The organism is Variovorax ginsengisoli (genome assembly GCF_030486595.1).
GTDB lineage: Bacteria > Pseudomonadota > Gammaproteobacteria > Burkholderiales > Burkholderiaceae_C > Variovorax > Variovorax ginsengisoli_B.
Window position 1 is genome coordinate 1 of the sequence record NZ_JAUJZH010000027.1, and the last position, 108955, is coordinate 108955.

Annotated in this window: 113 protein-coding genes and 4 pseudogenes; 67 read left to right on the plus strand and 50 right to left on the minus strand. The window is 63.6% G+C overall.

Going from position 1 to position 108955, the window contains the following annotated elements; genetic code table 11:
- Nucleotides 1–976 precede the first annotated feature (976 nt).
- From QZH52_RS28865 to QZH52_RS28920, 11 genes are all read left to right on the plus strand, one after another.
- Nucleotides 977–2257, plus strand: a complete 1281-nt coding sequence (locus QZH52_RS28865; RefSeq protein ID WP_301814313.1) for an IS256 family transposase — start codon at nt 977–979, stop codon at nt 2255–2257.
- A gap of 193 nt (nt 2258–2450) precedes the next feature.
- Nucleotides 2451–3656 carry a hypothetical protein gene (locus tag QZH52_RS28870; protein WP_301814314.1) on the plus strand — a complete coding sequence of 402 codons (1206 nt, stop codon included), beginning with the start codon at nt 2451–2453 and terminating at the stop codon, nt 3654–3656.
- Nucleotides 3657–4017: 361 nt separating this feature from the next.
- Nucleotides 4018–5253, plus strand: coding sequence for a DUF6242 domain-containing protein (locus QZH52_RS28875; protein ID WP_301814315.1), 1236 nt, complete (start codon nt 4018–4020; stop codon nt 5251–5253).
- 320 nt (nt 5254–5573) lie between these two features.
- Complete coding sequence (locus QZH52_RS28880; RefSeq protein ID WP_301814316.1) at nt 5574–6212, plus strand: DUF6338 family protein; 639 nt, start codon at nt 5574–5576, stop codon at nt 6210–6212.
- A gap of 290 nt (nt 6213–6502) precedes the next feature.
- Nucleotides 6503–6640, plus strand: a complete 138-nt coding sequence (locus tag QZH52_RS28885; RefSeq protein WP_301814317.1) for a hypothetical protein — start codon at nt 6503–6505, stop codon at nt 6638–6640.
- A gap of 105 nt (nt 6641–6745) precedes the next feature.
- Nucleotides 6746–7198, plus strand: a complete 453-nt coding sequence (locus tag QZH52_RS28890) for a hypothetical protein (protein WP_301814318.1) — start codon at nt 6746–6748, stop codon at nt 7196–7198.
- Between the two features lie 485 nt (nt 7199–7683).
- The gene (locus tag QZH52_RS28900) at nt 7684–8301 is read left to right on the plus strand and encodes an SLATT domain-containing protein (protein ID WP_301814319.1); all 618 of its coding nucleotides are present in this window, start codon (nt 7684–7686) and stop codon (nt 8299–8301) included.
- On the plus strand, nt 8298–9599 hold the full coding sequence (locus tag QZH52_RS28905; RefSeq protein WP_301814320.1) for an SMODS domain-containing nucleotidyltransferase: 1302 nt from the start codon (nt 8298–8300) through the stop codon (nt 9597–9599). The genes QZH52_RS28900 and QZH52_RS28905 overlap by 4 nt, the downstream gene beginning before the upstream one ends.
- A gap of 1004 nt (nt 9600–10603) precedes the next feature.
- Nucleotides 10604–11164: a lipid-binding SYLF domain-containing protein gene (locus QZH52_RS28910; RefSeq protein WP_301814321.1), complete on the plus strand. Its 561-nt coding sequence runs from the start codon at nt 10604–10606 to the stop codon at nt 11162–11164.
- Nucleotides 11165–11714: 550 nt separating this feature from the next.
- Complete coding sequence (locus tag QZH52_RS28915) at nt 11715–12833, plus strand: DNA-binding protein (RefSeq protein ID WP_301814322.1); 1119 nt, start codon at nt 11715–11717, stop codon at nt 12831–12833.
- 271 nt (nt 12834–13104) lie between these two features.
- A complete protein-coding gene (locus tag QZH52_RS28920; RefSeq protein ID WP_301814323.1) occupies nt 13105–13599 on the plus strand; it encodes a hypothetical protein in 495 nt (164 codons plus the stop codon).
- Nucleotides 13600–13641: 42 nt separating this feature from the next.
- Here QZH52_RS28920 and QZH52_RS28925 read toward each other — a convergent pair whose 3' ends face one another.
- Complete coding sequence (locus QZH52_RS28925; RefSeq protein ID WP_436411644.1) at nt 13642–14325, minus strand: DUF6998 domain-containing protein; 684 nt, start codon at nt 14323–14325, stop codon at nt 13642–13644.
- An 85-nt stretch (nt 14326–14410) separates the two neighbouring features.
- On the opposite strand from QZH52_RS28925, the gene QZH52_RS28930 reads away from it, so the two are divergent.
- Nucleotides 14411–14632, plus strand: a complete 222-nt coding sequence (locus QZH52_RS28930; protein WP_301814325.1) for a hypothetical protein — start codon at nt 14411–14413, stop codon at nt 14630–14632.
- Between the two features lie 478 nt (nt 14633–15110).
- On the opposite strand, the gene QZH52_RS28935 is transcribed toward QZH52_RS28930, so the two are convergent.
- Complete coding sequence (locus QZH52_RS28935; protein ID WP_301814326.1) at nt 15111–15773, minus strand: hypothetical protein; 663 nt, start codon at nt 15771–15773, stop codon at nt 15111–15113.
- A 109-nt stretch (nt 15774–15882) separates the two neighbouring features.
- Between QZH52_RS28935 and QZH52_RS28940 the strand changes: the two genes are divergently transcribed.
- Both QZH52_RS28940 and QZH52_RS28945 read left to right on the plus strand, forming a co-directional pair.
- Nucleotides 15883–16710 (plus strand): metallophosphoesterase, encoded by an 828-nt coding sequence (locus tag QZH52_RS28940; protein WP_301814327.1) that lies wholly within the window; start codon nt 15883–15885, stop codon nt 16708–16710.
- 89 nt (nt 16711–16799) lie between these two features.
- Nucleotides 16800–17489, plus strand: a complete 690-nt coding sequence (locus QZH52_RS28945) for a hypothetical protein (protein ID WP_301814328.1) — start codon at nt 16800–16802, stop codon at nt 17487–17489.
- Nucleotides 17490–18119: 630 nt separating this feature from the next.
- On the opposite strand, the gene QZH52_RS28950 is transcribed toward QZH52_RS28945, so the two are convergent.
- From QZH52_RS28950 to QZH52_RS28960, 3 genes are read right to left on the minus strand one after another with little or no spacing between them, the layout of a single operon-like run.
- Nucleotides 18120–19139, minus strand: coding sequence for an AAA family ATPase (locus tag QZH52_RS28950; protein WP_301814330.1), 1020 nt, complete (start codon nt 19137–19139; stop codon nt 18120–18122).
- Between the two features lie 27 nt (nt 19140–19166).
- Nucleotides 19167–21122, minus strand: a complete 1956-nt coding sequence (locus QZH52_RS28955) for a TnsB C-terminal domain-containing protein (RefSeq protein ID WP_301814331.1) — start codon at nt 21120–21122, stop codon at nt 19167–19169.
- Nucleotides 21119–21760: a hypothetical protein gene (locus QZH52_RS28960; protein WP_301814333.1), complete on the minus strand. Its 642-nt coding sequence runs from the start codon at nt 21758–21760 to the stop codon at nt 21119–21121. Before QZH52_RS28960 ends, QZH52_RS28955 begins: the two co-directional genes overlap by 4 nt.
- A gap of 122 nt (nt 21761–21882) precedes the next feature.
- On the opposite strand from QZH52_RS28960, the gene QZH52_RS28965 reads away from it, so the two are divergent.
- On the plus strand, nt 21883–22467 hold the full coding sequence (locus QZH52_RS28965; RefSeq protein WP_301814335.1) for a phosphoadenosine phosphosulfate reductase domain-containing protein: 585 nt from the start codon (nt 21883–21885) through the stop codon (nt 22465–22467).
- Complete coding sequence (locus QZH52_RS28970; RefSeq protein ID WP_301814337.1) at nt 22445–22705, plus strand: hypothetical protein; 261 nt, start codon at nt 22445–22447, stop codon at nt 22703–22705. The genes QZH52_RS28965 and QZH52_RS28970 overlap by 23 nt, the downstream gene beginning before the upstream one ends.
- 24 nt (nt 22706–22729) lie before the next feature.
- Here QZH52_RS28970 and QZH52_RS28975 read toward each other — a convergent pair whose 3' ends face one another.
- Complete coding sequence (locus tag QZH52_RS28975) at nt 22730–23890, minus strand: serine hydrolase domain-containing protein (RefSeq protein WP_301814340.1); 1161 nt, start codon at nt 23888–23890, stop codon at nt 22730–22732.
- Between the two features lie 116 nt (nt 23891–24006).
- A complete protein-coding gene (locus QZH52_RS28980; protein WP_301814341.1) occupies nt 24007–24513 on the minus strand; it encodes an H-NS family nucleoid-associated regulatory protein in 507 nt (168 codons plus the stop codon).
- 304 nt (nt 24514–24817) lie between these two features.
- Here QZH52_RS28980 and QZH52_RS38965 point away from each other — a divergent pair.
- The 13 genes and pseudogenes from QZH52_RS38965 to QZH52_RS29045 all read left to right on the plus strand — a co-directional run.
- A pseudogene (locus tag QZH52_RS38965) lies at nt 24818–24964 on the plus strand (hypothetical protein); the annotation flags it as partial.
- A gap of 211 nt (nt 24965–25175) precedes the next feature.
- The gene (locus tag QZH52_RS28990) at nt 25176–25790 is read left to right on the plus strand and encodes a hypothetical protein (protein WP_301814343.1); all 615 of its coding nucleotides are present in this window, start codon (nt 25176–25178) and stop codon (nt 25788–25790) included.
- A 60-nt stretch (nt 25791–25850) separates the two neighbouring features.
- On the plus strand, nt 25851–25985 hold the full coding sequence (locus QZH52_RS28995) for a hypothetical protein (RefSeq protein WP_301814344.1): 135 nt from the start codon (nt 25851–25853) through the stop codon (nt 25983–25985).
- Complete coding sequence (locus tag QZH52_RS29000) at nt 25982–26239, plus strand: hypothetical protein (RefSeq protein ID WP_301814345.1); 258 nt, start codon at nt 25982–25984, stop codon at nt 26237–26239. Before QZH52_RS28995 ends, QZH52_RS29000 begins: the two co-directional genes overlap by 4 nt.
- A gap of 151 nt (nt 26240–26390) precedes the next feature.
- On the plus strand, nt 26391–26882 hold the full coding sequence (locus QZH52_RS29005) for a hypothetical protein (RefSeq protein WP_301814346.1): 492 nt from the start codon (nt 26391–26393) through the stop codon (nt 26880–26882).
- Nucleotides 26883–27362: 480 nt separating this feature from the next.
- On the plus strand, nt 27363–27866 hold the full coding sequence (locus tag QZH52_RS29010; RefSeq protein WP_301814347.1) for a PAS domain-containing protein: 504 nt from the start codon (nt 27363–27365) through the stop codon (nt 27864–27866).
- 54 nt (nt 27867–27920) lie between these two features.
- Nucleotides 27921–28445: a response regulator gene (locus QZH52_RS29015; RefSeq protein ID WP_301814348.1), complete on the plus strand. Its 525-nt coding sequence runs from the start codon at nt 27921–27923 to the stop codon at nt 28443–28445.
- A gap of 69 nt (nt 28446–28514) precedes the next feature.
- Nucleotides 28515–28862, plus strand: a complete 348-nt coding sequence (locus tag QZH52_RS29020) for a helix-turn-helix domain-containing protein (RefSeq protein ID WP_301814349.1) — start codon at nt 28515–28517, stop codon at nt 28860–28862.
- 8 nt (nt 28863–28870) lie between these two features.
- Nucleotides 28871–30205: a type II toxin-antitoxin system HipA family toxin gene (locus QZH52_RS29025; RefSeq protein ID WP_301814350.1), complete on the plus strand. Its 1335-nt coding sequence runs from the start codon at nt 28871–28873 to the stop codon at nt 30203–30205.
- A 56-nt stretch (nt 30206–30261) separates the two neighbouring features.
- Nucleotides 30262–30597, plus strand: a complete 336-nt coding sequence (locus QZH52_RS29030; protein WP_301814351.1) for a nucleotidyltransferase family protein — start codon at nt 30262–30264, stop codon at nt 30595–30597.
- On the plus strand, nt 30590–31096 hold the full coding sequence (locus QZH52_RS29035) for a ribonuclease toxin HepT-like protein (protein WP_301814354.1): 507 nt from the start codon (nt 30590–30592) through the stop codon (nt 31094–31096). Before QZH52_RS29030 ends, QZH52_RS29035 begins: the two co-directional genes overlap by 8 nt.
- Nucleotides 31097–31140: 44 nt before the next feature.
- Entirely contained in the window at nt 31141–31392 is a 252-nt protein-coding gene (locus QZH52_RS29040; protein WP_301814355.1) for a hypothetical protein, read from the plus strand.
- An 83-nt stretch (nt 31393–31475) separates the two neighbouring features.
- On the plus strand, nt 31476–32552 hold the full coding sequence (locus tag QZH52_RS29045; RefSeq protein ID WP_301814356.1) for a hypothetical protein: 1077 nt from the start codon (nt 31476–31478) through the stop codon (nt 32550–32552).
- 53 nt (nt 32553–32605) lie between these two features.
- On the opposite strand, the gene QZH52_RS29050 is transcribed toward QZH52_RS29045, so the two are convergent.
- Nucleotides 32606–33154, minus strand: coding sequence for an HD domain-containing protein (locus tag QZH52_RS29050; protein WP_301814357.1), 549 nt, complete (start codon nt 33152–33154; stop codon nt 32606–32608).
- 31 nt (nt 33155–33185) lie between these two features.
- Complete coding sequence (locus QZH52_RS29055) at nt 33186–33674, minus strand: hypothetical protein (RefSeq protein ID WP_301814358.1); 489 nt, start codon at nt 33672–33674, stop codon at nt 33186–33188.
- A 19-nt stretch (nt 33675–33693) separates the two neighbouring features.
- Between QZH52_RS29055 and QZH52_RS29060 the strand changes: the two genes are divergently transcribed.
- The 4 genes from QZH52_RS29060 (at nt 33694) to QZH52_RS29075 (ending at nt 37997) form a co-directional block, all read left to right on the plus strand.
- Nucleotides 33694–34527: a DNA methyltransferase gene (locus QZH52_RS29060; RefSeq protein WP_301814468.1), complete on the plus strand. Its 834-nt coding sequence runs from the start codon at nt 33694–33696 to the stop codon at nt 34525–34527.
- Nucleotides 34528–34783: 256 nt separating this feature from the next.
- The gene (locus tag QZH52_RS29065; protein WP_301814360.1) at nt 34784–35377 is read left to right on the plus strand and encodes a response regulator transcription factor; all 594 of its coding nucleotides are present in this window, start codon (nt 34784–34786) and stop codon (nt 35375–35377) included.
- Nucleotides 35378–35488: 111 nt separating this feature from the next.
- Nucleotides 35489–37375, plus strand: a complete 1887-nt coding sequence (locus tag QZH52_RS29070; protein WP_301814361.1) for a hypothetical protein — start codon at nt 35489–35491, stop codon at nt 37373–37375.
- Nucleotides 37376–37646: 271 nt separating this feature from the next.
- Entirely contained in the window at nt 37647–37997 is a 351-nt protein-coding gene (locus QZH52_RS29075) for a hypothetical protein (protein ID WP_301814362.1), read from the plus strand.
- A gap of 406 nt (nt 37998–38403) precedes the next feature.
- Here QZH52_RS29075 and QZH52_RS29080 read toward each other — a convergent pair whose 3' ends face one another.
- Complete coding sequence (locus QZH52_RS29080) at nt 38404–38862, minus strand: HAD domain-containing protein (protein ID WP_301814364.1); 459 nt, start codon at nt 38860–38862, stop codon at nt 38404–38406.
- A 172-nt stretch (nt 38863–39034) separates the two neighbouring features.
- On the opposite strand from QZH52_RS29080, the pseudogene QZH52_RS29085 reads away from it, so the two are divergent.
- The 3 genes and pseudogenes from QZH52_RS29085 to xseB form a co-directional block, all read left to right on the plus strand.
- Nucleotides 39035–39505: pseudogene (locus tag QZH52_RS29085) on the plus strand (exodeoxyribonuclease VII large subunit); the annotation flags it as partial.
- Between the two features lie 343 nt (nt 39506–39848).
- The gene (locus tag QZH52_RS29090; protein ID WP_301814470.1) at nt 39849–40754 is read left to right on the plus strand and encodes an exodeoxyribonuclease VII large subunit; all 906 of its coding nucleotides are present in this window, start codon (nt 39849–39851) and stop codon (nt 40752–40754) included.
- An 11-nt stretch (nt 40755–40765) separates the two neighbouring features.
- Nucleotides 40766–40984 (plus strand): exodeoxyribonuclease VII small subunit, encoded by a 219-nt coding sequence (gene xseB, locus QZH52_RS29095; RefSeq protein ID WP_301814366.1) that lies wholly within the window; start codon nt 40766–40768, stop codon nt 40982–40984.
- A gap of 770 nt (nt 40985–41754) precedes the next feature.
- Here the strand turns inward: xseB and QZH52_RS29100 are convergent.
- Nucleotides 41755–41931, minus strand: coding sequence for a hypothetical protein (locus QZH52_RS29100; protein ID WP_301814367.1), 177 nt, complete (start codon nt 41929–41931; stop codon nt 41755–41757).
- A gap of 223 nt (nt 41932–42154) precedes the next feature.
- Here QZH52_RS29100 and QZH52_RS29105 point away from each other — a divergent pair, with 223 nt between their 5' ends.
- Nucleotides 42155–42583 (plus strand): hypothetical protein, encoded by a 429-nt coding sequence (locus tag QZH52_RS29105; RefSeq protein ID WP_301814368.1) that lies wholly within the window; start codon nt 42155–42157, stop codon nt 42581–42583.
- A gap of 1 nt (nt 42584) precedes the next feature.
- A complete protein-coding gene (locus QZH52_RS29110) occupies nt 42585–42914 on the plus strand; it encodes a hypothetical protein (RefSeq protein WP_301814370.1) in 330 nt (109 codons plus the stop codon).
- Here QZH52_RS29110 and QZH52_RS29115 read toward each other — a convergent pair.
- Both QZH52_RS29115 and QZH52_RS29120 read right to left on the minus strand, forming a co-directional pair.
- Nucleotides 42862–43194 (minus strand): hypothetical protein, encoded by a 333-nt coding sequence (locus QZH52_RS29115; protein ID WP_301814372.1) that lies wholly within the window; start codon nt 43192–43194, stop codon nt 42862–42864. The two genes, QZH52_RS29110 and QZH52_RS29115, sit on opposite strands and share 53 nt — an antisense overlap.
- A gap of 8 nt (nt 43195–43202) precedes the next feature.
- Entirely contained in the window at nt 43203–43640 is a 438-nt protein-coding gene (locus QZH52_RS29120) for a hypothetical protein (RefSeq protein WP_301814373.1), read from the minus strand.
- Between the two features lie 86 nt (nt 43641–43726).
- Between QZH52_RS29120 and QZH52_RS29125 the strand changes: the two genes are divergently transcribed.
- The 4 genes from QZH52_RS29125 to QZH52_RS29140 all read left to right on the plus strand — a co-directional run bounded on the left by QZH52_RS29125 (nt 43727) and on the right by QZH52_RS29140 (nt 48898).
- Nucleotides 43727–43990 carry a hypothetical protein gene (locus tag QZH52_RS29125; RefSeq protein ID WP_301814374.1) on the plus strand — a complete coding sequence of 88 codons (264 nt, stop codon included), beginning with the start codon at nt 43727–43729 and terminating at the stop codon, nt 43988–43990.
- A 674-nt stretch (nt 43991–44664) separates the two neighbouring features.
- Nucleotides 44665–47061, plus strand: coding sequence for an ATP-dependent DNA helicase (locus QZH52_RS29130; RefSeq protein WP_301814376.1), 2397 nt, complete (start codon nt 44665–44667; stop codon nt 47059–47061).
- Between the two features lie 7 nt (nt 47062–47068).
- A complete protein-coding gene (locus QZH52_RS29135) occupies nt 47069–48016 on the plus strand; it encodes a GNAT family N-acetyltransferase (RefSeq protein WP_301814377.1) in 948 nt (315 codons plus the stop codon).
- 240 nt (nt 48017–48256) lie between these two features.
- Nucleotides 48257–48898, plus strand: coding sequence for a hypothetical protein (locus QZH52_RS29140; RefSeq protein WP_301814379.1), 642 nt, complete (start codon nt 48257–48259; stop codon nt 48896–48898).
- A gap of 160 nt (nt 48899–49058) precedes the next feature.
- Here the strand turns inward: QZH52_RS29140 and QZH52_RS29145 are convergent, their stop codons facing one another.
- Nucleotides 49059–49340, minus strand: coding sequence for an HU family DNA-binding protein (locus QZH52_RS29145; RefSeq protein WP_495574036.1), 282 nt, complete (start codon nt 49338–49340; stop codon nt 49059–49061).
- Between the two features lie 267 nt (nt 49341–49607).
- On the opposite strand from QZH52_RS29145, the gene QZH52_RS29150 reads away from it, so the two are divergent.
- From QZH52_RS29150 to QZH52_RS29165, 4 genes are all read left to right on the plus strand, one after another.
- The gene (locus QZH52_RS29150) at nt 49608–50045 is read left to right on the plus strand and encodes a hypothetical protein (protein ID WP_301814380.1); all 438 of its coding nucleotides are present in this window, start codon (nt 49608–49610) and stop codon (nt 50043–50045) included.
- Nucleotides 50005–50265, plus strand: coding sequence for a hypothetical protein (locus tag QZH52_RS29155; protein ID WP_301814381.1), 261 nt, complete (start codon nt 50005–50007; stop codon nt 50263–50265). The genes QZH52_RS29150 and QZH52_RS29155 overlap by 41 nt, the downstream gene beginning before the upstream one ends.
- Before the next feature lie 10 nt (nt 50266–50275).
- Entirely contained in the window at nt 50276–52258 is a 1983-nt protein-coding gene (locus QZH52_RS29160; protein WP_301814383.1) for a DNA primase, read from the plus strand.
- A gap of 208 nt (nt 52259–52466) precedes the next feature.
- Nucleotides 52467–52961, plus strand: a complete 495-nt coding sequence (locus tag QZH52_RS29165) for a glycine-rich domain-containing protein (protein WP_301814384.1) — start codon at nt 52467–52469, stop codon at nt 52959–52961.
- A 10-nt stretch (nt 52962–52971) separates the two neighbouring features.
- Here QZH52_RS29165 and QZH52_RS29170 read toward each other — a convergent pair whose 3' ends face one another.
- The 5 genes from QZH52_RS29170 to QZH52_RS29190 are packed head-to-tail and all read right to left on the minus strand — an operon-like array spanning nt 52972 to nt 58616.
- A complete protein-coding gene (locus tag QZH52_RS29170) occupies nt 52972–54303 on the minus strand; it encodes a hypothetical protein (RefSeq protein WP_301814386.1) in 1332 nt (443 codons plus the stop codon).
- Nucleotides 54296–54889: a DUF6685 family protein gene (locus tag QZH52_RS29175; protein ID WP_301814387.1), complete on the minus strand. Its 594-nt coding sequence runs from the start codon at nt 54887–54889 to the stop codon at nt 54296–54298. Before QZH52_RS29175 ends, QZH52_RS29170 begins: the two co-directional genes overlap by 8 nt.
- A gap of 43 nt (nt 54890–54932) precedes the next feature.
- Complete coding sequence (locus QZH52_RS29180; protein ID WP_301814388.1) at nt 54933–55916, minus strand: DUF6685 family protein; 984 nt, start codon at nt 55914–55916, stop codon at nt 54933–54935.
- A gap of 16 nt (nt 55917–55932) precedes the next feature.
- A complete protein-coding gene (locus QZH52_RS29185; protein WP_301814389.1) occupies nt 55933–57297 on the minus strand; it encodes a hypothetical protein in 1365 nt (454 codons plus the stop codon).
- Entirely contained in the window at nt 57225–58616 is a 1392-nt protein-coding gene (locus tag QZH52_RS29190) for a hypothetical protein (RefSeq protein ID WP_301814390.1), read from the minus strand. Before QZH52_RS29190 ends, QZH52_RS29185 begins: the two co-directional genes overlap by 73 nt.
- A 626-nt stretch (nt 58617–59242) precedes the next feature.
- Between QZH52_RS29190 and QZH52_RS29195 the strand changes: the two are divergent.
- Nucleotides 59243–60403 (plus strand): annotated as a pseudogene (locus QZH52_RS29195) (IS30 family transposase).
- Between the two features lie 67 nt (nt 60404–60470).
- On the opposite strand, the gene QZH52_RS29200 reads toward QZH52_RS29195, so the two are convergent.
- From QZH52_RS29200 to QZH52_RS29225, 6 genes are all read right to left on the minus strand, one after another.
- Nucleotides 60471–61331, minus strand: coding sequence for a hypothetical protein (locus tag QZH52_RS29200; RefSeq protein WP_301814392.1), 861 nt, complete (start codon nt 61329–61331; stop codon nt 60471–60473).
- A gap of 279 nt (nt 61332–61610) precedes the next feature.
- Nucleotides 61611–62354: an H-NS histone family protein gene (locus QZH52_RS29205; protein ID WP_301814393.1), complete on the minus strand. Its 744-nt coding sequence runs from the start codon at nt 62352–62354 to the stop codon at nt 61611–61613.
- Between the two features lie 973 nt (nt 62355–63327).
- On the minus strand, nt 63328–63609 hold the full coding sequence (locus QZH52_RS29210; protein ID WP_301814395.1) for a hypothetical protein: 282 nt from the start codon (nt 63607–63609) through the stop codon (nt 63328–63330).
- A gap of 115 nt (nt 63610–63724) precedes the next feature.
- Nucleotides 63725–64069 (minus strand): hypothetical protein, encoded by a 345-nt coding sequence (locus QZH52_RS29215; protein WP_301814397.1) that lies wholly within the window; start codon nt 64067–64069, stop codon nt 63725–63727.
- 17 nt (nt 64070–64086) lie between these two features.
- Nucleotides 64087–65340 (minus strand): conjugal transfer protein TraW family protein, encoded by a 1254-nt coding sequence (locus tag QZH52_RS29220; protein WP_301814399.1) that lies wholly within the window; start codon nt 65338–65340, stop codon nt 64087–64089.
- A 65-nt stretch (nt 65341–65405) separates the two neighbouring features.
- Entirely contained in the window at nt 65406–65687 is a 282-nt protein-coding gene (locus QZH52_RS29225) for a hypothetical protein (RefSeq protein WP_301814401.1), read from the minus strand.
- Here QZH52_RS29225 and QZH52_RS29230 point away from each other — a divergent pair.
- Complete coding sequence (locus QZH52_RS29230; RefSeq protein ID WP_301814402.1) at nt 65686–65841, plus strand: hypothetical protein; 156 nt, start codon at nt 65686–65688, stop codon at nt 65839–65841. The two genes, QZH52_RS29225 and QZH52_RS29230, sit on opposite strands and share 2 nt — an antisense overlap.
- A 54-nt stretch (nt 65842–65895) precedes the next feature.
- Here the strand turns inward: QZH52_RS29230 and QZH52_RS29235 are convergent, their stop codons facing one another.
- From QZH52_RS29235 to QZH52_RS29280, 10 genes are all read right to left on the minus strand, one after another.
- Nucleotides 65896–67263, minus strand: coding sequence for a hypothetical protein (locus QZH52_RS29235; protein WP_301814403.1), 1368 nt, complete (start codon nt 67261–67263; stop codon nt 65896–65898).
- Nucleotides 67260–67742 (minus strand): hypothetical protein, encoded by a 483-nt coding sequence (locus QZH52_RS29240; protein ID WP_301814404.1) that lies wholly within the window; start codon nt 67740–67742, stop codon nt 67260–67262. Before QZH52_RS29240 ends, QZH52_RS29235 begins: the two co-directional genes overlap by 4 nt.
- The gene (locus tag QZH52_RS29245; RefSeq protein WP_301814406.1) at nt 67736–68248 is read right to left on the minus strand and encodes a hypothetical protein; all 513 of its coding nucleotides are present in this window, start codon (nt 68246–68248) and stop codon (nt 67736–67738) included. The genes QZH52_RS29240 and QZH52_RS29245 overlap by 7 nt, the downstream gene beginning before the upstream one ends.
- A gap of 15 nt (nt 68249–68263) precedes the next feature.
- Nucleotides 68264–68500 carry a hypothetical protein gene (locus QZH52_RS29250; RefSeq protein ID WP_301814408.1) on the minus strand — a complete coding sequence of 79 codons (237 nt, stop codon included), beginning with the start codon at nt 68498–68500 and terminating at the stop codon, nt 68264–68266.
- A gap of 44 nt (nt 68501–68544) precedes the next feature.
- Nucleotides 68545–68865, minus strand: coding sequence for a hypothetical protein (locus tag QZH52_RS29255; protein ID WP_301814410.1), 321 nt, complete (start codon nt 68863–68865; stop codon nt 68545–68547).
- 64 nt (nt 68866–68929) lie between these two features.
- A complete protein-coding gene (locus QZH52_RS29260; protein WP_301814411.1) occupies nt 68930–69436 on the minus strand; it encodes a DNA topoisomerase in 507 nt (168 codons plus the stop codon).
- Entirely contained in the window at nt 69433–70956 is a 1524-nt protein-coding gene (locus QZH52_RS29265) for a DNA topoisomerase (RefSeq protein WP_301814412.1), read from the minus strand. The genes QZH52_RS29260 and QZH52_RS29265 overlap by 4 nt, the downstream gene beginning before the upstream one ends.
- Nucleotides 70957–71389: 433 nt before the next feature.
- Nucleotides 71390–72256, minus strand: a complete 867-nt coding sequence (locus QZH52_RS29270) for a hypothetical protein (RefSeq protein WP_301814413.1) — start codon at nt 72254–72256, stop codon at nt 71390–71392.
- On the minus strand, nt 72256–72708 hold the full coding sequence (locus tag QZH52_RS29275) for a bactofilin family protein (RefSeq protein WP_301814414.1): 453 nt from the start codon (nt 72706–72708) through the stop codon (nt 72256–72258). Before QZH52_RS29275 ends, QZH52_RS29270 begins: the two co-directional genes overlap by 1 nt.
- Before the next feature lie 14 nt (nt 72709–72722).
- On the minus strand, nt 72723–73199 hold the full coding sequence (locus QZH52_RS29280; protein WP_301814416.1) for a hypothetical protein: 477 nt from the start codon (nt 73197–73199) through the stop codon (nt 72723–72725).
- A 292-nt stretch (nt 73200–73491) separates the two neighbouring features.
- Between QZH52_RS29280 and QZH52_RS29285 the strand changes: the two genes are divergently transcribed.
- From QZH52_RS29285 to QZH52_RS29350, 14 genes are all read left to right on the plus strand, one after another.
- A complete protein-coding gene (locus QZH52_RS29285) occupies nt 73492–73860 on the plus strand; it encodes a hypothetical protein (RefSeq protein WP_301814417.1) in 369 nt (122 codons plus the stop codon).
- Nucleotides 73847–74581 carry a YcbK family protein gene (locus QZH52_RS29290; RefSeq protein WP_301814419.1) on the plus strand — a complete coding sequence of 245 codons (735 nt, stop codon included), beginning with the start codon at nt 73847–73849 and terminating at the stop codon, nt 74579–74581. The genes QZH52_RS29285 and QZH52_RS29290 overlap by 14 nt, the downstream gene beginning before the upstream one ends.
- Before the next feature lie 50 nt (nt 74582–74631).
- On the plus strand, nt 74632–75144 hold the full coding sequence (locus QZH52_RS29295) for a hypothetical protein (RefSeq protein ID WP_301814421.1): 513 nt from the start codon (nt 74632–74634) through the stop codon (nt 75142–75144).
- Entirely contained in the window at nt 75141–75668 is a 528-nt protein-coding gene (locus tag QZH52_RS29300) for an HAD domain-containing protein (RefSeq protein WP_301814423.1), read from the plus strand. Before QZH52_RS29295 ends, QZH52_RS29300 begins: the two co-directional genes overlap by 4 nt.
- A complete protein-coding gene (locus QZH52_RS29305; protein WP_301814424.1) occupies nt 75665–76141 on the plus strand; it encodes an A1S_2505 family phage non-structural protein in 477 nt (158 codons plus the stop codon). Before QZH52_RS29300 ends, QZH52_RS29305 begins: the two co-directional genes overlap by 4 nt.
- 119 nt (nt 76142–76260) lie before the next feature.
- Nucleotides 76261–77076, plus strand: a complete 816-nt coding sequence (locus QZH52_RS29310; RefSeq protein WP_301814425.1) for a hypothetical protein — start codon at nt 76261–76263, stop codon at nt 77074–77076.
- A 120-nt stretch (nt 77077–77196) separates the two neighbouring features.
- On the plus strand, nt 77197–77493 hold the full coding sequence (locus tag QZH52_RS29315; RefSeq protein ID WP_301814426.1) for a hypothetical protein: 297 nt from the start codon (nt 77197–77199) through the stop codon (nt 77491–77493).
- A gap of 6 nt (nt 77494–77499) precedes the next feature.
- Nucleotides 77500–79176: a hypothetical protein gene (locus QZH52_RS29320; protein ID WP_301814427.1), complete on the plus strand. Its 1677-nt coding sequence runs from the start codon at nt 77500–77502 to the stop codon at nt 79174–79176.
- Nucleotides 79177–79330: 154 nt separating this feature from the next.
- Nucleotides 79331–79828 carry a hypothetical protein gene (locus QZH52_RS29325; RefSeq protein ID WP_301814428.1) on the plus strand — a complete coding sequence of 166 codons (498 nt, stop codon included), beginning with the start codon at nt 79331–79333 and terminating at the stop codon, nt 79826–79828.
- Nucleotides 79829–79844: 16 nt separating this feature from the next.
- Nucleotides 79845–80846: a hypothetical protein gene (locus tag QZH52_RS29330; protein WP_301814429.1), complete on the plus strand. Its 1002-nt coding sequence runs from the start codon at nt 79845–79847 to the stop codon at nt 80844–80846.
- A 27-nt stretch (nt 80847–80873) separates the two neighbouring features.
- Entirely contained in the window at nt 80874–81371 is a 498-nt protein-coding gene (locus tag QZH52_RS29335) for a hypothetical protein (RefSeq protein WP_301814430.1), read from the plus strand.
- A gap of 31 nt (nt 81372–81402) precedes the next feature.
- Entirely contained in the window at nt 81403–82257 is an 855-nt protein-coding gene (locus QZH52_RS29340; RefSeq protein ID WP_301814432.1) for a hypothetical protein, read from the plus strand.
- A gap of 131 nt (nt 82258–82388) precedes the next feature.
- Nucleotides 82389–82631, plus strand: coding sequence for a hypothetical protein (locus tag QZH52_RS29345; RefSeq protein WP_301814433.1), 243 nt, complete (start codon nt 82389–82391; stop codon nt 82629–82631).
- Nucleotides 82628–83236 carry a hypothetical protein gene (locus tag QZH52_RS29350; RefSeq protein ID WP_301814434.1) on the plus strand — a complete coding sequence of 203 codons (609 nt, stop codon included), beginning with the start codon at nt 82628–82630 and terminating at the stop codon, nt 83234–83236. The genes QZH52_RS29345 and QZH52_RS29350 overlap by 4 nt, the downstream gene beginning before the upstream one ends.
- Nucleotides 83237–83280: 44 nt before the next feature.
- On the opposite strand, the gene QZH52_RS29355 is transcribed toward QZH52_RS29350, so the two are convergent.
- The gene (locus QZH52_RS29355) at nt 83281–84861 is read right to left on the minus strand and encodes an ATP-binding protein (RefSeq protein ID WP_301814436.1); all 1581 of its coding nucleotides are present in this window, start codon (nt 84859–84861) and stop codon (nt 83281–83283) included.
- A 13-nt stretch (nt 84862–84874) separates the two neighbouring features.
- Nucleotides 84875–85474, minus strand: a complete 600-nt coding sequence (locus tag QZH52_RS29360; protein ID WP_301814437.1) for an HAD domain-containing protein — start codon at nt 85472–85474, stop codon at nt 84875–84877.
- A gap of 209 nt (nt 85475–85683) precedes the next feature.
- Here QZH52_RS29360 and QZH52_RS29365 point away from each other — a divergent pair, with 209 nt between their 5' ends.
- Both QZH52_RS29365 and QZH52_RS29370 read left to right on the plus strand, forming a co-directional pair.
- Nucleotides 85684–85809, plus strand: a complete 126-nt coding sequence (locus QZH52_RS29365) for a hypothetical protein (RefSeq protein WP_301814439.1) — start codon at nt 85684–85686, stop codon at nt 85807–85809.
- A 69-nt stretch (nt 85810–85878) separates the two neighbouring features.
- On the plus strand, nt 85879–87075 hold the full coding sequence (locus tag QZH52_RS29370) for a Fic family protein (protein ID WP_301814440.1): 1197 nt from the start codon (nt 85879–85881) through the stop codon (nt 87073–87075).
- A gap of 34 nt (nt 87076–87109) precedes the next feature.
- Here QZH52_RS29370 and QZH52_RS29375 read toward each other — a convergent pair whose 3' ends face one another.
- Nucleotides 87110–88831, minus strand: a complete 1722-nt coding sequence (locus tag QZH52_RS29375; protein WP_301814442.1) for a T6SS phospholipase effector Tle1-like catalytic domain-containing protein — start codon at nt 88829–88831, stop codon at nt 87110–87112.
- A gap of 420 nt (nt 88832–89251) precedes the next feature.
- On the opposite strand from QZH52_RS29375, the gene QZH52_RS29380 reads away from it, so the two are divergent.
- The gene (locus tag QZH52_RS29380; protein ID WP_301814443.1) at nt 89252–90304 is read left to right on the plus strand and encodes a serine hydrolase domain-containing protein; all 1053 of its coding nucleotides are present in this window, start codon (nt 89252–89254) and stop codon (nt 90302–90304) included.
- Nucleotides 90305–90338: 34 nt separating this feature from the next.
- On the opposite strand, the gene QZH52_RS29385 is transcribed toward QZH52_RS29380, so the two are convergent.
- The 5 genes from QZH52_RS29385 to QZH52_RS29405 all read right to left on the minus strand — a co-directional run bounded on the left by QZH52_RS29385 (nt 90339) and on the right by QZH52_RS29405 (nt 100120).
- Nucleotides 90339–90539 (minus strand): hypothetical protein, encoded by a 201-nt coding sequence (locus QZH52_RS29385; protein ID WP_301814445.1) that lies wholly within the window; start codon nt 90537–90539, stop codon nt 90339–90341.
- A gap of 190 nt (nt 90540–90729) precedes the next feature.
- Entirely contained in the window at nt 90730–91569 is an 840-nt protein-coding gene (locus QZH52_RS29390; RefSeq protein WP_301814448.1) for a hypothetical protein, read from the minus strand.
- Nucleotides 91570–91634: 65 nt separating this feature from the next.
- Nucleotides 91635–97673 (minus strand): strawberry notch C-terminal domain-containing protein, encoded by a 6039-nt coding sequence (locus tag QZH52_RS29395; RefSeq protein WP_301814450.1) that lies wholly within the window; start codon nt 97671–97673, stop codon nt 91635–91637.
- 162 nt (nt 97674–97835) lie between these two features.
- Nucleotides 97836–98597, minus strand: a complete 762-nt coding sequence (locus QZH52_RS29400) for a hypothetical protein (RefSeq protein ID WP_301814452.1) — start codon at nt 98595–98597, stop codon at nt 97836–97838.
- A gap of 116 nt (nt 98598–98713) precedes the next feature.
- The gene (locus QZH52_RS29405) at nt 98714–100120 is read right to left on the minus strand and encodes a hypothetical protein (protein WP_301814454.1); all 1407 of its coding nucleotides are present in this window, start codon (nt 100118–100120) and stop codon (nt 98714–98716) included.
- Between the two features lie 455 nt (nt 100121–100575).
- Here QZH52_RS29405 and QZH52_RS29410 point away from each other — a divergent pair, with 455 nt between their 5' ends.
- Nucleotides 100576–101892, plus strand: coding sequence for a sensor histidine kinase (locus tag QZH52_RS29410; RefSeq protein WP_301814456.1), 1317 nt, complete (start codon nt 100576–100578; stop codon nt 101890–101892).
- Nucleotides 101893–101937: 45 nt separating this feature from the next.
- Here the strand turns inward: QZH52_RS29410 and QZH52_RS29415 are convergent, their stop codons facing one another.
- The 6 genes from QZH52_RS29415 to QZH52_RS29440 all read right to left on the minus strand — a co-directional run bounded on the left by QZH52_RS29415 (nt 101938) and on the right by QZH52_RS29440 (nt 108014).
- A complete protein-coding gene (locus QZH52_RS29415; protein ID WP_301814457.1) occupies nt 101938–103446 on the minus strand; it encodes a hypothetical protein in 1509 nt (502 codons plus the stop codon).
- A 120-nt stretch (nt 103447–103566) separates the two neighbouring features.
- Nucleotides 103567–104949 (minus strand): RES family NAD+ phosphorylase, encoded by a 1383-nt coding sequence (locus QZH52_RS29420; RefSeq protein WP_301814458.1) that lies wholly within the window; start codon nt 104947–104949, stop codon nt 103567–103569.
- 208 nt (nt 104950–105157) lie between these two features.
- Nucleotides 105158–105472 carry an IcmT/TraK family protein gene (icmT, locus tag QZH52_RS29425; RefSeq protein WP_301814460.1) on the minus strand — a complete coding sequence of 105 codons (315 nt, stop codon included), beginning with the start codon at nt 105470–105472 and terminating at the stop codon, nt 105158–105160.
- Complete coding sequence (locus QZH52_RS29430) at nt 105469–106743, minus strand: ATPase, T2SS/T4P/T4SS family (RefSeq protein WP_301814462.1); 1275 nt, start codon at nt 106741–106743, stop codon at nt 105469–105471. The genes icmT and QZH52_RS29430 overlap by 4 nt, the downstream gene beginning before the upstream one ends.
- Nucleotides 106744–106750: 7 nt before the next feature.
- Nucleotides 106751–107557 (minus strand): type IV secretory system conjugative DNA transfer family protein, encoded by an 807-nt coding sequence (locus tag QZH52_RS29435; protein ID WP_301814463.1) that lies wholly within the window; start codon nt 107555–107557, stop codon nt 106751–106753.
- A 13-nt stretch (nt 107558–107570) separates the two neighbouring features.
- Nucleotides 107571–108014, minus strand: coding sequence for a DotD/TraH family lipoprotein (locus QZH52_RS29440; RefSeq protein WP_301814464.1), 444 nt, complete (start codon nt 108012–108014; stop codon nt 107571–107573).
- 223 nt (nt 108015–108237) lie between these two features.
- Between QZH52_RS29440 and QZH52_RS29445 the strand changes: the two genes are divergently transcribed.
- Nucleotides 108238–108864 carry a hypothetical protein gene (locus QZH52_RS29445; protein WP_301814466.1) on the plus strand — a complete coding sequence of 209 codons (627 nt, stop codon included), beginning with the start codon at nt 108238–108240 and terminating at the stop codon, nt 108862–108864.
- On the opposite strand, the pseudogene QZH52_RS29450 reads toward QZH52_RS29445, so the two are convergent.
- A pseudogene (locus QZH52_RS29450) lies at nt 108855–108955 on the minus strand (IS5/IS1182 family transposase); the annotation flags it as partial. The gene QZH52_RS29445 and the pseudogene QZH52_RS29450 overlap by 10 nt on opposite strands.

Genomic DNA, 108955 nt, shown 5'->3' on the forward strand with positions numbered 1-108955 from the left:
AACAAAGACCCATCGTGACCGCCACTTCTACAATCTGAACGCGCAACTCAACACGCATGACGACCGGTCACGATGCCGCGGAATCGTCGGTCACGTTCGCCGGAATACGCAGTCAACGCGGCCACGCTAGCAACTGACGCGTTTGGCAATGCGTTGGGCGATACCTTCGATGAACTGCGAGTCCGCAGATCATCGTGGCAGTGGTGGCTGTCGTCGTCGCGTGCTACACGGCTGGCGCAGCATTTTCCTTCATCGGCCCGGCCACGGTTGGCACTACCGGAGGTGTCCTCGCGAAGTTGAGAATTCTGTCAAAAACCAATACTTTTGTTGCCAAATGATGCAGTGACCTGTACTATTTCCCGGGGGCGAGCAGCGGCCCGGAGCGTTCGTGCAATACGAATACAAAACAAAGAATCGAGGAGAGTCTTATGTGCTTGGACTTCCGTCTGCCGTCATCATCCTATCGCCGGCTTGTCGGACGTGAAGGAAGAGGCAACAAGTTTGCCGGCAGTCATCCTGCTAGTGCACATCCCCAACTACCGCCCGGGCAATGGGCTGGACCTTGATTGCTCACACTGCGACGCCGCTTTTCAATGACATGAATATTGGCGGCGTCGATCCATTGCTCTCATGGACCCCGGAGACGCTGCGTGTTTAGCCGCGTGAAGTCAAAACAACGCGTTAAAGACGAGCAACTTCCGCAGTTTCGAATCACAACTCAGAGCGACCGCGCGGCGCTAACTAACTAACTATGAGAGGGTCCCGGAGGGTATGAAGAACTCGATCTTGAGGCGAGCGTCGCTGCTCGCGGGCGTTCTTGCGTCCTTGTTGGCGGCGTGCGGAGGAGGAGGAGGAGGAAGCGGCGGTGCATTCAATCCTGTCGGCTCAGCTGGAACGGCAAGCGGAACATCACAGTCCGTCGCGAGCCTGTCCGGAATTTTGTGTGTGAGGCATAGCATGTCAAAGAGGAGCATGTATGCCAAGCAGGAAGACGACGAAGGCGGCGGCCGCCGCCGCGGCGGCGCTGCCGTCGATTCCCAAAGAACTGATTGACCAGTTCGTGAAGGGGCCCATGAGCGCCGAGGCAGTCCAGGCTGCCTCGATGGCGTTCAAGAAGGCGCTGATCGAGCGTGCCCTGGGCGCGGAGCTGTCGCATCACCTGGGCTACCCGCCAGGTGCAGCGAAGGCCGAAGACGCCAGCAACCACCGCAACGGCGCCAGCGGCAAGACCGTGCTGACCGAGGATGGTCCGCTGCGCATCGAGGTGCCACGCGACCGGGAGGGTTCGTTCGAGCCGGTCCTGATCCCAAAGCACGAGCGGCGCTTCACCGGCTTCGACGACAAGATCGTGGCCATGTACGCCCGGGGCATGACGGTGCGCGAGATCCAGGGTTTCCTCGCCGAGCAATACGGCACCGAGGTCAGCCCCGAGTTCATCAGCTCGGTCACCGACGCCGTGATGGCCGAGGTCGGCGCCTGGCAGTCGCGCCCGCTCGAGCCGATGTACCCGGTGATCTTCTTCGACGCGCTGCGCGTGAAGATCCGCGAAGAGGCCGTGGTGCGCAACAAGGCCATCTACCTGGCCCTGGGCGTGCTGCCCGACGGCACGCGCGACATCCTGGGTCTGTGGATCGAGAACACCGAGGGTGCCAAGTTCTGGATGAAGGTCTTCAACGACCTGAAGACGCGCGGCGTGGGTGACATCCTGATTGCCGTCACCGACGGCCTCAAGGGCATCGGGGAGGCGCTCGGCGCAGTGTTCCCTGCCACCACGCTGCAGACGTGCATCGTGCACTTGATCCGCAACAGCCTGGACTATGCGAGCTGGAAGGACCGCAAGCTGCTCGCCGCAGCACTTCGCCCGGTGTACACGGCGCCCAGCGCCGAGGCCGCCCAAGAGGCGCTGGACGCGTTCGAGCGCAGCCCTTGGGGGCAGAAGTTCCCCACCGTCACGGCGGCGTGGCGCCGTGCCTGGGACCGAGTCATTCCGTTCTTCGCCTTCCCGCCGGCCGTGCGTCGCGTGGTCTACACGACCAATGCCATCGAGAGCGTGCACAGCCGGCTGCGCAAGATCATCAAGACCCGAGGCCACTTCCCGGGCGACGACGCCGCCACCAAGCTCATCTGGCTGGCGCTGCGCAACATCACAGCCGATTGGGGCCGCGCGGCAAAGGAATGGCGAGACGCCATGAACCAGTTCGCGATACTCTACGAAGAGCGATTCACGCAGCCCCTGCACGGTGGCACAAGATCATGAGGTCGAGCATGAGTACATCGCTCAACCGGGGCGCCTCCGGCGGCCTGGCAGGGGCCTTGAAGAGAGAGAAAAAACTAGTCAAACCGAATCAACCAACCGCCTCACACACAGAAATTCGGACACCCCCTCCGTCGCAAATCCGCAGTCAGCGACCAGTCCTCAGACTGGAGTCAATCCGGCTTCGACCGGTGAGGTGCCAACCAACGAGACCCCGCAACCCTCGGTACTCGATAGCGCTTTTTCTACGGTCAACCTCAGGATCACCAAAGCCTACCCAGCCAAGATTGAGCAAACCTTCTACGAAGGCGAACGCCAGCTTCAATATTCACCCAGTTCGTTCAGCCCCTGGCTCGACTTTGAAGGTGATATGTCTCTGATCATTGGTCCCCCGTCGATACCCAAGCTGTACCTGGCTCTTGAAGACCCCGCAGGCAGGCTCTTCAGAAATGAAGTGGTCGAGGCGCTCTGGGGAGGGTCCACCATGCCGCCGCGTGGAACCATGACCAGCAACCTGAAGAAAAACGCCACGCTGATAGAGCCTCCAACGGGAAGATACACAGGAGAAATCCTTCTCTACGCGTGCATGGACGCGCGCTGCAGCGTCCGGTTCGAGAACGCGCCGATCAAGGTGCCCTACGACGTCATCGTCAAGCCGAATACAAGATTCGTCGAGACAGGGACGTCGCAGATCGCCGTGTCCATTCCATTTTCGAGAGCGTCGTCGCAGTTTTCAGTTCAGGTCATCATTCGTGGTGATTCGGTTGCGTGGCCGCCGGATCCCCTGAAGTATGAACTGACCGATCCACGGGTCTTGCCCGATGCGAAAGCCGTGATGGGGCCAGTACCCAACAACAATCTCGGTGTCGGACAGTTGGACGTCACCGTCCCCGGGATGACCCCTGGTGGCACCTACAAGCTGGCCTACCAAATCGGTGGGCGGATCATGACGATCAACTTGGCGGTGGTAGCGAATCCCGCCGAAGCTTACGCTTTCGAGCCCACGAGCATGATTGTCGAGGCGCCCGCCAATCCTGGCGCTGCGGGTGCCTCCTACTCGGAGGTCAAGCGGTTGAAGGTGTCCTATGGTGAGGGCACGATGACCTACGCGGGTGTCGACTTCCTGGACGCGAACGGTACGCCCACCGCGCCTCCGATCAACTTCAGGCCTTCGGGCGCGCAGAGCACCTTCAATGTGAGCGCGGGCAGTTCGGGAGCCATCCTTGGGTCAGAGCTCCCTTTCTCGGTCCTAGCCTGCAACTTTCCGACTGTAGGGGCAGGGGCGGTCTGCATTCCCTTCGGCACCTACCCGGTGCGAATGCGCTTCAACCATGCGGTGAACGGTGTCGTGAAAGAGGTGTACTACCCCATCACGCTGATCGTCAGGCCGTGGTCCGCTTGAGGTGTTGGGCGAGGTCATGGCCAGCGAGAACTCGGGCGCGGGCGGCGGGCGTGGGCGCGGCGGAGCCATTGAATGACCTGCCGGATCACTGCGCGACCCAGTGGTCCATTGAAAGGACGCATTCGACGCTTGGAAGTGGCTGGGTGGACATGGCGGACGCCATGACACACAAAAGGTATCTTTGGTTGTCTACAACAAATGAAATGAGCGGACGCGTATGCGACCGCCATGAGGGGCGAGAGGGTTTATGACAGATTTCCTTACTAGGCGCAGGCCGATGCTCGCAAGCCTGCTGCTGGGCATTGCCATGTCGGGATGTGGAGGAGGAGGCGGCGGCGGCGGGGGCGCTGCCCCGATCTCGATGCCGGCCTCGGGCTCGCCGACCAGCAGCGCCGGCGCCTGGCTCAGCTTCAAACCCGCCATCGTCGATCTCACGGTGTTTCCGCAGACCTCGACGCCTTTCAGCGTCGCCGCGGTGTCGAGCCGATCCATTGCTCAGACCGTCAACATCGCCATCATCGATACCAAGGGCGTTATCACGCCGAACGTGAAAATCAGCGGCGGCGGGCTGCAGTACGTGGCATCGATGAGTACGAACCCCGACCTCGTGCCGGGCAGCTACAGCGGGAGCTTCGAGGTTCGCGTCTGCTACGACGCCAATCCGCTGGTCTGCACGCAGCCCGTGGAGGGCTCGCCTTGGCAGCTGCCCTACAAGATTCGCGTGCTCGATCCCGCGGAGTTCAGCTACGCGAGCTGGGAGGAGGTGCCGATCACGCCCAGCTTCCGTGACAAGCTCTTCACTTCCTCCATGGCGCTGAGCGTGTACGACGGCAAGCCGCTCTTGGTCCTTGCCAACGGCACCACGGGCGTGATGGAAACCTACATCTCCCCCGACTTTGGCACCAAATGGAGCCTGCAGGCCATCCCTGGCCCAACGCCCTTGACCAGCAGATTCGCACTGTCGAGTGACGGTGCTGCGGTGTACCTGAGCGGTGGTTCCTACCCGTACCGGAACCACGTCTGGAAGTTCGACGGCGTCGCCTGGCAGAGGCAGACCGCCAGCGCCGAGTTTCCCGCACGCGAGCGCCACTTGATGGCCAAGGTCGGCACCACGCTCTTCATGGCGGGCGGAAGCAACGGGGGCGTCAGCCCGCTGCGCGACCTGTGGACCTCGACCGACGAGGGCATCACCTGGAGCAAGCGGACCGACAGCCTGCCGGCCGCCCTCGGCGTGGTGACGTGTGCCCTGAACTGGCGCGGCTCGCTGTTGCTGATTGGCGATGCGGTCGCGACCTCCCCGGACGGCGTGCAGTGGACCGTGCAGAGCGGATATCCGGTGAATTTCCCGAAGCGGAGCAGGTACTGCGCGGTGCTGAACGACAAGCTGATCATCGCGACCAACGGGCAGACTCTCACTGAGCTCGGGAGGCCAGTGCAGTCTATGTCGACGACCGATCTCGTGAACTGGCACCTGGAGCCGAACCGTTCCAGGATCAGCGACATCGAGGTGCCGAACATGGTCGCTGTCGATGGACGACTGCTCATGTTCGCGGGGCAGAGCACCTCGGAGCTCACTCTCTACCGCACCGTGCGCTAAGCCGCGGCCTGTAAGACGCGAGGTTTCCCGAAGGACAGCCGATAGCGTGTTGAGGTAGGAGTTCGCCGATGGCAGCGGGCCCGCCTCACGTTCCGTTTGGGTTTGGTCTTGGAGCTTGGCGACGCGAACGATCTTCTCGAACGGTCAGGCGATGCGAACTTGGAATGGTCGATGAACACGGCCGCCCACCGCTTCGGCTACCAGCCCCTCGATGGGCAGTACCTGGCAAGTCCCGGCACCTATGCGGTACCCTCTCGCCCATGTGGAGACGGCGCAACTCGGCCGACGACATGTCATGCGTACCGAGGAGAACGCGAGCGATGGATATTTGGGCAACGGACAAGTTGGTGTTGTTTTTGGTGTTTGTCATTCCTGGCTTTCTCAGCCTGAAGACGTACGCCATGCTCGGGTTGCGTGCGCCGCGGGACTCTTCCCAGCAACTGGTCGACGCGATCGCCTTCAGCTGCATCAACTACGCATTGTTGGCTTGGCCGATTCTCATGGTGGAATCATCAGATTGGCGCAACCAATATCCGCGTGGCTACGTTGCGTTCTATGCCGCTGTCGTCCTCGTCGCCCCGGTGCTGTGGGGCCTTGTCTGGATGTTGCTTCGGAAGACAAACCTAGCGCAGAGGTTCCTTCCCCACCCTCTTGAGAAGCCGTGGGACTTCGTCTTCGGTCAGCGCAGGCACTACTGGATAATCGCGACGCTGCGGGACGGCAGGAAGATCGCCGGCAAGTACGCGGGGGGATCGTTCTCCTCCGCGGCGCCCGCACCCGAGCAGCTATATCTCGAGGAGGCCTGGAAGCTCAATGAGGGTGGCGGCTTCGAGCGGGCTTTGATAGACACAGCCGGGGTGTTGATCCTAGGCCCCGATATTGCATCGATCGAGTTTTTTCATGTCCGAGAAGGAGAAGCGAATGGCGACAAACCATACACCGAAGGCCCCGGAGACTAAGGGCTGGCAACCTCAACCGACCCCGAAGGCCCCGGCCCCGGGTTCCGTGAATGGCGGCTATCAGCCGTCCACGAACAAGACGCCTGTTCAGCCACCGCCGAAACAGATCTAGATCAAGGGGGTCGAATCCGAGCCGCAGTGCTTGCATCTGCGGGCGTCGGCTCGCACTATCTCGCGGCAGTCGGGGTATCGGGTCTCTCCAGCTCCTGGCGCCGTCGGCTGGGCCTGGGCCCCCCGCCGCGCGCCGAGCCGCGGCGGCCGCCTTCGGGTTGCCCATGGCCAGGACCAGGATGCCCATCAGCAAGGGCGAGAACAGCATGGCCAGCATGAACCAGGCCGAAGCCGACCCGATGCTTCACCTTGAACCACTTCCAAAGGAGTTGGAAGAACTCGTCGCTCAAGCCGATGTCGCTGCAGTAGCTTGTTGAAGCGGCGCCTCACCTAAATTGAGGATTCCCCCGCCTCGTGCCCCAAAGCCACTAGTGCCAAGCACACTAGACTTCAGCGCTCCACAAACTCGGACATCAACAAGCATGCAATCACCGATCGACACACAGGCCGTGGCAGACTTCTTGCGCCCCCCAGTTGGGCACTATCCTGGCTTGCTGATCGGGTTCTCTAGCTTCCGCACGCACGTTGAAGCGGTGGGTAACAAGAACCCTTACTTTCCTTGGAAGATCGGTGCGCTGGCGACGAATGGGCTCTCCTTCGAGATTGAGTTCTTGACGGTTCGCCTGCGGGCCATCCTCTCCATTCGGCCATCGGTCGACAACAGGGGAGTGATGACGTTCTATCGCCTTGATGAGTTCGATCTGAAGGCGGCGCAAGCAATCGAAGAACTCGACTTCGAAGCCGAGGACTTCGATACCGGAGTCAAGAAATCATCAGGCGAGACGTTGTACCTCTCGCTCGAACCGCACGCCACCATCCTGCTCGCAACGGTTCTTGCGAAGGTGCTCGGCAAGCCCTTAGTCGGGCAACCTTGAACGCCTGGATCTTCCCCCCTGGCGCAGATCGTCCAGGTGGGCGAAGGCCTGCATCATCTTCCTGCGCAGCGGCAGGTAGGTCGCGAAGTTGTAGGCCGCGCTGACGTTGTCACGCTCCTGGTGGGCCAGCTGCAGTTCGATGTGCGCGTGGTCGAAGCTCTCTCGTGCAGGATCGTCGACGCGATGCCACTTAAGGCAAGGTCAATCGCGCCGACGGCACGATCTTGGCAATGTGCGAGCCCGAGGGCGCCGGTTACGGACAGACCGGTGCGCTGGACCTGCGCGCGCCGCCGCCCTTGTTCGCGCCTCCTGCTTCTGAGCAGGCAGAGTAGGGCAGCACCTCCGGCCGCAAGGCCGAGAGTGGACGAGCACCAGCAGTTCCCACTATCGACAGCCCGACTAGCACTCGCCGGACTGTCAACAGCGGCATGAGCGTGCGTACGCCACAATCAGCATCAGGTTACATAGTCATGGAGGCACTAGAGATGAAGAAGGATGCGCTTTTGGCGCTGATTGCAGAGACCGGGTACAACGTGGGATATGGAGCGAAAAAGCATTTCGCGACGTACGACATCGTTGAAAAACTCCCGGGGTGGGTCGCTTTGTTCTCTGCCGCCGCTGGCATCCTTGCTTTATTCATTCCGTATATGGAGCAGAAATGGATTGCTGCATTTTTTATCGTCATCTCGATCGGAACCGCCGCCATTTTGCTTTACGACAGAGATAAAGCGAAATATGCGGATGCCGGCAGTCAATTGACGGCGAGATTCCATGAATTAAGACTGCTCTACCAAGCGGTGAAAGAGCAGCCTGACGGGGTCGACCTACCTAGCTTTGAAAAGCAGCACAAGGATATTCAAGATCAAGCTCTCCAAATACCAATATCAAAGCAGATTTTCATGAGCGATTGGTATGCGCATTACAAGTTCTTTTGGCAAGGTCAAACCAAATGGATGGATGAGCAAATTCATTTTAAATTGTTCCGCGACAAGATGCCTCTGGGAATGATCGTGGCGCTCTTTGCTGGAGTCTTGGCGCTTATTTGGCTTGCATTTTCTAGCACGCCGATTTTTGTCTCGTCGTTTTGCAAGGCGATTGCATGACCGCTGCACTATTCAGAAAATTCCGCTCAAACATTTCTGTTTCAAATGCAGGCGACATATCCACTTCGTACGCCAGCATCACGACTCGCCTCAACAAGGATTTTTGGGATTTGGAGTCCGACTCGTCGCACCGAAGACAGGTGGGCTCGTATGGACGCGGCACTGCGATCCACGGCATCAGTGACCTCGACATGGTTTTCGAACTCCCGTGGGAGACGTATGAGCGATATAGACGCTATGAGAACAACGGGCCGTCCCAACTTCTCCAGGCTGTGAGGCAGTCGCTTCGAAAGCGATACAGTAGTACCGATATTAAGGGCGATGGCCAAGTCGTCGTGATCACTTTCAAGAACTACGTGGTTGAGGTATTGCCGGCATTTAGAGACGTCGAAGCCGACGGTTACCGCTTCCCAGATTCCAACAATGGTGGCAGTTGGAAAATCTGCAAACCGGTCAAGGAAATGGAAGCCGTCGACGCACGAAGCGTCAAGACGAATAGAAATTACAAGCATGTCTGCAAGATGCTCCGCGCATGGAAAAATGCGCACGGCGTAAACATGGGCGGCCTGTTGTTAGACACACTTGTCTATAATTTTTTCAGCCAAACTTCAACGTATGATGGCGCAACCTACGCCTCTTACGACGAACTGATGGTGTCGGTTTTCAGCTACCTAGGCGGCCTCGAGCATCAAGACTATTGGGCTGCGCCGGGGAGCGGTCAACGAGTTTATGCGAGCGGCAAGTTTCAATCAAAAGCCAAAAAAGCTTCTGTCAAATGCGTCGAGGCAAAGGAAGCGGATCGTGAATCACGGAAGGCCACGCTTTACCGGGAGGTTTTTGGAAGGTCGTTCCCGGCGACCAGCGAAACGGTCGTTAAAGCGGCTCTTGAGTCGGCAGATCGCACCAGGTACACGACCGAAGAGTTCATCGAAGACAAATTCCCGGTCGACATTCGATATGACTTGGACATCGACAGCGAAGTCATGGGAAGTGGCATAGCGGCAGACCGTCTGAGACGGCTTGCCGCCGTTTTTCCATGGCTGCCTGTCGGCCGAAAACTCGAATTTTTCGTGGAGCGGTGTACTGTTCCGAAGCCCTATGACCTGTATTGGAAGGTTCGGAACGTCGGGCCGGAGGCGGACCGACGCGGCATTCGCGGGCAGATTTATCCCGATGGAGGCCGAGAGCGGCAGCAAGAGCGCACGGACTTTCACGGCGACCATTACGTTGAGGCCTATGTGGTGAAGGACGACGTGTGCGTGGCGCGAGATGTCATCGACGTGCGCATCAATGGGTGACGTTGCGCGGCACGGGCGGCGCGCACGGCCGTCGAGCCCTGCCCGCGCGAGGCTCTCCAAGCCGTGATGCATCGAGTTGATAAATGCGCCGCTTCTGCCCTGAGCACGAGCTTTCCATTGCCCACTGCTCTGTCTGAGCCGAGGGCATGGGGACCAGGCACCACGTAAATCACATTCGCGCAACTGTCCACGGGTCTCGGCGGCTGCTCATCCATTGGCGGCTTCTCGGCAGCATCCCTGCCACAGCAGCTACCGTGTCCGACCGGTCGCGCGCGTTCATTGACGACTGGCGCACGAAACGCCATGGCGATTCAGTGTTTGTCGGACATCTAGGGACACATCTGGGCCTCCCCTCACGCATGATCGGTGCCGGCAGGTCTGCCGATGACCCGTAGCGGCAAATCTGGCGGCACCTCGAGGCTGGATTTGTTCGATCCTCGCGCCCTACCAGCGACACGCTAGCTTCCAGCCCTACGTTGGTGGGCACGTTGCCTACGAACGCTCGGGATCCGGGCTCACGCATGTTCCTGGCTGATCGCGCTAGGTTCGTTCGAACGCATTCGATCGAGAGCTTCTCATGATCAGCTTTTGGCATCTTCAGTTTCGGCGTGACCGGCCAATCTGGGCACTTGGTCAGTGCGGACAACACGGATTTGCCTTTCCAGCCCTTTTTCTTGCCGCAGCGCTAGCGTTCGCGCAGCAGCCGGCGGAGTTAGTGTCGCCGCCACAGCCGGCCGAAATTTCGAAGGGTTCACCTGCGCTGGCTCTGCCCGACGGAAAGTCAGCAGCGTCCAGCGGACCGGATCTACAAACCCACCCGAGTCCCGCCGCCGCCGCCAACGCGCAACGCGCCGCGCGCCAACCGGACGGCCCAAGCGCTCTCGAGTGCAAGGATCCTGGCTCCACGGCCGGAGAGCCAGCCAATCGGCCGCAAGGGGCCACCGCGCCGCCGCCTCCCTAGTGCCTATGAGGCGGATCTGCATGACACGTGAAAGGAGAACGCAATGAAACGTCGCAAGCTACTCGTCGTCGGTGCATCGCTGGCATCGTTGCTGGCCCGCGGCGCCTACGCGCAGGACAAGGCCGTCAAGCAGGCCGAGGTCAGGGCAAAGGCCAAGCAGGCGCTCGAGGATTTCTACAAGGCCGATGCCGAGATCAAGAGCGCTGTAGGCAAGGCGCCCGGTTACGCCGTGTTCACGACCTACGGTTTGAGCTTCGGCCTTGGCGGAGCGGGCGGGAAGGGCATAGCGCACGACAGCAAGTCCAAAAAGGACGCGTACATGAACATCGCCCAGGCGAGTGCAGGCCTGCAGATCGGGGCCTCCGACACGCGCTATCTCTTCGTGTTCAAGGATGCCAAGTCGCTGGCCGACTTCATCGACAACGGCTGGGATGCCTCGGCCGGCGCTGCCGCGGGCGCAGGCACCGGCAGGGACGAGGCCAATGTCAAGGCGGGTGCTGTCGCGTTCTCGGGCGGCACGGCTTACGTGCTGACCAAGGCCGGCCTACAGGCGGGGGTGTCCCTCGGAGGATCGAAGGTCTGGAAGGACAAGGACCTGAACTAGGGTTCGGACCTGAATCGCGCCGTGTGCTCGACTGCGCCCAAGGCGCGGCGCGATGTTTTGCGCTCGAACGGAAAGGAGATCACGCTGCGTCCCAAGACCTTCGCGCTCCTGTGTCATTTGGTCGACCAATCCTGGCCACCTGGTGGACAAGGAGGAGTAGCGACGCGAGCTCCGGCTCCCACGCGCCCGCTGATGAACTTCGTACTGGACCTGGAACACCAGGCTGATGAGGTATGACGGCGTGCGCGGACCGCTTTCGTAAGGACGGCTGAAGGTCGAGGACAAGGTCCTGCGCCGTCATGGGACCGGTCCACTTCTGGGCACATCAAGTTCCGTACGGCTTGCGTTCGGCCAAGGCCCCGCAGGCACGGCACGGTCGAAGTCGAGCACTTTGGTCACCGCCATCGCTGGATTCGGATCTGGTTCTAGTAATTCCGGGCGTCGCTGTTTTTTTCTTTCATACATATCATGTATGATGTGCTACACGTATTATACATCACTTTCGATAATCTATTATTATCGCAAGTAAAAGACAGCGAGGAAAGCCGGCATGACCCTGAAAAGTTCGAGCAACAACAACATCCATCCAATTCGCAGCGGCCGTGGGATCCAGGAGGCGCAAGTCTGGGAAGCGGCCGACTGGCTGCTGCAGGAAGGCCTGCGCCCGACGATCGAGCGCGTCCGCCAGAAGATCGGCAGCGGCTCGCCCAACACCGTGAGCCCGATGCTGGAGCGCTGGTTCGCCACGCTCGGCAAGCGCCTGGACGGTCATGGCGCCGACCTGGCCGACGGCGAGGCGCACCAGCTCCCCCTGGCCGTCGTCCAGTCGGCGAAGTTGTTCTGGGATGCCGCCCGCCGCGAGGCCGACCAGGTGCAGGTCCAGAAGACCGAGGCGGCCCGGCGCGAAATCGAACTGCAGCGCACCGCTCTGGCCCAGAAGGAAGCGGACCTGCAGCAGCGCGAGACCTCCTTCGAGCAGGCCCGGGTGGCGCTCGATGAGGCCCTGGCGTCCTCGCGCCAGGCGGTCACGGCCATGGAGGCGCAGATGCACACGCAGCAGCAGGAATCCGCTCGCCTTCTCAGCGACGCCGAAGCCGAGGTGCGGCGCCTGCGCAAGGCGTTCGACGAGGCCGTGGCCAGCAAGGAAGCCCTGCGGGAGAAGGCATCAATGGAACTAGGCGCGGCGCAGCGTGACGCCAGGGAGGCCGAGCAACGCCATGTCGCCCACGAGCGCCGGCTCCTTGCCGACGTCGATCGCGAGCGGGTGGCCGCGCGCCAGGCCGCCGCAGATCTTGCGAAGGAGCAGAAGGCCCGCGCGGCGGACCTCGACACAGCACGCGCCGCGCAGGAGGCGGCACAGCAGGTGCTTCTGGCCGAGAAGGCCGCGCACCGCGATGCGGCCGCCGTGTGGTCCCGCCAACAGCAGGAGGGCCAGGTCGAACTTGCGACCCTGCGCGAGCGCGCCGCCGGGGCAGAGCAGCGGGCCGCCGACCTCGCCGCGCAGCTGGAGCGCCAGCAGGGGCAGGCCGAGCGGGAGATCTCACAATTGCGCGACAGCCAGGCAGCTACGGCAGCAGCGCTGCGCCAGCTCGAGGCGCGCAGCACCGACGCTGGGGGTGCAAAGCCTCCGACGGGCCGCGCAGCAGCGAAGGGCAAAAAGACGACTTAGCCCGAGAGCCCTGGGGTCGTATGTTTTCACATACGGTATGTTTTGCCAGGCCATGGCGAGCAACTGCCGGCGAAGACAGGGCGACGCTTTGCCGAACGCCCGGCATGACGGCAAATCCCCTCCAGAGCCTCTATTCACAGTTCGAAGACCTATAGGACCGGTTGATGAGAGAACATGGCCTGATGCCAATTGCCGCCCTCCACTCCCCTCCACTTATGCAGGCAGCGCCCTACACTGCATCGCGTGCTCCCACACCTCTCACTGAAAAGTCATGTCAACCGCACAACTCGATCTCGATTCAGCAACGCAAGCCGCCTCGCAAAAGTTGCTGATGGAAGCAGGCTATGAGCCGAAAGATGACTGGCTCTACATTGACGATCTGGTTGACCAGATCCGCAGTACCAACGCTGGGCAAGCTGATCTGCTTCAGCAAGTCGACCACTACTTGGCAACGACGGCAGCGCCCTCGCGCAGGGCCTTCAAGATCTTCTGTCGAACGCTCTACCAACAGGACGCCGATAGGCAGCGCGCCGAAAAGCTCGCAGAGGGAATGGCCCGCGTCTATGCGAGCGCGGGCGTTGCTGAGCCCGATGCCGGACACAAGGCACTAGCGCTGCGCATTTCCGAGTTGGAGCTAGCAGTGCAGGGCTATGCTGCGCGCTTGCGCAAAGCTGAGGAGGCTGCTGCAGATTCGGCGGCGAAAGAAAAGTCGTCTGGCACCTTGCCCTTCCTCGCGGGCGTCATGATTGGAGGGACACTGTTTTGACGGCCCCGGGGCGGCGCGGTCGCCCCACATGTCGCCCGCCGCCTAAGGCTCCGGCGAGGCGAGAGCCTGGATGCTCCGGATGATCAGCGTGCCAAGCTGGCGCGTATTGAACGGGTTGCCCCTCTGGTTGAGCAACCCAACATTGAGCCGCACGGCCAATTCGCGCAGCACCGGCTTGGCCGGCACCTGGGGCTCGCCATCACGCAGGACCTCGATGGGTCCGCTTTCGAGCTCGCGCACCAGCACCCCGTCAAGGGTCGCCTCCGAAGCGAGGGGTGACGTCTCCCGCGGCGCAGCGCGATTGGGCGCAAGGCGTCGCAACGGGATGTTCAGCCGGCCAGACCCGCGATCCTCAGTCATGAGCTGGCGCGCATCGGCGATCGGCTTGTCCAACAAGGTCTCGACCTGCATCTCCTCCGTGTTGATCCGCAGGACAAACACCCGATCGACCTGGTCGAGCGTATTTGGATTGAACGAGATAGATCCATCGAGCCCACTCTGAGCGGTCGTCTTGACAGAAATCCGTTCATTGATCGCGCTCACGACGTCGTAACCGCGTTGGTTCACCTGCGTGGCCATCTGCCCGTTGGTGATCATCGCGACGTAGAGCTCCCCAATGCGCCCGCACAGGTGCCGAACCTCCGTCGGGGCAACTCCCCAGGAGATCTCCCTCTCGAGCCAGGACATTGCCTCGCCCAAGGACTGGATCAGCTGCATCTGCGACATCGCCACGATCGGTTCCTTTGTGGTGCTGGAGTTCCGGGCCAATCCTATCTCCTGCGCCAGGTGCACAGCCGAGTACGATCTCGCCATGCCCGACAACCTCGGGACACCTCTCTTCTCCCGCTCCCCCGCCCTCCTCCGCATGCCCTCGTGGCTGGGCCGGGGCGTGCATGAGGAGCACGAACTCGCCTTCGAGCCGGGCGACTACAAGATCACCCCAGGCGATCGGTGGACCGTGACGCTGCTGAAGTCGGGGGAGACGGTCTACTCGGGGATCGGGCCTGTTGAGATCGTCCGCGTCAAGGCGTAGCCCACCGAGCGGCCCGAGCGGCCGTCAATGCGTTGATCCTCTGGATCCTCCGCATGTGCCCTCAAGATGGTCGGCCAGTTCGCGGAGCAATCTCGGCGCCTCCTTGGCGAATTCGCTGCTCTCAGTGAGCGCCTCAAGAGCTTGAACGGAGTAGCCGCTGCCCTTCGGCCCCCCAACGACGACCAGCATGACCGCACTGGCCTGGGTCTCATTGCGCACCCTTGCGCACAAGGAGTCGTAGATGCTGGCGTCCATTGCTAACGGCATGCGTCTTCCTTCGTCTGCATATTGAAGGTGTAGCTTAGCAATGCCCGATCGGGATGCCGTCGCCGGGCAAGCGACCTAGTTTGGCCCCGGGCGCGCAACAGAGAAAAGTCGCCGCGGGGCGGGCTCGGATCGCGTAGCTATACTGCGGCCGACCTCGGGTGCAGTATAACTTTTGGTCGTTTTCCCCTCGGCGAAGTGTTCGATGCCGGCGTCAGCTCGGCCTGGTCACCAGCACATCGGCGAGCGTCGCGCCGCCATGCGCAGCCGCCGTTTCGCCCACCAGCGCCCCTGGCTCCAGGTCCATTTCGACCATGTTCCCCACAAATTCGATCAGCGTCTCGCGATCGAGCATGCCCGGGATCGGGTCATCGCCGTATCCGAACCCAGCGAGCACCTCACCGTCGACCAGGCGGTACAGCAGCAGAATCCAATGGTGGTTGTCGAGCTCCGGTGACTGCTCGGCCGTGGCGATGAACCCCGGCGCCGCGGCGATCGCGCGCAGGCCCGCGGCGAACGCCTGCAACGACTCCGGCGACGCCATCGATCCCTCCTTCGCCCGCGCCGCTTGGCTGGCACTTGCCATGGCCACAGCAGCAAGCGCGCGCAGTTTGTGGCTATCGCCTCCCTCGACCTCGTTCTTCACTGCCACCAGCTGCGCCGGCGACATCGCCGCGGACGCGACCCAGAGGTTGCTCGTGTTGACCAGGTAGACGAACGCATCGGTCGCCAGCGGCTGCCGTCCCGCATGGAGATCGAGGCCCCAATTCGGCCTGGGCTCCTGCGCCAGCGCGCCAACGGCTTTCCAGAACGAGCGCTCCGGTCCTGCGGTGGCAGCGACGCGCCGCAGCAGCGCCTGGGTCTTGAACGATGACAACTTTTGGCTTCCAAAAACAGATCCCCCGATGCTACCCCTCCGATTTGCAGGGCCAGGCGCCGCCCTGCCCTAGCGCGATCAAGAGCAGCTCCCGTAAGCTAGTCGCCACATGAAGCTCCTCGTCCTCTCAGACCTGCACCTCGACAGCGGCACCTTCCGCGTGCCAGAGGTCGAAGTCGACGCCGTGATCCTGGCGGGCGACATCGCTGCGACCGCGGCCAAGGCGCTTCGCTGGGCACAGCGGCCCGGCAACTTCGGCGAGAACACACCGATCATCTTCGTGCCGGGCAACCATGAGTTCTACGGCGGCGTGATGGACACGGCGCTGGCGGACATGCGCCAGGCTGCCTCCAACAACGTGCATGCGTTGAGTTCCGGGGAGGTCGTTCTCCAGGGCGTCCGCTTCCTTGGAACGACCCTGTGGACAGACTTCGCACTCGGGATCGAGACCGAAGCAGGCGCGATCAGCGATGTCCCGCGCGCCATGAAGGCCGCGCGCTGGAAGATGAACGACTACAAGTACATCCGCGTAGCGGAAAACGTCAGCCGCAGCGGGTATTCCGACAGGGTGAAGCGGCGCAAGCGCCGCCTGACGCCCGAGGACACGGCCGCGCTTCACCTCACGCAGCGCCAGTGGCTCGCCGGCAAGCTGGCTGAGCCCTTCGAAGGCCGCACGGTCGTTGTCACCCATCACGCGCCACACCGGGGATCGCTCGATCAGAAGTTTGCATCGCACTGGATCTCGACAGCGTACGCGAACGAGCTTCCTGAGAACTTCTTCGACGTCCCCATCGCCTGGATCCACGGCCATACCCATGAGAGCGTGGACTACCGGGTTGGCAACACCCGGGTCGTGTGCAATCCGCGCGGCTACGCGAGCGCGTTCGAGCCCGAGCTCAATCCCGCGTTCAATCCCGGGCTGGTCATCGAAGTCTGAGCACCTATGTTCGCGGTACAGTAATGTCGCGGATATATTTCTTCGATCTGCACTAGCGCGATTGCGAATGCGGTCCGTATGCTGATTGCATGACCTCGCTCGCCATCGAATCCGCCGCCACTGCCGAAGACGAACTCGCCTACATCAACGACGAGGGAACTCCGGACCTCGCGTCCTACGACCGGTTCGTCTGCTTCTTCTCTACGGGCAAGGACAGCCTGGCCATGGTGCTCCACCTGCTGGAGCTGGGTGTGCCGGCGAACAAGATCGAGCTGCACCACCACAACGTCGACGGCGACCCGGCAGCGGGCGAAGGCCTCATGGACTGGCCCGTGACGCTGGCCTATGGTGAGGCCGTCGCGCGCCACCTGGGCATGGAGTTCCAGACCTCCTGGAGGGAGGGCGGGATCGAGCGCGAGATGTGCAGGCAGGAGACCCGAACGGCACCGGTGGTTTTCTACAAGGATGGCCAGCGCATCCAGACTGGCGGCGTGAATGGCCCGCTCGGCACGCGGCGCAAGTTCCCGCAGAAGGCGGCCTCCTTGTCCGTCAGATGGTGTTCAAGCGCATCGAAGATCGACGTCGGCGTGGCGTACCTGCGCAATGACGTAGAACAAAGCAAAACCGTCACTCCAACGCAGGTAAGTATGTCACCTGAGTGTTTCTTGACCGCCCTTCAGGGGCGCAAATTCGCATGCAGCCTTGGCCGCCACGGCTTGCGAAGCAAAAAAGTTACTTTGCCTTCCTTCGGCTTGCTTGCGAAGCAAATGTGCCACTAACGTCTGGCATCCGTCGGACCTCCCCGCCCTCTCTCAGCCAATGGCCGCACGCGTCACGGCAATTCGCCGCTCGCGCGTCAATGTCACGCACGGCAGAGGCGACGCCCCATTTGAACCATAGTGCCTTCGGCAATACCGGCAGCGAAACGGCGCGTCGAGCAGTGCGGCATTCAGCTGGTAGCTTGACGCCCTTCCACAGTGCACGCATGACATGAGCAACGGCAGTCCATGGATGGGGCATCGCGCCTGCCGCTCGCGCTGATGCACCATTCCGTGATAGCCAAGAGACATACAGCGGGAACAGAAGCGCAATGAACTGCACCCGTCGGACGCGATGACTGTGCCCGTGAGGACGCTACGTCGCGGTATGTCGAGCAATCGGGCGACGGCGCTTGCGTCCAGGTTTCTCATGCTTATTCCCTCGTAGGGGTCCACGGGATCGCGACACAGCTCCTTGACGAGTGCCGCGCCAGGCACCCGATTCATTCTTACGAACTTCCAAAGCATGCTGACCACAGATTCGTAGGGCTGCAACCAGCAACGATGGAACACATAGCCGTAGCGTGGGCTCAGCGCATTCTGATCAAGAATGAGGATAGGTAGCGACATGGCTTGATTTGCGTCAGGCCATCAAACCGCGCTTGTCATCAACTCCGCGCTGAGGGCCTGTCGACTTTGGATGTAGCCGCAGTTGCGTACTGCCACAGACCACGACGCGGCATCAGGTCGATAGCCTTCACCGTCGCGCCGTTCGCTGTCTTTGAGCAATATCTCCACTGCACGCGTGAACGACTCCATTGGAATCTCAAGGGGACCTGGCAATCCATGTCTGTTATGCAGTTGTTCGAACGCCGACCACAGCAAACCGGCATCGTTGACCAGCCGATAGCCGCCTTCGACAGCCTGTGGCAGATAGAAGCGCGTGAAACTCCACTCGCTTGCGCGAGGGAAGCAAGTCTGGTCATAGCCATTCAAGCAGGTCGCCACGTCGCGCACGTTTCGGATGCCGAAGAAGGCCAGCTCCTCGACCATCAGGCGCGACACGATCTGGGTCTTCCTGGCATGCTGCATGGCCGTCTTGACCGCCAGAAGCTCTTGCTGGCCGACCAGGAACGTGAACAACCGGATCTGCAGCCGATCAAGGTGGTCGTGCACGTCGCGCAGCCACTCGTATTCATTTTCATCGTAACGCTGAGCCTCGTCGCAGAACAGCACGACGGTGCCGCTGCCGTTACGCGCACAGGCTTCCTTGATCTTGTTAATCAGTCGCATGCGCTTGGCCGAATTGGTGCCGGTCGCTGGATCCGGAAAGCCCACCGCCTCCAGCAAGTTCGAAAGGAACGGTCCCTCGGCATGACGAGGCTTGTGTTCCGCTTGAGCATGGTAGGTTGTGATCTTGGGCTGCGTCTGGGCCAGCAGCAAGCGCAGGTACTCGATTGCACGCGTCTTGCCGATGCGCGAGGGTCCGTATGTGAGCGCGCCGGTGATGTGATAGCGCAGGCAGCGGTTGACAAGATCCGAGAATGCTTGAATCGCGGGTGTGGCAATTCGATAGCCGCCGGTCTCGATCGGATGCAGGGCCGGATCGGTGGGTCGGGCACCTGAAGTCAGCGACGCCGACGCCAGAGTGGAATGTTGTTCAGACGACATAGTGACCTCCCTCATAGCTCTCGAACATCACATCGCACCCACAAATCCGCTGCCGATGGTTAGCCGCTCCGGCTCTACTGGCGCTTCACCTGCGATCGAGGCCTCGACCCCCGAATTTGGTCCGACCGCTGATGGCAAGTGCTCCGAAGGATTCGGTGGCTGCCACGCCAAAGTGCGCAATGTCCGTACGGCGTCACTGGCCGCTCGGCGGGAACCCTTGGCTTGAAGCAGTTTGCTCCTGACAAACGTCTCCAGAAACTCCTCAGAAATTACAGTGTTCGCCCGCTTGCGGCCGCGTATTCGCAGAATCTCTTGGCGAAGTTTCAGGTCGTGCGAGACCTCCCCCCAGGCGCCCTGTGCTTTGAGAATACCGATCTCGATACCATCCGACCCGAAGGCGCGCACCGTGCGCAGGTCGTGGCTGTTGTAGTAGATCCGTAGCGTTTGGCCGAGATAAGTTGCGCTACTCGCCAAGAGGGTGTTTGTGTATCGGATCCCATAAAAGTTGATGTGCGGCCTTTGGCCTTGGTGCAGGTAGCCGCGTACAGTCGCCCGACGCGGCGTCTGCATGAGGCACAAGGTGCGCCGCTTGGCTTCTGGAAGCCAGTTCAGCATTGCACCGCGACCCCGAACAGAAAGGGCCACCGCCTCCAGCGGGGTGCGGCCGTTCAGGCCGTTGTGCGGCGAGCCGTTGTAGGTTGCGATGGCCGCTTCCAGCAGATCCTCGATCTCGTCGACTGACACGTAGAGCCGAAGATCGCCCTTTGGATCCATCAGCGCGCGCCGAACGTCACGGGCGCTGCTGCCGGTGTACCCCGGCAGCCGGCTCGAGAGACTGGCGGCGATCGATCCGAAGAAACGCTCAATGTAGGGCCGGTCATCGGGGAGATGCGCGGGCCCCGCGTCGATGAAGCAGCCGATGAACTCCGCCAAAGCATGCCGTACGTCATCGGCGAGATTGGCCTTGGCGTTGTCGAGCTTGAACCAGCGCCAGGTCGCGTAACCCAGTTCAGGTAGCTTGTCGGAAGGAAAGCCACCGTGCACGCCATAGCCGATGCCCGGCAACGTGAACGAGCGCGTCCGGTGCGGCGCGAGGGCGGCTTCGATGGTCCGGATGACGTCGTAGCGCGAGTATTCTCGGTTGAGACTGACGTGATAGCCCAAGACCGCGCGGCTGAAGACGTCGAGGATGACGAGCAACCAGATGCGCTCGATCTCGAACTGCTGTTCAAAACCGAGCGGGTCACGTACAACCACTTTGAGACGGACGTCAAGTCGGTGGCCGTCGAACTCGACGACGTCTAGCGCCTGCGTCGCCACGGGCGTCGACGTCTCGTGTGGCATGCCCTTGAGTTGTTGGGCGCCAGCCAAATGAGCGCCTCGCCCGAAGCTGTGCAGGCATTCGCTGCGAAGCGCCGCCGACAGGGAGCGGATACCTGCCTGTTGGACGTTGAAGGGATAGTCCAAGACAGTGAGTCCGAGGGCTCGGCATTCCCGCAGGAACTCGGTGTGGACGTTCTTCAAGCCCCGCACTCGCAGACGCAGCCCGTCATCCGTGGTGCGCTGGATGATGTTTACATTCCTTGCGCGGACGCGATCGGAGATCCACTTGGCTAGCGCTGGGTAGGTATCAAGAAGAAGACCGAACGCACCTGCTGCGCCACGGCTTTCGCCATCGCGCGTCGGGGCCACGCGAGCACAACGTTTGTAGCCACGAACGCGCGCGTACGAGACAGCAGCTCTCCAGCCAAACGGGCGTCCGTCTTCGTGGAGCGCCACGCAGCGATCCAGCAGGCGGTAGAGCTGACGGCGGTCGATTCCGGTGCTCTGCTCGATTTGCCCCAGTGTTTGCCCTGCTGCGTAGAGCTCGATGGCTTGCTGGCGAGTCGCAAAGACCTGACGCTTGGCCACTGACAGCGCGCCAGTGTCGAACGCCGGCCAGCTTGCCGGATCAATTCCAAGAATGCGCTGCCGGTGGGTCACGAGGCTGGTTCCAGTACGGCATGCAAGCTGAGCAACTTGGTGTGCAGCGACGGCGCCCTGATCCGACCATTACGAAGCTGCTCGAAGATCGCTCCACGGATCAAGGACGGATCTCCGACGGACAATTCGTGCTCGAGGCGTCCAAGGGAGATCGGCCCACAGACATGATCGAGCACGGCTCCAAGGAGAGATCGTGGCACCAGGTTCCGCGTCGCGTTGATGACCGGCAGCATGCAGGACCAGTTAGATATCCAGACGCTGGCGGCAGCGAGTTCCGCAGGGACGATGACGCGGATCGCAACGTCGTCAAGCTGCGAAGGGACGCCTTCGAAGGGCCTCGGCTCGAGCAACAGCATCTCTTCGCCGCTCAAGGCTCCCATCCAGAAGTCGACAAGGCGCGCGTCGCGTTGAGGACCGATGCGCACAGGACGCTCGCAGAACGTGATTACCGTCGGGTCCGCCTCCAGGCGAATCCACTGCGCAAAGCTCGAGTGATCGAAGAGGCGCACCCGGCGCTGGAGCTTCGCGCTGTAGGCTTCGATCAGGCGCGTGCCGCGGGGCCGGGTCGTATCCACCGGCGCCTGGAAACGAGCGCGCAGATTCGTCATGAATCGGGACGTTACGCCGAGCAAGTTCATCGCGCATCCACAACGTGACTGATTTGCTTCGTTCAAAGACAAAGTGACAGATTCACTTCGCGAAGTTCACGAGTAAAAGTGTCACTGCCATGGTCGCTGCAAGAGCGAGGAGGCCGCTTGCTATGGTGACAGATTTGCTTTTTTCTACGAATGATCCCAAGTTCCAGAACCAGCGCACGCTTGTGGTCACCGGCGAGCGTGCCGAGGAATCCAGCTCACGTGCGCGCTACGCCACGTTCGAGCAACACCGCGCCGACGGCCGAGGCGGGAAGTTTGCCCGGCACATCGACCACTGGCGCGCCGTTCACAGCTGGTCCGAAGCGCGGGTGTGGCAGATCATCGAACGTTTCTCTCTGCAGGTTCATCCCGCATACGAGTTAGGTTACGGACGGGTTTCATGCCAATTTTGCGTGTTCGGATCGAAGAATCAATGGGCAACGAATCGCGCGATCGCGCCGCGCGCCTTCGGCCGGGTCGCTGCCTACGAGCACGACTTCGGCGTGACGATCGACCGCAAGCTCACCATCGATGCGATGGCCGACCTGGGCGTGCCCTACCCCGCAGCGGTTGGCACCTGGGTCGAGCGCGCGATGGCTTCGACCTGGGATGCGCCGATCGTGGTCGAAACTGGAAACTCCCAGCCGGAGCGTTCGGCGAGAGCTGCGGCCCTACCTGAAGAAGAACATGAACACGACCACCCAAGCTGACGTTCCCCGCTCACTGCGGCCTGCTGTGCGCAACCCGCTGATCGAGTTGCCGGCCGCCCGGGAGATCCAGGCGCTCCCCGAGGACACACGCAAGCACCTGCGCGCGCTGCTGCTCGACATCCGCGCCAGTGCACAGGCCAAGGCGCAGCACTCTTGGCGCTTCTCGAAGGCTCCGATGGCTTTCTATTGGAAGGTGGTGAGTGTTTACAGTGGCCACATCGCGCGTTTGCTGCAGTAGTGGAATCCAGTACGGCATCCGAGGTCAAAGGGGCGGTGAGATAGCCTGCAGCACATCGCTGAACACGCCGAACTGCACGCTGAACGCCTGCGGGCTGTAGTCCTGGTAGTAGCCTGCCGTCACTACGACGACGAGATCGAGCTCGGGCACGACGCGGATCGATTGCCCGCCTCGACCGAGCGCACCAATCCAGCGGACTGTTCGTCGGTTCGCCCTGGCTCGGCCGCTCCACCAAAGGTAGCCGTAGTCCTGGTCGTCCGTTGCCTTGAGACGCGATGCGGTTGAAGCTTCGACCCAGCCCTTCGACACGATCTGGCGTCCATCCCAGCGCCCGCCCGCTAGCACGAGCTGCCCGATCTTCGCCATGTCCCGCGGGCGCATGCGAAGGCCACCGCCGGCGTCACTGTCTCTGCCCATCCGGCTCCATTCTTCCCCCGAGATCCCCAGCGGCTCCAGGAGGGTCTCTCGCGCGAACTCGTCCAGTGGTCTGCCGGTGGCCCGATGCAGGATCGCTGATACAAGCGCCAGGGCGCCGGTACTGTAGAAAAACTGCTGCCCAGGCTCCGCCACAGCTCGGCGCGTGAGCACGTAGCGGCACGGGTCGCCCGAAAAATACATGCGCGTTTCGTCGTTCGCGCGATCGCCGGTCGCGGGCGTCGACTCGATCCATTCGAGGCCGAGCGTCATGCTGAGCGCGTGCCGCAGCAACAGGCGATCCGATTCCGGCGTTCGCAGGTCCGCGAGTTCGGGGAAGAAGCCAAGGATCGGCTCGTCGACATCATGGATTAGCCCCCGGTCGATCGCGATGCCGACGGCGAGCGACGCGACACTCTTCGTCGCTGACTTCATTGCATGGCGCGTGCCGGCGTTGAAGACGACGTCCTCCACGCGGCTGCCGAAAAAGCTGGTTGGCACCTGATCGCTGCCTTGGAGGTAGCGCTCGAAAACCAGCTTGCCGCGATGCACGACAAGAACGGAGTGAATGTTCGAGCCCGAAGCCGCAAGCCGATCGGCCATCTTGCTGAGTGCGGTGGTGTCAACGAGCTTGTCGTCGTCGCCCGTGGCGGTGTTCCAGCCATCCTCTCGCGAGGTCGTCGCGGCGAAGCCTTCCATCGACTGGGTGCGCGCTAACCCACCGAATGAGGCGAGCGCAGTGCCAACAAGGACGAACTCACGACGTTGCATGGCAGGTCGACGGGGGAAGGTGGATGATGCTAAGCGGCGAAGGATGCGCGCGTCAATCGCCTGCTCCTCAGAGTCAGCGATCCCCGACCTCTTCGAATGAGCAGGTCAGCCGGAGGTCAGCCTTTCATCTCTTCCAGCGTCTTCCCGCTGCCGAGCGCTTCTTTAAGCCAGCGCGGCTGCGGACCGCGACCGGTCCACGAGTTGCCGGCGCCATCCTGATAGAGCAAGGTCGATGGCCGACGCTTGGCCTTGGCAGCTTTCGCAGCCTTCATGCCCCTGGCTTTCACCGGCGCGGCGGCCGCTCCATCCGCCACCGCGAGAAACGACTCCAGCGTAGCTCCGCCGGCGATTGCTTCGCGCAACCAACGAGGGCGTGGACCACGGCCCGACCAGCTCTGGCCATTGCCGTCGTGGTACTTCGCGCCGGACGCGGCCTTGCCGATGCCCTTGGCCTTGCCCGTGACCGCGCCACCGAAGCCTAGATGCTCAGCTGTGAGGCCATAGTGCTCGATCGCCGTCTTGATTCGAGCGATGACGCCGCCCATCTCCTTTTGACGAAGAGCGTCGGCCTCTTTCTGAAGCTTTGCGATCTTCTGCTGGATCTGAGAATAGGTCTGAGTCATGAGTCAACATAGTCGAATTGAGGAGGCGCTAGCTTACGCCCTATCGCCGGCCGGCCCCTCAACCAGGCGTCCACCCTACTCGAAATTCAGCGCGTCGGCAGTTTCTGAGGGCTCCGCCCTTACGAGAATGACCAACGGACCGGCTTCTCCTCTGCCCAACCACCACCCGCATCAACTCGACCTGCGCTGCCAGCGCTGGAATCATCGACGCGCCACCTACAGGCCCGCCGGCGAGATCTTCGACCCGCGTCGCGCGAGCGTCGAGGCGCTTGAAGAGCGGGAGGCGAAGGCCTTTGTCGAAACGATGCACTACTCCGGCAGCTATCCCGCTGCGCGCTTCCGGGCTGGCGTGTTCATCAAGGAGCCGTTCCAGAAGGAGCGGCTCGCGGGCGTCGGCGTATTCAGCGTTCCGATGAACCAGAAAGTGATCCCCGCCTACTTCGAGGACCTCGCGCCAGCAGCCGGCGTCGAACTGGGCCGATTCGTGCTCGCCGAAGAGCTGGCCGCCAACCTCCTCCGCCGCATTGCCGAGGTCCGCGCCTGGGGAGAGTGGCACGACATCGACGGCGGAGCGCTCTACACGCACGCGCATCCGCATCTATCGAGGCGTCGGCACGGGCCATATCGAAATCAACCCGGAGATCGCGTATCGACTCAATGGCGTGCTGGCGAGCCTGTACCCGATGGCAATCCCGGCCAAGTTCCGGACACGCCCGAAGTCGAAGTCGAAGACGTTCAAGCTCATGGACCGTCCCCTGCCCTTCGCGGTGCTGCGCCTGCTGGAAGCTGGCGGCGTGGGTCGGAACGAAGCGACCGGCACCTGGGAGTTCTCGCTTTCCTACAGCGGAAAGGACGAAGGCAAACACGCCCAGCGCGAAACCGAGCGCGTGCTCGAGGCGATCGGGAATGTGCCCTCGAAGTACGGCTACAAATTTGACTTCAACCCGACCACGGTGATCAACTCCATCCGGATCTCCGGATGCATCCCGGACGCAGCGGGCTACCAGTTCTATCCCACCCCGAGCACGGTGGCAGAAGCCGCCTACGAGATGCTCGGGTCGGATGGCCAGGGGGACATCTACCTTGAGCCGAGCGCCGGGATTGGCGGTCTCGCGGGCCTCCTGCCGGCCATGCGTCGAGATCTCGGGCCTGCGATGCGACGTCCCGCGCGCCCGCGGCTTCCAGGCGCACAAGGCGGACTTCATCGAATGGGCGGCCGCGGCACGCGCAGGCAGCACCAGGTGGACCAAGTGCCTCATGAACCCGCCCTACGCTAATGGCAGGGCGCTGGCGCACTGCACGAGGCGTCGACGTTAATCCAGGCCGGGGGCCGGATCGTGGCCATCCTGCCGGCGTCGATGCGCGGCAAGGATCTGCTTGAAGGCTGGGAGGGGGAATGGTCGGGCGTGTTCTCGAACGAGTTCGCCGGTACCGGGGTGAGCGTGGCAATCTACGCCGCGACGCGGCTATGAGCGAAGTCGAGGGGGCGACCGGCGAGTTCAAGGTCCGGTATTGCACTGACCCGCCGGCTACGCTGCGCCGGTGGTGCGACGCCCACGCACATCAGATCGAGGAATTCGACTCGGGCGATGGCTACGCCACGGACAGCGGATTCGCCTACGACATCATGCTGCGCCGCGGCTGGCCCATGAGCGACGACTGGGTGCACATCCTGATCGAGCCGACCGTGAAGGACATGCTGCGCCAGCTGCGGTCGATCGGGTAAGGGGTTGGCGCCCGGATCGGAGGGTCTCTCGCGCCGAATCTCACCGTCGAAAGTCGTTTTCGATCGGCGTCAACATCACTTTTGACGTTGTTTTTTGAGCGCTTAAGAATTAATTTGGAATAGGCTTACCGAGCCCGCAAGGAGTCGTATGATGTCAATTCAAAAGCTCTTCGTGGCAGGCGTAGTAACTCTGTTCCTTATTGCCGGAAACAGCATTTCTTCAGCTCAGGTGAAAGGAATCAACGTTCCAGGCCCAGGTGAACGTGGATTGCTTTGTCTGAACAAATGGCCGCCACTCACTGTAAAAATTGATTTCGTTGAACTCAGCCCTATCCCCACCACCCCCACTAAATCGGCAGAGGTTAACGCAGAGGTTCATCTGACGGTAAGGCAGGTAGTGTGTATGGGTCCCGGCGTAATTCCATTGGTTGTTGCAGTAAGCGACTGCAAGACTTTCCCAAGCATCTCGCTATTAGAAAAAATCATTGGGCCTACGGACCACCCGAAAACTGTAAATTTCACTTGCAAGGCAAGTGCTTTAGGGTGCGACGCAGCAGGCTTTACCTCGGCCGCGGTTAACGCAAGTTGGAGTGACTTCACCACTTCAACCCGCATGAAGGTTGCCTGCCCCGCAACATCGTAGGCGGCCGGGGGACCCGACAAGGTCGCGCGCCCTGTTCCCGGCATGAACCGGGAGCCGCTGCAGGGCAATCGCTGACCATCCCCAGGGCCTGGGTCTGCATTGACGTCCGCCACCTCCCTGATCGCGGGGCTTTTTGTATCCGCGTGGCCGCTTCAAGCTCCAGCGTCCAGATCGTCGCTCCGATGCACAGCAGCACTTCGAGATCGGTTTGGTAGCTTTCGCTCGCCTTGTCCAAGCGGTCGATAAAGGCCGCGACGTGCGAAATCGCATCCGTCGCAGGCAACGCCGCGCCCGCCCTGGCCATCTCCAACACTGGGAGCATGACCGTTCCGACTTCGAGGCGGGGCATGCGGCTGCTACGAAGTCGCTCGAAAGGACTACGCAGACTCGCGGAGGTTGGCGCTACCGTGGCCTAGCGTGAGGCAGAAATATTGCCCAACACTGGGCAGCAGTTTTCACCGACGCTTCTGGAGGCTAACCATGAATGACGCCAAGTCACCCCGACCCGGGATCGCTCCCGCCCCCCTCGACTTTCGGGGCTTGAGTACCGGAGACGAGTTCTACCGGAGCGCTGAAGAATTTCGCGTCCTGTTCGATCTTTGTCCCATCGCGACATACTTGATTGACGCTGATGGAGTCATCGTCAAGTTCAATGACCTCGCGACAAAGCTATGGGGAAGAGAACCCGTGCTCGGTGACACCGACGAGAAATTCTGCGGCTCTCATCAGATGTATCTACTTGATGGCACGCCGCTGTCGCACGACGAATGTCCTATGGCCCAAGTGGTGAGCGGTGCTATTGACCTGGCAACCGACGCCCCAGTAGTGATCGAGCGCCCGGATGGTTCCCGGGTGACAGTGATTGTCAACATACGGCCGCTTCGAGACTCACGAGGCGAGATCGTGGGCGCGATCAATTGCTTCTATGAAATGGCTAGCCCAATCTCCATCCCGAAGTTTGCGAATTCCCAGCCGCTCAGTTGAAGGCTCAACTTCTCGGCGGCTTGCCATGCTGAAGCAATCGAATCGAGGCTCGCCATGGCGATCGCCGTTTTCCTTGTCGAAGACAACCAGACGATCCGTGACAACCTGATCCCCGCCCTGGCGGATTTGGGCTGCGCCACTGTCATAGCCACCGCCGAATCCGAGGACGAGGCGATCGACTGGCTCGCGGTTCACAAGAGCGAATGGGATCTCGCCGTCGTCGATTTCTTCCTGAAGCAAGGCACCGGCCTTGGCGTTGTCGAGTGGTGCAACGGGCGCGACGCCGAACAGCGCGTGGTCGTGCTCACCAACTATTCGACGCAAGCAACGCGCATTGCGTTCAAGAATGCCGGCGCGGACCGAGTATTTGAAACAAGTCCAATGAGCTGGATGATTTCTTCGAGTACTGCCTGCGACTGCTTTGAGGAGATCAAACCGCCGGTATGGGCCCAGTCCTGCCTGTCGTCATCGACAGCCGAACAGCATGCAGTGGAGCTGTCGTTCGGCGATCGCGCGGCAAACCGGCGACCGGATCGTTCAAGGTGCCGGCCGGTGGTAGGCCTCTCCGACGATCTTTAAGGAGGAGGTCATCGACGAACTCCGGGCATTGATGCTACTAACGCGCCAAATATGGCGTATTATTGAGCCATGCCAGCCCTTTCCATCAAGGCAGAAACCGCCGTCATCGCCCTGGCCGAAACGCTGCGCGCCCTGCGCCTGCAGCACGGCGAGTCGCAGGCCCTGGCTGCTCAGCGAATCGGCGTGGGCCTGCGGACCTACCAGCGCATGGAGTCCACCGGGCCAGCCGCTGGGCAAGTCGGCATTCCCGCCGGCGGCGTGGCCATCGGCGACTTTCTCATGGCGCTGGAGGTCTACGGGGTGGACGTGGTCGCCGCGCTCACCCAACTTCACCAGGCCGCGCCAGCCCCCGTCGGCGCGCACCGCGAGCGCGGCCGCACGCCGACGCCCCGCGGCGACACGACCCGGCAGATCTGATGCAACCCATGCGCAACTCCACGCCCTCCGCCGACGCCAAGTCCGTCCCCGCCCGCCTGTTCGTTCACATCGACCGGCCGGACGGCGTGCACCCGGTGGGCGAGATGCGCTTCGACTCTTCCGTCGTGGGCGGCTTCTCGGCGAAGTTCCGCTACGTGGCCGAGTGGCTCGCCGACGAAGCGCGCCGGTTCCCGCTGGACCCGATCAACCTGCCCTTGACCGCCTCGCCGCAGTGGATCGAGACCGATAACAAGTTCGTGAGTTTGGGCGCCCTTTTCGACGCCGGGCCGGACATGTGGGGCCGCCAGGTGATGCGGCACAAGACCGGCATCGCCAGCCCCGCCGAATCGGCCCTGCTTCTCATGGGCCGCGGCAACGGGGTTGGCGCCCTACTGTTCTCGACCAGGCCGGATCTGAAGCGCTCCGACCTGCCTGGGTTCGACACGCTGCCGCTGATCGAGGAGGACCTCTATCGCGTGCACCAGGCCGCGCACAACGTGTTCGCGACCACACCCATGCCCGAAGAGCTCCAGGGCCTCCTGGCCGGCTCCTGGTCGATCGGCGGCGCTCGCGCCAAGGCAGTGATGCGAGACCGGGACAACGGGATCTGGATCTGCAAGTTCAGCGAACCCGGGAGCACCGTCGACCGGCAGCGCGTCGAGTACGCCAACCTGCGCATGGCGGCCGCCATCGGCCTCGAGGTGCCCGAGGTGCGCCTGGTCGAGACCGACCTCGGCTCGGTGCTCCAGGTCCGCCGATTCGACCGCAACAACGATCTGCAGCGCCTGCACTACGCCAGCGCCATATCGCTGGTGAGCGCGGTCCCCGAGGACAAACGCCTCACGAGCGCGCGCGACCAGCGAGTCTTCTCCTATGCGAATCTGGCCCACATCGCTTCGACGGTCTCCTCCGACCCGATCCACGACCGAACCAGCATCTACGCGCGCATGGCACTCAACGTCGCCGTGAAGAACACCGACGACCACCTGAAGAACACCGGCTTCACCGAGACCGAGTCCGCGGGCCTCAAGCGGCTGCGCCTCTCCCCCGTGTTCGACGTGGTCACCCAGGCTTCCTCGCACCACTACCTGCGCATCGGCTCGAAGGGCCGCGTGGGCACGATGGAAAACGTGCTCTCGGAATTCGGCTACTTCAAGCTGACCGAGAAAGGTGCGCACAACATCGTAGCCAAGGTGGTCGACGTGGTGGCGCATCGTCACCAGTTCTACGAGGAAGCCGGGCTGACCGGTCGAGACATCGATGCCCTGAACGAGCTCATCGAGCCGATCGTGCCTGCGGCGGCCGATGAGGGCGAGGTCGAGCCAGCGGACAGCCCATGTTGAAGGCCCCCAGGAGCAGCCAAGCACTGAAATCACTCTGATTCATCTACCATTACCCCATGGCCACCGTCCTGCGTCGACCCATTGCTGAAATACTTCGCGATCGCAGCGATTCTCGTCGGGCCCAGTTGCGCCCGCAGGTCGAGCGGACTCTCGCGGAACTGCGCCGACGCGGGGTCGTGTGTGAAGTCGTCGGCTCGTACGCTCGTACATCCTCAATCTTCGACTCGGGGTCGGATTTGGACGTCCTCATCGAATCGCGCTCAAACTTGTCCGAGACCGAGGTTTGGGATATCGCCTGGGCCAATCTCCCGGACGTCGATGTCGATCTTGTATTCGCCGACCAGCTGCCGTCCAGCAAGGTAGCACTTATGAAGGAACATGCCCGTGGGTGATCACGTCTTCCAATTGCTTCTCCTTTCGAAAGCCAACGATCTCGAGCTGGCGCTTGGACACATGCTCGATGCGGAAGAGCGGCAGCAGCAACTCAAGATTCAGTTCCCTGCCGCGTATGACGCTAACTTCCACGCCGCGGGCATCGCTACCCATATTCAAGGAATCTATACGCAGATCGAAAGCCTGCTCAAGCAGGCGATTGAGGCTACTGATGGCAGATTGCCAAAGAGCGAAACCTGGCATCAGGACTTGATCCGGGTCGCCGGCATGGCAATCCCCGGCGAGCGCGGCGCCCTGCTCGACGCGGATGGCGTCAAGAGCATGAAGGCAGTCCTTGGGTTCCGGCACAAGGTCCGTTCAAACTACGCCGGTGAACTGGATCCGGAGCGTGTATTCGAGCACATCCCCAACACGGTATCAGCGGTTCAAGCTGCGGCGGGAGGAATCCGAGAACTCTTCGAGCCTCCGGAAACTCCCCCGCCTGAACGGGACGTTTAACTCCTAAGCTGAGGTCGCGGGTGCGCGCAGAGGAGTTGCTTGCGATGCTCACCCAGAACGGCTACACGCACGTGCGCCAGCTCGGCGGCAAGTGGGTCGGCCTGCTGCGCTTCAATTTCACCGTCGGCCTGGTGGTGGGCTTGGACGGCGGCGGGTACGACCGGCGCTACTGCTTCGAGTTCGTCGAGGATGCCTGCAAGGCGCTCGATGCCTGGGACGGTCACGACCATCCGGGTGGGCCATGGATCAAGTGCAAGGCCGCCGGCATCGATCTGCTGAACCCGGACTTTGGCTGAGCCCGGTGGGCGGCGCCCGCCCGCCCCTGTCGCGGGCTGGGACAATGAGGGATTCTTCCCATGTGCCTGCTACGAAAGCCTAGATGAAGCCCCACGAGCTTTGGCATCCGAATCCGCGCCCTGACGACGGCAATGTCCTCCAGGCGCGTCCACCGGAGGCGTGGGGGCGGCCGGCCAGGCCGAAACCCGAGAATCCGACCACCACCGATACCTTCTTGGAGAGATTCAAAGCTGCTCTTCAAATCAAGACCGACTACCGTTTGGCCAAGGTGCTGGGGATCAGCCACACATCTGTCATGCACTGGCGAAACGGCCGTACCCGGCCCGACGATCTCGTAGTCATCCGCATGGCCCGATTGATGCACAGCGACCCGGCTCCGATCGTGGCCGAGCTCCACGCGGAGCGCGCCAAGGACCCAGAGAGCCGCGCATTGTGGTTGCGGATCGCTGGCCACCTGCAGGCGACCGCCGCGTGCGACTGCTCTGATTGCCGAGGCAATCCCGTGAGCCCGTCGACACCTCCCGGTCGTCCTTCGATGCCCGGCCCGATTGCGTCCACGCCCGGAACCACGGCTGCGGGACCCCTTGGCCAACAGGCTGATCTGACGCCCGAACTTGTTCGGGACATGTTTCGCGAGCTGCGTGAAAAAGGCGCTCTGCCGAAGAGACGCATCACCGACGTCGCGCAGATGGACTACCACGATCAGTATTTGAAGTCGGCGAAGTGGAAGCGAATCAAGAAGCGCGTGATGGAGCGCGATGGGGGCCTTTGCCAGAGCTGTGGAGGTCGCGGCAGCACAGTCCACCACCGTAGCTACGAACGCGACGTGCTAGAGGGCCGAAACGACGCCATGCTTGCGACGGTCTGCAACGGATGCCACAACATCATCCACTTCTTGGACGACGGGCAAAGGAGGCCCGAAGCAGAGTGGGATGCTGTCTTCCTGCTTGGTCAGCACCAGACTGACATACCTGCTATCGGAAAGGTCGATCTCCGAAACCTCAAGATCGTTGATCGCCCGGACCTCACGCGCATGACCGCCGTGCAGATCGAGCTCTATCGGAAGGCTCACCTACGGGCGATCGCCGACAAGCGCGAGGCAGGTCGTCTTGCGGCTGAGCGGAAAACCACACGGAAGGAGAGCGCGAGCGACCCATGAGGCTCCATTGGGCGGAGCCACGAGAAGGTAGCCGGTAGCCTTGAAGACGACGCTCAGCCGCAATGCCTCGGCGCCTCAAAATCCGCGATGCTCGGCCGCTCGACAAGCTCGTCCAGCTCGGTCCAGATCTCGTCGCACAGGCCCGGGCGATAGGCAGCGGCACGGAATGTCGGATGCTCGGAGCGGTAGACGTCGAGCAGGCGATCGTTCCCGTCGGCGACACAGGCACGCATGTTGGCCAGGCGGTCGCACGACTTCACGATGAGAGCAAGGCGGTTGTCGGTCACCGCCAGGCGGGCATAGGCCTTCACCTTGCGCTCCTTGCGATTCGCCCCCGGCGGGTCGCTCAGCAGGTCGACCGCCTCTGTCACCTCGTTGCCAAAGCGCTCGCGAAGCGCGTCGAGCGACATGCCGGCAACATCCTCCTTGACATCGTGCAGGTAGGCGGTGGCCTCGGCATCGTCACCATAGGGGCGCGCGAGTTCAGCGACTGCGTCGAGGTGATGCGAGTAACGGTGTTGCCCGTACATCTGTTCCCCGTGCGCCTCGACGGCAAAGATCCGGGCGCCGGGCGCCTTTGGGAGCAAGTTTGAAGAGGTCATGCGCCATTGTGTCGTAACCATCGGCCCTCGATCACTTTTTCTTGAGAGTTTGCACGGCGCCTTGCGGAAACGGAGCTGCATGTGAGATCTTGTTCGGAGACATAGCTCGCCGCGAACAATCCCCCCAATGCAACAGTCCGACCTCTTCGAGCCGCTCCTCGCGGCCTACCGCAACGTCCAGATCCACGACGACGGCATCTCCAACGCTGCGCTCTACAAGGCGCTCAACCTCGACGGCGGCGAGCGCAAGCCCGTCGGTCGCGCGCGCCAGCCCCACAACCTGGAGCACAGGAAAGTCCGCTGGCACCAGCAGTCCCTCCGCAAGCTGGGCCTCCTTGAGCGCGTGCCTGGCCAGCGAGGCAACTGGCGCCTGACGCCCAAGGCGCAGAAGGACGGTGACCTGACCCCAGCCCCCGAGGGCGTGGCCCTGGTGGCCTTCAGTACCGATCTGGGCGTGGCCATCTGGACCCGCACGGAGACGCTGGGCCGGCAAGCTGACGGACCAGATCTCCGCGATCATCACTTCGCCGCCCTACCCGCTGCGCGAGGCAAGGGCCTACGGCAATCCGTCGGAGGCCGAGTACGTCGACTTCATCTGCGGCGCGCTGGAGCCGCTCTTGAAGAACCTGATCGCCGGTGGCTGCATCGCGCTGAACGTCAGCAACGACATCTTCCTGTCAAGGTCGCCTGCGCGCTCGATGTACGTCGAGAGGCTCACGCTGGCGCTGCACGACCGCCTTGGCCTGCAGCTGCTGGAGCGCGCGATTTGGCACAACCCGGCCAAGCCGCCGGGCCCGACGTACTGGGCGTCGATCAAGCGCCAGCAGCTCAACGTCGGCTACGAGCCCGTGCTGGTCTTCTGTAACGACCCCGTGCGCTGCGTCGCCGACAACCGGCGCGTGCTGCAGCCCCATTCGAAGCGCCACGCCCAGCTGCTGGCGGCCGGGGGCGAAATCCGCACCGCCACGTATGGCGACGGCGCCTACAAGCTGCGGCCAGGCTCCTTCGGCAACGTGACCGCCGGCAAGATCCCAAAGAACGTCATCTCTCTTTCACGCGTCAGTAGAGAGGTCGAGAAGACGCGCAAGGAGGCGAAGGCTCTCGGTCTCCCGACGCACGGCGCACTGATGCCGGTGAAGCTGGCGCGGCTCCTGGTCGAGTTCCTGACGCCGCCGGGCGGCCTGGTACTGGACCCGTTCGGCGGCTGGCTTTCAACTGCACTGGCCTGCGAGGAGGCCGGCTACCGGTGGATGGCTTTCGAAATGATGGCCGAATACTCGGCGGGCGGCGGCATGCGCCTGAGCGATCGGCCTGGATTTCACGCCTCCTTCGACCTGGCGGGTTGGCAGCCACCCGGTGCCCGACGAAACTGATTCGCGAAACCGCGCAAACCTTCGCGTTTGACTGCAGTGTTTTCCCACGGGGAAGGCAAATCGAGCCGCTTCTGCGCCAGACTTCCCACTGGGGAAAAGCGCGATCGGGGCGCACCATCCGATCCCTGAGCGGCTTGCCGGCTCGGGGTTCATTCTTTGCGCTGTAGAAGTGCCTCTGCAGCGACGTCGGGAACGACACTCACATCATTTTTTGCGACCCTGGATGTCACGGGTCAGAAGGGCCATCTTTGTGTCGATGACGATCTACGCGGTAGACGACCATCCCATGCTGCGCGATGCCGTAGTCATGGCCATGAAGCGCCTACGCCCGCACTCGAACATCGTCGAGCTCAACAGTCTCGCGGACATCGACGACGCCCTGATCAACCATGGACCGCCTGACCTTGTTTCGCTGGACATCAACCTCCCGGACAACGACTCCGACGCGGGCGTTGCCAGAGTTCGGTCGATGTTCCCGAAGGCGCAGATCGCCGTCTTCTCCACGCACCCGTCCAGCGAGATGGAGGAGATCTGCGTTGCCTCGGGCGCGGACATCTACATCGAGAAAGGGAGTGGCCGGCAGGAGTACGCCGACGCGCTGAAAGCCCTCCTGGAAACGGGACCGGACGACGGCACCGCGAACGGCGCCGCTGAGTTCAAGCTATCCAAGCGCCAGCACCAGCTCGTGCGGATGATGGACCGTGGCCTGACCAATGCGGAAATGGCGATGGCCCTCGGCTTGGAGGAAGTCAGCGTGAAGGTTCACCTTTGGCGTCTGTACCAGAAGCTCGGCGTGAACAACCGCGCGCGAGCCCTTTTCGTGCTTCGGTCCAACCACCTGCTCGACTGAGTTCGGCCGCGCCCGGCCCAGGGAAAAACAGGGCAAACGGGGCGAAGATCGGCCTGAATTAGCGCAAGCTGTAATTTCGCCCTGCGCGAAAAATCAGTATCCTTTCGCGTCATGGCCTCCATTCTTCCTTTGCCGCCCGCTATCGCCCACGGACTGCCCTGGAGAATGGTCTTTCCTACGAAAAGAGCGCCAGAACTGCTGGAGCGCTTCGCGTACCCGGACTTCGTTGCCAGCCTGACCCCGGACGAGATCCAGTACTGCGAGACCGTGGTCTCTGCCCTCCTGGCGACGATGCTCGCGAACCAGAAGGTCCCGAAGACCCTCGCACGGGCACACGTGAACCGGGCCACCTCCGAGATCTTGTGGGAAGAGCGCTCGCCCGCCGGGCTGAAGGTGTCACTGGGCAGCACCCGGTACCCCTTGGTGCAAGCCCTCGTCTGGATCGGCAGCAGCGTGAGCCGCCTGGTGAAAGCGTTGCGCCCGGATCCAGGCACGCGGCAGCCCGAGTACCAAAAGCAGTTCACCGATTCGGACTGGGTGGATATCGGAGTCGATGGACAACCCACGGCGGGCCCACGGGGGCCGAAACCGGGATCGGCGCCGGTAAGACGGCCTGCCAAGCTGAATCTGGTGCCACCGGCCAGCAGCGCCGAACGCCGCAAACGCCAGGACGAATCGTTCAGGCTCCGCTCCAAGTCGGGACACGTGATCAATGGCAATGACCATCGGCTGGGATGGCTACTTTACGAGGCACACAAGGTGGTGTCCCTGAACCGGCCCGAGCTCCTCGATGCAGATCACGTCATCGGGAAGCTTTCCCGCAGCATCATCCCCGGCGCAGCAGAGCTCGCAACGGTCTTCCAGGCGCAGTTGGACGCGGTGGAGGCCATGGAGGTCACGTACGAGATCCGTTGGGTGCTGAGGGAGCTTCTTGCGAACACAACCGCCCCGGAGCCGTGGACGGAGGAGAGCCTCTTTTGGGCATTCGGAGTGTCGGAGGACGGTAAGTTCGATCCGCACTTTTGGTCTGCCGCCGCGCCTCCGAGCACGTTCCGTCTGCGTCGGAAGCTCGTGACGATCACCGGTCCCTTCCTTGCTGCCACCTTCTATTCGCCCGCCCTGGCCGAGATGGCCGACCATCTCACGTCACTGGGCTTCATTGGCGCTCGCCACCTCCAGACCCGGCTCGCGCCGGTCATCGGCGATTCGAACATCATCGGCGTGGCGAAATTCATGACCGACGTTGTCCAAGTGAAGATGGGACGCATGGACAACGTCCCGGTCGTGGTCGACGGCCACAACTATGACCTGTTCTACTGGAATCAGGACGTCAAGACCATGACCGTTCTGGATGTCTGCGAGCTCGCTCTGGACCTGACCGCGGCCAGGGGCGCGTTCCGCTTCGAATACATCGCGGATGCGTTCGGAGATCGCCACGACGGACTTCGCAAAGAGATACTGCTACGCGAGATCCTGAACGAGTGGAGTGCTGTCCGATGGCTGGATGAACCAGGCTATGGCGTCGTCATCGGCGCGAGCCCAATCGTCGGCGTCGTAGAGCATATGCTCGCCACGGCCTGGCCTCGGTCCTTGTCCGTCGAGAACATCGCTCAGGGCCTGCGCGCGCTGCGAGCCCCGCCGCGAGAAATTCAGTCGGCACGCGAAAGGCTTGAGGAGCCAGTGTCAGGTTTCGTTGAGGACGAGGTGCTTCTCGAGGCCCTGGTTGCATCAGGCCGGATGCGCCGGGTCGGCCGCGCATCGGTTGCGCTCAAGCACAAGCCCGAGGCCGAATACTGGCAGCACTGGCGGCCCGTGGAACGCGATCTGATCGACTATCTTCGGTCTGTCGGCGGCTCGGCGCCGAACCGAGCGATCTACCAGCACTTCAACGCAGACAAGTCCGTGGAGCCCCATGCGCTGGCGGAGGCCATGAAAGCCCTCCCGTATCTCCACGCCCCAAAGTTCCAATGGACCGCTTTGTGGTCTTGGGCGACGTAAGAAAAATGACCGCTGCTCGCACCACGTAGAGGGTCACAGACATCCGCAGTCGGCGAGACGCAGCCGCTCAGCCATCGCCACAAAATCACAACTGGAGAGAATGTTGTCCGAAACTCCCACGCACGATCCTGAGGCTTCGCCTCCAGAGCCACCCAGCCCTGACGTAGTCGTTGTCATTGATCGAGCCGCTCTAATCGAGAACATCATTAACCAGGTCATCGTTGGCTACTGCAGGCCTCGCAAAGACGCATGGGAGTTTATGTGGAGTGTCGTGCTGGACACCTCCGTGATGCCTTTGGGGGCAAAGATCAAGGTCGTCATGGCTATTGCCCACGAGATGAAATTTGATCTTGAGAAGAACGCGCTCCATCGAGTGATAGCGCTGCGTAACGCTTTCGCCCATCACTCCAGCAGCGCGCATCCCGTCCTTGCAGCAGGCAAGACACCTGAAGAAGACACGAGTTACTTTCAGTTCTGGGTGCTGGAGGGCTCCGGCAAGATACAGCGCGTCAAGCGTCACGAAGCCTTCGTCGAGTTCAACGCCGCCTATGGCAAAGCCAAAGGCTCGTTGGTTCAGCTCAAGAAGATCGTCAACGAACTGTACCCTCAGGCTGACGCCTGACCTGCCGTCACCCTGCAATCACGTTGCCTGCGCGGCCGCTGGCTCCTTGCGTCCGCTCACGTCGACTGACCGCTTCGTGAAAGCGGCCGCGGGAACCCAACCCACGACACGCCGGAAGGAGCGGGCCAGCCACCGGGTTAGCCGATTCCGGACGTTCCTTCGACCACGATGAGGAACCGCGGCTTTGCCGGTGCTGCGCCCCTTGTCGCCGGAGGCGAAGCAAGCTTCTCGACCGACGCTCGGAATTCGCGAAGGACGTCGTCGGAGGTGCGCGGCGCGGGAGCAGATTGCGCGAAGACCCAGGCGGGCGCGAGCGCCATCAAGAGGCACGCGACCAGCGCGGGGCGAGTGCCCAGAAGAGGTGTCGGGAAGATCATTGGTGCCTGAAGTGTAAGGACCGGGCCGATCAGAGCGCGGCCGCGCGCTCGAAGTGCTGGCGCAGCTCGGCGAAGGACCGCTCATCGAGTCCCGTCCCGCGGTCGCACGCCACCAAGCGATCGCAGTGCCGGACGAACTGGTGCTCCAGGTCGTCCAAAGCCACCCACAGTTGATCGAGCCCGCCATTCGCGGTCAACCAGGCGCGAATCTCATCCTCGCGCGAGACATGCCCCTTGCCGTAGGGATCCGGGCCTGCCGTCGGCGTCGCGCCGATGATGCGCGGCTGGATGTCCTCGGAGAACAGGGCGACCAGGACAGGCATCTCGACCGTTTCGCGCCACGACGAGCTGATCACCACGAGGACCTGAGGGAACTCACGCAGCAAGGCTTCCAAGGCCCCGAGATGGCAGAACTCCTTCTCGGCAGGGATTGGCGCGTCTAGCGCCTGAGGGTGCAGCACGCCGTCGAAGTCGAGGAAGCAGATCATGGTTCGCACCATCCTACCCACACCAAGTCGGCTCGCGCTAGGGCAAGTTGCGAAAAACCGGCCGCATTCTTTGGTTCGCGGCGAAGTCCCCTGCGGAATGCTTGAAAATCGCCAGATGGAAGAACGCCACTACCTCACCGTTCCCTTCAAGGAAAAAGACGCCGCGAAGGCGATGGGCGCGCGCTATGACCCCGAGAGCCGACGTTGGTGGGTCCGTGCGGACATCGACCTGTCGGCCTTCGCAAAATGGGATCAGCTACCGAGCACCACGGGCGCGCCCGCGGTGCCGGCACGATCAACCCCGGCGACCAGCGCGCCGGACCTGTTCGCCTCGCGCGAGGTCGCCGCACCCGCCGGCGCCGAGCTCGCAGCGCCAGCGAAGGGCATCCCCCTGTCGCGCCTGCTCGGCGGCGTGGCCACCGCCATCGCCCAGGCCTTCAAGAGCGGCGTCTGGACGATGGTCGAAGTCGTGAACGTGAAGCTCGGCAACGGCCACGTCTACCTCGAGCTGTCGGAGCGGGACAAGGCCGGCCAGGTGCTCGCGAAAGCGCACGCCCTGATCTGGGCGAACGTCGCAGGCAAGATCCTTCCCGAGTTCGAGCGCGCCACCGGCGCAACGATCGGCGCCGGGATCAAGCTGCTCGTGCGAGCCAAGCCAAGCTTCAAGGCCCAGTACGGCTTCAGCCTCGAAATCGACGCCATCGACTCGGAATACACGCTGGGCGACCTGGAAGCCCGCAAGAAGGAGATCCGGGCGCGCCTGCAGCGCGAGGGCGTCTTCGAGCAGAACAAGAAGGTGCCACCCCCGTGGGACTTCACCTCGGTCCTGGTCGTGGCGCCGCACGAGGCGGCCGGCCTGGGCGACTTCCGCAAAGAGTCCGACCGGCTGGCTCAGTTCGACATCTGCCGCTTCACCTTCGTGCACAGCCGCTTCCAGGGCGAAGGTAGGTGCGGCGCGCGAGATCGTCGCGGCGCTCACCGCGGCGCTGGACGAATGCGCGGCCGCCGACGACTTGCCCGATGCGATCGTCATCATCCGCGGCGGCGGCGCGGTGAACGACCTGGCGTGGCTGAACGACTACGACCTCGCGCGCTTCATCTGCGACCAGCGCCTGCCAGTCCTCACGGGCATCGGGCACGAGCGCGACAGAACGATCCTTGACGAGGTCGCCTTCTCCAAGTTCGACACCCCCAGCAAGGTGATCGGCGCGATCGAGAAGCTCATCGCCCGGCGGGCCCGCGAGGCAAAGGCAGCCTCCGAGGCGATCATGAGCACGGCGGCGCGCGCGGCGCGCGAGATGCGCACTGCCGTGGAACGAGCCCACGGCCAGGTGGCGGCGGACGCAACAGCCAGCGTGGCGCGGGTACGCCAGAAGAGTCGGGACGCGATGAACGCCATCGGGATGGCGGCCATGCGGGATGTGCACCAGGCCAGCCGAGACAGTTTGCGATTGATGACCCAGGTGCGCCAGGACGCCGCGGTCCAGCTGGCCACCGCGCGCCAGCTCGTGCCAATGCACATGGCCGAGGTTCAGGCCCGCGCGACCGCTGGCCTGGCGGACGCCCGCAGCACCTCCCGTGTCTCGCTCAACACCGTGCTTGACCGGGCCAGTGCCGGCGCCCGCTCTGCACGGCGCCAGGCGGACACGCAGTTCGCGATCATGGGTGAGCGCGCAACGGCAACGCTGAGCCGCGCCCGCGCGAACTCGGAGGCGCTGATGCGCGAGATCACCGGTCAAGGCCCGGAGAAGACCTTGAACCGAGGGTTCGCCATCGTTCGCGACGAAACGGGCAAGCCCATCACCAGCCTGACGCAGGCCGCGCCAGACCAGCCCATTGAAATCCAGTTCCGAGACGGCACCATGGGTGCGCGTACCGGCAAGCAGAAGTGAAGGACAACGACATGGAACAGCAGACCTTTCGCGCCGCGTACGACGTGCTCCAGAAGCACGCAGAGACCTTGCGCGAGCAGAAGGAGCCCAACATCGACGATCTGCTGAAGATCGTGACCGAATCCGTGGCCGCCTACAAGGTGTGCACGAAGCGGATCGACGCGGTGGAGGAAGCCCTGAAAGCTGCGCTCGAAGGCGCAGGCGTCGAGGGCACTGGCACGGTGGGTTGAGCGCCAGACGGGCTCACGTAACGTTCGTCAACGCCACCGCCGCTTCCTAAGTGACACGCCAGCTCACGCCCATCTCGCCCGGCTCGCGCTTCGGACGCCTCATCGTCGAGGCGCTGGTGGAGGACGGACCGCGCCATCGCTACAGCTGTGTGTGCGACTGCGGCAACACCGCCCCCAGCGTGCCAGCGACTCACCTCAGGCGAGGGGTCACCAGAAGCTGTGGCTGCCTCCAGGTAGAGATGCACGCAGGACGCAGCGCCAAACCTCCAGGCGTGGCCGTCGAAGCACCCACGGTCGCCTCACCATCACCGATGAACGGACCGCCGAACATCGGGCCGCCTCTTGACGCCTGGATGGGCTTGCAACAGGCCTTGCGAGCACGAAGCCATCAACTGCACGCTGTCGATTTGATGTACGTCTCCGCTAGCTATAGGGGCGAAGAGCTAGAAGTTGCAGAGGAAGCGCTGGACAACCTGGTGTAGCCCGCGGGCGGAAGCACGTGGACGGAGCCTGCGATTTCGGACGTTCAGCAGGCCCCTAACGAGGCATGACGCGGCCGGGCCTATCGGGCCGACAGCGCCATGCCAATGATGACGGTCACGACGATCATCACGACTACGAATTCATAGCCCTCGAGCGACAAGTCTCGGTCGTGGAACCTGCACAGGACGTCGGCCGTGCTGTCGGGATTGCACCGAGGACAGAGGGGATCTGGGTTGGGCGACCGCGGCATCACTCCGGCTCCCGCGACCGATTCGGCCGCCGCGCCATCAGAACTCCGTCCAATCGCCCTCGCCACCCGCCGTCGCCACCTGCTTCGACGCGCCAGTCGGCTCGATTCGGCGTGCCTGCAGCGCTGCTGCCTTCGGCTGGACGACGGCCCGGGCCGATGCAACCACCGGCTTCCGGCTGAGCGCATCTTCGCTTCCATGGTCGAGGACGTTCACGGCCTGCGCCAGACCCGACGCCTGTTCCTGCAAGGAGCCACAGCGCCTTCGCGCCGCTGCTTGTCATGTTGTTCACTTTCCCGTTATTGCGTGAAACTCACACGCCAGAATATTGCACGTTTGCGGTTCGCATCTAACTACTATCGCGGTTATAATTTTACGCGATGTCGCAAACTCGACCATTCGGCGCCACGAGGCTCCCGACCCGCTCACGACTCGCGTCGTGCAATTGTTGGCTGCGAACCCTTCCTTCTGGGACGCCATCCGGTCGAGTTGGCTGGTCGATTCGAACTGGAGGCCGCGCCTGGACTGCTTTGCGACGCTCAAGGCCACCCATGCTCGGCCGGCTCAGGAACTGGTCGAAATCGTCGATCGTTGGAGCGAAGGTGACCTGAGCAGCTTCGCGGTTCTCAAGCGCGATGGCGCAATGCTCCAGGTGGGTCGAGACGATCTCGGGCCGCCCCCCTATGTACCTTGGGCGATCGTGCGCAGCCACGCCGCTCCCAAGCTCGCGATCGCCGGCATCGACCCGGCTACGGCCGACTGGGACACGATCGCCGACGCAATCCACCAGCACGGTGATCCCACTCACCTCCCCGATCAACCCTCCGACGAACAAGACGACGGCGCCGTGCACGCGCCCCGAGGCTGACATGACATCAATCGATCGTGACTTCTTCCGGCGCCGCCCCATCCTCTCGGATTCGCAGGTTGCGGACCTCCTTGAACGGGTCTACCCGTCTCCTGCAAAGACCGGAGCCGCGCGCACGAAATCGCAGATGTGGCTGAGCCTGCCCAACAACGGAAAGTGGCGTCAGGGCGCTTTCGGCGATATCGACGCGACGCCGGACCTGATGAGCCTGCTCGGACGCGAAACCATCTACCAGGTGGTCGGGAACGACAGCGCGGACCGCCACTACTACGTCGAGCTCATCGAGCGCGCCGATGGCGTCCATGACCTGTATCTCCGCCGTCGCGCGTGACTTCGATCACCACACGGTGCAGCCCCTCGGCACCCAGAAGGCAGCCGCGGAGCTCGGCCACCTCGATGTAGTCATCGCCGGCCTGCAGCACGTTCACGGTCTCGGCCGCCGCCATGAGGTGGTCCCGCTGCTCGGACGACATGAGCGACCAGGCCGCGCGAAGGACGTCCTGCAGATCTCCGACCTCGGGATCGGGCTCGCTGCTCTGCCCGTGCTGCTCCGCAGCGTTGAGGATGCGCTCGATGCGCGGGTCTTTGGGTTCTGGGGAGGGGTTGGTCATTGGTTTCCTCAGCCGGCCATGGCTTTGCCGCGATCAGCGGGTTGGAGGGCTTCCTGCTCGGCTTCGTCAGCCTCGCGAATCTCGCGGAGGAACTCGGCGCCCGCTGGCGTGTCGTTGCCAAGGCACCGGTTCTCGAAGACCAGGATTTCCCCGGCCGGACGAAATTCGTGCAGGGCCTGTAGCTCCGCCAGCTCAAGGGGAGCGGTCTCGACCCGTGAATCGCCGTGCCTCAGGCTGCCGCGCGCCGAAAGCATGATCAACGGGCATTCGGTCCCGCTCGGGATCGCAGCCACATTGAGGACTGCCGAGCAAATATCGGTCTGTGCTGTCTCGTCGAAGAATCCACCCTGCCGACCACGCCACCGGGCGTTGAAGTTCAGATTGACCTCGACCATGTCGAGTCCGGCCACGGCCTTCTCCGCACCAGCCTGGCGCAGCACATTCACCACCTCATTCAGGCGGGCCAGGTACTGGTCATCGATCTCGAACTGAACCCAGCTCGAACCGAAGCAATCTTTCGTTCCCCAGCACCTTGAAGGCCACCAGGCGCGGGGCCCCCTCGCGCGGCGATTTCGGCGTGGGCGTACCGGATCTGATCATCCGTCTCCATCCCGTGGAGCGCCGCGCTCTCGATCGCGCCATGGTCGAGTTCGCTCCACAACGCGTCAGCCATCTCGGCGAACGTGCGGCCCTCACTGTTCGCGACTCGAACCGCGAACTTGTTCAGGACGTGCTCGACGTCCTCCTCGGAGATGGCGAAGGCTGTATATGTGCCATGGAAGCGTGTACGGAATGAAGCGTTAAAAAGATTGCACTACTTAGACCGCAATATACCTATGCTACGAAGCAATCAAGCATTTGTTTTGGAGCCCCATAACCATGGCGATGACGTCAGCAAGCGTGTCCACCGACGCAGAAACCGCACAGGCCCGGGCAGCAGCCCTGGCCCCCGCCGTTCTGCGCTTCGCATCGTTCCGTCGGCTCACGCGCGCCGCCTCTCCCGCTCTGGCCCCGGTTGCAGCTCCAGCACCCGCTTCAGCCCGCGCCCCGGCTCCAGCGCCAGCTACGGCTCCAGCGTCTGCGGTCCGCCCGCTGGGCCTGCGCTTCCCCGGCGCGGCTGCGGCACCAACAGCCCCGGCCGCTGCCCAAGGTCCCGCTGCCGCCCCTGCGCTCGCCGCTGCCCCCGCTGCCGCGGCCCCTTTCCGGTTCCGTCCTCTTTCGTTCGGCCGCGCGTTGGCCGTGCCCGCTGCCGCCCCCGTCGCGCCCGCTCCCGCCCCGGAAGCCCTCGCACCGTCCGCGGCGCCAGCCCCGACCGCTCCGACCCCCGCCCCAGCGCCCGCGCCAGCCGCTGCTCAGGAAGAGCTGGATGACCTGACCCCGCCTCCGCCCGCCGCCCCGGTCCCGAAGGGGTTCGGCTTCGGATTCAAGGCGGCCGCCGGCGAGTCCGCGCTTCCGCTGGGCTTCGGCGGCATGACCAAGCCTTCGCCCGACGAGACCCATGTGGGCATCGTCAAGAGCGTCGCGATCTACGGCGACTGGGCCGTCGGCTCGATGGACACCCAGGAGCGCGAGTCCCTGAAGATCACTGGCTCCGCCGTCGCGCACCTGAAGGAGGGGCTCGAGTACGCCCTCACCGGTCGCATGAAGGTTCACCCGAGCCACGGCGTGCAGCTCGATGTCGTCAGCTTCGAGCCACACATCCAGCCCGACGTCCCGTCCATGGCGCGCTTCATCGCCGCGAACTTCACCGGCATCGGCAAGAAGCTCGCCGAGAAGTACCTCACCAAGGTCAAGGACGAAGGCGGCGACAAGGGCCTGGAGGCGCTGCGCCTGAAGCTCGTCAACGAGCCCTGGGCCGTCACCTTCGAGTCGGTCTCCAACCGGAAGACCAGCTTCGGGGACAAAAACGCCCCGCCCGCCGATTCGGAGAATCCGGCCACGCTCGCCGATTCGCCCGAGATCCCCTACATCGAACGCATGCTCGCCACGAAGTTCGGCGCGCTGCGCGAGCTGAAGGCGGCCGCGATGAAGCTCCTCGCCATGACACTGTTCTCGCAGGCGAAGGCGCTCAAGGACGAAACCCGCCCAATCACCGAGGTCGCCGCGGCCCTGCTCGCGAAGGACCCGTACAGCCCCATGCGCACGATCCCGGGCTACGGCTTCCGCAGCGCCGATGCGATTGGCAAGGCCATGAACATCCCCCGCGACGCGCCGGTGCGCCTGACCGCCCTCGCTTCCTTCCTCGTGATGGAGGAATGCGACTCGGCTGGGCACGTCTTTGTGGGCGAGCCCCAGCTGCGCAACCGCCTGGCCAAGACCGAGCCGATGATCTCGCTGGAGACGCTGATCGAGTACGCCACCGAAAGCGGTGACCTGCGCATTGAAGAAGACGAGACCGGCAATCGCCGGATCTACCCGGCCAAGCTCTTCGAGGCCGAGGTCCGCCTGGCCGAAGACCTGCACAGCATGCTGGTGACGGCCAAGCCCCTGCTGCGCAAGCGCACCTACGAGCAGTTCCGCACCAAGGCCATCGAGGTGAGCCAGCGCCTGCTCGGCTACGAGCTCGACGAGGACCAGATGAAGGCCCTCTACGGCATCGCCACCAGCGAATCGCGGCTGCACGTCGTGACGGCCGGCCCGGGCTGCGGCAAGACCGCCATCATGGAAGTCTTCAGCGCCATGATGTCCCACAAGGACTGGGCGTTCGCCGCTCCGACCGGCAAGGCCGCCAAGGTCCTGTCCGCGCGCGTCGATCGCAATGGCTACTCGGCTTCCACCCTGCACTCGCTACTGAAGGGCAGCCCCGAGGGCGGCTTCATGATCAACCGCAACAGCCCTCTCGGTTGCCAGATCCTCGTGGTGGACGAAGGCACGATGCCGACGCTCTCACTCTTCGAAGCGGCTACCGCTGCCTTGCGGCCGGACGCGCACCTGATCATTCTGGGCGACCCCGGGGTCGAGGGCCTGGCCGGCCAGCTGCCTTCCATCGGTGCCGGCCGCGTGCTCAGCGACATCATTCGCCTGCCGGGCGTGGATCACCACCACCTGACCGCCACGAAGCGCAACTCGGGAGCGATCCTGGAGACCGTGAACCAGATCCGCCAGTACTCCCTCGCCTGCGAGGACGGCCCAGGTGTCACGTTCTCCCACACACTGCCGTCGGCCGAAAGCTACTTCGAGACCGTAGCCGGCAAGTACGTCGAGCGCGCGCAGGCCAACGGCATCGAGAACGTGGTGCTGCTGATGTCGCGTCGCAACGGCGCGGCAGACGAGCCGACCTGGTGCACCGACTATGCGAACGCGCGTCTACGCGATCTGCTGAATCCGCACGCCATCAAGATCCCCGGCACCGCCTCCCTGCACGTGAACGACCGGATCGTCATCCGCGACAACATGTCGCTCGGCGAGGACGAGGAAGGCATGGACATCCGGGTGGTCAACGGCGACACCGGAACGATCACCCGCTTCCAGCCCCACAGCGATCCGAAGCATCGCGGACCGCAGTACGTGGTCATCAAGCTCGACGACGGCCGCTTCATCCAGTTCCCGGGCGATTCGCTCAAGGAACTCCAGCACAGCTACGCCGCAACGGTGCACATGGCCCAGGGCAGCGAATACAAGGACGTGATGCTCGTCATGACGCCCGGCCAGGCTTCCTTCATGAACGCAAACATGTTCCTGACGGGAGCCAGCCGCGCGCGGGAAGGCCTCTGGATCTACGGCGACGACGCCGAGCTGCGCAAGATCGCCGCAACGAAGCTGCCGGCACGGAACACGACCCTGGTGGAGCGTGTCAACGAGAAGCTGGCGGAGACGCTGAGCAACATCGACGACGCCGGCGCGGAAGAGGATCGGCCCAAGGGCTGAGCAGATCATGACCGCACATACCCCGATCCAGGTCCGGACGGTCTCCGATCCGGCCGACCCGAGCGACTTCGAGGTCCTCGGCGCGAGCCTCCCTGAGGCTCAGCTCGCCTCGCTGATTGCGCGCGACCGGTTCGTCGACGTCGTCAACCAGGACGGGGTGCGGCTTCAGCTCAGCTTCGACATGGACACGGAGACGCTCGTGTGCGAGCGCCTGGAGCCTGAGGCAGCGCCTCTGGTCGACCGCGTGACCGGCGCGGGCGTGAGGCTCTCCCGATACGCCACGCTCGACATCCCGTTCGCGCACCAAGAGCGCGGTGCGAGCCGCGCAGCCTACGACGACCTGATCGGCCCCAACATCGCGACGGTCATGGCAAGCGTGGGATGGCGCTACGACGGCGCCATGCTCCGCATGAACGCCCTCTCGGCAATAGCAGACCCCCGGATCGTGGCCTCCAGCTGGGCCGGCACGATCAGATCGAGCGACGGTGCCCGCGGCGTCAACGTCAGCTACGGCGTCGGGGCAAGCCATCGCGGCGCCGGCCTGAGCCGCTTGCTCGCCTACTGCGCGGTGGCGGAATGCGTGGCCCACCAGGTGCTCGCCGGCGAGCCCCTCCCAACGTTCGTGAACATCCAGGCGCGCGCTACAAACGCCGCGTCCCTGGCCGTGGCCCGGTCACTGGGTGTACCCGCATGCCCAGAGGCGTGCTTCTGCGTGCCGGAGGAGGGACGCCAGGTGGCGTACGTTGGCTTCCGAGACTCCGTGGTCGACTTCCTTGCCAGAGGTCTGGAGCACACGGTGGATCGCCTTCCCGGCTACGACCCGGGCTCGATGGCTGCTGCGCGCATCGGGATCGTCGGCGAAGCCGGTTCAAGCCTGGGCCTGCTCGGATGGCTTGACAGTGCACCTCGTGACGACGCCCCGGATTCGTCTCTGGAGCAGCGCCAACGACAATGACGGCGCGTTCGCAGGGCGTAGGATTCGCCTGTTAAAAAACTTCACAACGAGGCGAAATTGGGGCGAACAGGGGACTTTTCAAAGCGAACGATCCGGGAACTCGCAGAGGCGGCGGCTCACGCCTGCGCGCGATGCGGGCAGGTAACGTCCTACTTCGATCCTGCTCTAGGCAAACGCGTTGGCTACGGGAGAGGCGCGCACATCCGCGCAGCTTCATCTGCGGGCCCAAGAGGCGATGAGTTGTATGAGCCAGAGCAACTGAAAGCCGCCGATAACGGCGTGCATCTATGCGCGAACTGTGCAGACTTGATTGACAAGGATCCCGGCAGATATTCCGTGCCCTACCTACAGGGATTGCAGCAGGAGGCCGAACGACGATCTAGGCTTGCCGTTTTGCAGCCTGGCGGAGTAAATCGTGGATTGCTCACGTCAGAGCAAGCTCACCGCGTATCGACGTTCATCGACAGGACGACCAGATGCCTGTTCCAGCTAGTCCTCTATAGGAATCACTCAGGCTGGGTGGGCTACTGGCCGTGGCTTGAAGCGAATCACGCCCGCAGTTTTTCCGGCGAATGTGCGCATATCCGCCACCTCGCCCACCCACTCTGCGCAAACAGCCCGCATGCAGTTGATATCCAAGTGCGAGTAGTGGAGTCGGTAGGCTCGCTTTTCGATAAGGTATCGAATGCGCCGTGGCACTTCGATGAAACCTCCGCCGCTTTTCGGCTTGATGCTGCGTCACAGTTCGGCGCGGGCCGTGAACAGGCAAACGCCGCCGGCGAGTTGGCAGATAGCTACCGGCGTGACATCTACCGCCTAACGAGCGACCTTGGTGCGATGACTAACGGCGGCTCGGGCCGCCTCATTGGGGCCTTCTCCTGAGCTTCAATTCGGCGTGGCAGCTAGTCGCTCTCGCTGAGTGCTCAGCGAACTGCGATCTCGCCGTCTCGTACCAAGTAACCGGACCGGGATCTGTACTCACCTGTCACCAGCCGCTGGTCGCCCAACGGTTGGGGGCGCGGCCTGGGAATCACCCGACGCATCATTTCGCTGCGTTCACAGCATCCTTCAATGCCTTGCCCGCGGTGAACTTCACTGCCTTGGTCGCCTTGATCGTGATGGCCTCGCCGGTCGAAGGATTGCGGCCCGCGCGTTCGGCGCGATCGGAGATCGAGAAGTTGCCGAAGCCGAGCAACTGCACGGTGTCACCTTTGGTCAGCGCACTGGCCACTTGCTCGAGCGTGGAATCGAGCGCGCGGGCGGCGTCGGCCTTCGAGAGGTTGGTGTCGGCAGCGATGGCGGCGACGAGTTCGGCTTTGTTCATTTGAGGTCCCTCTGAGGCGTGGAAAGTTGGGGCCGGCGGGCGGCGCGTCGATGCGCGGAAGCGCTGCTGGCACGCAGCCTGTCCGGCCAGGCCCTCCATTGTGGCCGATGACCCTGTAAGACCTGCGGCGCCGACCATGCGCGCGAAAGAGAACTTTTTTGCTCCACACGTTCCTCTTGCGCGCCCAAAAGTGAACTGATTCTCGCCTCTGCCCTAGCGCAAATACGATCCGCGTCAGTAGACTGGTACGCAAGAAAGAATCCGCCCATGCAAATGACCACCACCTCCCTCGATTCCCTGCGCCAGTTGATCGCCACACACGAGGCCTCGATCGACGAAGGCTTCGCCGCCCGCGAAGATGGCTCGCTTCCCTACGCCGACGGCGAGTCCGATGGCGCGCGCGTGCTCCTGCGCCAGCACTCGATGCTGACGGACCTGCAGGAAGCAGCGGCGATCGGTGTGACGGCGCTGGACCTCGCGTTCGAGGGAGAGTTCGATCCCGTCGAGCATTCGCTCGTGCCCGAGGGCGAGACCGCCTTCGAGAAGAACAAGGCTCTTCACGAGATCGCCCTGGCTGGAATCGAGCCCATCATTGCCGCGGCCCGCGCCGCCGGCATCACGGTCCACGCACCCGAACTGGAGCAGGAAGCAGTGGCGGCCGCGGATGAATCCGAACAGCGCCGCGAAGGACAGCATCGTGGCTGACACGAACGAGCGGCTGCGCTCCGCGGCGACCGTGTTTGCCGATCTGCGCACGCGCCGCGCCGGCCCGCGAATCGGCACCCTCTCGAACCGTCCAATCCACGACTTCATCGAGAGCGACGGCGCGCGATGGATCTTCGACGGAAAGAACTTCGCCGGTCGCGTGCTGGCCACCTCCGACATCGTCCATCACCAGGCGGTCTACTCACAAGTGACGCGCTGAAGGTGACTGCATGCTGAGCAATGACGAGCCCGAGCGCCCACAGGCCGCCGGGTTTTCGGGTGGGATCGCAGGAGGCGGCAGCCGCAACATCGACGGGTCCGTGATCGATCAGATCAAGCAGCGGGTCGACATCGTCGAGGTCGTTGGCCGCCACGTTGAACTGAAGCGCGCCGGTGGAGCGCTCTTCAAGGGCTTGTGCCCTTTCCACACCGAGCGGTCGCCCTCGTTCACCGTCACGCCCTCCCGCCAGAGCTACCATTGCTTCGGCTGCGGCGCGCACGGGGACGCCGTGCAGTTCCTGATGGAAATGGAGGGCATGTCCTTCCGAGAGACGATCGAGGACATGGCCCAGGCCGCAGGTGTCGCGATCCCCGCCCCCGACCCGCATGCGCCTGTCGTGCGCCGCCCGCCGCCCGATGTGAAGAAGGCGATGCACCTGGTGATGGACATCGCAGCGAATCGCTACACCAGCGAGCTTGCTGGCGCCCTTGAGCTGATCCAAGCCCGGCCCGACGCCGCGGGCTTCCAGGCGGACAGCGGCCGCTATGTGCACGCGAAACGAGGCATCCACCAGACCACCATCGACCGTTTCCGCATCGGCCTAGCGCCGGAAGGCTGGGACACGCTGAAGGAACTGGACTGGCCGCGCGAGACGTTCGCTCCTGGCCAGAACGACGCCGCCACCACACTCGCATCCGTCGACCTGATCCGTGCGCGCGAGGAGCGCGAAGGCGGAGCAGCGCCAGCGCCCGCCGCCCCGGCCCGCAAACCTTTCGGGTTCCCGAGCGCAACGCGCCCGGCGACCCTCGCACCAGCCGCAGCGCCGACGCCGCCGGCGCAACCCGCCTCCTACTACGACACCTTCCGCGCGCGCCTGATCTTTCCTGTGCGGGACACCGCCGGCAAGATCGTGGCCTTCGGCGGGCGCAGGCTCATCGAGGACAGCTCGAGCGCCAAGTACCTGAACAGCGCCGAAACGCCGATCTTCCACAAGAGCAACGTGCTGTACGGCCTGTTCGAGGCTCGGGAAGCGATCCGGAAGGCCAAGCGCGTGCACGTGGTCGAGGGCTACATGGACGTGGTCATGCTGGCGCAGTACGGTGTGGAGAACGCCGTCGCGTCCATGGGCACGGCCATGACGGAGAGCCAACTGCAGACGCTCCTGCGCTTCACCGAGTGCGTGATCTTCGTGTTCGACGGCGACGGCGCCGGCCAGAAGGCTGCCCGCAAGGCGGCCGAGACGGTGCTGCCGCTGGTCCGCGCGACCCACGACATCCGCATCCTGACTCTTCCTGACGGCCAGGACCCGGACGACTACGTCCGCACCCACGGACGTGACGCCTTCGACGAGCTCGTGGAGACCTCGGCCAAGTCGCTCTCGTTCTTCCTGCGCGACCAATTGCTCGCGGAGTGCGGCGGCGCGAAGTCGCCCGAGCAACGCGCCCGCTTCCAACAGCGCTTCCAGCAGATCCTCAAGCTGATGAGCGCCGACCAGACGCTGGCAAAGGAATACTGGAAGATGTTCCAGCAGGTGCTGACCGGCAACGAGGCCCGCCCTGCGCAGCCTGGCGCCGCTGGCAGCCAGGCCTTTCAGACCTTCGGCTACCGGCGGCCCGCCGTCACCACCCCAACGCGGGCGCCCACGCTCACCGCCGCGGAAAGCTCGATCGTGGCCAAGCTTCGCGATGCGGTCCGCGCTGCTCCCGAGGTGGCGCTCCAGGTTCGCGAGGAGATCGTAGGGCTACTCGACCCGGACGATCCCGCCGAGCTTCGCTTGCAGAAGGATCTGGACGCACTGGACGAGGCCATGCCGCCGCAGCGCGCCGCCGAGGGCACGCCGGAATGGCTCCTCGCTCGCGACGCCCTCCTCTCGCATGCGGAGCTCTTCGAGATCCACCGTCGCCAGCAAGTGCGCGCCGAGCTGCAGGCCCAGCGGGCGAGCGGCGAGATCTCCACCGCCGACTACATTCGCGAGTTAAAAGAGCTTGGATGAATGAGGTGGGGTAGCACCCTGACAGCAAGCGCAGGATTTGTTTCCCCTGCTTATCGACAGGATCAGCGGTCTTGGGAACGACGGGAGCGGCCTACTGGATAGAAATACATAGCTCTCGAAACAGTTGGCCCAAACAAGGCAACGGTGCTGTAATGCCGCCTCGGATCGGCGTGTATCACTCCTAACCAACAACAATTGGAGGATCGCTATGGCTGTTTTGGGGCTCGCTAGAACAACGGGCAACAAGAAGTTGAACGCTGTATTGCGAAAGCTTGAGAACTACGATTTCGAGCCAATCACGCGGAGTTGCTCAGCACGATATGGCTGGGCTCCCAAAAAGGCCCGAAAGGTCGAGCTTGAAGCAAAGCGGTTCTTCTCTTTTGCCTTCCTAGACCCAGGCCACTACCACATCCCTGAAGAAGATGTTGACGAGTACTGGCACCGCATGATTTTGCATACACAGTGGTATCAAAAGTTCTGCATGAAAATGTTCGGCGACTACTACCATCACACGCCCGAGCCTGACAAGGATCTGGTCAGCAAAGAGAATCGCATGAGATCTCTTCGGCTAATCGAGCATTGGTACGGATATCCGTGGCAGGATTTGGTTAAGACCTGCACTCAATGCAGAGGCCCCTATAAACCCCGTACGAAGGTCGCGAGAGAGCTGGCGCCGTCAAAAGAAGCGCGAATGAAGGACTAGCTCTTCAGATCTACCCACGCGGCACATCCACCGGCGGCGCGTTACCGGCCATCAGCACATCCTTCAAGGACGGTTTGGCCTGCGCCGGCGCGATCGCCTGACCCAGCGCCTTCTGCCAGGTCATGTCCGTGCCATGGAACTCCACGGCCTCAGGTGCGTCGAGCATCAGTTCGAGCGCGATGCGTTCCTGGTCGGTGAAGCGTTGTGCGGTGGTGGTCATAGGGGTCACTGTACTGGAATGGGCGTGATCGTCGCGGGATTTCTGCTCAGGACGGACCGATTCCGCTTCGAGCTCGCTCATCTCGAACGCCTTCCACAGCGGTTTCAGGAATGCGGCGACACATTGCGCATCGAACCCCGGCTCGCCAGGCGCGCGCATGGCGGCCAGCGCTGACGGCTTGGCCACGATCGTCTCCTTCAGGTGCCGCAGGAAGCTGCCCGTGTCATGCCCGTCTTTCGAGGCAGCCGCCTCACGCCAGACCGCGAAGCCATCGAGCTGCCGCGGCGTGATCGCACCGCGCGCCAGCATGGTCAGCACAGCAAAGCCGTCGGCGTAGCGTTCCGATGATCGGGTGCGCTCGACGCTCTTCGCGAGCAGCTCGCCCGATGGCGCGCCGACGATGAGCAGACGCTCGAAGCGGACGTCGAGCAAGTTGGAGGCGACCCGCTCCGACCGCACCCGCCCGGCCAGGGCGATGTCCCGGAGGGCGGCGATTCCTTCGCTGTACTGGGCGCAATGGGCCGCCTCGTGGGCGAGCACGAATGCGGCAGCCGTGTCGCGATCGACGCCGGCGAGCCGCATCAGATCCCCGAACTCGGGCACGGCGCGATCCGGCACCAGGATCACGCAGCCCGTTCGGCCTGGCGCCTTGCTCGCGTAGGCCCAGGCATGCGGATGATCGATCTGGGGGGCGATGCTCTCGATGTAGGCCCCCGTCCGCTCCGGACCACCATTCACCGGAGGAAGCAGGCCCGGGTTCGCGTCCACGTAGGCGTCGACCTGGCCGCGCAGCTCGGTACCGGCCAGCCTGGCGTGATATGGGAATGGGAACATGGCCACCTGCGTGCTGCGGCTCGCGGTCGCGATCACCTGGGCGCCGGCGCGCCGCATCGCCGCATCAACCAAGCTCTCCTGGGCGCCCGGGACCGTCGCCTGGTCGCCGGGCACGAATGAGGGTGCCGGCTCGGGGACCTCGGCCTGCGCCGGCCCGAAGCTCATCGCGGCCGTGGCCATGATTGCGCCGAGCAGGTGGGCCCGCCACATCCGGTCGCCGCCGTGGATCTCGATCCGCTCCGGCGCGGCGAGCAGCGCCTCCAGGTCGGCGCGTTCCTGGTCACCCACGTGGGCGCTCCGGCTCATCGGCCACGCCTTCGCCGGGAGACCACTGTCCCAGGTGGCGTTCGCCCAGCGCGATCAGATCGCGGCGAATGACCCGTTCAAGGTACGCGCCGAAATCGATCGCGCCCTCCCGGCTGAAGACGCCTGCGACGCGAGTCGCCTTGTGGTCGTCCTTGGGCAGGAGCAGGACCTGGGCCACGTCCGACCTGATCGGAACGGGCAGATCCATCACGCCATAGTCCGGACCCAACCTCTCCAGCTCCGCGCGGACGCCCGCGAAATAGACAGGCTCGCCTGGCAGGACAAACATGTGGAACGCCATGTTCAGGCGGGACACACGCAGCGCCTCCAAACGGATTCCCTCGCGATCGACCGCGGCGATATCGAACACGGACGGGGGCCAGCAGATGCGCCCGGCGAGGTATGCCCGGTCGACACGCTCCCACCGGTGCACCATAGAGCGGCCAAACGTCTCCCAGACGAACTCGCTGTCATCCGGCAGCGCTGTATGCAAGCCCGGGTGCGAGCGCAGTTGGGCGCTGAGCGCACGAGCGCGGGTGTCGAACATGCGGGTAGAAAGAGGCGTCATGGTTGTCCCTGGAGAACGAAGTTGTCGGTGGAGGACATCGGCATCACCCGGCCGGCGCGTACCGCACCGATTCGTCTTCATCTTCCTCACCGTCCCCGCTCACGGCAAACGGTGGTGGCGCCCACTGCGCGCTCAAGCGCTCGGCGTTCGAGCGCTGAACGGCCATCAGCATGTCGAGGTGGGTTCCCAGGTCAAACAGGCCGCCCTGCTTGCACGCCTCGGCCACCTTGGCAGACCTGGGCTCGTCACGCGGAAGGAGAACAATGCGCCCCTCCTGCGCCGTGTACGGCCGGGGCAGATCCAGGCTGAAGAACGTGGCTCTGTAGGACTCCATAGCCTTGTGGAACCAGTTCGAGAATCGCGGCTCGCCGGGGATGACGATCATGTCGTAGGCCTCCAGCATCGAATCCAGTGAGAGCTCGTCGATCTCATAGATGCACAGTGGCCCGTTGATGGGCGTATTTCGTTGGATCCGGGCCGCCACATAGCGCGCGGCAGCGAAGTGGTGGGAGCCGCCGTCGTTCATGAGCATGACCCGGCCATCCCACAAGTTCAGTGACAGGTGGTCACTGGCGCCTGGCCGCCCAAGTCGCACCTCCTTGTAGGCCAGCAGCTCGGCAACACGCTCTTCGCTGAGATCCCCCAGCCAGCTCGGCCGGTTCGACTCGATCATTGAATCGAGAGTGGAATACTCCCGCAAACGCGACTTGGAGTTGCTGATGCCCACGACGTCCTGAATGTCGCAGGACCACGATTCGACTCGGGTGCACCGGCCGAAGGAAGCGAGCTGCGGGACCAGCCGCGAAACGCCGCGGTAGCTCCCACCCTTGCTGCTCCAGCCCTGGAGCGAACCGCCCGCTCGGCGGCCGAGTTCGTCCCACCGGACCACGCTGCCTGCGTCCACCCTGGCATGACCTGGGTGCACATCGAAGCGCTCGAAGCTCCACTCGCGCAAAAGGCGAGTTAGCGGCCCGGCGCCCGTGAGGTGCGCGTAGAGGTCGCTGGCGCCTTGCCGTAGCCGATTCATGGAACAGCCAGTCGCCTCAACGCGGGCGCCGCGAGCCGCTCTGCAGCTGCTGCATGTCTTCGTCGGTGTAGCCGCGCAGGTCGCTGCGCTGGGGGATGCCGCTCGGCTGACCGGCCGGCTGGATGCCGAACTGCGCGGCGAGGCTGACGCGATCCGCCGAGACTTGGCCGACACGCTCCGTCGGGCGGCTCGATTGGTTGGCAAGCTGGCGCCTCTGGTCGAGTTCGACCTCACGGGCCTCGAACGTCTTCCAGACCGGCTTCAGGAAGCTGGCCACGGCCTGGGCGTTGTAGCCCGCGCCGCCGCTCGACTTCATCGCTTCGCGAGCCGCCGGGTTGCGCTGCACCTGGTCATTCACCCAAGCGATGAACGACGAGGTGTCGTGGCCACCGGTCTTCAGCCGCCACGCGCCGATGCCATTCCACTGCTGACCGCTGAGCGGCTGCTGGGCGTTCATCGCGAGCGCGGCGAATGCGTCTGCGTAACGCTCGGACGAGCGCACCGACTTGTCGACCGTCTCGGGGATGTTCAGGCCGGCGAAGTTACCCGCCTTGATGGCGCTCTCGGTGTGGACGTCGACCAGACCCGAATACGTGATGCGCTGGCGCGCCTGCGCGGCGTGGCCGGTTTGCGCGTCCATCGACGCGGCGATCGACTCGCCCTGCTGGGCGCAATGGGCCGCTTCGTGCAGGACCGTGAAGTCCATCGCCTCCTTCGGCGACAGGCCGGTCAGCTGCGACATCCGCTGCGCGTAGTCCGATTGGCTCGCGTGCACGACGATCAGGCAACCCGAGGTGTTGGGCTGCGAGCCCACGTACATCATGGCAGTCGGGCCGTTGATCTTCGCCTGCACCAGGCTGTCACGCAGCAGGCCCTGGCCGCCCGGGCCCGCCGGCGGCACCGCGGCCACCGCGCGCTTGGAGACGTCGTCGAACTGGCTGTACTCGTTCCCGGCGGTCACGACGACTGGAAACATCACCGGACGCAGCGTCGAGGTCGCCGCGATCGTGCCCACATCATTGCGGACCATGACTTCGGCCAGCTCGGCCGTCGACTGCGGTACGTCGGTGGCGCCAAAGCCGAGGGACTGCGCCAAGGTTGGCTTCGCCTGGATCGTCGATCGCACACCGACCGCATTGTTGGGGTTGGCGCCCGAGGAATTGAAAAGGGTGCGCGGCACGACACGACCGCTCTCGACGCCCTGGGCACCCTGGCCCGCGGCCGCTTGCCCGGGCGCAGCACCGCCGTTCATGACGTTGCGCACACCGGTGGCGACGGCGCCGGTGGCAACGCTCGAGGCGACGCTCGTCATCGTCCGCTCGAAAAGGCCGGGACTGTCAGCATGGGCGGCCGGCGCGAACGACATCGCCGCGGTGGCCATGAGGACGCCGACCAGGCCGGTCTTCCACGCCGTGTCGTTGCCGTGCACTTCGATGACTTCGGGTTCAGCGAGCATCGCCTCGAGCTGGGCGCGCTCTGCAGCTGAAAAGCGGTTCTGGGTTGCCATTTCGGGACTTCTAGTTGGATAGGGAAACAGAGCGGCCGGGGGCGGCCGCAGACGGGGAAACGGTTGGAGCGGGAGCGCCATTGCGCGCCTTCATCCCGGACACGAGCACTTCCTTGAGACCTTCGCTGACCTCTCGCGGCGCGCGGTGATCTCCGCCTTCTCAAAGGCCTTCCACTGAGGACGAAGAAATGCGGCGATCGCCTGCGCATCGAAACCCGGCCCGGACTCGGCCTGCATCGCGGCAAACGCGGAAGGATCCCGGCGCACCTGGTCGCGCACGAAAGCGAGAAGCTGGCCGTGTTGTGGGTGGCGGCGTCGCCCAAGCGCCAGGCGATCAGTCCTTCGATCTGCTGCCCGGTTATGCGGTTCTGGGCCATCAGGGCCAGCATCGCGAAGGCATCGGCGAAGCGCTCGGCGCTCAGCTTGTTCGAGCGGCCGGAGAGGAAGCCGCTCATGAACACCTCCGAGTCCCTGCCTTCGGCGATCGCCTGCTCGGCCTGTGCACCGAGCATCCCCGATGCGACTCGCTCGGGAAGCACGCGCCCGTACCTCATCACGTCGTAGGCGGCTGTCAACGTCTCGGCCTGCTGCACACAGTGCGCGCTCTCGTGCATGACCGCGAAGTCAAGGGCGGCCTCGGTGCTCAGGCCTGTCGTTCGCGCGAGCGAGGCGATGGCCGGCGCATGCTGGTCGCTGATCAGGAAGGCGCAGCCCGTGCGACCCCTTTCCTTTGCGACATAGCTCCAGGAGATCGGAGTCTCCGTCTTCGGAACGTCGGCGACCAGGTTGTTCTGCAGGCGGATCGCACCACCCAGCGCCGGCTCCATGACACGGCCGCTGAAGACGAACTGCATGACCTTGTCCTGCACCTGGTCCTCGTTCATTCCCGCTGGGAAGGCGAAGGGGTACACGGTCGGCCTCACGCTCACAGCGGTGGAGGCGATCTCCTGAGCACCGGCGCGGCGCATCACTTCGCCGGCGGCTGCGTCCGTATTCGGCACCACCGCCTTCCTTGCGAAGAAGGAAGCCGAGGGCGCGTCGATGTGGGAAAGGTAGGCTGGGTCGCTGTCGGCGCGAGCAGGGCCGAAGCTCATCCCCGCGGTCGCCATGACCGCCGCAAGCACGCCCGCGCGCCAGGCGCGGTCCGAGCCGTGGATCTCCACGCGCTCGGGCGCATCGAGCATGCCCTGCAATGAGGCACGCCCTCTCGCGCTGAAGCTTTTGGACGATAGGGCTCGCATTTTTCAAATCATCCGCGCAATTTCAATATCTTGCGGAAATGTTTTCGCGCAGAGCTATTTTCCGTTCTGGAATCGGTCGCTTTGAGAACGCAGCCCGTCACGGGAAGGCGAAAGCGCCACGGCATCGAAGCAGTGGCGTTCAGATGCGAACTGGAGGAAGATTGCGGTGCGCGCACAGCTACACCGCAGGCCACTCAACGCGGCCGAAACGTCATGCGAGAGGATCAGCGAGTGATCGTGCTCCGAGCCAATAAATGCCCAAACGGCGATCCAGGTCGCATGCGGCTCGCCAGGCTCCTCGAGCTGTAGGTCGCCGACGCAAATGCCCGAACGGCGCCTGCCAGTGCAGGTTCGAACGGCAGACAGCTGCTAATAATTGCCCAAACTAGCGCCCGCGCGTCCTATGTCGATCGCGACAACCGCTGAAGATTGCGGGCCCGATTGGCCGCAACGTTCCCCTCCCGCATACCGCCGCGAAGCGCGTGCACACCCACTGGCTGTAAGGCAGGATCCGGCTGCGGATTCAACCGGTCGATGCAACACACTGATGACTGCCGTAGGCAGAAGGAGTGTTGCAGATGGCTTACCGGACGCGAACCTACTACACAGACAGCCAGAAGGCGTTGATGTGGGAGCGATGGAGGCAGGGATGGACCCTGCATCAGATTGCTCAACTGTTCAATCGGCCCCACACGTCGATACAGGGAATTCTGTCCCGTACCGGCGGCATTCGACCGCCGGAGCGAACTCGTTCATCAAGGGCGCTGACGCTGGCCGAGCGCGAGGAGATCTCGCGTGCCATGGCGGCTGGGTTCTCGATTCGCTCGATCGCGGTGATCCTCGGGCGAGCGCCATCCACCATCAGCCGAGAGATCAAGCGCAACGGTGGTTCCGGGTGCTATCGGGCGACCCGGGCCGACCAGGCGGCCTGGGATCGGGCTCGTCGACCCAAGCGCTGCAGGCTGGCTGAGAACCGGGACTTGGCGCGCATTGTCACGGAGAAGCTTCGGCGGCAATGGTCTCCGGAGCAGATTGCCGGATGGCTCAAGCATACTTACCCGAGCGACGAGACCTCCCACGTGTCCCACGAGACCATCTACCGTAGCCTGTTCATTCAAGCCCGCGGGGCGTTGAAGAAGGAGCTGTTGCAGCATCTTCGGCGTACTCGGGGCATGCGCCGCTCACGTCAGTACACGCAGAAGACAGACGTCCACGGAAGAATCGTTGACGCCGTCTCCATCAGCGAGCGGCCAGCCACGGTTGAAGATCGAGCAGTTCCCGGACACTGGGAAGGCGACCTGCTCTTCGGAAGCGCCAACAGCCAGATCGCCACGCTGGTTGAGCGCCAAACGCGATACGTGATGTTGGTCAAGCTGGATGGCAAGGACTCTCAGACCGTCGTCAATGCACTCATCAAGAATGCCCGCAAGCTGCCGCAGGAGCTCTACAAGTCACTGACCTGGGACAGGGGCACGGAGATGCACGCTCACAAGAAGTTCACGTTGGCCACCGACATTCAGGTGTACTTCTGCGATCCGCAGAACCCATGACAGCGTGGAAGCAACGAGAACACGAATGGATTGCTCAGGCAGTACATGCCGAAGGGCATGGACATCTCAGGGTTCTCACAGCCTCAACTCAATGCGATCGCGAGACAATTGAACGAGAGGCCGCGCAAGACGCTCGGCTTCCATACACCTGCTGAGATGTTCAGCGAATGTGTTGCATCGACCGGTTGAATCCGCAGCCGCATTCTGACGTAGCCGGCGTGCCTGCTTGGTAAAGCGTCGAGCGAAAGCGCATTCCTCAAGGGGCGACGTGGCGGCTTCGGTACCAGGTGATGCCGCTTTGTTCGGCGCTCCCTTTGACCTTTCGCACTTCAAACTCTTGCGAGCGCTCGAGCAGGACACCCCAGCTCTTGCAGAAATACCGGCCAGGTCTATGCTCCGGATGGGTCGCCCGAATCTCCTTGAGCGCGATATCCAAGCGCGTCATTTCGCCCGGCGGCGTACCCCGCTCTGCGCGGCGAAGTAGGCGTACAGCTGTGCAGGCCGGCCAATCGATGGTTCCATCGGGGAGGATGCCGTGAATCAGTGCGTCTTCGAACTCAGGAGACTGAGCGAGCCGAACATAGTGGTCCCTTGCCTCTATGGCAATGTTCGCCCATTGCCGTAGCTCGTCAAAGGCGACCTTGGCTGCCTCATAGCTCTCGTCGAGAAGTGCAACCGCTCGCTCGCACCCTTCGTGCGTGGCGATGTCGTGGTCCTCCAAGAGGTGATGCACGATTCGATTGCGCAAGTTCTTGAACGCCTCGAGCCGGGCCTGGGTGCGGACCAGCTCCTCCGGGGCCAGTTCGAGGGTGAACTTGGTGTGGAAAGTCGGCTTGTCGAAGACGTTCGACAACGGCTCGACCCGCGCTGCGGCACTGCCCTCGAACTGCAGGTACGACTTGTTGAGTTCGTCGAACAGGTAGCCCATCGGCTTGGAAGCAAACTGCTGCTTTCGACGTTCCAGGTTTGAGAGGGCTGTGTCGACCGACCCGGAGACTTCGCTGTCGATGACGAGCGCCTTTAACAGCATCTCGTAGCGCTGGACCTGGAGGAGAAACCTGCCAAGCTTCTGTTGGACGACCACCTGCTGCTCTGCCTGCACTACGGACGTACTCACGCGCTTCCCTCATTCCTTGAATGCCAGCGGCACGAGCTCCGGCCTCCCGCTGCAGGGTTCGAATTAAACCCGTCCGGATTCTGCCCCAGGCCTGGAAATTAGGGGGAGTGTGTTCCGCCACGTTCCCGCCACCCACCGCGCGCCCGGTCCAACCGCCGACAAGACTTGGTCGACGGGACCTCACTCAGTGCGATATGTATCTTGAAGTGCACCAAAAACAAACGGGCCGCATAGCGGCCCGTTTGTTTGGTCTCTTCGGCCGAAGGCCAGTTCGCGTTATCAGCTCGCGGATGCAGCCGTCTCCGGCGTGGCGGAGGTCAAAACAGGCGCCGCAGCGTTCGTGGACGTGCGCGGACTGCGGGACTTGGCGGCAACTTGCGACTTAATGGCCTTGGCGGCTGCCTTCTTGGGGGCCTTCGCAGCCGCCTTTGCAGCCTTGGGGGCGGCTGCTGCCGTCTTTGCCGGCGCTGCCTTCTTCAAAGGAGCGCTCTTCTTTGGTGCAGCCTTCTTCGCGACCGGCTTTTCAGCCTTGGTTTCGGGAACTGCGACAGCGGCAGAAGCAACCTTCTTGGCGCGAACCGACTTCTTCACCGGTGCTGCAACTGCGCGGGCCTTGCGGGTCGCCTTTTTCACCACCGCGGCGACAGGCGCCACGGCCTTTTCGACCGAAGGTGCTGCAACGACGCCAGATTGGTCGATGAGGAACTTGTCACGGTTGCGAGCCGTGGCAATCCATCCGGGAGCCTTGCCGAAGCCCGTCCAGGTCTTGCCCGTCTTGGGATGGCGGTACTTGGGAATGCCTGCGCCCTTGCGAGGTGCCTTGCCATCGCCGAGGGCCTTGCCGGCGGCTGCCTTCAACGCTTTGGCGCCACGGCCAAAGAGATGCTCGACGGTCAGGCCAAACGTGGCAATCGACTCCTTGATTTGCGCAACCACCTTTGTCGTCTCAGCCTCACGGAGTGCGGCTGCCTCCTTCTCGAGTTTGGCGATGGCGGATTTGATTTGCGCGTAGGACTGCGTCATTGAGTCTGGACCTTTGAAGTTAAGAAAGTTCGTCGCTCGCGTCATGAGCGTTGGCGACAAAGGCGTCTGAAGTTGATGAATCGATGGGAAAACGTCTTCTCTTCAAATGCACGCCGGCGCGGATTTTACCCACAAGCGCGAGGTCTTCTCATAACTGCATGACACCACCTTCTCTCCTGTTTTGGATTTCGGGGGAGGTCCGCCGCAAGCTATCGGCTGAACGAACGGCAATGTCGCTCAGCCCCCGGAAGGCGGCTCTGTCAACTCCTCTGCGGCCAGGTACGGTAGGCGGAGTTCTAGTTGCACCGTGGGCTTGGGCAGTGGCCGCAATTGTTGAGGTGGATGTGCTACCAACGTGCCCGTCTTCGTTTTCGCATTTCGGGAATGATGAGCTTGACCACTAAACTGCCTGTCGGCGTTCTGAACGTATCGTATCGCCCGGCACATTCCAGTGCGTCGCCGTTATCCAAGTAGAACTTGGGCTCACGCTGCTTCTCCTCAGCGCCGTACGCAGTATGAACACAGTACGCTTGCGTGCGTCGGAAGACGAGGTGCCTCTGCCCGTCTGTCCCAACTGCTCGAAATACATCGGTTCTCATTTGCGTCTGCCTTGAAACCGGGACACCAGCTTGGCGAACGCGAAATCCTTCTGGTGTAGGAGGTTTGGCCGGGCCATTGCTGTCAGAGTCTGACTCGCCGTTGGCGCGGCATTCCGCGAGCCAAGCCGAAAGGTCTTGCTGGTTGCCGTCGGCTAATCGCCGGAACGCAGATGCGCCGCGTTGGCGTCAGTGAATGGCCTCAGCGTGCTCAAAAGCTCGACAGCTTGCCTTCGAAGAGGCCCCCAGGCCACATGGCGCATCGCCTTTAGATTCTCCGTCCGACCCTGCGCCGCCACGAGTGGCTCCTGCGGAACGGAACTGAGTGCTGCGACAAGCCGTTCTATGGCATCGGACTGACTCGAAGTCAAAAGGGACTAGCCGGCAAGGTAGCGTCCGGCTGCAACATCGTCCTTGATTTCCCACCCGACGTTGCAATCGCCCATCGCGTCACACTGAGCCTCAGGGTCTGCCGCGAGTGTTTCCAAGGCTTCGACGAAGTACCAGTAGGCATTGCGGAAGGCCTCTTCAGGTTTCAGCGGTCTGGTGGATTCTGCTGACATTCGGTGAGTGGCAGTAATGAAGGTCTGCGGCAGTGTCGGCCGGCTGCTTTTGGCCCGCATCCTGCCCGACGTCGAGTGGGTGTGCGCGCGCTTCACGCCTCGGCATCACAACCCGCGACGAGATCTCCGAGGGCCTTCCTGCTGCCCTCCTTCGTTTGCGCATTTATTGCCCTGTTCGCGCATTTAATGACTTGTTTGCGCATTTATTTACCTAGAACACAATCGGAACGGGCACCATGTCGTTGATTGTTATGCGTCCCTTTACGATATCGCCCGGCCCGTCGAAGAGGGCCACGACGACCGAGTTGACCCACTTGGTCCGGAACTTGGGCGCGACAAAGAGCATGGTCCGCGCCGGCGGCTGCTGGAACGTCAGCTCGAGGGCCGATGCCAGCCAGCGTGCGCTGACCGGAGGCTGCATCCCCGGCTCCGCCTTGACGATCAGACACGCGGCGTCGCCGCGCTCCATCGTTGCGAAGTCGGTGATGACGAGGTTGTCCTTTGCGCGCGGCTTGTGCGACGGGTCCGGAAACCACGAGGCTTGGGGGCTGTTCATTCTTGGGATTCCTGGGGTCAGCGGCTCACGGCGCGTTTGTTCGCAGCGACGAGCTGGGGCATCATTTCCGAGCGGATGGCGGCCTGGGCGGCATTCGATTCAATGACCGACGCGACGATCTGACGATCCAGGGCGAGGCTCTGGAGCCACGCGTTCATCGCTTGCATGCGCACGTTCTCGCGCGCGATGTCGGTGTCGGACATCGCGAGCAGGCGAAGCTGCCAGTCCTTGTTCATGTAGCGGCGTTGGGTTTCGAGAGCGATCAGTTCCGCCATCGAAATGCCCTTGCTCGACCAGGCTGGCACGTTCTTGTCCAGGTACTTCTGGACGAAAGGCCCGTCCTCGGACTTGAGCATCTGCTGGACCATCTCGATCAACTCGGGCTTGGCTGCCAGCAGGTTCGCTTGGGCCTCCTGCGGGTACTTCGCAACGCTCATGCGCGCTGCGAAAGCGTTCTCCAGGGCCATGAACTGGCGGCCTGCGTCCGTCGCGCGCTGCGCCTTGGTCAGATCCTGCAGCTGCACCGGCTGGTCGAGGTTGCGCATCAGCGCACGCAGTGCCGTGCCCTCGGCGCCGGCCATGTCGACGGTCAGGCGACGCGTGAACTTGGTCCCGTCCACGTTCGTTTGAGGACCGTCAAAAAGAGTCGAGGCGCGGATGTCGGCGTCCGGATAGCCCGCGGTGTTCGAAGCAGAGAACCCTGCGTCGGTGCATGCGTCCCCCCGCAGCCCACTGCTGGCAAATGTGGAGCACGCAGCCTTGGCGGATTTCGCAGCCTCGACTTCCGGGAGCCCGGCAGGCTTGCGCTTCTCAGCCACATCCAGCACCTCGTTCATGCCCGCTGAACCGCCGGGCGCCGGCTTCGGGCCGCCGCCACCGCTGCCACCGCCTGTTGCGGTCACTCCGCCGCGGCTGGCTTCCGAGGTGCCGATGGTGCTCACAAGCACGTTGCAGGGATCGATGCCGCTGAAGCGCTGCTCGTTGCGAATCGTGGCCTGCTCGGAAGCCGTGCGTTGGGCCGCCTCGCTGACCACCGTGGCCGCGCCGCTGGAAGCCTTCGAAGTCGTCTCTGCGGCACCCGAGATGGCGTTGGCCAGGCCCTTCTTCAGATCGGCGATCTTGTCCGACAGGGTGTCAGTCTGGTCCCGAAACCCGTTCTCGAGAGCTTGGGTGATCTGCTGCGTCGACTGCTGCACCGTTCCGATCAGCATGCCGTCGGTGACAGGGATCTGGGCATGCGCGGCGCCCGCGATAGCGGACAGCGCCAGCATCGGGACAAGGCGACGATAGAGGGTAGTTCGAAGGTACATGTCTTTGAGGAGCGCTCTACCGAGGCTCAGCACTTGCCGCTGATGGAGCAGGCGAGCTGATCCCAGAGCGAGCCGGTTGCGGAATTTGCAGTCTGGTTCACCGCGGTCTGTGTGCCGTTGGCCAGGGCGCCCGTGCCGGCACCGACGACGGCATTGCCGATGCTCGACCCGGTGCTGTTGCCAGCCCAGTAGAGGGTCGAGTTCACGTTGCTGTTGATCCCGTTGGTGACCTGATTGGTCGCCTGGCTCAGGGCCGAACAGGCCGCGCTCGTGAGCTGGCTCGACGCCTGGTTGATGATCTGGTCCATGATTGACGAGCCACTGGAGTTCGCCATCGAGGGGATCACACGCGCGATGCCGCTGGTGATCGTCCCTCGGCAACTCGCCGCCTGGGAGATCGCATTGGACAAGGTCGAGTTGGCGGTGTTCTGGCGCGCGATCGCCCTGTCCAGCGCGGCTTGATTGGCCGCCGCGGCCTGGACGCAGTAGTCGACCGCGGCCTGTGCAATGCTGAGGTTACCGAGCGCCAGGCATAGAGCCAGGATCAGACTCTTGCCCTTCGGGAACGCCTTCGATCGGTTCATCGGGCTTGCGATTGTTGAATTGCTGCGCATAGTTTTCGACTTCGTGGAAAAGGCTCAGCGCTTGGCGCTGTGCGAATGTGAGACGGTCCTCGCCACCGGGCACCAGCGTCTGGGACTGGAGGATGGCGGCGACGAGGTCCGTGCACCGACCGAGGCTGCCCTGCAACCAGGCCGTGCGCAGGTCGAGCTTCAGTCCAGCGTGGTTCTCGGTCGCCTGCAGGTGGTCGACGACCTCGGCGATGCACTGGGCCGCGCGCACCGGCGGGACACCCAGGACGCTCAGCCGGCCGATGGCAGCGGTGACCGAAACGTAGAGGCGCGCCTGGGCGGTCTCGACCGTGTCCGCGACCGCGTAGCCGTCGAACCCCACGCGTCCCGCGATCTCCTCGGCATCCTGGGCGATCGCGCCGAGTTGGGTTGCGAGCGACTCGTTGAAGGCCTTGATCTTGTCGGCACTCATGCCGCCTTCCCAGGCCATGCAGATCGTGTTCGCCGCGGCGTCAGTTGCCTGCGCGCGGAGCCAGTCGGGAGCTGGGCCATTGAGAACGCAGCGCTGAGCGAGCGACGTGCCCAGTTCGAGCGCCTGGCGGTGCAGGTCGCGCAGGGTTTCGCTGCGGACGTGCTCTTCGGCCATGATGCCGGGGCGGGCCGCCACGGCGCCGAGCAGGCGCGTCAGCAGCTTGACCGTGGAGATGTGAACCTTGGCACTGCCGGCAACACGCTGCGAGACAACCGCCCCGGAGAAGCCTGCCGCCGGAGCTGGTGCCGCCACGCGCGCAGAGGCGGCGGGCACAGGCGCAGGAGCGGCAGGAGCCGATGCTGGTGCGCGGGCAAAGCCGGCAGGCCGAGCCGAGGCGACTGGCGTCGCAGCGGGAGCCGCGGCCGCTGGTGCAGCTGCTGGTGCCTTTGCAGCCGACGGCGCCGTCGTCGGCTTCGAAGCACTCGGCTCGGCTGGCGCCTGGGCCACCCGGCCGAACCCGAATCCGAGCGGGCGGGGCGCAGCCTGGGTCGGCGCGGCATTGGAAGCGGCTGGCGCCGGAGCAGACGTCGCAGCCTCCGAGGCAGGAGCCGATGCGCCCTGCACGGGCGCGTAGTCGTCATCGCCACCCGGGTACGGATCGGCGTTTGCGTCGGTCACCGGCGCACGTGGCGGGTCCTCCACTTCGGGCTCAGCGGCAGCCGTGCCGGAGCCCTTCGTGTGAAGGCGGCCCGTCTTGAGCTGATGCTTCAGGTACTTGTTGCCACCGAAGCCGAATGCGGGCGAGGCTCCGGTCTTGGGGGTATCAGTCGTGGTTGTCATGCGGCCATCGATGTCTGGGGTTGCTGGGCCTCGGCGCGTGCAGCGAGAGTGGCGGTGTAGCTGTCGAGAGACTGGCGCTCCCGCTCGTAGCCGTCTTCCCGGAAGCGCGCGAACACGGTCATCAGGTCGATGACCTTGTCTTCGTTCCAGCCGAACAGCCGATCCGCCGCTTGCTGGAAGAGCAGTCCGCGGAGAACTCCAACATCGTCGCCCAGCGGGCGAACCGAGACGGTGAACTCGAAGCCGTCGTGTGCCGGGTGGGACTGCGCCCCCACCAGTTCCATGTCGAAGTCGCTCTCGATCCCCACGCTCAGTTCACGAGCGATTCGGACGGCCTGCGCCACCACGGCCGGCATGAAAGAGAATTCCTTGCCGCCGAAGATCTCGGCCGCGACGTAGGGAACGCCGCCGGCCGTGAACGTAGCTTCGTTCGCGGCGGCGAGATTGATGAGAAGGCGTTCGACGGAGATCATCAGCAAGCCATCGGACGGTAGGAGGCCTCTTCCTCGGGGCCGAACTCCAGGTCGCCCTGGATCATTTGCATGAGGCCCATGGCCAAGCGTCCGGTCGTGACCGGGTCGTCGCCGCGAGCGATCTCTTCCTCGGTCTGGGGCAGCGCGACCTCGTTGTCGACGATGGTCGAGTTCTGGGTGCGGATGCGATGCAGCGCGGCTTCGGGATCCATCAGGATCGCCTGTTGGACCGAGCGCCAGTCCATGTCAGGGGCGCAGATGTTGCAGCACTCCTCGAAGGAGAGGATGCCCTTGTTGCTCGCCACCCAATCGCGGCCCACCTCAAGTTCTTCGACGGCGATGTTCCTGTTGAGGAAGCGCTCGCCGCGCTGGACCTTCTGGAGCAGCACCATGTCCTCGATGCTCGAGCGAATCAGGCTCGCGGCCAGCTTGCGCTCGCCTTCGGTGGCGAAGTGATACAGCTCGATGTCGTCGAGCACGACGGGGTTGTCCCAACCTACACACGGCTTCATGAGTGGCTCCTGCGCCTACAGCTTCTTTGGGGGAAAGGGAAAACGCAGGCGCGGGACCTGCGGCAGCACGACGCGAGAAGGATCGCGTTTCAGCTCGCGCAGCAGCCGCGCGTAGCGTTGATCGAAGGCTTCACCGTCGATCTGTGCCGCGACGCATGCCGCGGCCTTCGGCTCGCCCCGCACGATCGTTGCGTGGAACAGAGCCCGAAGATCGTCAGGAAGTTGGTCGACGCGCGCCAGGACACGACCCATCCGGCTCACCGACGTATGACTTGCAACGGCCCCACGCATACCGATCAGCCTCGCGGAGCGTTGCTGGTTTCGGCTTCGTGCGCGGCGTCGGGCGCCTGGCGCAGGACCGGCACCTGGGCGCGCCATTCGGCGCTTGCCTCGAGGAGGTCAGCGCGCGCGGGGGCGCCGCCAGCCGAGTACGCGGCCAGCACGCTCTTGACCTTCTCGACGGTGACACCGACGCCGGCCGAGATGCGGTCCAGGAGCTTGTTGAGCTGGGTTGCCCGCTCCGGCGATGGAGCGATGCCGTTCATGGTCATCGCCACGCCTCCCAAAAGTGCAGTCATCTGATGTTCCCTTGCTTGATGCGAGAAATTGAGGTTCATAAATTTGGCTCTCCATTTAAATTGTGTCGTAATACTTCCACGAACAATCTAATTTTCGTCGGAGTCACCTCTGTGTTCCACCTGTTGGCAAAACGCCACGCGACGCGAACGCCTCGGTGAGCAACCTTTTCACCATTTCCGATATCTTTTGTTTTAGTAGGTCCGAGTTCGCACGACCTTCTGCGACGTCTGCGAGCGCGAGCTCCCAGAGCGCGGTCATCGAGACGCTCTTGAGCGAGTCCGGCAGCTGACTGAGCAGATGCGAGCCGAAATCGGTGATGTGAAGCTGGTGCTTCTTGCCCTTCTTCACCCGGCGGATCAGGTCGCGGTCCAGGTGGTTCGTGATGATCGTGCCGCGCGTGCGCGACGTTCCGATGCCCTGCACGCGCTTGAGCATCTCCCGCTCGCGGTCGTTGCGCCCGAACTTGTGGGCCGACAGCATGTCGTCCATCAGCTCGTCTTCCGTGTACGGGCTCGGCGGGCTCGTGCGCTTGGCCTCGATCTTCGCGCTCACGGCGTACATCACGGCACCGGTCTGGTAGCCAGCGAACTTGTCGGTCGGGTCGCTCATCCGCGGATCCTCTGCACTTCACCGCGGACTTCGCCATCGCCGCCGGCGCCAGCTTCCGCCTCGCCGCTCGACTCGCCGTCGGCCTCGACTTCCTTCCAACCCTTGCGGATTTCCTGCTTCTGGCTGGCACGGAACTCATCGTGGCCGAAGCGACCGACCAGCGAGTGCTGCTTGTAGACGTAGTCCGGGTAGAACTGGGCCATGAACCGCTTCGCGATGGTGCGGAACACCGCCTGGTCGTTCCGGCTGGCGTTGCTGTTCGGCAGGCCCATTGGGACGATCGCAAAGTGCTCGTCGAGCTTCGTGTCGTTGAAGGCGGCGCCCTTGATCTCCATGTGGGCGCCCTGGGCCTGGCCGGGGAAGAGCTGGGCCAGCTGCGTCATCACCTTGCGCGCGTCCGCGTGCATGGATTCAGGAAGGAACCGGCAGTCGGTACCGACGTATGAGATCGCCTTCGACTTGTAGAGGCTCTGAGCCGCGTCGGTCACTTCGTCCAGCGTCATGCCGTGCTGACGGGCAGCCTCGGCCTGAAGCGCGCCAAGGGAGAACGGAAGCGGAGGCTTCTCGCTGTGCTCCTTCGCGGTCGCTTGCACACAAGTGCCCTTCAGGCCACCGGTGATCGCGCGGACGATCTGCTTGGCGACCTGCTCGTCGATGATCCGGCCTTCCAGGTCGAATCCCGGCGTGCCGGCGGCCTCCTCGCGCTTGTGCCACCGCATGACGGTGCCGTCGCGCAGGGTGATCACGGGGATAAAGTAGTCGGTCGGCTTGAAGTTCTCGATGGCGCGACGACGCGCGTCGACCATTTCCAGCACAGGGGTCTGCACTCGGCCGACGCCCACGTTCGACTTGCGCAGCAGGGCCTGGTAGGCCATCGAGGGATTCAGCCCCCACACCCAGTCCAGGTACTGGCGCACGCGCGCCGCCTCGCCGCGGTTGGCCCACTTGGGGTCGCCGTTGCGATCGAAAGGCTTCTTGAGGGTGGCAGCGATGTCCTCGGCCCGGTTGGACACGAGTTCAACGCGGAAGACGTTCGGGCCCGCCGGGTCGATGCCGAAGTGCTCGAGGAGCTCGTCGACGATGAGCTGGCCTTCGCGGTCGGTGTCGCCGGCATTCATGACCTTGATGCCGCGACGCAGGAACTTCTTGGCCACGATGTACGGGCCGAATGGCTTTCCAGCGCCAGCCGACTTCCCTTTGGCGCCCTTCTTCTCATCGGTGCGCGGGTGGGTGATCAGCTTGGGGGGAAGGACGGGCAGGAAATCCTTGTACCGGTCGAAAACGCGCTCCTCTTCGAGCTTGGCCATCTCAGGGGACAGGTATTCGGAGACCCGTGCCGTGGTGAGCAAGTGCCCGGCTAGGGGCAGCACCAGATGGCCGTTGCTGATGACGAAGTAGCCGTCGCGAGGCGCCGTCGACTCGTTCGTGCAGGAGACGCCATAGGCGAGCTTCATCCCCGCGACCAAGTCCTTGGCCGCCGAAGGCTTCTCCGCTATCCATACGACCTGTTCACCTGCCATTGTTTTCTTACTTGCTTCGCGCGCTTGTTACGTTTGCAGCAATACTAATGCACGAACCTAAATAATCCTCACAATGTCGAAGTTCTGGTGTTGGTTTCTTGCGGCTCCAGCGTGAGGTGGGATGCGTTGCGAGGGCGACCGGGCCCCCATCTGGGGCGTCCTGGGCGCACGCGGGTGCGGCTGAGGCGTACGGCCATCGCCCCGGGGAAGGTTGATCCAGGGCCGGCGGGCCGAGTCGGCTACGACTTCCGACGCCATGAAGAAGCTCTGGTCCGACTCGACAGCTTGGAAGATCGAGAAGGTCGTGCGAGGCGCTGTCGCGGCTCATGCCAGTGCGGTACCGGTCGCAGACGCGACTTCGGCTGTAGGGCAAGGCGAAGGCGCCCTCCCGATTTAGCAACTCAGCGTAGGGCCGTCAGTTCGGGACTGGCGACTATGACGCCGACGGCTTGATGACAATCCGCCGCTTGCTCGTGATGATCTCGCCGATCCGCGGATCGATACTGATGAGCTTCTCCCCGCTTGGGAAGCTGTCTCCCACGGCAACCCGACGCCCGCTCTTGAAGGTCACGCCGCCGGCGTTGACCTCGGCCAGGCCGGCCTCTTCCTTCGTCACGCGCTCGGTCGGCCCGTTGGTTCCGGCGACTGGCACGGGCGCGGCCACCTGAACCGCGGCCTCCCGGCGCTCCGGCTGCTCGACCGCCGGCTTGGCACGCGCGGCCGCGACTCGTGCTTCAGCCTGTTCACGTTCCTTCCGCTGTTGCGCCTCTTGGGCAGCCTTAGCGATCTTCTGCTCGCGCTCGAGCCTGGCTTGGCGCTCAACCTTGGCCTTACGCTCAGCCTCCTCGGCGGCGGCGACCTTGCGTGCCTCTGCGGCCTTTCGATCGGCCTCCTCCGCGCGAGCGGCGTTCGCCACCAGTGCGACGTCTTCGGCTGGGGCGGCGGCCTGCACCTTCGCGACCGGATTCGAGACCGCGACCTGTGCAACCACCGGGGCCGGCTCGGGTGTGGGGCTTGCCTCCAGCTTCGGCGCTTGCTGTGGTGGATCCGCCCGGGGTGGCGCTTCCAGAGAGACCAGCGCGTCAACGTCGGGGCCGAGCGCTACCGTCTTCGTCAGCAACTCGACCTGGCGCAGCCGCGCCGTGTCATCCTTCGCCGCCTGCAATTGGGACCAAAGCGGCGCCCCGGTGGCGAAGCCTCCGACTGTGGCGCCCAGGAGGAAAGCCGACGCCATCCAGGCCCAGGCCGTGAACCTCACGCGGTTGACGACGCTCATCGCTGTGCGCATTTCCTTCGCCATCAGCCTGCCTTGGTGCCCAACATCGACTTGATGACGCTGGAGTTCGTCTTCGCGCCCATTGGAATGTTGAATAGGGGCGCCCGGATGACCGCATGGATGTCCGCGCCATCTCCGATCTGCAGATCCTCGCTCGCGATAAGGAGAGCGCTGTCCTTGGCAGCCTTGGCAGGGTCACCCACCTTGCCGGCCACGGCGATGCGCTCCGCCGTCAAGCGCCCGCTGAAGTGCGCCCCCGGTGCAATGATGACTGTGCCCTTGGAGCATTCCAGAGTTCCCCGGAACGTCCCGTAGATCACGACGCCAAAATCGATCTTGAGCGTCCCGTCGAATACCGCGTTGGGCGGGATCACCATTCCGATCGCGTGCGCATCGATGGTCAATCGGAGCGTGGAGACCGTCTGTTCGGCGTCCGGGTGTGCGGACGCATGGGCGCTGAGGGGTGCTGGTTTCATGATTGCTTGATGACCTAGTTCGCGTCTTCGCGGACGAGCACGCTTGTTGACGGTGTCCGATAGATCCGTCGGGTCGGATCGGTTTGGAGAAGGAGTTCGCCATTGGGCAGCGTCTTCCCGAGCAGCACTCGCAAGGGCCGGTCCGGAGCGTCCTGCAGGGCAATGGACACCCCTTCGCTGTCGATCTGGACGACCTTCCATGAGGGAAGCGTCGACATCCGGCGCTGCTCAAGGGCCGACGAACCCCGATGGATCTGAAAGAGGGATCCCAGAGCGAACGCGGCGATCGCGCATGCGACCGCAAGCATCACCACCGTGCGCATGCGAATGCGCGATGCGATCGAGTTCGAGTTGAGCGCGACGGCATCCGCGGCGTCCGGACCGAACCTGATCCAGGGAACACCCCTTGCAGCGATCACCGGCCCGGCGAATCCCGGCAGCTCGATGACATCGCCTCGAAGCAACGCCCGCGTCCAGTCGAGCGACGACACCGCCGCCATAGGCGATGGAAACGCCCCTTGATCGGCTAGCGCAATGTCTGTGGCTGAGGGGGTTCCCTCAGGGTTGTCCGTCTTCAATGTGTTCCCCAGAATCGATGCACACAAAACGGGAAGGCCGAAAGCGCTACACGCTTTTTCGTTTGTGGCATGGTATTTTTACGGAGATAATAGCACCGCCTCAATCAATCCAGCAATGTCTCTAAGCATGACTTCCCGGAAGAAGCGCACTCGCGCGCCCCGCCCGACCTTGCCCACTTCGTCCGACCAGGCCGAGCTCACGACTTTGCTCCAACCAACCGAACCGGCCGCGCCTACGCCGGCCGCTTTGGTCCCTGCTTCCCCCGCGCCGGCCAGCCCGGTCGCGCCTGCGGTCGAAGGCAAGCAAGGGCCCGCGACGTTCTCGATCGACGAGATCTCGACAGCCGTCCGCTACTGGGGTGATCACCTGGAGGACAGGAACGCCGCGAAGGTGAGCGGGGGATTCGGTCCGAATGCCTGCTTGGTGATCGAGGTGTTGACCCTCCTGAGCGTGAACCGCGAGCGCACCGTCGCCTGCACATCGGGCTCCAAGCTCGCCCAGGTCATGAACGAAGCGCTCCAGGCGAGTCCGCTCTCGAAATCCACCGAGCACCAGGCCGATGCTGTCGCGTGATCCGTATGTGCACCCCGAAGGCACGGCTCCCTCAGGGCTGCCTGAGGCGCTGACCAGGCGCGCGGCGCTTCGTGGCCTGGGCGGCCTGGGACTCGGCTCGATCCTCCTGCTGCAGGAGACCGGTGTCGCACACGCCCAGGCGAGCGCCGCGGCGGCGGGCGCCCTCCCCTCTGCGGCTCAGCGCGACGAGTTCTGGACCCGTGACCGCACCCTATGGGTGCGCCGCACCTCCACGGGCGAGGTCGTCAAGAGCACCTACTGGCGCAACGGGCAGCTGGTCCAGAGCGAGTACGAGCGCCTGTGCTGGTTTGCCAGGGACACGACGCTCGAGCGACTGATGCGCGAGAACAGCCCGCACATTCGCCGCGCGCTCGAATCGGGCCAGTTCACCAAGGAGCAGGTCTCCCAGTGGACCATGATGAATCCGATCATCTTCGACGTGCACTACGCCATCACGAGCTGGCTCGGATGGTTCAACATGGCCCGACCGATCGAATGGACGAGCGCCTTCCGGCACCCCATCACGAACGCCGTCACCGAGGGCTCGGCACGCGACAGCTGGCACATGCGCGGCGGTGCGGTGGACGCTCGCATCCCAGGCGTGCCAATCGAACAGTTCGGCCGCTTCGCTCAGTGGCTCGGTGCCGGCGGCGTTGGCATCTACTCGACCAAATCCTTCACCCACACCGATTCAGGTCGCGTGCGCAGCTGGCGCTCGTGAACGATCGATCTCTCATTTCTCTCGCAACAGTACCAAAGCTGATTCAATCCATGAACACGAAGCGACTTATCCTCGGCGCCTGCGCTTTCCTCCCCCTCTTGGCGATCGCCGGCGAGCTGCCAGCCAACACCCAAGTCGGCATCACTCTTTCGGTTGGTCAATCGGGCAAGGCGATGAAGCAGCAGTCTGCGATCGTGACTCGCGGATCCGAGACGCGCCTGGGTGGCACGCCTGTCGAATACATCCGCGAATCGAACGTTGATGCGCAAGGCCAAGCGCTGGCGGTGAAGGGGACCATCTTTGAAGGCTTGTCCGTGATCGTGAGCCCCATCGCGATCCTCGACGATCGCGTCGTTGTGCGAGTCGCCGTCCAGGAGCGACACGTGATCAAGATCGACAAGCTCACGATTCAAGGCCAAACGGTGGATCTCCCCCGAACGACGCTCCGCGAGGCGAGTTTGGGGAACACAATCCTGACGTACGGTTCCGCCCTCGATGTTCCTCTCGACGATCTCAACTCGCCGACGAAGTACCAGTTGCGATTGCAGGCCGAGCGGCCTTGACCGTCGGCCGGGTGGACCAGGCGCGGCGAGCACTCTTCCTCGACGTCGACGGCGTCCTCACGAGCTCGCGCTCAGAGCTCGCGCTCGGCATCCCCAAGGATCTGAGCCCCGGGGAGGTGCTGAAGTTCGACCAGGTAGCCCTCGGCCTGGTCCGCCGGCTCTGCGATGTTGGGCAGGTCGGCGTCGTCATCTCGTCCGCGCGCCGCGCCGCCCACAACTGGACCGAGTTCGGCCGTGCGCTGGACCTTCCGACGATCGGCCAGACCCCGGCCCTTGGCCGCCGCGGCGTCGAGATCCAAGCCTGGCTTGACATGCATCCAGAGATTGAACAGTTCGCCATCCTCGACGACATGGACGAGATGCTGGCCATCCAACGCCCCCACTTCGTTCGAACAACCTATGGCGACGGCCTGTGCTTCACCACGTTGCGGGACCTGGTTGAGAAGTTCGACCTGAACGTCTACGACCTGTTGCCGCAGTCCGATGAGCTTCCTTCCGCCGCCGCTCCAGCTCCTCGCGCATGAGCACCCCTCCTGTCTTTGTCTTCGGCAGCAACACCGCCGGGCGCCACGGAATGGGAGCCGCCCTCTTCGCCCGGGAACAACGCGGGGCGATCTACGGGCGAGGAGAAGGTTTGCAGGGCAACTCGTATGCGATCCCCACGAAGGGGCAGCTTCCTGACCGAACACTGGTGCCGCTGGCGCTACCCGAGATCCAGCGGCACATCGCGCGCTTCCTGGCCTTCGCCGCCAGCCGCCCCGACCTGGTGTTCGAGGTGACACCGATCGGTTGCGGCCTGTCGGGTTACAAGCACGGAGAGATCGCACCCATGTTTTCTGACGCTCCTGCCAATTGCGCCCTTCCTGCCGAATTCCTGGCTGTACTCACCACACCTCGCGCACGCCTTTCTCCTCCGCGCACTCCTGCCATCCGCTTCCCCTCCCCGCCTAACCATTTCGGTGCCCTTGATCGGAGGGACGCGATACCTGCTCGATAGCGAGGTCCGGACGTGACGCAAGCCAGCGTCGCTCACGTGCGAAAGCAACAACGAGGAACACGCCGGCCGCAAGGAGACCTGGCCCGTTACAGTACTAGCCTCAATTCTCGAGGGCCAAGATGGGTCAAGCCAGAAACAAGCAGCGCGCCGCTTTCGCAGTGGAGCTAGTCGAAGAGTGGGAGAACGAAGACTGCGTCAACTTCGCAGTGGCCTTGGCGCGGCTGACCGACTGGCTGCTCCACGTTGACTGGTGGTCGACCTCAAGAACGCCGCGCGACGATGAGATCAAGCCAATGCGCGTCTACGTCGCCAATAGCGATGACCTGGTCTTCGATGTGCGAGGAGTTCGAACGATTTTCGAGTTCAACGAACGCATCATCATGAAGGCAGTCCCGCGCGTTGCGACGGGTCCCGGCGGGGTGTTGACTCGCTTCTATGATGAGGAACGGCTCGCCTCGCTGCCATTGCGATTTCAGCCCTCCGAGGCAAAGATCGCCTTGGCAATCGAAGCCATTCGGGCGAACCAGCAATTTCTCTCGGCCATTCCACCGCGGACGGCGCCGTTTATTCCTGCGAGCGAGGCTGCGCACTTCACTTTTGGTCGATGCGCTCCTTTCGCTGAGGCAATGCATCAATTGACCGGCTTGCAGCCGACGGCGATGCTCGCCAAGCGCTTTTCTCAGAAGTTCGAAGGAACAGAGCGCGGCGAGAACGGCTACTTTCATAGTGTTGTCATCCATCCCGATGGGATTGCTGAGGATTCCTGGGGCCGATCGTCCCTAACCGAGATCGCAGCGCGTTTCGGCGTGCTCGAGTTCGCTGTCAGCAGTGAAGCACAGGCGCAGGTCGTGGAGAGGCTGAGACGGAACTCAGGGGATCGCTACGAAGCAGCTTTCGACCGTGCAAAGCAGTTGATCCTGGCCCATCGCCGTTGATCAGCCTCCGTCGGTCGGAGCAGGGGTGAAGAAAACATCTGTCTCGATTTCCGGATTCCGTCCTAGCATTGCGCCATCGCACCTGCTCGCGCGCGGGATGCCATGAACATGCGAGGCCCCATGACCCAACCCGAATCCCCTGAGTTCGCCATCGTCCGCCTGGGCGAAGGCGAGGCCGCCCAGTTCGCCATCGGCGCCCTGCCCCGCGCCGGCCGCCTGCCGTTCAGCAAAGTGGAGGTGCACGCCACGCACCTGACCGTCACCGGTCAAGACGGCACCACCGAGGAACTGGGCTCCGATGCCGAGCCACTCGCCCCCGAGGTCATCCAGCAGCTCCTTTCCGACGACGGTCTGGTCTTCGCCGAACTGGACGAGGACTCCGGCGAGCCCGTGGCCACCGAGCGCATGAAGGGCTGATGCCACGTGACTGAAGGAGATCTGAAGGAAGGCACGCCGGTTCCAGCCGCCGACGTCGAGGTCCGTGGCAAGAGCTCCAAGCTCTTCAAGGCGGCGGCGCTATTCGCCTCTGGCGTCGCGGCGACGGCCGCCATGATGGGCCCGGGTGCCCACAAGATCGCCGACGTGATTGGTGACATGCAGGCCCGCGGGCACGAGGCGAAGCAGGTCGCGCCCGCGGCGAAGGCGTCCAGTGCCGCACAGGGCGCCCAGACCACCGCGATGCACGCCGCGCCCGTCATGCACGAGACCGACCGGGCCCGCGTTCAGATCCTGAGCAAGCCGGTGCCCTCTGACACGCGAGCAGCAGCCGAGATGGCGCGCGCACTGCCTCTCCCCAAGGACGCACAGATCGAGATGCCGTCGGCGGAGCAGACCGCCGTTCTGGCCTATGGCCAGTTCGCCCCGATCGCCACTCGCGTCTTCAACAACGCCACCAAGCAGAAAGAGACGCACTGGACGTTGCATCCATGGGATGTGGCGCGCCTGGCCGACCAGGCCTCGGCCGAGCTCTACAAGGAACGGCGCATCCGCGTCGAGCCTCGCCTCATCGCTGGCGCCTACTACACGGAGAGCCGCGGCGTCGTTCAGGTCGGTTTCGATCGCAAGGGTGTCGAGCTGCTCAACAAGGGCAAGTCGATCGACGAGGTCTTCAAGAGCGGGGCCAGGGCCAGCTACGGCCTCTTCGAGATCGACCAGCAGCACGCCGGCGCCGAAGACCCCGACCCGGTGCGCGGCGCCAAGAAGGCTGCGGAGTTCCTCGCCGAAGGCCAGGCGAACATGAACCGGTACCCGCACCTGGGCATGGTCGCTGTCTCCGCGACCTACAACGTGAGCAGCAACCTGCGGGAAAAGATCTTCGCCGGCGCGCCACTCGATGAACAGGAGACCAGGTCCTACGAAGCTGTCCAGAGTCATGCGGCCAGCATGTCCTACGGCGCCGCGCTCTACGACGTTGCGCACCGCACCCATCAGCAGCACCTGGCGCAGGCCCAGAAACTCGGACAGCCGATCGCCGTGGCCGCCAACACCGTGAAGCGTGCGGATCCGCTGGCGAGCGACCGCGTCGACGCGGTAATGGCGCTGACGGGTCGCAAGTTCCAGGAGCCGGCGGCCCAGCTCCACGTACCAGTCGAGCGGATGGCGCAAGCCACCTCGGTCCCGGCGGCGCTGGTGACCACGGTCAGCGCACCGACACCAGCGCCGGCGGCAAAGGCAGCAGCGCCAGCACCTGTGGCTGAGCGGGCCCCGACCACCACGACGGCTCAGGCCCCGGCAGCGGCCGAGCCGCCCGCGAAAGCCGCGGCAGCCAAGCCGTCGCTGCGGGAGGCCATGAACCTGGCCGCCGCCGCCAGCCACAGCAAGCCACCTCGAGCAGCACCGGATCGCCGGTCCACCGAGGCTGCGGCGCCCCGAGCCTCCTCGACAACGGAGATGGACCGATTCATCGCAGGTGGCGCCCGCGAGACACGCGCCGCAGCTCCGGAACAGGCGATCGTGGTCCCGTCCCCGGATCGCGCACGAGCCGCCCTCAATGGCTCAGTCAACGAATGGAAGAGCAGCGCAGCGTCGGTGCTGGGCCGCGTCGCCGCCTTCCACGAGCAGCGCACGCGTGAGATGTCGGGGCAGCGCGAGGCGCCGTAGTTGACCTCTTTATTGCGCCGATTGTTTCGCTGCGCAACAAAGACCGCAGCAATGTCATCTCGCAGACACGCGAAAAAAGGCCACCCAAGAAAACATTGCACCGCAAAGCTGCTTTCGTGGATAGGCTCGTTCCACCCAAACTAGCCTCCATGCGATGCCTGCCTACATTCTCCGAGCGGTCTCCCGTCTCTCTGGCGCCAGCAGCCTGATCGATGACCTGAACGCAGCCGTCCTCCCCGGACAGGCCCCCTTCGTCACACCGATCCTCGCGGACGATTTCTCCTCGGCCTGGCTGGCATTCGTCGCGGCGCACGGCAAGAGCTTCAACCCCTTCAGCATCTCCACCAGCGGCGAGCTCGAGTTGATGCTCGAAATCATCGCGGACGCGTCCGGCGGAAGCGGCCACGGTTGCCTGTTGTTCGGGGCCCCGAACACCGGCAAGGCCTACAGCGATGTCGAGCTGCTGCAGCTCTTCGAGCAGGGTCAGATCCGCTTCAGCTACACGGCCCACACGAGCCTGGCCGACGCGCTCACCGCTGCGACCGCCAACCAGCCCGACACGGTCTTCTTCGGAGGCGTGACCTCGGTGGAGATCCAGGCGGAATTGAACCTGCTGGAAGAGTTCTCCAACAAGCATTTCAACATTCACTGACCAGGAACAGATCACAATGTCACCCATCGTCGGAATTCCCGCCCAGCTCGTGGTCAACCACATGAAGGACCAGCTTATCGCCAAGTTCTATGGCGACGACAAGTCCACCGGAATCATCAAGTCCCTGGAGAACGCAAAGCTCGGCTCATTGACGCTTGGCGGCATCGCAAGCCTGGGCGCCGCCGCGGCGTTCGTCACCGGTGCCGCGATCCCAGCGATCGCCGCCCTCACGGCCGTGGCCTATAGCGGGCTGGCCGGTGGCATCGTGTCGAAACTCGCCAAGGACCATCAGGAAGGCAAGTTCTACCAGCTCAGGGATGGCCTTGCCGCAGGCAACATCCAGCCGCCAGTCGCGCCACTGCCGGCGGCGCGCGCGCTCCTTTCCAAGGGCTTGACGGCCGATGAGACCGATGCAGCGCGGTGGATGAGCAACCCCTACGTCTCGAAGGCCAACCTCGCGAAGGCGATCGCGCGCTTCAGCGATGACTTCAAGGAGCAGCACGGTCGCGTGCCCCAGGTCAACTGGCTCAAGGTCGGCATCGCCAACGGCGACAAGAAGCTCGTCGACTTCGAAGCCTACTTTGCGAACCGTCACCAGGTTCAAGACGCCCTCTCCTTCATCGCCGGCAAGGGCGGCGTCGCCGAAGACATCACTCGCCGGGTCGTGAAGGAGGAAGTCCAGATCAACCAGGCGGCCAAGCTCGAACGCCTCAACCCCGACAGCCTGCGCAGCCCCAGGGATGCCACCTGGTTCTCCTACCTGAAGGCGAAGGTCACCGGCTTGCTCTCGGAGCGCAGCGAGATTGACGCCGGCGTGGCAGAAGTTCGGAGCATGTCGGCCGCCCTCCGCGCCGCCGGCGGCGCCCAGGGCCCCTCGGACGAGGGCGTGAAGGCCGCATTCGCAACTGATGCCAGCGACTGGAAGAGCGATGCACCCTCGATGCTCGATCGCGTGGCCACGCGCCACGACCGCCTCCGTGAAGTCGCGCAGCCGCTGCGCGAGACTGCTTCGCTCTAGCCCCGCCCGAGGAATCGCATTCGCCTCATGCCCGCATACATTCTTCGCGCCGTCGAGCGCACGGCTTCCACCCGTCTGATCGATGATCTATACGCCGCCGTGTCTTCGGGGAAAGCCCCCTATAGCACTCCGGTCCTCGCCGACGACGCGGCCTCCGCTTTGGATGCCTTCGTGGCCGCACACGGAAAAGCGTTGAACCCCATCGCGATTCTGTCCAGCAACGAACTTGAAGCGATGCAAGACATGATCGCGGAGGCCTCCGGCGGCACCAAGCGAGGTTGCCTCCTGTTTGGCGTTCCCATTCGCGACAAGCGATACAGCCCCGACGAGCTGCCGAACCTCTTCTTGAGCGGGCAGGTTCGCTTTGCATACGCAGCGCTCGACGATCTTGAGCAGGCGCTGAGCGCTGCGGCTGCCCATGACCCCTCGACATCATTCTTCGGTGGCGCGTCCTCATCCGATCTCGACGCGGAGTTGCATCTGCTCGAGGAGCTGACCGTCCAGCAACTCCCCCGGCCCCGCTGACCCATCAACCAACCAAAGGACCATCGTCACCATGCAAGCCGTCGTCGGGACACCGACTCAAGCCATCCAAAAGCGCACCGACCTCGAAACCAGGTACTGGGGCGACGGGAACACCACAGGCGTTGTCCGAATGCTGGATCGAGCCACCCAGGCATCCATTCCTGTCGGCTTCGGCGCCGTCTTCGGCGGCATCGCTGCCAGCAGGATGCTCGGCGACAGCGCCCCGGCCGTCATGCTCCCGCTGCTCGCCGTCGGCGCCCTTGGGTTCGTGGCCATGAAGGTCGCACCCCTGGTCATGAAGGACGAGACCCACAACTTCCACCTGGACGTCGAAGCACTCAAGAAGGAATCGCCCGATGTCGACTCGAGCGCGGCTGTCCTGAACCTTGACGAGCGGGCAGCGGCCGAGTGGATGCGCCGCGGCTTCTTCCGCCAGCAAGGCTCCGCAGTGCAGTCGTTCGAGCAGGAATTTCAGGCCAGCGCGGGCCGCGATCCGCGGATCAACTGGCTCAAGGTCGCTACCGAGCTGGGCAACCGAAAGCTCGTCGACTTCGCCGCGGCGCGTGCCACCGGCGCCGAGCTCCAGGACGCTCTGACCTACATCGCCGCCAGGGGCAATGTGGCCACCGCCATCAGCGAGCGCGTGTCGAACGAAGGCGTCGACCGTATGCACCCGGACCGCGTGCAAGGGCCGGCCGATACCAACTGGCTCGACGAGATCAAGGAGAAGGTGACAGGCCTGTTCGCATCGGCGCGCGACGAGGGCGCGAAGTCGGCGTTCAGCGGCGCGACGAGTGCCTGGCGGTCCGATGCGTCGTCGATTCTGGGTCGGGTTGCCGATCGGCACAACGGCCGGCGCGAAAGCGAAGCCCAACGGGCCAGCTGACACTCCAGCGCCAGCCATGCGCGGCGCGGCCACCCGTGCCTTCTGCCGCCGTCCCGGGCCGACGGACTGCCCGATCAGCCACCGACGGCGGCCCTCAGGACAAATCCCGCCATTTGAGCGAAACTAGGGCCATGCCAACCCTCGCCCCCAAGCCGAAGTCCGCTGCCAAGTCGCGGGCAGGCGTGACTATCCGCCTTGCCTCGGACGGGCGCTTCGTCGTCGCTCAGAAGAAGGCCCCAGCGAAAGCGCGTTCAAAGGCGGCGACGCTCGGCGGAACGCTGAAGCCGATGAGCGTCAAGGACGCCACCCGCGCAGCCGAGAAGGCGGGCATCTTGACCCGCTCGGGTAATCTGTCGGCCAAGTACAAGAAGTGAGCGGCTCCGCCGGCCGCCTGGTTGTCGCTCACCATGGCTGCGACCGAAAAGTTCGGGACGCCCTCCTGGATGGCTCTCTCGACCTGAAGCCAAGCAGCAACCCCTACGATTGGCTCGGGCCAGGCATCTACTTCTTCGAGGATGACTGGAAACGGGCTCTATATTTCGCGCAGACAGCTGCAGCGAATCCAGAACGCAAGTACACGGCCAAACCGATCGAAAAGCCATCGGTTGTCGGGGTGATCCTTCGCGTGGAACGGTGGCTTGATATGGCAACGCAGGAAGGAATCGATGAGTTCCTGATTGCCCACCAAAGCCTCGTGAAGGTGATGCATGCTAAGGGCACGAAGATGCCCATCAACAAGCCCGCCTCGGACGATGACAAGGAGATGCTCCTGCGCAACCTGGATCGCGCCGTCTTCAAGTTGCTGCATGAAGGGCGAATGCAACAAGGACTTCCCATCTACCAGGCCGTGCGCGGCCCGTTTACCCAGGGGGATCCCGTTGTCGACACATCTGCCATCCGTCGTCACACGCACATCCAGCTGGCAGTCCCCCAGTCCGACTGCATCGTCGGGTACTTTCGAGTCAGAGAAGCGGAATAGCGGCCTCACGGCTCACTCCGACTAGGTCGCCTGGACGCTAAGTCCTACCCAGAGACCCTCACGAGCTTGAACTGCGGCTCCTGCTCGCCGCGCACCGAGGTTTGGATGGCCGCCACCTTGCCGGGAACGACCGCACTCAGCACTTCCTTGTCGATGCGCATCTTCCGCACGGTGCCGTCGAAGTAGAGCGAGTCCAGGCCCAGCAGGATCTTGGTGCCGCAGTTGGCCAGGAAGTCCTCGGAGAAGTGCGTCGGGCTCTGGCTCGCAGCGATAAGCGCAATGCCAAACTTGCGGGCCTCCTTCGCGAGGCGATCCATTACAGAGCTTTCTGAGAAAAACTGGTGTGCCTCGTCTACGACGATCACGTCTCGCATCTCTGCCGCGCCCTTCACGATGCCACGTTCTCGAGCATTCTCAAAAATCTCGGTGAGCCTGGTCCACACGAACATCTTCTGCTCTGTCGTAGACAAGGCAGTGAGGTTGTACCGCCACACCGGTGCGGCATCATCGAATGGCGGCTCTGCGCTGCGGTAGATGCCACTGGACTCGATGGTCTCGAGACGGTTCACGATCGACCGCATGGTGTCCAGAGTGTCGTAGCGGATCAGCGAGTCGAGCTCCTTGCCGGTCGCAATGCCGGCCACGTACTCGCTGAACGACTCGATCACGCCGTCGACACCGCGCTCCACTTCTTGCCGGGCTTCCTCGACGTCCTCGCCGTTGGCCAGGCCTGCGCCGAACTTGCGGGCCTTCGCTTGCCACGCGACCACCGCTTTGTTGTGGAGTTCAAGAAGGCGAGTGGACTTCGTTCCGCCTCCGGTGGTCAGGGTCCGCAGCCGGGTCTTGGCGAACGCGGCCGCTTCTGCGAGGGATGGATAGTGCTTGCCGAAGCGCTTCTGAGGGTACCGCTCGAGCGGGCCCTCGTGCCGATCTGTCCACCAGCAGCGCGCATCGCGATCGAACTGCAGCGTGAGGCCGGCGGCGCGCGCCGCGTCCTTCGCGCTGTCCTTCGAGTCGAACGGAATGTCCAAGTAGACGCGGCCTTCGCCGGCCGGCAGGTCGCCCGGCTCCTCGTGCCAGGTCGACGCATCGTCGGCGCGGAAGCCGTGCATGGCGTACAGGTCCTGCAGCAGGTTCCGCAGCGAGGCCACCTGCCGGTCGCCCATCGGCGTGCGGCTGGAGTCGTTCACCATCTCGATGAACGCCTGGATCCGCTTTCGCACGCCACCGTAGTGCGGGTTGGACGAGAGCTTCAGCGGATTGATGCCGTAGGGCGTCGACTCCGAGAAGATGACGGTGGAGCAGTCGTCCAGCTCGAGATCGCCGTGCACATCCATCAGATGCACGCGGACATTGCGCTGCGCGCGGGTGATCTGGCGAACGATGCGCCGCAGCGAGAACGTCTTGCCGCTGCCGGACTTGCCGGCCAAAAGCATGTGCCCGTTGACGGCGTCCGCCTCGGACCAGGCCACCGGCACCTGCTGCCCGCGCTGGAGCAACGGATCGTCGAAGCCGAAGATGATCCGCATGACGGCGGGCGAGGCGGCGGCATGCACAGCTTGCACCGGCTGAATCACGGAAGGCCGCGGCGCGAGCCCGGCATCGGAGACTGCGGAGATCGCCACTGGAACGCCGCCCTCAGAACTTCGAGGTGGGCCCGACGCCATGCTCGGGCGCCGCACAGTCGCTTCGGGCCGCATCAAGCATTGCAGCCAGGCGTCCACGCGTTTGGGGTACGGACAGGCCCTGATTCGGGTCTGAGAGAAGTAGTCGGGCGGCCACGCCGTCGTCGCTCGCGAAGAACTCCGCCCGGTCGTCGATAACAACGATCTCGTCCAGCGTCAGTTCCGCCACGTGGGCTTCGCGACGCGATTCGTTGATCCAATCGATTGATTGCCGGATGAACTCAGGCGCGGGCGCGCTCAGGTCCACGAAGTAGCCCGGCGGCTGGAGGACTCGATCACCAAGCTCGCCCAGCAGATGCGCCAACGTCGCCTGGTCGAACTTCCTGCGCCAGGTCGAGTGCACGAGGATCGCCACGTCGGGCCGGTCTGCCAGGACGTCGACCAGATGGTCCAGCCAAACGAGGCGGCCCTGGGCCTTCATCTGAACCGCAAGGAGGGGGCCGCTCGTGGGGCCGCTCGCGAGATGGATCGCATCGGAAGCCCGGTGGAGAACGCCGTCAAAGTCCAGGCAGAGAATCGTTTGGCAGTAAGACTGGAGCGGCGGCATGATCATCTTCTATTCGTTCGCAGAATTGTAGCTATACGGACGGATTATCTCGGAGCAGATCCGTATCGAACTGAATGTTTCAGCCGCTGGCGAAGCAGGCACACCATTGTTACGCTCATTGTTGCGCCGCGCAACAATGCTCGAAACAATCGCACGCAGACCAAGAGTGTTTTCGTAGCATGAGCCTTTCACGGACAAAACAAGGCCGCCGCGACATGCACATCGATCTGAAGCACATCACCGACCCGCACAAGCGGGAGCTGGCGTACCACATCGGCATGGCTGGCGCCAACGACGGCATCTCCATCGGCGAGCTGATGGACAAGTGCTCGATGGTCTAGGATGCGGATGTCGGCATTGAGCGCACCGCCGTATGGCGCCGCCTCAAGCAGTTGAGCCAGGAAGGCCTCGTGCAGCTGATCGACGCCGGCAGCCGCCGCAGCGCCTACTACATTCCCACAGATGTGCTGCGCCGGGCCGCGCTGCACAGGCACCTGTCCACCGATGCGCATGCGCGGCCCCGTGTCGCATACGACCACGGCCTGCTGGACAGCTACATCCCCAACGAGACCCACTACCTCCGCGGCGATGAACTGGCGGGTCTGCACGTCGCCTGCGCGCCTGGCACCTGGGAACGGGGTGCCCGGCAGGACCGTGAAATGCGTCGCTTCATGAGCGACCTCTCCTACGCTTCCAGCCGCCTAGAAGGCGTCGACTACGGGCACTTGGCCACGAAGAACTTCTTCGAAGAGGACTCACCCATCACCAACCTCGCCCCGCGCGATCGGAAGGTGCTGATGAACCACTTCCAGGCTGCGAAGTTCATCATCGAAGGCATCCACCACCCCACGCGCGAGGGCGACGTCGGGATTTCTGAACACGACATCCGAAGCGTCCATGCCATCTTGTCCAGCGGACTGCTGAAGAACCCGATGCGCCAGGGCGCCATGCGCGCGACAGCGGTGCGGATCGGGGACAGCAGCTACATCCCGCCCTCGATTCCCGCCGAGATCAAGCGGCTCTTCAGCCTGGTGGTCGAAAAGGCCGCCCAGATCAACGACCCCTACGAGCAGTCCCTGTTCCTGCTGGTCCACCTCCCCTATCTGCAGCCGTTCGACGACTGCAACAAGCGCGTCGGCCGGATCTGCACCAACATCCCGCTCCTGCGCAACGGGATCCTTCCGATCAGCTGGCTAGACGTGAACAAGGACGAGATGGAACTCGGACTCGCCGCGGTCTACGAGCAGCAGGATCCGCGCATCCTGGCCGAGGTCTTCGTGCAGGCCTGTCACCGGTCGTTCGAGGGCTTCTCGATCACCCAGATCGAGCGCGATCCGGACGAGATCGACCTGCGCTACGACAACGAGCTGCGCCAGGCCGTGCGCCGCAGGGTCCTCGAGGGCGGTGAGGTGAACGTTCCGTCGAGCGTCGACCTGGTCGATTCTGCCGAGTTCATGGACCGGGTCACGCAGATCGTTGGCGCCTGCATCGACAACCCGTTCGTCGGGGCTCCGTATGGGCTTCGGTTGCCGGACATTGAGCGGTTCGCGCAGCGTCAGGACTCAGCCGGCGAACGGCCGGGCATGAGCCCGCGAGAAGCCGCCTGAACGTTCGGAAGCCTCGCCGACCAGGCCAACGTCCTCAAGCAGGTTGGACGGGCCCGATTCCAGTGTCCCGTCGAACGATCGCACCTACGGCAAACACCGCCAAGACCCAGAGCAGCCCTGCCAGCTTCGCTACAAACAGGAACGCCACCACCCAGGCCAGCCAGGACGAGCTAGTGGCGAGAATCAACGTGAAGACGTTTTCGAAGAAGTCGGACCCAAGCACCAGCCAGAGCGCGAGGTGAACTTTGCGAGTGGCGAAGGGAAGCGCCCGGCCAACGTCGATCGCGCGCGCACAGAGACGACGAAGGGACCATGCGAGCGGGTATGGCAGCCAGGCCCAGTATGCGAAGAGGAATACAGTGTCCGAGAACATCGCGTTGTTGATGCCAGCATCCGTGCAAGCAATGTTCAGCTCGCCCCGGAACGGTGCGAGCAACTGGAACGCAAACGGAATGGAGGCGACCCATTCCGGACTCTTGCCGACGTCACAGGCCGCCTTGCCAAAGTAGGAAGTCACGAGGTAGAGCACCGCGGCAGCGTAAAATAGGAGAACGCCTGCATGTGTGGTGACAAACTTCTTCGTGGTGCGTTTGGCCGGCGTCGCAGCTGCAACCGGAAGAGCCGATCGATCAATCGGCGCCTCCACCGTTTTCCGCTCCCGCGTGTTCAACCCTGTGAGCAGCCAGTACGGGCTATCGAGGACCTGATCGTGCATCGGCTGCTTCGGCTCCCCGACAACCTCCTGGTGCGAGGCGAACTCCAGTCCGCACGCTTCCGCCTCCTCGACCATCCACTTCAGAGTGATGTTCGACAGCCCATCTTCGGCGTACGAGCCACCGATGTCGCTGTGGACCCCTCTAAACCAGCGTTGCTTGAAGGAACGGAAGGTCTCTTCTTCCTTCGTGAAGGTCGGCGGGGTGTACTCGCGCGGCCTGTATTTGTCCCGCGTCTCATGCAGCGAGAGTGCGTGGCGCACATGGACGAATCGTTTGTGCTCGAGTTCGGATGAATTGGTGATAGCGACGCCGCCCGTCAGCCCAATCGTCTCGACGGTATCCCAGACGCCGGTGAAGTGAATCAGTGGCGCCCGTCCCAGCGAGAACTGCTCCATGACATCTGCCGCGAAGTTGCTCCGATCTGTGGTCGAGTCGGCGAAGTAGGTCCGAACGAGCGTGCGCACGATCGACAACCCAGACGGATAGACGAGGCCATACATGTTGACCATGCCGCCGACGGCGCGCGCTGTGAAGGCGCCCCTGGAGAAGCCGAACAACCAGATCCGGTCGCCGGGCTGGTACTCACGGCAGAGGAACTCATACCCTTCGGCGACGTTCTCGAAGGCGCCCTGCCCAAGTGCCAGCCCCTGCAGCAGCTGCCACTTGTTCCTGGAACGCGCCGCGACCCCGGCCGGCGGGAAGTTGTTGTTGGTCCCGACACCTGGGTCGTAGAACGCGATCTGCTCGACTGCGGCCTTGTAGGGCATGCGCTTCTTGAGCAAGCGAAGCATCTTGACGACGTTCGTGTCCTCATCGGTACCGAGCAGATTCCCTGTTCCGTCAAAAAAGAGGACCAGGTTCCGTCCCGGCTGCCGTGTCCATTCGGCTTCGGCCTGCATGCACTGCTTGAGAGTGTCCGCCCGGCGCGACTGACGAAGCGCACCTCGATCCTCGTTTTGCGTCATCTGAGAGCCCCTCTTCGGTTTTTTCTTGCGAGCCGGTTGACGGGTTACCGTTGTCAGCGCGGCGGCGCCGAGCATCGCATCCGGAGGACTTGCTGACAAGCCTCGCTCTCCCGAAACTGCGGAGGGATCTCCTCTCCTCAAGGGAGTCAGACGCGGGGGTATCTCGCCGGCCGATATTTTCGGTTGATCCATGCGTTCTCCAAAATCCAAGGACGGCGCCTAACCTCCGCCATGCGGGGGATGCAAGCCGCAATCGCCGTCCGTAGACTTGAACTCCTGGGAGAGGCTCTCCGCAGTTCGGAAGAGATGAAGTCACGGCAATCGCACTCTGCCGCTTGGCCATTTCTTTTCATCGGTGCTGGCTCAGCCTCTGGCCGAGCCCAAGTGGCCGTTGGCCACACTCGGGTCGCCACTTGTTCGCTGGAACTCACCAGCCGAGGCCCCTCCCAGCCCAGGCTTTCCTGGCCGGGACAGATGCTGCAAAAAGGAGATGCCATGGCAACCGGGCCAAACGTTGCGACGATGTTCCATCAACAAACAAGCTCCGGCCAAATCGATGCAGCGTGCATTGCAGCTGACGATGTCTTTCATGAGTTCATGCACGAGCACCAAATCTGCGCCGCCGCTCTGGCTGTCATGAAAGGCGCAACTGTTCTGGTTCACCGCGGCTACACCCATTCGACACCAGGTTATCCAGCCACGCAGCCAGACAGCAAGTTCCGTCTGGCGAGCGTTTCGAAGATGTTGACCTGCGCAGCTCTGACGCGCCTTGTGGCAATGGGACGTCTGACCTGGGAGACCCCCGCGTTTCCCTTTTTGAACGAGGGCCTGCCCCCGCTCGGCCCGCCGGCCGATGTGGGGATGGACACGATCACGGTGGGGGAGTTGCTCGACCACAAGGCGTTCCTCCAGCACGGTATAGACAACCGGGCGGTTGGCATAACGCTGAACATCAATCACGCGCCGACTTTGCGCAACCTGGTCGAGTACACCTACCGCGACCAAAGATTGCCCCGCTTCCTTGATCCAGGCGCGGGGTTCCAGATTCCAAGGGAGCACTACAGCAACCTCGGGTACGCGGTGCTCACCGCGGTCGTTGAGAAGGCAGCGCGAGAGGACTTTGTCTCGTTCCTTCACCGAGAGGTGACGAGCGAAGTCTGGCAGGGACGAACGTTGAAAAGTGGCGCACTTCCCGGCGAAGTCTCCTACGACGATCCTCACACGGGCCTGACGCAACTCATCCCTGGCGGCGATCAGATGCTGCCAATGGCGTACGGCGGCGGCTTCATTCTTGAAAACTCCGCCGGCGCCGGTGGCCTTGTTTCGACAGCACTGGCCATCGCACGGCTCGGGACACGGTTTGCGGTCTGGGGCCGCGGGGGGCGTTCCCCGGGCACGTCACGCTCGGGCGACTTCAGTGGAACCTGGGCGTGGGCGCAATCCCTCGCGAACATTGACATAGCGTTCATGTTCAATCGCTCGGTCGAGTCCCGCGACGAAAAGGAAGCCTTCGTTAGGCGCCTGATCGCAACTCTCCCATTAGCCTAGCTGGATAAAGCGCCGTCCATCGCCATCAAACCGGTCAACAAGAGGGCCGCTCGCTCGACTCTTCCGAGGTCACGACGAAGAGAGGAAGCTCTTCAATCTCGCCGGCGATCAGCCGCTTGTAGAAGATGCCTGCATAGGTCATCGAACCCACGCACTTGTTCACCTCCTCGACGGGGAAGCGGCCGGTGACAACGACCAGGTTGTCCGCCCATTCCGCGCAACCGCCTTCGCGCAACTTCTTGCTGGTGTCTCCGCGTGCCAGACGGCCACCAGTTCGGGTACGCCATGCTTGTGCAAGGTCCCCTCGACGGTATCGATCGCCAGGGAGACCTCGTCCAGCACGCGGCCCACCGGCTCCAAGTCGCCCCCCATGGGCGGCTTGGCATGCAGCACGTACTGGCCGCAGTTGAGCCGGTACTCCACGCTCAACCCCTCGGAGCGTCCGCCTGACGCGGGGCCTCGGCGATTGCTGCCTCGACCGCTTCGAACGCGGCCTGCGGGCCACGCCGGGCGACAAGGTACTGGACCTGGGTGTCGACACCCTCATCGTTGACGTCGAACGCTGTCATCGCGATCAGATCCAGGTCCTCCTCCCGTGACTGCGTCGGCGCGGCGAATTCAGCGGCGGCGTGAACGGCCCCATCCAGCGCGCCGTCCACCAGCTGAGCGTCCCTCATCATTGCGTTCAGGAAGCCCACGATCTCGTCGTTGTTGATGTACTGCCAGGATTGAACGTATGCACCTTGGGGCGGCAGATCTGGATCGTCTTGCGATACGTTCACCTGGGCGTTCTCGTCGACCTCGAGCGCACCTTCCCGCTGCCCCGCCCGCGCGTACTCGCGGAACACGTTGCGGTCGCTGATGGGCACCGGCCGCGCGATGGAGATGAATCCTGTCTCCGACGCTTTCTTCAGCGCGAACGCTTCAATGTCCTCGACATAGCTGAAGGCGGGCTCCTTGCCGTCGGCCAAGCGGCGTGAGAAGTCTTGCTGAAACTCGCCCGCCCATTTCGCATACAGATCGTAGCGGTCGCGTGAGTCGCCAGGCGGGGCCAATTCGGCACGTGCGACGCTCTCCGCGATGTCGATGAGAGGCTCCACGAGAACGGCAGGAATGGTCTTCTCGTTCGACACCGCGGCGACACCCTTGGCAAAGGCTTTTTGGACGACCTTGCGCCATTCATTCAGCGAAGGGTTCGGGCCGGACAGCGACTTCAGGAGTTCGTCGCACTCGGCGATGGAGAGTTCGATTGCTTGGACGGTCATGGATGTTCCTCGTGTTTTCGGTGGTTTTTGCTGGAGAGCCGCGGCGGGCGGGCCGCGGCGGGGGTTCAGGCCACTGCGCGCTCGGCGCTCGGCGCATCGTTCGCAGCCGGCCCTTCGGCCTCGGCAAGTTGCTCGACCTGCGCAGGTTGGGGATCGACAGGCGCGCCCTCCGCAGCGGCTGCGATCTGCTGGCGAACCTGGGCGCGGCGCTGAGCGGTCTCTTCGCGGATCTGTGCGAAGTACTCGCGCCCAACTTCCTTCGCGAGGGCACGCTGCTGCATGCCCTTGGCGTAGATCTCCAGGCCGGTGCCGTGCACCAGGAGGCTCAGCGCGCGGTCGAGCATTGCCGGCTTGGTCGGGTCGAAGCCGAGCTTCACGGCGACGTAGCCTTGCGGGATGCCGGTCGAAGAGCCTGCGGTTGCCTCGTCGCCCAGGGCGACGCGGCCGTTCAGACCAGCTGCAGCACGCCCGGTACCGAGGCGGCCGTTGCGCGACAGCACGCCCAGGGTGACGTTCAGCGGGTCGCGCGCTGCCGTAGCACGCTCGCCGAGAGCATCCTTGCGCATCTTCACCTGCTCGCCGCGCATCAGGCGCAACGCGCGGCGCGCGTCCTTGGCCTTGGTCAGCAGAATCAGGCCCTTGTCGTTGATCATGATCCCGTAGGGCTTGTTCGACGACAGGAACTCGGTCTCCAGCTGCAGGCCGTTCACGCCTTGGGCTTCCACCAGCCTCTTCACGAACGGCTTGATCTGGCCGCCCCAGACACGCATCGGCATGAACTGGGCGCCCACATGGCTCATGATTGCCGGAAGGAGCACACCGCGCTGGCGCATGCCCTTGTCGTCCGTGTAGATGATCGATCGGCCGACACGCGACTTCACCGACCAGTCGTAGGCCATATACATGTTGCCGCCCAGCACGTAGCCGGAGCGACGGTGCTGGCCGACGGGCGCCAGGTCGAACTCGTCGCGAGTCCAGGTGATGCGCGGGTTGGCTTCACCGAGCACATTCGCGAAGCGCCAGCCCTGCTCATTGCCTCGTGCATACTTCACTGGACGCAGGCGCGAGTAAGCGTTGGTCATCAGCGTACCGGCTACCTCACCCTTCTTCACGTCGCCGCGAACCTCGGACAGCAGTGCCCGTAGCGAATACTCCACGGGCCGCTCTTCGCCCGGGAACACGACTGCAATCTTCCACTTGTGCGGCAAGATCAGCTCGCGCACTTCCGTCGGCAGCTTCATGTTCACGATCACGCCGGTCTTGGCCTGCTGGTAGACGACGCCGTTGCCGTCGACCTTCGCGTCTTCCTGGAAGATCGCGCCCGGCACCAGGCCGTCAACGTGGTTCCTCAGCCATTCGGCCCGCAGGTGCGCGCGCTGTGCGGGCGGGTTCGAGTCGACAGCCTCATTGGTGTCGGTCAAACCCGCGGCCACGGCGGCCATCTTGACGATGGCCTGCATGCCGGAGTTCAGCTTCGCCACCACATCCGGCTTCCACGACGCCAGGCCGTTCTCGCCCAGCTGGAAGTGCCCACCATCCGCAGCGAGCATCTCGCCGCTGACGGTTGCGGCCGCGACGCAGGCGGTCCAGGACATGGGCTTCAGGTCGACGTTGTAGGAGATCTTCTTGATGTAGACCGGGCGATCGAAAGCGGACAGCAGATCGTCCTGCTCCGACGAGGCGCCATCGGGTTGGCCGCCGGCGGCGAGCGCGCTGACATCCATCGTGGTGTTGCCGGTCGGGGCTGGTGCTGCTTCCGTGGCGGGCGCATCGGTCTCCGCCGTCGTCAGAGCGTCATTGATCAGCGCTTCCACCATGTTCCCGCGCTCGCCCGAGGTGTCGCCGAAGAAGACGCCCGAGAACTCCTCTTTCGCGCGCCAGTCGAACTCGCGGGTCTTGAGCGGGTTCGTGCCCAGGAGCTCGTGCCGGTTGAAGCTCTCGTCGAAGCGGTTGAACAGCTGGTCGTAGACCTGGCGCTGCTCGGCCACCTTCAGTAGCGGCAGCCGCATCAGGAACATGTTCACCGCGGCGACGCCCGTGATCTCCAGGAAGTTCTCCGGCAGCGCCAGCTTCTTGGACACGAGCGGCTCGTCCTGCACGTAGCTGCGAACAGCTTCCAGGCCGATCGAGTTGAACAGGTCGGGCACGTCCTTGATGAGCATCGCGTTCTCGCGGCTCGAGCGGACGTTCGCGCTCATCTTCTCCAGCTTGCGGTTCTGCATCATCACGTAGCGCAGTTCGCCGTAGATGCCGGTCGTGCAGGTCTCCACCAGCGGGAAGGTCACCTGGTCGTAGCGGTTCACGCGGCCGATCAGCTGGATGCGGTCGGTCACGTTCTCCGGGATCTGATGCTCCAGCAGCACGCGACGCGAATGGTCCAGGAACTGCGGCGACGCGTGCATCGACGCGCCGGTGGCGGCCGAGCGGTTGATCAGCAGCGCCTGGATCTCGCCGTTGTTGAAGGCACGCTTGACGGCGTTGACCGCGCGCTTGCTGCGCAGGCGCGGTGTGACCTTCCACATGGGCGGCGCGCCGACCATCCCGTCGGTGGTCGGGATGGTCGCGGTCGAAGTCGGGGCCTGACCGTCCGCAGGAGCGGCGGTCAGGGCGGGCATCCGCTCCAGGGAGAACGAACGACCCGTGATCTCGCCCACGGTGATGCCCGCGTCGCGCAGCTTCTGCTCGATCACGTCGAAGGCCGAAACCGGCAGTTCCGGGATCGCGTTGATCAGGCGCTCCAGCTCGGCGACGCCGTCCTGGAAGTGCTGGCGGTCTGCGTCCGTCATGCCAGGCAGGTCCAGGATCGAGACGGTGCGGCGGCTCGAAATGACCTTCTTGCCGCGCTTGCCAGCCTCGCCACCTTCGCCAGGCGCGGTGCCCGCAGGCGCCGCGGCGGCGAGAGCTTCGTCCAGGCTGACGGCGTCTTCCTCTGCCGCGGCTTGCTCGCCCTCGGTCTGACGCTGCAGGGCCCGCAGGATCCGGGCTTCGCGCTGAGCGGCGGCCATTTCGGGGGTCAGGGCGGGTTCGGCTCCCTCCTCGCCCTCCTCGCGCTCCGCATTCAGCTCCGCTGCGGCGCGGGCGGCGGCGTCGGCGAGGGCCGGCGCTTCCTCCGGTTCATCGGGCACATCCTCCTCGGTGATCTCGCGCTGCACGACCGTCGTCAGGCGGGGCATCAGCACGGCGCGCACGGCATCGCGGATGGTCGGCATCTTGATCGCAGAAGGCAGCCCGCCGGTGGTGCGCGGCGTGCCGTTGGCCTCGGCCTGGGCGTCCGCCTCGAGCATGAGCATGCGGGTCAGCGCCTCGTTCGTCGCCTCCGAAACGATGACCGGCTTCATGCCTGCGCGGATGTGCTCGATGGCACGGTCAGCGACCTGGTCGGCGTTGAGCGCGCCCTGCACGGCCTTCATGACCTGGTAGAGCACCGAGCCCGTGCCGAAGCTCGAGCTCATGATGTTGGCGCGCGCCACCGGCGTCTCGGCGGCGGCGTTGGTCTGATCGACCATCGCGGCACGAGCTTCCTTCGCCTTGCGAAGCACGCTCACCGCCACGCGGTTGCCGCGCATGAAGATCTGCGACATGTCGCCGGCTAGGTAAGTGGCGGCACCCAGCGCCTCGGCCACGGCGTCGCTCACGCGCTCGTTGTGGGCGCGTCGCTCCTCGACCGTGTAGACGCTCACGTCCAGCTTGGAGAGGTCGTGCTCGCGGCGGATGAGCGCGCCTTCGGAGGCCAGCATCGAGCTGAGCACTTCCGAGAACGACTCGCCACCCTTCTTGATCGCGGCGGCCAGGGAGGCCACGTTCACGCTGTCCGGCAGCGCGCGCTGGTAGATGTGCAGGTTGTCTTCCGTCTTGCTCCAGGTCGCCGAGGCGTACTGCACGCCCTTGGCGAGCCGCGACATCTCGGCGATGTGGCTGGCGATCTGGCTGTCGGAGCCCGCGGCCACATGGGCCTCGTCGAAGATGATGAGCGCGTTGCCGAGTTGGTTCTTCACCCACTGGGCCTTGTCGCTCTCGGCGCCGGCGATCTGCGAGTAGGTCAGGAAGCAAGTGTTGAGGCCCGCGTCTTCGAGCTTCATGCCGCCGTCAACCATTGCCTTCGTGCGCGCAGAAGCGAAGCCTTGGGCCAGCACCACCGGCGGCTCGCCGGGCCCCGGCTCCCAGGTGATCTCGCCGTCGGTGTTCATGACCATCGGGCGGACACGGTCCCATTCGCCGATCGCCTTCAGGTCGCGCGCCAGGTCGGAGAACAGGTTCGCCTTGTCCGTGACGAAGAAGACGGGTTGATTGCGGCGTAGCGCCCAGGCCATCATGGCGGCCAGCTGGCGGCCCTTGCCGATCCCGGTCTCGTCGGCCAGGATGCTGGCGTAGCCTTCGAGCTGGCGCACGACCATCATGGAGATGCCGTCCACCTGCTCTGGCGACAGGCGCTTGGCCAGGGCGTTCTCGCCCCAGCCGAGCTCGCGCGAGACGAGCTCGTCGATCAGGCCGTAGAGCGACTCGATCCGGGTCATCGTCGCCTGCAGGGGAGCCTGCATGTTCGACGGCACCATCGTCCGAGCCTCGCCGACACGGGAGAAGGCGATGTACGGGCGTTGGACGCGGCCTTCGAGCGCGGCACGCTCGACATCGACACCTTGAGCCTGGGCGTCCAGGACCTCGGCATGGGCCATCGCCTCGTCGACCGTGGTCTTCAGGTCATCCCACGAGGAGATGACCGGTAGGGTCGTGATCGGGGTCGGCAGGTCCACGCGGCGGTTGACCACCGACACGATGCGCAGGCCCGGGTTGTTGTCGGGCACGCCGGCCTTGCGCGACAGGATCGGTGCGGTCTCGAAGGCGCTCTGGATCTGGTAGCGCTCGTTGACCATCTGCAGGAAGTTGCGCGAGGCGACCGAGAGTTCGCCCGGCACCGCGTCGGCAGCCAGGACGATCACGGCGCGGCCGCCTTCCTTGAGGGAGCGCAGCGAGTTGATCGCCAGCATGTAGTCCGTGCGGCGGCCATCGGCGCCCAGCACCGGGTCCGCGTTGATGAACATCGCGTCGGCGCCGACTTCACGGCCAGGCGAGAACTCGCCGTCTTGCCATTTAGTGCTGGCGCGCAGGTTGACGACGCTCGAGAGCGCCGACATGTCCTTCGTGCCGCGGTAGGCCCGCACGTTGGTGCCTTCGGGCAGGAACGCGAAGCTCGCGCCGTCGAAAGCGTTCGGGACGACGACCGTGAGGCCCTCGGTGTCGCCCAGCAGGCGCTGGCTGGCCACCGAGATCGGGGTCGGCATGGTGCCGGTACCGCGCAGGCGGCCGCGGTACGGGGGAAGCATGTCCGTCAGGCGTGCGGACTCGCCGTAGGCGTCCTGGGCCACCTCGAAGCCGTCGCGCAGGTAGCGCAGGAGCGCCGTTTCGATCGCGGCATGCACTTCGTCGTGCTGCTCGGTCGTGAACGTCGACGGCTCGTCCGAGCTGGCCGTGCCGTGCAGGGCCTGCAGGAAGCGGTCCATGTCCTCGGTGTGCTGGACTTCGCCGAGCACCATCGAGCGCACGAAGCCATCGGCGCACTGCACCATGGAGAGCGTGCGGAATTCCTCGGTCGCGTCCTTGGGCAGGCGCAGGAAGACGTGCGGCTGGCTCGACTCGGACTCGTCGACACGCAGCTCGGTGCCCTGTCCCGTCACCTTGATGACATAGCGCGAACCGGCGGCTTCGAACACACGTTCGCCGTCGGAGTTGCGGCCCAGGAGAATCGCGTTGTTGATGTCGATGGCAGCGGCGCGCTCTTCCTTGCTTGCCGGACGCTCGTCCGGCTTGCGCGCGGTCTGCAGGTTGAGCATGTAGCTCTCCGGCGTCATCTCGCGCACGGCCGCGTTCGGGAACACGGGGCGGAAGTCGGAGGGCTTCGGACGCTCGCCGGCCTTCACGCGGCGAACCAGGTACTTGCGTGCACCGCCCGGATGGAAGCCGAGCTGGCTGATTGCCTTGCTCCAGGCGGGGTTGAGGTAGGACAGGCCCGTGACGAACAGGTGCAGATGGGGATCGCCACCCACCTCGATCGTTGCAATCTTCAGACGCGCACCAGACGCATCGTTCAGGTCAATCCACTTTGGCATCGCGCCCTACTCTCAGAAAAAAGTGCGCACCCTCTGGGCGGCCCGGGAATCGGGGCCCAGGGGTGCGGCTGGTTCAGGGATCAATCAAGGAGAAACTGGATTCGTTCGGAATCCGAAGGACGCTGGCGGTCCCGTCAACCCGCCAGCTTCCTTCCCGGCCTTTCAGCCGCGGGGAACAGCAGCAGCGGCGGCTTCGTTCAGGTCGATGCCGTCCTGGGGGTCGTGGTCGTCCGGAGCCTGGCTGGACGTGTGCGCTTGCGCGTCCTTGTCCTTGTAGTAGCTCTCCAGGCCGGCGGCCGTCCACACGGCGATGTTGTTGATCTCTTCCCAGTCGAGCTGGTCCTTGCCCTGGAAGCGCACGGTCTTCGCCTTCGGCAGGCCGGCCGGCTTGCCCTCGCCGTCCACGAGGATCTGGCCGTCTTCACCGGCGTAGATCGGGGTGAACTTCTCGCCCTTGTCGGCACCTTCGGGCTTGACGCTGATGAACGAACGATCGCGGTCGAACGGCTCGCCGTTGCCGATGCGCTCGCCGGCGCGGATCTGGCTCACGTACACGTCCACCGGACCGTCGCCATGCGACAGCGCGTTGGCTGCCAGCAGGCCGATGACGGTGCGGCCGAGTGCCTGGTCGAGACGGATCTTGACGCTCTCGCCGTCGGTCAGACGCACGGTGGCGATCGGGTAGACCACGGGCGGCTGACCAGGCGCTTCGTACTTGTCGGTGCCGACCTTCACGCTCACGACGCTGCCCGACAGCTGGCGAGCCAGTTCATGCTGGCCTTGCTCGTTCTTGTAGAGGAAACCGGGAACGCGGAATTCCGGGTTCTTCTCGATCTCGGCGGCCGACAGGTGCTTGTTGGTGCGCTCGACCAGCGAGATGAAGATGAGGGACTGGCGGTTGGTGTTTGCCTTGACGATAGCCATTTGTTCAGCTCCTAGAAATTGAGAACAAAGATGAGACCGCACACGTTTTTGATGTTCGCGAGGCTTGTGCGGCCTCATCTTTGGCCACGCGAACACGTTTGGGGATGGAGCGCGCCCTATCCGCGCGGCGCCTCCGCCATCGGCTCTTCCGCGAACTGGTCCGCGGTTTGCGCGTCGACGTCGGGCTGGGCCGGCGCGACGAGCGGGAAGTGGGTGTCGATGTAGCGCTCCATCTCTTCCTTGATGGGCTTGTCGATCTTGAAGACGTGCTGCTCAGCCATGTAGGCATCGAGGTCGAGGCCAAAGGATTCGGCGTGCTCAGCGAGCTTGTCGGCATCGATCTTGTCGGCCTTGAACTGCTTGAGGTCCACGCCCAGCGACTTCAGGTGCCGCGCCATGGCGGCCGAGTCGTAGCCATCCTTCTTGGTGACCATCGCGAGTTGCTCGGGCTGCAGTTCGGCCTGGAGCTTCTCGGTGTCGATCTTCAGGTTCGCGGTGAGGGCGCCGGCGCCCGGCAGAACAACCTTGCAGCCGTCGAGCTTGCGGCCATCGAGGCCGACCAGCAGTTCACCGCGCAGTTCCTGCGCGCGCGCATCGGCGGCCTTGGCGAGTGCCGAGACATTGGCCAGGCGCTCGGCCAAGTCGACATGCTTGGCCACGAAGCCTTCCGAGTCGGCGAGGACAGGCGTGCGCACATAGGGCGGCACCTGCTTCGTCATGACGCAGTTCCAGGCCCAGTTGCCGGCCTCGCGCACCAGGTGCTTGAGTTCTTCGCCGACCTCGACCACATCGTCCTTCAGACGCCAGCCGGCCCAGTCGAACTGGCTCAGCATCAGCCCGTGGATCTCGACGCCGTTCTCTTCGCAGAGGATCGCGCCCTGCGCGAGCTGGCAGCCGTACTGGAAATGGATCTCGGCGTCATCCTCGACCTTGCTCGGGGCCTTGTAGTCGATCAGCCAGCGCGACATCGGGCGCTCGGCAGCCATCGGACGGGTCGCGGCGAGCACCTTCGACGGCAGCATCGCCACCTCGTCGGGGCTGTAGCGCATCCACGGCAGCGAGCCTTGGGCCTTGGTCAGGGTTCCGAAGGCCACCAGATCGCGGTGGGCGCCGTACTTCTTGTAGAACTTGCGCGAGTGCGGTTCCTCGTTCTCGTGACCGCGAGTCATGTGCTCGTTGGTCTCGTCGGGAATCTTGCGCATCAGCTTCCCCAGCACGATGTCGTGAGCGCTGGCCATGTGGTCGGCACGAACGCCGTGCTGGTTGCGGACCAGGACGCCGATCTCCGAGCCTCCGAAGCCGTTCAGGCGGATGGCGTGCCAGACGGCTTGCTCGCCATGGAGCTCGACGACGCGGCCGATCCACTGGCGGGCGTCCGAGATTTCGATCAGGTCACGCTGCGGGAGCGCATCCACGAGCGACCACACCTTCTTGGTGATCTCTGCCTTGTCGTCGGCGGTCAGCTGGCGGTCCAGTTCTTCCATCTCGTTCAGGTCCTCAATCGGTTGCGTGACATTCAGCATCACAGTGTTTCTTGCCGTTTTGTTGTTCGTGAGGATACTTCGATGCGAGCTATTTTCTTTTTTTGTTTTCCCTTTTGAATTTCGTTGCGACGCTGCAACTCTGCGCACACCTCAGAGGAAATATGCGGATGCGTTCATCAGAAAGGTCTCCGCGACAAGGAAGAAGAGTCACGGAAACCGGTTTCTGTTCCAGCAAAGGAGCGGCAGTTCGCGCCGTACAGTCCTAGGATCGCGCCTCAGCAAAAAGAGAATCAGTGAACGCTTCCATCTTTGGCGATCTGGGAGCTCCAGTTTCGCCAGCCACCAATCAGCCTTCAGCGCCCCCTCTCCGTCGAGCCCTTGCCCGATCGGAGTGCCCCTCGGCCATCGCGTATGCGACGTTCCCCTCTCCTACGACCGTGTCGGGCTCACCCGTCGCCGAACCGAATGCGCGCGAGGAGCACATCCAGCGCAGCATGATGAATCGCTATATGGGCGAGTCCATCAACCGAGTTCCCCTTGGCGTACTCCTGTGCCTGGTGATGACCTGGATTTGCTGGCGACACATCCCGGCCGACGAGGTGTTGATGTGGGCAAGCGTCGTGCTCACCGGCAACTTCATACGCACGCTGGCCGAATCAAACTACGCCCGCAAGCTCCGCGATGCGCCTTGTGATGTTCAAGCGGAATTCATGCGGCGAATCACGCCGATCTACCTGGTTCTCGCCGCCGGATGGGGAAGTTCACCTTTGCTCTTCTACGATCGGATGAGCGAGGTCGGCGAGTTTGCTTGCTGGTCAATCCTGGCTGGGATGATGTACGTCCCTCTTCCGCGGTTAGCCCTCGTCCCCAGACTCAGCCGACTCTTCACGAGCGTGTTCTTCGGGACTGCCGTGTTCTGCATCATTTTTACCGCCTGGCGGTCTGGCCCTGAAAAGCATGCGTTGCTTTGGTTCATTCCCCTCGCCCTCCTGCAATGGAGCTTGACGCGGCGTATGACGAGCGACACGCATCGGACCCAGCGCGACCACTATGGAATGGTCTTCGACCTCGCCGCGCAGAAGCAGGAGGCCCTTGAGGCAGTCCAAACCAAGAACCGCTTTCTGGCCGCGGCAACCCACGACATGCGGCAGCCGGTGATCGCCCTGTCGCTGTATGCAGAGTACCTCGAGGCAGATCCGGATAGCTACCGCGAGCTGGCGCCGAAGATCACCAGGGCGACCACTGCAGTCAACAACCTCTTCAGCTCGCTGTTCGACCTGTCCAAATTCGACGCTGGCGAGGTTCACCTGGCGGTGGAGGAGGCCCGAATCTCCGAACTCATCGAAAGCCTCGCCACCATCGCAGGCGTGCATGCAAAGGCGAAGGGCATAGACCTGCGTGTCCGCGTGACAGGAGATCCGCTCCTGCAGACGGACACCATGCGCCTGCGCCGCATGATCGGCCACGTGGTTTCCAACGCGATCAAGTACAGCCATCCAGGCACCAAGATCCTCCTGACCGCCCGCGCGCGGGGCGGCAAGGTGCGGGTCGAGGTGTGGGATCAAGGGATAGGCATCCCCGCGAGCAAGATCAAGAACGTCTTCGATGAGTTCTACCGGGCTGAAGCCGCCGCCGAACTTGCCCCGGATGGCATGGGCATTGGCCTTTCGCTCGTGACACGCCTGGCCGCCGTGCTAAACACCCGACTGACCATCGCTTCAGTCGAAGGGCGCGGCACGCGGGTGACGATGGATATCGAGGATGTTGACACGGATCCGGAGAAGCGCCGGCTCGATCTCGCCTTGGGTTGAGCGTGCAGGCCTGGCTCGAGATCGTCCGCACTCCGAAGCCTCAAGTCACGCCTTCGGTCGACTGAACTTCTCGGGCAATGCTTGCAGCGGCACGATGTTGACCCACTCCTCCTCGAAGAGATCTCGATTGACGGTTCGTCGATACACCTCTGGGAAGAGCTGGCGCGCGAAGGCTTGAAGCATCCATTTGCGGTGCTCCGGTGAGCGCGCCGAGAAGAACGTGCCAATGCCCACCTCTGCAATTGTTGGGCTCACGTTTTCGAGATCCTGGGATGAAGCGACGCTGTAGGGCATGGTTTCGAGCCACTCGAGATCGAGCCTCGCCTCTGCCATCTTGGTCTCCACGCTTTTCACCAAGAGGTCGGCCGAAACCCCGAACAGGTACCAGTCCTCCATCGTCACCACCATCGGGTAGACCGGTAGATTGTTTGGCTTCCAATGAGTGTGGCCTGCCAGGGCATCGGCGATGTTCTTGTAGAGCTGAACCACTGCCTTCGCCAGGAAGTCCACCTGCTGGCCAATGGTGGCCGGGTCGACGGCCGACTTTGCCTCTTGCGTCATCCGCTTGGCCTTGCATTCGATGAACAGGTTCGCCTGGTCGTCAGTGAGGATCCAGTCAGCGCCATGCTTCGTCGCTCGCCCCACCTTGTATTCGCGCTCCTCGAGAAGTTCGAAGCGCGGGCTCGGAAAGGTTGCCACCAGCACTTCGCCTATGTACGCCTGAAAGGACTCCCCGAAGGGGTTGTTAAAGCCCTCGGCGGCCGAGATCTCGTAGTACAGCCCTTGACTCACCCTGCTAAGAACGAAGGCCGGAACGGGGCAATGAAGAAGATGAGGTGTATTCGGATTCAAGGCCACCAGAGGCTTCGCTGTTAGTGGATTCCAGGTGTACCTCCAGGTTTCGTCAAACCGCGCGGCACTCCTGACCTGGTCTTGAAGTTCGGCCAGCGGCTGAGATAGTTTGTCGAAGACGATCGCCGACCGAGCGCGCTCAACGCCTATGGGCGAGTAGTCTTGCTGGCTTGATATGTCAAAGCGTTTACGGAGGTGACCAGCTATGGCGAAGCCTACGAGGAACCACTCGCGTGTGGTAACACCGGTCTGCTTCATCAACAGGGCTTCCACGTCGGGCGCTGAAAACACCTTGTAGTAGCGCATGAGGGCATTGAATTCCCGGTTGCGCTGCCAGGCGAATTGAACCTGTCCAGTGGGACTCAGGCTGTTGTAGGCGCTCTCAGGGGACATGTCGTCCGCGGCCATGTTGTCGTCCACTTGCTTGAGCATGTTCGTCAAGCGAACGAGGCCCTGAACGGGCGACAACCTGAGCGTTCCGGCGGGCGAGGCATGAAGCACCAGTTCACGAGAGAGCGCCGCGAGCTCCCATTTGAAGATCTGCTCGTTGATGAACACACGCCGTCGGCCGTCCCAAGTCCAGGCGATGGGGAAGGCACCCTCGTACATCTGAAAGTAGAACCACAGATCTTCAAGGGAGCGCTGCAGGTTGTAGCTGCGTGCCAGGTTTCTAAGCGGCTTGTAGCGAATGAAGTTGTTCAACAGTCGAAGTCTCTATGTGACGTCAGGCGCCGCCTCCCACTAGCCAGCCAGACGACCGCCACCAAGCTTGCGCCGGACGGTATGGGCATCGGGCTGTGACCGCAGCACGAGGGTGTACGGCTAGCGTCGGCCTTCGGGAACGCGTACACGAACACGTTCCGGATAAGTGGCCACGGCGACGTCGAGAATTTCGTGGATCTCAATTTGGTCTCGAACCAGCTCGAGCGCGACTGGCCTTCGCGTCGCAAGTGCGTCGGCTGGCGTTCCAGTCGGAAATGAAGGCCTCGATGTCTGCTCCTTCGGCGCATCGTTGAACCAGATTTGCGGCTCGAATCGGCGGCCCGGTCCATCTTCCTCATGCTCCCAGAGATAGGCGGACGCAGTGGAGCCCGGCGATGCAGGCCTCACGCGAGACGCCCTGGGAAAGAGGACCACGTTGTCACCGAAGCTTGCGCCCGAGGGATCCTTCGCCTGCACGGATGGATAGACGATGCCATCGACCGCTGCGCGCGGATGCGTGGCCAGATAGTCAGCAATGACCTGCGTGATCACGTAGCCTCGATGCTCGTGGTCTGGCATCACGGGTACGACCATGAGCTGCGACAACACGCGCAAGAAGTCCCGGCGCTGCGCCCGATCGATGCTTCGGGGGTCAAAGAGACTCAGCGTGGAGTCGAGCTGGATTCGCGCCAGACTCCGGAGATCGAGAAGCCTCAAGGGGCGAACGATGTCGAAAGCGGCGACGGCGACCTTACTTCCAACGGGCGGGCGCACTTCTGCAATCGCAATCTGAGGGTGAGTCGCGCCGTAAAAGGCGGGCTGACCGCGGGCATTCATCCGGTTGGCCTTGCCGATTCCGGGCGCCGGCGTGCCGAGCAGATCTTCTGGCCTTGAGAGCGCCTCCTGCAACTCGTCGTCGCTCTGAAAGACCCTTGCTCGAAACAGCCTGACAACGGGTGAGCCCGGTCCCGCTTCCGCAACGACGTGCTTCCCGTCCTCCGTTCGGTCCCAAGTGAGCTCCCCGAGGACCTCATCGAGGACTCCCTGAGCTTTCGGGTTGAGATGCCGTGCCTCCTCGAGCAGACTCTCCTCCATTGCGTTCCAGGCCCTACTGACCGGCGCACTCATGTCCCGCTTCCGATCGAACCAGGGATCTTCGTCATCTCCGTACTTCCACTCCGTGGAGTCCCTGTCGAACCAGAGCGATTCAACGCATTCCTTGAGTTCTCCCAGGGCGCCTTCTGGCACCACGTCCAAGCGGCGCAGCGTCTCCTCGAGGTCCGCGCCAGCAGGCGTGCGGTCATAGATCACCACTGCCATCGCTTCGTGTGTGGGCTCGAAGTGTGCATCGATCACACGGTCGCACTCCCAAGCAACTTCGAACAGTGGTGCTGCCGGATTCCCCTGTTCGCAGTACTCACACGGCACACCTGCGTCCACCTTCCCCGCCAACTGCTGGCGCAGAAATGGGTCCTTCAAGCAGCTCATGCAGATGTTGCTCATGGCAGGTTCGTCCGTGTCGTTCCGGAGCATTCTCGTCGAACGCACCGGGGCTACACCCATACACGGTGGGAGCCGACGACAGGCGGGCAGGTTGGGCGCAGGCCCAAGAAAACGGCCCCCGACTCGTCAAAGTCGGAGGCCAAAGGACGCTCTGCCGGCCGCGAGCGGGTTCGCGCCGAGGGGAGACTTGAGTGGGTTGGCGCGGGGGCTACTTCTTGCCCCGCACGCGGAAATCGATGTCGCCCAGCTGCTGGTCGAACGTGAAGCGCTGTCGGTAGAAGCGCGGCCTGGCGGCGATGACGCCCGAGCGCATCTTGCTGCGCAGGCGTCGCAGTGCCCAAAGGATCGTCCGGTTCTTGTACGAGGCGTATCCAAAGATCGCGCACACCGCGAAGGCGATCGCAAGCGTCCACCACGAGAAATAGAACAGCGACAGCACCATCGGTGCGCCGGCCTGCGGCGGCAGCGGCGTGCCGGGGATGCGGTAGGACTTGCCAGTGCGCGGCCAGTAGCTGCTGCTCATGCGGCCTCCGGTTCTGCCATGGCTTCGGTCGTCGTCGCCGCGGCGGGAGTGGCGGCCGGCAGCGAGGTCACCACCGGTCCGGCGCTCGGGTTGAAGCCGCGGTGCGCGCAATATTCGTTGGCCTCGCCGCGCGTCATGGACGACACCTCGACGAAGCTCTCGTAGCTGATCAGCCCGTCGGCGAGCGCCACGAAGGCTTTGGACTCGAAGTCGTTGCCGCGCTCAGCGACGAGCTTGCGCACTTCCTTGCCCCACTGGTGCGTGGGCAGATCCTCGAGGCTGCGCTTCACTTCGCGGTCGAACACGCACCAGGAGCGGAAGGCCATCACCTTCCCGTCGAGACGGCGGGCGAGCTTCTGCGCGATGACCAGGCGGGCCTGCTCGATGAATTCGTTGGCGACGCGGGCATGCTCAACCGGCGGGAAGAGCTGCAGCGTCCGCGAGAGCGCGCGATCGGGCGTCTCTGTGTGCATCGTGGCGTACGCGGCGTGGCCGGTGGCGCCCAGCTCGAAGCCGGCACGAGCGCTGTCCATGTCGCGGATTTCGCCCATCTGAATCACCTGCCCTTTGCGGCGCATCGCGTTGGGACCGACCATGTCCATCGAGCGCAGCTGGGCGCCCACGCCCACCTCGGTCTGGGTGGGCTCGGGCATATGGCCCTGGGCGTAGCCCTTCAGCAGGTATTCCACCGGCTGCTCGTAGGTGAGGATGTGCACCGGGTCATGCCGGCGCTCCTCGAGGCGGTACCGGTGAGAGGCGGCGAGCAGCGTGGACTTTCCCGAGCCAGTAGTACCGACGATCAGCACCATGCCGTAGCGTGGGAACAGGTTCTCCATGAGCTCGGGCTCGAGGCCGAGCTGCGCGCACGTCGGGATTTCCTGCGGCATCGCACGCAACGTGATGTTCACGCCCGAGGGCGTGTTGCCCACCGAGCAGCCCGTGGCATTCAGACGGAAGGAGAGCACCTTGTCGCGGGAGATCACCGCGTCCACGCGCGAGTCGATCGCATTGGCCGCGCCGATCTCGGTCTGCCCGCTCTCATTGAAGAGGAGCGCGAGGATGGTGTTCACCTCTGAGTCGTCCAGGCGGCGAACGGTGACCGAATGCCACATGCGGTTCACTTCGGCCCACACGTAGTCGGTCGAGGAGAACTTGATGTCCGAGACGCCCAGGTCGTAGACGTTGGAAAGGAACTCGTTGAGGTCCTGGCGCCGGATGTTCCCGATCGGCAAGTGGAAGCGCGGGACCGCCTTTTCTGCTGCGTCGAGCACTCTTCGCCTATTCCAGTGGCTTCCAGCGGCTCGAATCCTCGAAGCCCGCCTGGCGCGTGATGCGGAACATCGTGTTGCCGACCGCGATCGTGTTTGGATTCTCGTGGTCGACCATGGTCTGCGCGCTGGCAACGACCGGGATGGTGACCATTCCGCGCTTCCACAGATCGTAGAAGAGGCGCATGCCGAAGTAGGTCTTCTCCAGGTTGGCCACGTTCAGTTCGAAGATCTGCTGCGCCTGCGCGCGGCCAGTGGCCACGGCCTGGGCCACTTCCTTCTTCCAGAACGCCTGCTCGGCGCTGTCGCGCGGCAGAAGACTCTTGACGGTGGACATGTCCGCGGCGTCTTCGCTCGGCAGGCCCAGCAGCAGCCAGTCGCGCCACGTCGGGGCGATCGCCACGAAGCGCGCGGGCTCGTCGATCCTGTAGATCGCGCCCGAAACACGCATGGTGGTCGCCTCGAGCGAGATCGCGTCGCGGCTTTCCATGATGACAGGAGGCAGCACGCCCGGCCCCATCATCAGGCCGCCGAAGTCGAAGCGCTTGTCGAGCTCCCGATCGCGCTTGGCAACCTCCGCCGAGATCTCGCGGGAGCGCTGCAGCAAGCCCAGGCGCGTGCCCAGGCCGAATGCCGTTTCGCGCAGCGCAGTCTCGCGCACCATGCTCAGGCGGCTCTCCGACTCGGTCGCGCCTTGCGCATTCATGAGCGAGTCGACCGACAGCGATTGGGTCTGCGCGGAGGCGACTTGTGCGGCGGCCAGCGCCACCACGGCGAGGGCGATCCGCGCGGCCTTGGTGAAATGGGTCCTGGTCATGAGGCTCTGGGGATCAGAAGGCGCGGTAGCGGATCTCGACGCCCGAAGGCAGCAGCACCAGGTCGGCGCGCTGGCCGAGCTGGTAGCCGATGTCGCGCATCACCTCGTCGACCGGGACGCCCAGGGCATGCACCTGCACATACAAGGGAAGCCGGGGCGTCGGGCCGGTGACGGACACCTTCTGACCCGTGACGGGCTCGAGGTTCTTCAGGAGGTCGTTCGCGTCGCCGCGCCAGGTCACCCAGAGCTTGCCTTCGGCCAGGCGTGGAGCCGGCGCCTTGGCGTCGGCGCTACCGGTGAAGGCCGCCTGGCTGGCTGATTTCTGGAAGAGGCGGTCGAGTTGGACAGCTACCGGGTCACTCGATGGAGTCGGCGCCGGGGGCGTTGCACAACCGGCAAGTGCAAGGAGCGCTACGGCGACTGCACCAGCGCCGAGGATCCGCGAAATGTGTGTCATATCGGTTTGAATTGGGTCGGCTAGTGCCTTTAGTTCGTGCCGATACTATCTCACGGTGCATATCGAGGCAAGAAACGCTCTATTTTGCGCATGTGCCGCTGCTGGAGTTGTTGAGATTTCGACACGGGTGGGGACGGCCCGGAATGGATCAGCCACCGGCCATATTGACGTCATGCGGCGTAGGGAGGATCCTCGCTCCCCAACTACCGTTCGAGGGGGGCATATGGACGACGACATCCGTGAAGCGCTCAAGGGTCTAAACCAAGACGTAGGGAGGGCCTTGAAAGCTCGTGACCCTTGGCCCTTTAACCAAGACCGCGCGTGCCGTCTGTCGAGGCTCATTCGTGCTGAATGGGACGCTCATCGCCTGACAGCGCTTCAGACCTTTACGGTCGCCTCGATCAAGCTGACGGACCAGTACGGCGCGAGAGCGATGTCGACTGATTTCGACGTGAAACTCGCATTGCTCCGCATAAACGGCGCACGAAACGCAATTGCTCCTCTGACCGCGAGCAACCTACAGGCGTTCTTCAATCTCTCCCTCACGATCGCTGAGTCCGCGGCGAAGCTGCTTGGCTACGGCCTCGTGATTGACGCGTTTGAATACAAAGGAGCCCTCGATGCCATCAAGGAAACGCTCAAGGCCGGTGACAATAAATTTGCCACGCTCGACGAGTCGCTGTTCCTGGCCGAAGCGGCAATGCAGCGAATGCTGTTGATGTCCCTCCTTGCCGAGTTGTGGACGGTCGAGACGCGCTTCAATGGCCCGCCAAGCTTCGCAAACTTTGACCCAGTGACGGCTGCAGAATTGAAGGAACGAGTGGTCGTTCGACTAAGAACTTATCCGTAAATTATGTTGACGTCGGCAGGTACCTTGCGGAAGGCAATGATGGCAGCGGCAAGGTGGTTGAGGGCGACGAAGCTGCGCTCGAGTTTCTCGT

What these genes read in the sequence shown, in the direction of transcription:
- QZH52_RS29360 (WP_301814437.1), bottom strand. Translation starts at nt 85,474, where the DNA reads ATGATCATGCCGCCGCTCCAGTCTTACTGCCAAACGATTCTCTGCCTG.
- QZH52_RS28900 (WP_301814319.1), top strand. Translation starts at nt 7,684, where the DNA reads ATGAAGAAGGATGCGCTTTTGGCGCTGATTGCAGAGACCGGGTACAAC.
- QZH52_RS29395 (WP_301814450.1), bottom strand. Translation starts at nt 97,673, where the DNA reads ATGCCAAAGTGGATTGACCTGAACGATGCGTCTGGTGCGCGTCTGAAG.
- QZH52_RS29435 (WP_301814463.1), bottom strand. Translation starts at nt 107,557, where the DNA reads ATGACCAGGACCCATTTCACCAAGGCCGCGCGGATCGCCCTCGCCGTG.
- QZH52_RS29380 (WP_301814443.1), top strand. Translation starts at nt 89,252, where the DNA reads ATGGCAACCGGGCCAAACGTTGCGACGATGTTCCATCAACAAACAAGC.
- QZH52_RS29155 (WP_301814381.1), top strand. Translation starts at nt 50,005, where the DNA reads ATGAATCCGAACAGCGCCGCGAAGGACAGCATCGTGGCTGACACGAAC.
- QZH52_RS29165 (WP_301814384.1), top strand. Translation starts at nt 52,467, where the DNA reads ATGGCTGTTTTGGGGCTCGCTAGAACAACGGGCAACAAGAAGTTGAAC.
- QZH52_RS28965 (WP_301814335.1), top strand. Translation starts at nt 21,883, where the DNA reads ATGGTGACAGATTTGCTTTTTTCTACGAATGATCCCAAGTTCCAGAAC.
- QZH52_RS28940 (WP_301814327.1), top strand. Translation starts at nt 15,883, where the DNA reads ATGAAGCTCCTCGTCCTCTCAGACCTGCACCTCGACAGCGGCACCTTC.
- QZH52_RS28960 (WP_301814333.1), bottom strand. Translation starts at nt 21,760, where the DNA reads ATGAACTTGCTCGGCGTAACGTCCCGATTCATGACGAATCTGCGCGCT.
- QZH52_RS29065 (WP_301814360.1), top strand. Translation starts at nt 34,784, where the DNA reads ATGACGATCTACGCGGTAGACGACCATCCCATGCTGCGCGATGCCGTA.
- QZH52_RS29180 (WP_301814388.1), bottom strand. Translation starts at nt 55,916, where the DNA reads ATGAATCGGCTACGGCAAGGCGCCAGCGACCTCTACGCGCACCTCACG.
- QZH52_RS29420 (WP_301814458.1), bottom strand. Translation starts at nt 104,949, where the DNA reads ATGAGCAACATCTGCATGAGCTGCTTGAAGGACCCATTTCTGCGCCAG.
- QZH52_RS29335 (WP_301814430.1), top strand. Translation starts at nt 80,874, where the DNA reads ATGCCCGCATACATTCTTCGCGCCGTCGAGCGCACGGCTTCCACCCGT.
- QZH52_RS29175 (WP_301814387.1), bottom strand. Translation starts at nt 54,889, where the DNA reads ATGACGCCTCTTTCTACCCGCATGTTCGACACCCGCGCTCGTGCGCTC.
- QZH52_RS28950 (WP_301814330.1), bottom strand. Translation starts at nt 19,139, where the DNA reads ATGTCGTCTGAACAACATTCCACTCTGGCGTCGGCGTCGCTGACTTCA.
- QZH52_RS29290 (WP_301814419.1), top strand. Translation starts at nt 73,847, where the DNA reads ATGCTGTCGCGTGATCCGTATGTGCACCCCGAAGGCACGGCTCCCTCA.
- QZH52_RS29145 (WP_495574036.1), bottom strand. Translation starts at nt 49,340, where the DNA reads ATGAACAAAGCCGAACTCGTCGCCGCCATCGCTGCCGACACCAACCTC.
- QZH52_RS29115 (WP_301814372.1), bottom strand. Translation starts at nt 43,194, where the DNA reads ATGACCAACCCCTCCCCAGAACCCAAAGACCCGCGCATCGAGCGCATC.
- QZH52_RS29305 (WP_301814424.1), top strand. Translation starts at nt 75,665, where the DNA reads ATGAGCACCCCTCCTGTCTTTGTCTTCGGCAGCAACACCGCCGGGCGC.
- QZH52_RS29295 (WP_301814421.1), top strand. Translation starts at nt 74,632, where the DNA reads ATGAACACGAAGCGACTTATCCTCGGCGCCTGCGCTTTCCTCCCCCTC.
- icmT (WP_301814460.1), bottom strand. Translation starts at nt 105,472, where the DNA reads ATGAGCAGCAGCTACTGGCCGCGCACTGGCAAGTCCTACCGCATCCCC.
- QZH52_RS29050 (WP_301814357.1), bottom strand. Translation starts at nt 33,154, where the DNA reads ATGACCTCTTCAAACTTGCTCCCAAAGGCGCCCGGCGCCCGGATCTTT.
- QZH52_RS29365 (WP_301814439.1), top strand. Translation starts at nt 85,684, where the DNA reads ATGCACATCGATCTGAAGCACATCACCGACCCGCACAAGCGGGAGCTG.
- QZH52_RS29270 (WP_301814413.1), bottom strand. Translation starts at nt 72,256, where the DNA reads ATGGCGAAGGAAATGCGCACAGCGATGAGCGTCGTCAACCGCGTGAGG.
- QZH52_RS28920 (WP_301814323.1), top strand. Translation starts at nt 13,105, where the DNA reads ATGTCAACCGCACAACTCGATCTCGATTCAGCAACGCAAGCCGCCTCG.
- QZH52_RS29400 (WP_301814452.1), bottom strand. Translation starts at nt 98,597, where the DNA reads ATGGCTATCGTCAAGGCAAACACCAACCGCCAGTCCCTCATCTTCATC.
- QZH52_RS29215 (WP_301814397.1), bottom strand. Translation starts at nt 64,069, where the DNA reads ATGAACAGCCCCCAAGCCTCGTGGTTTCCGGACCCGTCGCACAAGCCG.
- QZH52_RS29055 (WP_301814358.1), bottom strand. Translation starts at nt 33,674, where the DNA reads ATGATCGCGGAGATCTGGTCCGTCAGCTTGCCGGCCCAGCGTCTCCGT.
- QZH52_RS28975 (WP_301814340.1), bottom strand. Translation starts at nt 23,890, where the DNA reads ATGCAACGTCGTGAGTTCGTCCTTGTTGGCACTGCGCTCGCCTCATTC.
- QZH52_RS29235 (WP_301814403.1), bottom strand. Translation starts at nt 67,263, where the DNA reads ATGACAACCACGACTGATACCCCCAAGACCGGAGCCTCGCCCGCATTC.
- QZH52_RS29390 (WP_301814448.1), bottom strand. Translation starts at nt 91,569, where the DNA reads ATGACCGTCCAAGCAATCGAACTCTCCATCGCCGAGTGCGACGAACTC.
- QZH52_RS29070 (WP_301814361.1), top strand. Translation starts at nt 35,489, where the DNA reads ATGGCCTCCATTCTTCCTTTGCCGCCCGCTATCGCCCACGGACTGCCC.
- QZH52_RS29010 (WP_301814347.1), top strand. Translation starts at nt 27,363, where the DNA reads ATGAATGACGCCAAGTCACCCCGACCCGGGATCGCTCCCGCCCCCCTC.
- QZH52_RS29325 (WP_301814428.1), top strand. Translation starts at nt 79,331, where the DNA reads ATGCCTGCCTACATTCTCCGAGCGGTCTCCCGTCTCTCTGGCGCCAGC.
- QZH52_RS29260 (WP_301814411.1), bottom strand. Translation starts at nt 69,436, where the DNA reads ATGAGCGACCCGACCGACAAGTTCGCTGGCTACCAGACCGGTGCCGTG.
- QZH52_RS29205 (WP_301814393.1), bottom strand. Translation starts at nt 62,354, where the DNA reads ATGACGCAGTCCTACGCGCAAATCAAATCCGCCATCGCCAAACTCGAG.
- QZH52_RS28875 (WP_301814315.1), top strand. Translation starts at nt 4,018, where the DNA reads ATGCCGGCCTCGGGCTCGCCGACCAGCAGCGCCGGCGCCTGGCTCAGC.
- QZH52_RS28915 (WP_301814322.1), top strand. Translation starts at nt 11,715, where the DNA reads ATGACCCTGAAAAGTTCGAGCAACAACAACATCCATCCAATTCGCAGC.
- xseB (WP_301814366.1), top strand. Translation starts at nt 40,766, where the DNA reads ATGGAACAGCAGACCTTTCGCGCCGCGTACGACGTGCTCCAGAAGCAC.
- QZH52_RS29375 (WP_301814442.1), bottom strand. Translation starts at nt 88,831, where the DNA reads ATGCTCGGCGCCGCCGCGCTGACAACGGTAACCCGTCAACCGGCTCGC.
- QZH52_RS29275 (WP_301814414.1), bottom strand. Translation starts at nt 72,708, where the DNA reads ATGAAACCAGCACCCCTCAGCGCCCATGCGTCCGCACACCCGGACGCC.
- QZH52_RS29265 (WP_301814412.1), bottom strand. Translation starts at nt 70,956, where the DNA reads ATGGCAGGTGAACAGGTCGTATGGATAGCGGAGAAGCCTTCGGCGGCC.
- QZH52_RS29000 (WP_301814345.1), top strand. Translation starts at nt 25,982, where the DNA reads ATGAGCGAAGTCGAGGGGGCGACCGGCGAGTTCAAGGTCCGGTATTGC.
- QZH52_RS29410 (WP_301814456.1), top strand. Translation starts at nt 100,576, where the DNA reads ATGATGAATCGCTATATGGGCGAGTCCATCAACCGAGTTCCCCTTGGC.
- QZH52_RS29005 (WP_301814346.1), top strand. Translation starts at nt 26,391, where the DNA reads ATGTCAATTCAAAAGCTCTTCGTGGCAGGCGTAGTAACTCTGTTCCTT.
- QZH52_RS29020 (WP_301814349.1), top strand. Translation starts at nt 28,515, where the DNA reads ATGCCAGCCCTTTCCATCAAGGCAGAAACCGCCGTCATCGCCCTGGCC.
- QZH52_RS28970 (WP_301814337.1), top strand. Translation starts at nt 22,445, where the DNA reads ATGAACACGACCACCCAAGCTGACGTTCCCCGCTCACTGCGGCCTGCT.
- QZH52_RS29110 (WP_301814370.1), top strand. Translation starts at nt 42,585, where the DNA reads ATGACATCAATCGATCGTGACTTCTTCCGGCGCCGCCCCATCCTCTCG.
- QZH52_RS29345 (WP_301814433.1), top strand. Translation starts at nt 82,389, where the DNA reads ATGCCAACCCTCGCCCCCAAGCCGAAGTCCGCTGCCAAGTCGCGGGCA.
- QZH52_RS29405 (WP_301814454.1), bottom strand. Translation starts at nt 100,120, where the DNA reads ATGCTGAATGTCACGCAACCGATTGAGGACCTGAACGAGATGGAAGAA.
- QZH52_RS29080 (WP_301814364.1), bottom strand. Translation starts at nt 38,862, where the DNA reads ATGATCTGCTTCCTCGACTTCGACGGCGTGCTGCACCCTCAGGCGCTA.
- QZH52_RS29220 (WP_301814399.1), bottom strand. Translation starts at nt 65,340, where the DNA reads ATGCTGGCGCTGTCCGCTATCGCGGGCGCCGCGCATGCCCAGATCCCT.
- QZH52_RS29015 (WP_301814348.1), top strand. Translation starts at nt 27,921, where the DNA reads ATGGCGATCGCCGTTTTCCTTGTCGAAGACAACCAGACGATCCGTGAC.
- QZH52_RS29330 (WP_301814429.1), top strand. Translation starts at nt 79,845, where the DNA reads ATGTCACCCATCGTCGGAATTCCCGCCCAGCTCGTGGTCAACCACATG.
- QZH52_RS29315 (WP_301814426.1), top strand. Translation starts at nt 77,197, where the DNA reads ATGACCCAACCCGAATCCCCTGAGTTCGCCATCGTCCGCCTGGGCGAA.
- QZH52_RS28925 (WP_436411644.1), bottom strand. Translation starts at nt 14,325, where the DNA reads ATGTCGCAGATGCAGCTGATCCAGTCCTTGGGCGAGGCAATGTCCTGG.
- QZH52_RS29040 (WP_301814355.1), top strand. Translation starts at nt 31,141, where the DNA reads ATGCTCACCCAGAACGGCTACACGCACGTGCGCCAGCTCGGCGGCAAG.
- QZH52_RS29440 (WP_301814464.1), bottom strand. Translation starts at nt 108,014, where the DNA reads ATGACACACATTTCGCGGATCCTCGGCGCTGGTGCAGTCGCCGTAGCG.
- QZH52_RS28905 (WP_301814320.1), top strand. Translation starts at nt 8,298, where the DNA reads ATGACCGCTGCACTATTCAGAAAATTCCGCTCAAACATTTCTGTTTCA.
- QZH52_RS29310 (WP_301814425.1), top strand. Translation starts at nt 76,261, where the DNA reads ATGGGTCAAGCCAGAAACAAGCAGCGCGCCGCTTTCGCAGTGGAGCTA.
- QZH52_RS29230 (WP_301814402.1), top strand. Translation starts at nt 65,686, where the DNA reads ATGATTGACGAGCCACTGGAGTTCGCCATCGAGGGGATCACACGCGCG.
- QZH52_RS29045 (WP_301814356.1), top strand. Translation starts at nt 31,476, where the DNA reads ATGAAGCCCCACGAGCTTTGGCATCCGAATCCGCGCCCTGACGACGGC.
- QZH52_RS29245 (WP_301814406.1), bottom strand. Translation starts at nt 68,248, where the DNA reads ATGAAGCCGTGTGTAGGTTGGGACAACCCCGTCGTGCTCGACGACATC.
- QZH52_RS29150 (WP_301814380.1), top strand. Translation starts at nt 49,608, where the DNA reads ATGCAAATGACCACCACCTCCCTCGATTCCCTGCGCCAGTTGATCGCC.
- QZH52_RS29135 (WP_301814377.1), top strand. Translation starts at nt 47,069, where the DNA reads ATGACCGCACATACCCCGATCCAGGTCCGGACGGTCTCCGATCCGGCC.
- QZH52_RS28885 (WP_301814317.1), top strand. Translation starts at nt 6,503, where the DNA reads ATGCCCATCAGCAAGGGCGAGAACAGCATGGCCAGCATGAACCAGGCC.
- QZH52_RS29445 (WP_301814466.1), top strand. Translation starts at nt 108,238, where the DNA reads ATGGACGACGACATCCGTGAAGCGCTCAAGGGTCTAAACCAAGACGTA.
- QZH52_RS29030 (WP_301814351.1), top strand. Translation starts at nt 30,262, where the DNA reads ATGGCCACCGTCCTGCGTCGACCCATTGCTGAAATACTTCGCGATCGC.
- QZH52_RS29130 (WP_301814376.1), top strand. Translation starts at nt 44,665, where the DNA reads ATGACCAAGCCTTCGCCCGACGAGACCCATGTGGGCATCGTCAAGAGC.
- QZH52_RS29340 (WP_301814432.1), top strand. Translation starts at nt 81,403, where the DNA reads ATGCAAGCCGTCGTCGGGACACCGACTCAAGCCATCCAAAAGCGCACC.
- QZH52_RS28980 (WP_301814341.1), bottom strand. Translation starts at nt 24,513, where the DNA reads ATGACTCAGACCTATTCTCAGATCCAGCAGAAGATCGCAAAGCTTCAG.
- QZH52_RS28910 (WP_301814321.1), top strand. Translation starts at nt 10,604, where the DNA reads ATGAAACGTCGCAAGCTACTCGTCGTCGGTGCATCGCTGGCATCGTTG.
- QZH52_RS28865 (WP_301814313.1), top strand. Translation starts at nt 977, where the DNA reads ATGCCAAGCAGGAAGACGACGAAGGCGGCGGCCGCCGCCGCGGCGGCG.
- QZH52_RS29250 (WP_301814408.1), bottom strand. Translation starts at nt 68,500, where the DNA reads ATGGGTCGTGTCCTGGCGCGCGTCGACCAACTTCCTGACGATCTTCGG.
- QZH52_RS28930 (WP_301814325.1), top strand. Translation starts at nt 14,411, where the DNA reads ATGCCCGACAACCTCGGGACACCTCTCTTCTCCCGCTCCCCCGCCCTC.
- QZH52_RS29225 (WP_301814401.1), bottom strand. Translation starts at nt 65,687, where the DNA reads ATGGACCAGATCATCAACCAGGCGTCGAGCCAGCTCACGAGCGCGGCC.
- QZH52_RS29025 (WP_301814350.1), top strand. Translation starts at nt 28,871, where the DNA reads ATGCGCAACTCCACGCCCTCCGCCGACGCCAAGTCCGTCCCCGCCCGC.
- QZH52_RS29255 (WP_301814410.1), bottom strand. Translation starts at nt 68,865, where the DNA reads ATGAACCTCAATTTCTCGCATCAAGCAAGGGAACATCAGATGACTGCA.
- QZH52_RS29185 (WP_301814389.1), bottom strand. Translation starts at nt 57,297, where the DNA reads ATGGCCACCGCGGCGATGTCGTTCGCGCCGGCCGCCCATGCTGACAGT.
- QZH52_RS29160 (WP_301814383.1), top strand. Translation starts at nt 50,276, where the DNA reads ATGCTGAGCAATGACGAGCCCGAGCGCCCACAGGCCGCCGGGTTTTCG.
- QZH52_RS28880 (WP_301814316.1), top strand. Translation starts at nt 5,574, where the DNA reads ATGGATATTTGGGCAACGGACAAGTTGGTGTTGTTTTTGGTGTTTGTC.
- QZH52_RS28890 (WP_301814318.1), top strand. Translation starts at nt 6,746, where the DNA reads ATGCAATCACCGATCGACACACAGGCCGTGGCAGACTTCTTGCGCCCC.
- QZH52_RS28945 (WP_301814328.1), top strand. Translation starts at nt 16,800, where the DNA reads ATGACCTCGCTCGCCATCGAATCCGCCGCCACTGCCGAAGACGAACTC.